Origin of the sequence: Pelomonas dachongensis, from assembly GCF_043555865.1 — a bacterium.
GTDB lineage: Bacteria > Pseudomonadota > Gammaproteobacteria > Burkholderiales > Burkholderiaceae_C > Pelomonas > Pelomonas dachongensis.
Genome location: NZ_JBIGHY010000012.1, coordinates 1 through 91,957, shown reverse-complemented (window position 1 = coordinate 91,957; position 91,957 = coordinate 1). Strand labels below are relative to the sequence as shown.

78 protein-coding genes, 1 other RNA gene and 1 pseudogene are annotated in these 91,957 nt (G+C 68.9%); 41 read left to right on the top strand and 39 right to left on the bottom strand.

Going from position 1 to position 91,957, the window contains the following annotated elements; translation table 11 throughout:
- The 3 genes from tnpC to tnpA all read right to left on the bottom strand — a co-directional run.
- Positions 1 to 1,219: IS66 family transposase (gene tnpC, locus ACG02S_RS23545; RefSeq protein WP_394472940.1), on the bottom strand; the 1,219-nt coding region annotated here is incomplete at its 3' end.
- A gap of 93 nt (positions 1,220 to 1,312) precedes the next feature.
- The gene (tnpB, locus tag ACG02S_RS23540; protein WP_394471545.1) at positions 1,313 to 1,648 is read right to left on the bottom strand and encodes an IS66 family insertion sequence element accessory protein TnpB; all 336 of its coding nucleotides are present in this window, start codon (positions 1,646 to 1,648) and stop codon (positions 1,313 to 1,315) included.
- Positions 1,645 to 2,046, bottom strand: a complete 402-nt coding sequence (gene tnpA, locus ACG02S_RS23535; protein WP_394472939.1) for an IS66-like element accessory protein TnpA — start codon at positions 2,044 to 2,046, stop codon at positions 1,645 to 1,647. The genes tnpB and tnpA overlap by 4 nt, the downstream gene beginning before the upstream one ends.
- A gap of 99 nt (positions 2,047 to 2,145) precedes the next feature.
- On the opposite strand from tnpA, the gene ACG02S_RS23530 reads away from it, so the two are divergent.
- From ACG02S_RS23530 to ACG02S_RS23515, 4 genes are all read left to right on the top strand, one after another.
- A complete protein-coding gene (locus ACG02S_RS23530; protein ID WP_394472938.1) occupies positions 2,146 to 2,958 on the top strand; it encodes a hypothetical protein in 813 nt (270 codons plus the stop codon).
- A gap of 60 nt (positions 2,959 to 3,018) precedes the next feature.
- Complete coding sequence (locus ACG02S_RS23525) at positions 3,019 to 3,930, top strand: alpha/beta hydrolase (RefSeq protein WP_394472937.1); 912 nt, start codon at positions 3,019 to 3,021, stop codon at positions 3,928 to 3,930.
- Between the two features lie 530 nt (positions 3,931 to 4,460).
- The gene (locus tag ACG02S_RS23520) at positions 4,461 to 4,706 is read left to right on the top strand and encodes a hypothetical protein (protein WP_394472936.1); all 246 of its coding nucleotides are present in this window, start codon (positions 4,461 to 4,463) and stop codon (positions 4,704 to 4,706) included.
- 132 nt (positions 4,707 to 4,838) lie between these two features.
- Complete coding sequence (locus tag ACG02S_RS23515; RefSeq protein ID WP_394472935.1) at positions 4,839 to 5,135, top strand: hypothetical protein; 297 nt, start codon at positions 4,839 to 4,841, stop codon at positions 5,133 to 5,135.
- A 167-nt stretch (positions 5,136 to 5,302) separates the two neighbouring features.
- Here the strand turns inward: ACG02S_RS23515 and ACG02S_RS26470 are convergent.
- Together ACG02S_RS26470 and ACG02S_RS23510 are read right to left on the bottom strand one after the other, a co-directional pair.
- Positions 5,303 to 5,432, bottom strand: a pseudogene (locus ACG02S_RS26470) (IS66 family transposase); the annotation flags it as partial.
- Positions 5,433 to 5,461: 29 nt separating this feature from the next.
- Complete coding sequence (locus ACG02S_RS23510) at positions 5,462 to 5,701, bottom strand: helix-turn-helix domain-containing protein (RefSeq protein WP_394472934.1); 240 nt, start codon at positions 5,699 to 5,701, stop codon at positions 5,462 to 5,464.
- Between the two features lie 283 nt (positions 5,702 to 5,984).
- Here ACG02S_RS23510 and ACG02S_RS23505 point away from each other — a divergent pair, with 283 nt between their 5' ends.
- The 4 genes from ACG02S_RS23505 to ACG02S_RS23490 all read left to right on the top strand — a co-directional run bounded on the left by ACG02S_RS23505 (position 5,985) and on the right by ACG02S_RS23490 (position 11,324).
- On the top strand, positions 5,985 to 6,578 hold the full coding sequence (locus ACG02S_RS23505) for a transposase (protein ID WP_394472933.1): 594 nt from the start codon (positions 5,985 to 5,987) through the stop codon (positions 6,576 to 6,578).
- 5 nt (positions 6,579 to 6,583) lie between these two features.
- Positions 6,584 to 7,075 (top strand): RNA polymerase sigma factor, encoded by a 492-nt coding sequence (locus ACG02S_RS23500; RefSeq protein WP_394472932.1) that lies wholly within the window; start codon positions 6,584 to 6,586, stop codon positions 7,073 to 7,075.
- Between the two features lie 53 nt (positions 7,076 to 7,128).
- Positions 7,129 to 8,121: a FecR family protein gene (locus ACG02S_RS23495; RefSeq protein WP_394472931.1), complete on the top strand. Its 993-nt coding sequence runs from the start codon at positions 7,129 to 7,131 to the stop codon at positions 8,119 to 8,121.
- An 872-nt stretch (positions 8,122 to 8,993) separates the two neighbouring features.
- On the top strand, positions 8,994 to 11,324 hold the full coding sequence (locus ACG02S_RS23490; RefSeq protein WP_394472930.1) for a response regulator: 2,331 nt from the start codon (positions 8,994 to 8,996) through the stop codon (positions 11,322 to 11,324).
- Here the strand turns inward: ACG02S_RS23490 and ACG02S_RS23485 are convergent.
- The 3 genes from ACG02S_RS23485 to rnpB all read right to left on the bottom strand — a co-directional run bounded on the left by ACG02S_RS23485 (position 11,308) and on the right by rnpB (position 13,907).
- Complete coding sequence (locus tag ACG02S_RS23485; RefSeq protein WP_394472929.1) at positions 11,308 to 12,207, bottom strand: carbonic anhydrase; 900 nt, start codon at positions 12,205 to 12,207, stop codon at positions 11,308 to 11,310. The two genes, ACG02S_RS23490 and ACG02S_RS23485, sit on opposite strands and share 17 nt — an antisense overlap.
- A gap of 40 nt (positions 12,208 to 12,247) precedes the next feature.
- Complete coding sequence (locus ACG02S_RS23480) at positions 12,248 to 13,456, bottom strand: multidrug effflux MFS transporter (RefSeq protein WP_394472928.1); 1,209 nt, start codon at positions 13,454 to 13,456, stop codon at positions 12,248 to 12,250.
- 113 nt (positions 13,457 to 13,569) lie between these two features.
- Positions 13,570 to 13,907: RNase P RNA component class A (rnpB, locus tag ACG02S_RS23475), an RNA gene on the bottom strand.
- Positions 13,908 to 13,943: 36 nt separating this feature from the next.
- Between rnpB and cysK the strand changes: the two genes are divergently transcribed.
- The gene (gene cysK, locus ACG02S_RS23470; protein ID WP_394472927.1) at positions 13,944 to 14,861 is read left to right on the top strand and encodes a cysteine synthase A; all 918 of its coding nucleotides are present in this window, start codon (positions 13,944 to 13,946) and stop codon (positions 14,859 to 14,861) included.
- Here the strand turns inward: cysK and ACG02S_RS23465 are convergent, their stop codons facing one another.
- Genes ACG02S_RS23465 through pyrC form a run of 5 tightly spaced genes read right to left on the bottom strand, consistent with a single transcriptional unit; the run spans position 14,862 to position 20,041 of the window.
- Positions 14,862 to 15,869, bottom strand: a complete 1,008-nt coding sequence (locus ACG02S_RS23465) for an FHA domain-containing protein (RefSeq protein ID WP_394472926.1) — start codon at positions 15,867 to 15,869, stop codon at positions 14,862 to 14,864.
- Positions 15,866 to 17,230, bottom strand: coding sequence for a S1 family peptidase (locus tag ACG02S_RS23460; protein WP_394472925.1), 1,365 nt, complete (start codon positions 17,228 to 17,230; stop codon positions 15,866 to 15,868). Before ACG02S_RS23460 ends, ACG02S_RS23465 begins: the two co-directional genes overlap by 4 nt.
- On the bottom strand, positions 17,230 to 17,937 hold the full coding sequence (locus ACG02S_RS23455) for a DUF3025 domain-containing protein (protein WP_394472924.1): 708 nt from the start codon (positions 17,935 to 17,937) through the stop codon (positions 17,230 to 17,232). Before ACG02S_RS23455 ends, ACG02S_RS23460 begins: the two co-directional genes overlap by 1 nt.
- Positions 17,934 to 19,010 carry an NYN domain-containing protein gene (locus ACG02S_RS23450; RefSeq protein ID WP_394472923.1) on the bottom strand — a complete coding sequence of 359 codons (1,077 nt, stop codon included), beginning with the start codon at positions 19,008 to 19,010 and terminating at the stop codon, positions 17,934 to 17,936. The genes ACG02S_RS23455 and ACG02S_RS23450 overlap by 4 nt, the downstream gene beginning before the upstream one ends.
- Positions 19,007 to 20,041: a dihydroorotase gene (gene pyrC, locus ACG02S_RS23445; RefSeq protein ID WP_394472922.1), complete on the bottom strand. Its 1,035-nt coding sequence runs from the start codon at positions 20,039 to 20,041 to the stop codon at positions 19,007 to 19,009. Before pyrC ends, ACG02S_RS23450 begins: the two co-directional genes overlap by 4 nt.
- 71 nt (positions 20,042 to 20,112) lie before the next feature.
- On the opposite strand from pyrC, the gene ACG02S_RS23440 reads away from it, so the two are divergent.
- The 4 genes from ACG02S_RS23440 to ACG02S_RS23425 all read left to right on the top strand — a co-directional run bounded on the left by ACG02S_RS23440 (position 20,113) and on the right by ACG02S_RS23425 (position 24,809).
- Positions 20,113 to 21,237 (top strand): hypothetical protein, encoded by a 1,125-nt coding sequence (locus ACG02S_RS23440; RefSeq protein ID WP_394472921.1) that lies wholly within the window; start codon positions 20,113 to 20,115, stop codon positions 21,235 to 21,237.
- Complete coding sequence (locus tag ACG02S_RS23435; RefSeq protein WP_394472920.1) at positions 21,237 to 22,880, top strand: vWA domain-containing protein; 1,644 nt, start codon at positions 21,237 to 21,239, stop codon at positions 22,878 to 22,880. The genes ACG02S_RS23440 and ACG02S_RS23435 overlap by 1 nt, the downstream gene beginning before the upstream one ends.
- Positions 22,881 to 22,953: 73 nt before the next feature.
- Complete coding sequence (locus ACG02S_RS23430) at positions 22,954 to 23,607, top strand: hypothetical protein (RefSeq protein WP_394472919.1); 654 nt, start codon at positions 22,954 to 22,956, stop codon at positions 23,605 to 23,607.
- On the top strand, positions 23,604 to 24,809 hold the full coding sequence (locus ACG02S_RS23425; RefSeq protein WP_394472918.1) for a toxic anion resistance protein: 1,206 nt from the start codon (positions 23,604 to 23,606) through the stop codon (positions 24,807 to 24,809). Before ACG02S_RS23430 ends, ACG02S_RS23425 begins: the two co-directional genes overlap by 4 nt.
- Positions 24,810 to 24,813: 4 nt before the next feature.
- Here the strand turns inward: ACG02S_RS23425 and ACG02S_RS23420 are convergent, their stop codons facing one another.
- Positions 24,814 to 25,731 (bottom strand): LysR substrate-binding domain-containing protein, encoded by a 918-nt coding sequence (locus ACG02S_RS23420; protein ID WP_394472917.1) that lies wholly within the window; start codon positions 25,729 to 25,731, stop codon positions 24,814 to 24,816.
- Between the two features lie 96 nt (positions 25,732 to 25,827).
- Between ACG02S_RS23420 and ACG02S_RS23415 the strand changes: the two genes are divergently transcribed.
- On the top strand, positions 25,828 to 26,592 hold the full coding sequence (locus ACG02S_RS23415) for an SDR family NAD(P)-dependent oxidoreductase (RefSeq protein ID WP_394472916.1): 765 nt from the start codon (positions 25,828 to 25,830) through the stop codon (positions 26,590 to 26,592).
- Positions 26,593 to 26,656: 64 nt separating this feature from the next.
- Positions 26,657 to 27,526, top strand: a complete 870-nt coding sequence (locus tag ACG02S_RS23410; protein ID WP_394472915.1) for a DUF4394 domain-containing protein — start codon at positions 26,657 to 26,659, stop codon at positions 27,524 to 27,526.
- Positions 27,527 to 27,588: 62 nt separating this feature from the next.
- Here ACG02S_RS23410 and ACG02S_RS23405 read toward each other — a convergent pair whose 3' ends face one another.
- The 5 genes from ACG02S_RS23405 to ACG02S_RS23385 form a co-directional block, all read right to left on the bottom strand.
- Positions 27,589 to 28,323, bottom strand: coding sequence for an amino acid ABC transporter ATP-binding protein (locus tag ACG02S_RS23405; protein ID WP_394472914.1), 735 nt, complete (start codon positions 28,321 to 28,323; stop codon positions 27,589 to 27,591).
- A 15-nt stretch (positions 28,324 to 28,338) separates the two neighbouring features.
- On the bottom strand, positions 28,339 to 29,010 hold the full coding sequence (locus ACG02S_RS23400) for an amino acid ABC transporter permease (protein WP_394472913.1): 672 nt from the start codon (positions 29,008 to 29,010) through the stop codon (positions 28,339 to 28,341).
- Positions 29,007 to 29,744, bottom strand: a complete 738-nt coding sequence (locus ACG02S_RS23395; RefSeq protein WP_394472912.1) for an amino acid ABC transporter permease — start codon at positions 29,742 to 29,744, stop codon at positions 29,007 to 29,009. The genes ACG02S_RS23400 and ACG02S_RS23395 overlap by 4 nt, the downstream gene beginning before the upstream one ends.
- 65 nt (positions 29,745 to 29,809) lie before the next feature.
- Positions 29,810 to 30,694 (bottom strand): amino acid ABC transporter substrate-binding protein, encoded by an 885-nt coding sequence (locus ACG02S_RS23390; protein ID WP_394472911.1) that lies wholly within the window; start codon positions 30,692 to 30,694, stop codon positions 29,810 to 29,812.
- A 109-nt stretch (positions 30,695 to 30,803) separates the two neighbouring features.
- On the bottom strand, positions 30,804 to 31,721 hold the full coding sequence (locus ACG02S_RS23385; protein ID WP_394472910.1) for a LysR substrate-binding domain-containing protein: 918 nt from the start codon (positions 31,719 to 31,721) through the stop codon (positions 30,804 to 30,806).
- A gap of 153 nt (positions 31,722 to 31,874) precedes the next feature.
- Here ACG02S_RS23385 and ACG02S_RS23380 point away from each other — a divergent pair, with 153 nt between their 5' ends.
- From ACG02S_RS23380 to groL, 3 genes are all read left to right on the top strand, one after another.
- A complete protein-coding gene (locus ACG02S_RS23380; protein ID WP_394472909.1) occupies positions 31,875 to 32,537 on the top strand; it encodes a hypothetical protein in 663 nt (220 codons plus the stop codon).
- A 254-nt stretch (positions 32,538 to 32,791) separates the two neighbouring features.
- Positions 32,792 to 33,082 (top strand): co-chaperone GroES, encoded by a 291-nt coding sequence (gene groES, locus ACG02S_RS23375; RefSeq protein WP_394472908.1) that lies wholly within the window; start codon positions 32,792 to 32,794, stop codon positions 33,080 to 33,082.
- Positions 33,083 to 33,172: 90 nt separating this feature from the next.
- On the top strand, positions 33,173 to 34,822 hold the full coding sequence (groL, locus tag ACG02S_RS23370) for a chaperonin GroEL (RefSeq protein WP_394472907.1): 1,650 nt from the start codon (positions 33,173 to 33,175) through the stop codon (positions 34,820 to 34,822).
- A 200-nt stretch (positions 34,823 to 35,022) separates the two neighbouring features.
- On the opposite strand, the gene ACG02S_RS23365 is transcribed toward groL, so the two are convergent.
- Positions 35,023 to 35,862, bottom strand: coding sequence for a MipA/OmpV family protein (locus ACG02S_RS23365; RefSeq protein ID WP_394472906.1), 840 nt, complete (start codon positions 35,860 to 35,862; stop codon positions 35,023 to 35,025).
- Between the two features lie 228 nt (positions 35,863 to 36,090).
- Between ACG02S_RS23365 and ACG02S_RS23360 the strand changes: the two genes are divergently transcribed.
- Positions 36,091 to 38,112, top strand: coding sequence for a DUF1631 family protein (locus tag ACG02S_RS23360; protein ID WP_394472905.1), 2,022 nt, complete (start codon positions 36,091 to 36,093; stop codon positions 38,110 to 38,112).
- Between the two features lie 17 nt (positions 38,113 to 38,129).
- On the opposite strand, the gene ACG02S_RS23355 is transcribed toward ACG02S_RS23360, so the two are convergent.
- Together ACG02S_RS23355 and yihA are read right to left on the bottom strand one after the other, a co-directional pair.
- On the bottom strand, positions 38,130 to 39,008 hold the full coding sequence (locus ACG02S_RS23355) for an alpha/beta fold hydrolase (RefSeq protein ID WP_394472904.1): 879 nt from the start codon (positions 39,006 to 39,008) through the stop codon (positions 38,130 to 38,132).
- Between the two features lies 1 nt (position 39,009).
- Positions 39,010 to 39,792 (bottom strand): ribosome biogenesis GTP-binding protein YihA/YsxC, encoded by a 783-nt coding sequence (yihA, locus tag ACG02S_RS23350; RefSeq protein ID WP_394472903.1) that lies wholly within the window; start codon positions 39,790 to 39,792, stop codon positions 39,010 to 39,012.
- A gap of 68 nt (positions 39,793 to 39,860) precedes the next feature.
- Here yihA and ACG02S_RS23345 point away from each other — a divergent pair, with 68 nt between their 5' ends.
- The 3 genes from ACG02S_RS23345 to ccsB all read left to right on the top strand — a co-directional run bounded on the left by ACG02S_RS23345 (position 39,861) and on the right by ccsB (position 43,956).
- Positions 39,861 to 40,481 (top strand): c-type cytochrome, encoded by a 621-nt coding sequence (locus ACG02S_RS23345; RefSeq protein ID WP_394472902.1) that lies wholly within the window; start codon positions 39,861 to 39,863, stop codon positions 40,479 to 40,481.
- 62 nt (positions 40,482 to 40,543) lie between these two features.
- Positions 40,544 to 42,610, top strand: coding sequence for a cytochrome c biogenesis protein ResB (locus tag ACG02S_RS23340; RefSeq protein ID WP_394472901.1), 2,067 nt, complete (start codon positions 40,544 to 40,546; stop codon positions 42,608 to 42,610).
- Positions 42,607 to 43,956, top strand: a complete 1,350-nt coding sequence (gene ccsB, locus ACG02S_RS23335; RefSeq protein ID WP_394472900.1) for a c-type cytochrome biogenesis protein CcsB — start codon at positions 42,607 to 42,609, stop codon at positions 43,954 to 43,956. Before ACG02S_RS23340 ends, ccsB begins: the two co-directional genes overlap by 4 nt.
- 126 nt (positions 43,957 to 44,082) lie before the next feature.
- Here the strand turns inward: ccsB and ACG02S_RS23330 are convergent, their stop codons facing one another.
- Both ACG02S_RS23330 and ACG02S_RS23325 read right to left on the bottom strand, forming a co-directional pair.
- Complete coding sequence (locus ACG02S_RS23330) at positions 44,083 to 45,126, bottom strand: sensor domain-containing diguanylate cyclase (RefSeq protein ID WP_394472899.1); 1,044 nt, start codon at positions 45,124 to 45,126, stop codon at positions 44,083 to 44,085.
- A gap of 42 nt (positions 45,127 to 45,168) precedes the next feature.
- Positions 45,169 to 45,639: an Lrp/AsnC family transcriptional regulator gene (locus ACG02S_RS23325; RefSeq protein ID WP_394472898.1), complete on the bottom strand. Its 471-nt coding sequence runs from the start codon at positions 45,637 to 45,639 to the stop codon at positions 45,169 to 45,171.
- Between the two features lie 112 nt (positions 45,640 to 45,751).
- Here ACG02S_RS23325 and ACG02S_RS23320 point away from each other — a divergent pair, with 112 nt between their 5' ends.
- The 5 genes from ACG02S_RS23320 to ACG02S_RS23300 all read left to right on the top strand — a co-directional run bounded on the left by ACG02S_RS23320 (position 45,752) and on the right by ACG02S_RS23300 (position 55,011).
- On the top strand, positions 45,752 to 49,282 hold the full coding sequence (locus ACG02S_RS23320) for an indolepyruvate ferredoxin oxidoreductase family protein (RefSeq protein WP_394472897.1): 3,531 nt from the start codon (positions 45,752 to 45,754) through the stop codon (positions 49,280 to 49,282).
- A 57-nt stretch (positions 49,283 to 49,339) separates the two neighbouring features.
- A complete protein-coding gene (locus ACG02S_RS23315) occupies positions 49,340 to 49,507 on the top strand; it encodes a DUF2256 domain-containing protein (protein WP_394472896.1) in 168 nt (55 codons plus the stop codon).
- Positions 49,500 to 51,029 (top strand): cryptochrome/photolyase family protein, encoded by a 1,530-nt coding sequence (locus ACG02S_RS23310; protein WP_394472895.1) that lies wholly within the window; start codon positions 49,500 to 49,502, stop codon positions 51,027 to 51,029. The genes ACG02S_RS23315 and ACG02S_RS23310 overlap by 8 nt, the downstream gene beginning before the upstream one ends.
- Before the next feature lie 81 nt (positions 51,030 to 51,110).
- Positions 51,111 to 53,831 carry a sensor domain-containing diguanylate cyclase gene (locus ACG02S_RS23305; protein ID WP_394472894.1) on the top strand — a complete coding sequence of 907 codons (2,721 nt, stop codon included), beginning with the start codon at positions 51,111 to 51,113 and terminating at the stop codon, positions 53,829 to 53,831.
- A 43-nt stretch (positions 53,832 to 53,874) separates the two neighbouring features.
- Positions 53,875 to 55,011 (top strand): ABC transporter substrate-binding protein, encoded by a 1,137-nt coding sequence (locus tag ACG02S_RS23300; protein ID WP_394472893.1) that lies wholly within the window; start codon positions 53,875 to 53,877, stop codon positions 55,009 to 55,011.
- A gap of 108 nt (positions 55,012 to 55,119) precedes the next feature.
- Here the strand turns inward: ACG02S_RS23300 and ACG02S_RS23295 are convergent, their stop codons facing one another.
- A complete protein-coding gene (locus ACG02S_RS23295; protein ID WP_394472892.1) occupies positions 55,120 to 55,563 on the bottom strand; it encodes an Lrp/AsnC family transcriptional regulator in 444 nt (147 codons plus the stop codon).
- An 85-nt stretch (positions 55,564 to 55,648) separates the two neighbouring features.
- Here ACG02S_RS23295 and ACG02S_RS23290 point away from each other — a divergent pair, with 85 nt between their 5' ends.
- Positions 55,649 to 56,242, top strand: coding sequence for a LysE family translocator (locus tag ACG02S_RS23290; RefSeq protein WP_394472942.1), 594 nt, complete (start codon positions 55,649 to 55,651; stop codon positions 56,240 to 56,242).
- 347 nt (positions 56,243 to 56,589) lie between these two features.
- A complete protein-coding gene (locus tag ACG02S_RS23285) occupies positions 56,590 to 59,106 on the top strand; it encodes a S8 family serine peptidase (RefSeq protein WP_394472891.1) in 2,517 nt (838 codons plus the stop codon).
- Here ACG02S_RS23285 and ACG02S_RS23280 read toward each other — a convergent pair.
- The 9 genes from ACG02S_RS23280 to ACG02S_RS23240 all read right to left on the bottom strand — a co-directional run bounded on the left by ACG02S_RS23280 (position 59,078) and on the right by ACG02S_RS23240 (position 72,559).
- Entirely contained in the window at positions 59,078 to 60,007 is a 930-nt protein-coding gene (locus tag ACG02S_RS23280) for a transglutaminase family protein (protein ID WP_394472890.1), read from the bottom strand. The genes ACG02S_RS23285 and ACG02S_RS23280 overlap by 29 nt on opposite strands.
- A complete protein-coding gene (locus ACG02S_RS23275) occupies positions 59,998 to 62,646 on the bottom strand; it encodes a circularly permuted type 2 ATP-grasp protein (protein ID WP_394472889.1) in 2,649 nt (882 codons plus the stop codon). The genes ACG02S_RS23280 and ACG02S_RS23275 overlap by 10 nt, the downstream gene beginning before the upstream one ends.
- Before the next feature lie 94 nt (positions 62,647 to 62,740).
- The gene (locus ACG02S_RS23270; protein WP_394472888.1) at positions 62,741 to 63,589 is read right to left on the bottom strand and encodes an alpha/beta fold hydrolase; all 849 of its coding nucleotides are present in this window, start codon (positions 63,587 to 63,589) and stop codon (positions 62,741 to 62,743) included.
- A gap of 247 nt (positions 63,590 to 63,836) precedes the next feature.
- Positions 63,837 to 64,160 (bottom strand): CopG family transcriptional regulator, encoded by a 324-nt coding sequence (locus ACG02S_RS23265; RefSeq protein ID WP_394472887.1) that lies wholly within the window; start codon positions 64,158 to 64,160, stop codon positions 63,837 to 63,839.
- Between the two features lie 38 nt (positions 64,161 to 64,198).
- Positions 64,199 to 67,627, bottom strand: a complete 3,429-nt coding sequence (locus ACG02S_RS23260) for a transglutaminase family protein (RefSeq protein ID WP_394472886.1) — start codon at positions 67,625 to 67,627, stop codon at positions 64,199 to 64,201.
- 8 nt (positions 67,628 to 67,635) lie between these two features.
- On the bottom strand, positions 67,636 to 68,568 hold the full coding sequence (locus ACG02S_RS23255; RefSeq protein ID WP_394472885.1) for an alpha-E domain-containing protein: 933 nt from the start codon (positions 68,566 to 68,568) through the stop codon (positions 67,636 to 67,638).
- 13 nt (positions 68,569 to 68,581) lie between these two features.
- Positions 68,582 to 70,015 carry a circularly permuted type 2 ATP-grasp protein gene (locus ACG02S_RS23250; protein WP_394472884.1) on the bottom strand — a complete coding sequence of 478 codons (1,434 nt, stop codon included), beginning with the start codon at positions 70,013 to 70,015 and terminating at the stop codon, positions 68,582 to 68,584.
- A gap of 147 nt (positions 70,016 to 70,162) precedes the next feature.
- A complete protein-coding gene (locus ACG02S_RS23245) occupies positions 70,163 to 72,172 on the bottom strand; it encodes a TonB-dependent receptor (protein ID WP_394472883.1) in 2,010 nt (669 codons plus the stop codon).
- 75 nt (positions 72,173 to 72,247) lie between these two features.
- Positions 72,248 to 72,559: a hypothetical protein gene (locus ACG02S_RS23240; protein WP_394472882.1), complete on the bottom strand. Its 312-nt coding sequence runs from the start codon at positions 72,557 to 72,559 to the stop codon at positions 72,248 to 72,250.
- Positions 72,560 to 72,608: 49 nt separating this feature from the next.
- Here ACG02S_RS23240 and ACG02S_RS23235 point away from each other — a divergent pair, with 49 nt between their 5' ends.
- Together ACG02S_RS23235 and ACG02S_RS23230 are read left to right on the top strand one after the other, a co-directional pair.
- Positions 72,609 to 73,805, top strand: a complete 1,197-nt coding sequence (locus ACG02S_RS23235) for a M20 aminoacylase family protein (protein WP_394472881.1) — start codon at positions 72,609 to 72,611, stop codon at positions 73,803 to 73,805.
- On the top strand, positions 73,802 to 74,344 hold the full coding sequence (locus ACG02S_RS23230) for a DUF1415 domain-containing protein (RefSeq protein WP_394472880.1): 543 nt from the start codon (positions 73,802 to 73,804) through the stop codon (positions 74,342 to 74,344). The genes ACG02S_RS23235 and ACG02S_RS23230 overlap by 4 nt, the downstream gene beginning before the upstream one ends.
- Before the next feature lie 162 nt (positions 74,345 to 74,506).
- On the opposite strand, the gene ACG02S_RS23225 is transcribed toward ACG02S_RS23230, so the two are convergent.
- Positions 74,507 to 74,908 carry a hypothetical protein gene (locus ACG02S_RS23225; protein WP_394472879.1) on the bottom strand — a complete coding sequence of 134 codons (402 nt, stop codon included), beginning with the start codon at positions 74,906 to 74,908 and terminating at the stop codon, positions 74,507 to 74,509.
- Positions 74,909 to 75,078: 170 nt separating this feature from the next.
- On the opposite strand from ACG02S_RS23225, the gene ACG02S_RS23220 reads away from it, so the two are divergent.
- Together ACG02S_RS23220 and ACG02S_RS23215 are read left to right on the top strand one after the other, a co-directional pair.
- Positions 75,079 to 75,771, top strand: coding sequence for a response regulator transcription factor (locus tag ACG02S_RS23220; RefSeq protein WP_394472878.1), 693 nt, complete (start codon positions 75,079 to 75,081; stop codon positions 75,769 to 75,771).
- A gap of 8 nt (positions 75,772 to 75,779) precedes the next feature.
- The gene (locus ACG02S_RS23215) at positions 75,780 to 76,322 is read left to right on the top strand and encodes a hypothetical protein (protein ID WP_394472877.1); all 543 of its coding nucleotides are present in this window, start codon (positions 75,780 to 75,782) and stop codon (positions 76,320 to 76,322) included.
- A gap of 4 nt (positions 76,323 to 76,326) precedes the next feature.
- On the opposite strand, the gene ACG02S_RS23210 is transcribed toward ACG02S_RS23215, so the two are convergent.
- Together ACG02S_RS23210 and ACG02S_RS23205 are read right to left on the bottom strand one after the other, a co-directional pair.
- On the bottom strand, positions 76,327 to 78,096 hold the full coding sequence (locus tag ACG02S_RS23210; RefSeq protein ID WP_394472876.1) for a sensor domain-containing diguanylate cyclase: 1,770 nt from the start codon (positions 78,094 to 78,096) through the stop codon (positions 76,327 to 76,329).
- 66 nt (positions 78,097 to 78,162) lie between these two features.
- Complete coding sequence (locus tag ACG02S_RS23205; RefSeq protein ID WP_394472875.1) at positions 78,163 to 80,547, bottom strand: sensor histidine kinase; 2,385 nt, start codon at positions 80,545 to 80,547, stop codon at positions 78,163 to 78,165.
- Positions 80,548 to 80,648: 101 nt separating this feature from the next.
- Between ACG02S_RS23205 and ACG02S_RS23200 the strand changes: the two genes are divergently transcribed.
- From ACG02S_RS23200 to ACG02S_RS23185, 4 genes are all read left to right on the top strand, one after another.
- A complete protein-coding gene (locus ACG02S_RS23200) occupies positions 80,649 to 81,191 on the top strand; it encodes an ECF-type sigma factor (RefSeq protein ID WP_394472874.1) in 543 nt (180 codons plus the stop codon).
- 2 nt (positions 81,192 to 81,193) lie between these two features.
- Complete coding sequence (locus ACG02S_RS23195) at positions 81,194 to 84,058, top strand: protein kinase domain-containing protein (protein WP_394472873.1); 2,865 nt, start codon at positions 81,194 to 81,196, stop codon at positions 84,056 to 84,058.
- 55 nt (positions 84,059 to 84,113) lie between these two features.
- Positions 84,114 to 85,397, top strand: a complete 1,284-nt coding sequence (gene lplT / locus ACG02S_RS23190; RefSeq protein ID WP_394472872.1) for a lysophospholipid transporter LplT — start codon at positions 84,114 to 84,116, stop codon at positions 85,395 to 85,397.
- 205 nt (positions 85,398 to 85,602) lie between these two features.
- Positions 85,603 to 85,926: an excalibur calcium-binding domain-containing protein gene (locus ACG02S_RS23185; protein ID WP_394472871.1), complete on the top strand. Its 324-nt coding sequence runs from the start codon at positions 85,603 to 85,605 to the stop codon at positions 85,924 to 85,926.
- Between the two features lie 48 nt (positions 85,927 to 85,974).
- On the opposite strand, the gene ACG02S_RS23180 is transcribed toward ACG02S_RS23185, so the two are convergent.
- Positions 85,975 to 87,216, bottom strand: coding sequence for a glycosyltransferase family 4 protein (locus ACG02S_RS23180; RefSeq protein ID WP_394472870.1), 1,242 nt, complete (start codon positions 87,214 to 87,216; stop codon positions 85,975 to 85,977).
- A 21-nt stretch (positions 87,217 to 87,237) separates the two neighbouring features.
- Here ACG02S_RS23180 and ACG02S_RS23175 point away from each other — a divergent pair, with 21 nt between their 5' ends.
- The 3 genes from ACG02S_RS23175 to asd are packed head-to-tail and all read left to right on the top strand — an operon-like array spanning position 87,238 to position 90,501.
- Positions 87,238 to 87,951, top strand: coding sequence for a hypothetical protein (locus ACG02S_RS23175; protein ID WP_394472869.1), 714 nt, complete (start codon positions 87,238 to 87,240; stop codon positions 87,949 to 87,951).
- Positions 87,951 to 89,597, top strand: coding sequence for an aminotransferase class III-fold pyridoxal phosphate-dependent enzyme (locus tag ACG02S_RS23170; protein WP_394472868.1), 1,647 nt, complete (start codon positions 87,951 to 87,953; stop codon positions 89,595 to 89,597). The genes ACG02S_RS23175 and ACG02S_RS23170 overlap by 1 nt, the downstream gene beginning before the upstream one ends.
- Before the next feature lie 7 nt (positions 89,598 to 89,604).
- A complete protein-coding gene (asd, locus tag ACG02S_RS23165; RefSeq protein WP_394472867.1) occupies positions 89,605 to 90,501 on the top strand; it encodes an archaetidylserine decarboxylase in 897 nt (298 codons plus the stop codon).
- Here the strand turns inward: asd and ACG02S_RS23160 are convergent.
- Positions 90,494 to 91,390 carry a UDP-2,3-diacylglucosamine diphosphatase gene (locus tag ACG02S_RS23160; protein ID WP_394472941.1) on the bottom strand — a complete coding sequence of 299 codons (897 nt, stop codon included), beginning with the start codon at positions 91,388 to 91,390 and terminating at the stop codon, positions 90,494 to 90,496. The two genes, asd and ACG02S_RS23160, sit on opposite strands and share 8 nt — an antisense overlap.
- Before the next feature lie 129 nt (positions 91,391 to 91,519).
- Here ACG02S_RS23160 and ACG02S_RS23155 point away from each other — a divergent pair, with 129 nt between their 5' ends.
- On the top strand, positions 91,520 to 91,738 hold the full coding sequence (locus tag ACG02S_RS23155) for an FAD-binding domain-containing protein (RefSeq protein WP_394472866.1): 219 nt from the start codon (positions 91,520 to 91,522) through the stop codon (positions 91,736 to 91,738).
- Positions 91,739 to 91,957 lie beyond the last annotated feature (219 nt).

The following is a 91,957-nucleotide window of genomic DNA, read 5'->3' as shown; positions in this document are numbered from 1 at the left end:
TCGGGCTCGTTCCGGCCTTCGTCAGCTCTTCGAAGTTCCGGCGTGCGTGCGCCGCGCACGCGGCGCTGATGCGCCCGGGGTAGTGCTGCGGGTCCACCACGGTGTCGTACGCGCCGTAGCGGTCGGTGAGCAACGTCCCGGTCCATCGTCGCGTGCCGAGCTTCTCGTCGCCGTTGAGGAATGCCACGGGGTACTGCGCCCCGCGCCCTCGACAGAACTCGTAGATGACGCCGGGCACCGGGTCGTGCCAACTTCGCGCGTAGGCCCACATGTAGGCCCTGCGTGTCTTGCCTGCTCCCGGGTCCAGCAAGGCCACCGGCGTCTCGTCAGCGTGCAGCACGCGGCAATCGAGGATGAAGCGCTTGTGCAGGTCGTACAGCGGCTCCAGGGCCGCGCCCACCTGGCCTGTCCCAGCCGCCAATGTCGAGCGCGGGGTGTGCACACCTGAACGCGCATTGATGGTCTCCTGCCGGTAGTACGGCAGGTGATCCACGAAGCGGCTGATCGCCGTGTGTGCCAGCAGCCCACTGGCGGCGATGCCGCCCTCGATGATCTCCGGCACGCTCTGCGCCTGCTTGAGCACTTGGCAGTGCCGGCAGGCCCACTTGCCGTAGATGTGCCGATGCACGAAGAACTCGGCCGGCACGATGTCCAGCCGCTCGGTGACGTCTTCACCGATGCGCGTCATGGGGCGCCCGCAGTCGGGCTCCTGGCAGTCTGTGCTGTCGGGCTCGTGACGGTGATCCACGCGACGCAGGTGATCGGGCAATGCATTGCGACGGGGCTTGCGAGGCGGCGCCTTGGGCTTGGCGCCGGCGGCCGCTGCAGCCTCCTCGGCCTCACGACGCAGGCGCTCGAGCTGCGCACGCAGCGCGGCTTCGTCCTCGGCCAGTGTCTCTTCGAAGAGGCGCCGCTGGTCGGCATTCATGGCCTCGGACTTCGCGCCGTAGGTCCAGCGCTTGAGCCGAGCCAGTTCGAAGTTGATCTTCTCGATCTTGGCCTCTCGCAGCGCGATCTCGCGGTCCTTGCGTAGCAGCTGCGCGTCGCGCTGGGCGAGTTCCAGAGCCCGCTCAGCGAGGGCTTGATCGCGTTGGGTGATGACGTGGTCGCGCTCGTCGAGTTGCCGAGCCTGGTCTTGCACCTGCTGCTGCAACCCAGCAATCAGCGCAGCGATCTCAGGCGGGAGGCCCTGAGGATCAGAGGGGGGAAGACCACGCATGCCGAGCATGCGTGGCATCGTGCCAGAGCTGGCCAACGCAGCCCATCGGCACATGCACTGTCAACCGATTCACGGTTGACCTTGCGACGAGACTCAGACCCGCGTGATGCTGCTGAGCTCGGGCAGGCGCTGCCACGGCAGGCCCAACACCAGAGCGTCGAACTGGGCGGCTGTGAGCGCCAGGGACGGTGCAACGCCAGCGACCGGCCAGACGAAACGGCCGGCGTTCAAGCGCCGGGCCGCGCACCACACGCCGAAGCCGTCGTGCACGAGCAGCTTGATGCGCGTGCCCCGCGCATTCGCGAAGAGGTAGCCGTGGTGTGCGTGCGCGATGCCGAACACCTGCACCACCCGCGCGAGCAACCGCTCAGTGCCGGCGCGCATGTCGACGGGCTCCGCCGACAGCCACATGGCGTCGATGCGGATCATCGGAGCAGCTCGCGCATCCAGGCCGCGCACTCGCTGGCCGCACTAGCAGGCCACGTCACCGTGACGGCCGTCGCGCCGCGCTGCAGCTCGATGCGGATGTCGGGCTGCGGCGCTGGGGTGACGGGCACTGGCAGCGACACGGGAACGAACGAGGGCGCGGCCGTCGGCCTGGTCGCGGCCACCGCAGCCTCCCCGCGGTCATCGCCGACAGACGGCTTCATCTCCGCTTCCGTCACCCAGCGACGCAGGAGATTGGCGTTGACGCCGTTGGCCATTGCCACTGCCGCGATGGAGATGCCCGGCTGCATGCAGGCCGCGACTAGGTCGGCCTTGAACTCGTCGCTATGCCGGCGGCGCCGCCGACGTGCACCGGCTTGTTGGGAAGGCGTAGTGTTCATGTGTCCACCAAGAGTTGAGGTGGACACGAGACTCCTACGCACCTAACGGGTCTTCAAGATGGTCGGACTGGACGCTCACAGCCTGTCGACTTCAACCGCGTGTTCGTCGACCAGGGGCTGGGGGTTGGAGACTTCAAGTACATCTTCCTGGCCGAGGGCGACTCGTGGATGGAGCGAAGTGCAGTCCTGCAAGGATCGCTCCCCGACTTCTTCGGCTACTACATGGATTCACTCCATGACCCCGTGCTCATCATCAACCTGGCGATGTTCGGCGACGAGCTCCGGCGCATCGGCACCGTTCAGCGCAAAGAGTTCAAGTACTGGCTGAGACAGTTCAAGTACGACGCGGTGCTTTTCAGTGCTGGCGGCAACGACTACATCGACGCGGCGAAGAACCCGGACCCGGGCAAAGGGATCCTGCACAGCTACGTCGGTGGCGGCGCCCCGACTGACGCCAAGTCCTGCATCAACTGGGCCGCGGTCGGTGAACTGCGTACGGAGTACCTGACCAAGTGCTTCAAGGCAATCTACGACATGGTCCAGCAGAGCCAGAACAAGGGCATTCCCATCCTCGTGAACAGCTATGAGGTGCCGGTTGCACGCAATGCGCCGGCGGTGAAGGAAGCCTGGCTCTACAACGCCTACGTCAAGAACAACATTCCTCCGGTTCTTTGGCCAGAGGTCACTAAGGAGATTTTTGGTTCCATCAGCGAAGAGCTGCTCTCTTGGACGGACAAGCGTCCCAGCGTGTCTCTCGTCCCCACTCGCGGCGTGTTGACGCCTGCAGTCCCTGGGAGCACCGGCAACAGTGGCGATTGGGTCAACGAAATTCATCCGAACCGAGATGGTTGGGAAAAGCTCGCACCGATCTGGAAGAAGGCGTTCGATAAAGCTCGCGGACTGCCGGTATAGCAACAGACGACCCGTCGCCACCCCCCGCGCGTCAAGTACCTGGACCTAGGAGACCTCGCAATGTCCAAGCTCAGGTTCAATGCAGAGACGCCTCTGTACACCTCGGATGGCAAGGCATGGCGGATGCAAGACTTCCACGCGGTCATGGCCCAGCTCGTTGCGCTCAACAAGCCGGTAGTCATCTTCGTCCACGGCCGCGGCAAAGAGCCTGGGAAGAGCCTGTTCGGCGCAACCTTCACGCAAGGCCTGGCCGTGCACAAGATAGAGCGCGGGTATGACGTCAGCGTTCTGATGTTCAACTGGGACTCGGCCTTCAAGGGCTTGAACTTCCTGGATCGCGAAGTTCCGCTGAGCCACACACCGGCAGCGGGCACGGCGCTGGGCCTTCTGCTTCAGCAGCTCAAGCAGTTTCAGGCCGCCAATCCAGACACCAAGAAGCCGTCACTGCTGGTTCACAGCATGGGATCTGTGGTCGTCCAGCGCGCAGTCCAAGACGGGCATTGGCCGGATTCCAAGAACCTGTTTTCAGCAGTTCTATTCTCCCAACCAGATGCGGACGACAAGGGCCACTCGGCGTGGCTCGAAGAGGTCGCCGAGCGAGAGAAGACCTACGTGACCATGAACGCGGACGACCACGTCTTAAGGCGGTCAACCGACGGCCGTCCGGACGGAACTCATGCGCTTGGCCTTGGCACTCAAGAGCCTCTGGCTGCTCATGCGAAGTACATCGACATATCGCTGATGGGAGCCGTCGGCAAGAAGGACGAGGACCACGAGGTGTTCGGCAAAGGCGCTATGAACGGCCAGATCTACCTGTGCCGCTTCTTCACTGAGGCCCTTCTTGGCGAAGCCGTGGTGCTTGATCCTGCGAAGAACGTCGAGTCGGTCGACCGCAATGTGATCTATCGGATCAAGAGGAAGAGCGAGCCTGGCGCGCCTTGCCTGAAGGTGCCCGAGCTGCCATCCGACTAGCGCGTCAACCTGTCACCGCGCGACCAGAATGCCAAGCTCCGCGGACCCATTCTTCCTCGGGACGCACTTCGTGCTTGCCGTACACAGCCGTCAGCGCCCGCGCCAAGCTGTTGAAGGTGCGTAGCTGCCGCTGAAAGGTAAGCGTCCTGGCAAGTCATGTTGATCCGCTGAGCGGTGCCTGGGATGCAAGTTCCGCTCACGCGACGAGGTGTTCGTCAAGATGACTGACCGCGCGCTTAGGTCGGTGGCCCAAATGGCGATGAGCTACAGGCTCAACGCAAACCACGTGCACAAGCGGCGGCGCCAGGCTGCTGACGATGGCGAGCTTGCGTATTCCAGACGATCACGGACACCGTTCCCCTGTGATGGCGGACAGCATTCCGCCGTGATGGCGGACACCGTTCCACGCTGATGGCGGACAGCATTCCAAACTGATCGCGGACACCGGGAGGGTGTCCTGAGTGACCCAACGAGGCATAGGCTGCCCGGCTTTTTGGCCGGGAGAGGCGATGCCCACACCAAGGGTCCTCATGAGCAAGATCAGACAAGCGCTTCAACTGCTGGCCGACGCCAGCCTCAGCACCCGGCAAGTGGCCGCCGCCCTGGGCATCAGCAAGACCACCGTCAGCGAGATCGCGATGTATGCGCGCGACGCCGGCATCGCATGGCCCCAGGCGGCCACGCTCAGCGACGACGAGCTGCAGACGCGGCTGTATCCACCGCCACGACCTCGAAGCAGCACCCGCCACGAGCCCGACTACGCGCTGCTGCACTAAGAACTCAAGCGCCCCGGTGTCACCCTGCAGCTGCTGTGGGAGGAGTACCGCGCGGCCGCCGGCGAGGCGGCCTACCGCTACAGCGCCTTCTGCGAGAAGTACCGCGCCTGGGCCAAGCGCCTGAAGCGCTCGATGCGCCAGATCCATCCCGGCGGCGAGCGGCTGTTCGTCGACTACGCCGGCCAGACGGTGCCGGTCGTGGACGCCGGCACAGGCGAGATCCGCCGCGCCCAGGTGTTCGTGGCGGTGCTGGGGGCGTCGAACTACACCTACGCCTGCGCGACCTGGCAGCAGACGGCCGCCGACTGGGTGGGCGCCATCATCGCCACGCTGACGTTCATCAAGGGCGTGCCCAAGTTGCTGGTGCCCGACCAGCCCCGCGCGCTCATCGCCAACCCCGATGCCTACGAGCCCGTCACCGACGGCTGATGCAGGAGCTGGGCGAGCACTACGGCGTGGCCGTGCTGCCGGCACGTCCCGGCCGGCCCCAGGACAAGGCCAAGGTCGAGGTGGGCGTGCAGGTGGTCGAGCGCTGGGTCCTGGCTGCAGGTCAATCTTCTCTGGGAATCAGCGTCTCGGAGAAACCGGGCAGGTCATACCCACTGCGCAAGGGTCGACCGCGTGATGGCCAAGCCTGCGCGTTCGAAGATGGCCGCTGGTCTGGGGGCAATGCGGGAGATGGTCGAGATACTTGGCCACCAGCACCTGAGAGAGCAGCCGTGTCGTGGCGGTCCGGCGCCAAGTGAATGGGATTGTTAGTCGCTCCCTGCGGCATCGCAGGCAGTCTCTACTAACTCCACCAGCTGAGATGCTCGCTTTCGCAACGGTTTAGCCAGCTTGACCAAGGTGGAAAGGGTGGGCTGCCGTTCGCCACGTTCCAGCATGCTGATGTAATTCCGCTCCAGACCTGCCTCGAAGCCAAGTTGCTCCTGCGTCAGTCCGACTTGCTTACGCAGCTCCCGCAGAACCTGCCCGAACTTGACTGCGAGATCCAACGAATTCTCCAACTATGGTTGGAGAAATTGGGCCGGTGGGCTATCATTTTGTCTGCCAACCATAGTGGGAATTTCGCCGGGTGCTACTTCCCGAATCGCGCAGCGAGCTCCCGCTACATGTGGCGCGAGCGATGAGGAGCCCTCTGATCATCCAACCCAGGCGGGACATCTCTGTCGCTCGTAATCTGCGCCGCGTTTGGAACATCCGGCAGCAGCGATGAGAGGAACAACGGGCAGAAGTGCTGTGTCCCAAGCGAGGTTGGTTAGTCCCTAGGAGTGACCTATGTCTTACCGTTTCTGGGAGTCCATCCGCTGGCTCAATAGCGCGCTCTGCTGCCGCTACACCGTTGTGCAGTTCGGCATGCTCCAGCTTCCGATGCGGATTGACGGGGTGCGCGTCACTGCTGAATGGCACTGGGCGCTTGGCCTGTTTACCGACGGGCAGTTCCAGGTGCTCGGCGCTTGGCGCGATGAGGGCCCTGATACGGGCCAGCGCATTGCCGCAGATCTTCACAATCGCGGGTTGGAGCGGGTGAGTGCGCTGGCGGCTGACGAGAGCGTTGTCACCGCCATGAAGGCCCAGCGGCCCCAGTTCTGTGAACGCTCTGTGGCCGAGCTTGTCGCGTCGGGCTCTGCCAGCTCGCGCATGCGGCAGGCCATCCGTTGGACCGACACCGCCGCACAGCACTTGCAGGGACGCCTGTCCCGTGCTGCGAAGAGGCACGGCCCTTTTGCCGATCACGCCGGTGCAGGCGACTTCCTCGCGCAGGCGTTCCAGCGCGCAGACAAGGACTTGCTGGCTGACTATTGGTATCGTGCCAAGCCGGCACCGTATGGCCTCAGTGCCGCGCCCCGAGTTCTGGCACGAGCGGCCTGACCCCCATGTCGGCTTGGCTTGTGAACTGGCCGGAGGTTCTTGCACGGGTGCGTAGCGCCTTGCGACGCCGTGGGCAGACCGAGCACGAGGCCGAGGATCTTGTTCAGGAGGCGTGGCTGAGGCTGGTTCGCTACGAAGACGCGCGGCAACCCGTCGAACAGCCTGAGGCCTTCCTGATGCGCACGGCACTGAACTTGTCCATTGATGCGCATCGCACAGCCGTGGGACGGGGCGAGCACGTCCTGCTGGAGGATGTGGTGATTCTGGACGCAGCCCCCTCCACTGAGGCCGTGGTGCTGGCCAGAGAGCGCATGGCTCGACTTGCGCTGGGTGTGAGCCGGCTGACTGAGCGGACGCGAGAAATCCTCGTGGCGAATCGAATCGATGGGCTGCCCCCCGCTGAAATCGCGAAGCGCTTCGACATCAACGTCGCGACCGTGCATCAACACCTTGCCAAGGCGACACTGCGGCTGAACGAGTGGATGGAAGGCTGGTAGCCGTGCAACCGTGGGACGCCTCCGGGACGCAGGGGGCAAGCGACACGCCGCGCGTGACGCGTGAGATCTTGGCCGAGGCTGCCGTGTGGGTGACGCGGCTGCACGGTCCTGAGCGGTCGCGGGCGATGGAGCGCGAGTGCCTGGCGTGGCAGGCCCAGTCGACGGCGCATCGCCTGGCCTTCGAGCGCTGCACGGACACGTGGCAGGAGGTGGGGGGCCTGTCGCGGGCGCAGATCCAGGCAGCTGTAGGAAAGCGGCGCAGCGCGGGTTCCTTGCGCGGCCGCGCAGGACGCGTGGCCGTTGGCCTTGCGATGCTGTGCCTGGCGGCGGTGTCTGTCGTGCTTCTGTGGCCGGGTCACACGTACGGCACCGGGGTCGGCGAGCAGCGGATGATCATCCTGGCCGATGGCAGCCGCATGACGCTGAACACGTCGACTGAGGCTCGCGTCAGGTTGACAGACTCCCAACGGACCGTGACCGTCGAACACGGAGAGGCGCTTTTCGAGGTGGCGAAGGACGCGGGCCGGCCATTCGTCGTGAAGGTGGCGGACGCCCAGGTTGTTGCCACGGGTACGCAGTTTCTGGTCCGATCTACACCGCCGGCTGAAGTGGCGGGTGATGCGTTTGGCATCACGCTGATCGAAGGTCAGGTGACCGTGCAACGCTCGGCGGGATCAGCGCATGGCGTGCCCGAGGCGCCAGTCGTCATGGCGCCGGGCGAACGTTTGCGTGTGGCCTTGTCGCTCAGCGCAGCGCGCCAGGCACCCGCGCAGATACGGTTGGATCGGCCCCAGCTTGACCGGCTGCTCGCTTGGAATCGTGGCTTCGTGATGCTCGACGGGACCACGTTGCCAGAGGCTGTCGCCGAGATGAACCGTTACAGCAGGGTGCCGATCACGCTTCGTGATCAGGAGACGTTGAATGCGCTGCGCATCAGCGGTACCTTCCGGACAGGCGACAACAATGCTTTCGCGCAGGCGGTGGCAAGGCTGTTCGACCTTGTGGTCACCTTGCGTGACGGAGGGCTGGAGTTGGCCAGCAAGTAGCCGCTGGCGTGCTGTCGCTCAGCCTGTCTCTATAGGTTCAACGCCGACCACGTGGTCGCGCCGGGCCGCGGTTTGGATGCCAAGTGACTGCACGTTTCACGCACTGTTGAGCAACCGGTTCGGCGCGACTTGTTCACGCGCTTCCGCAACTTGGGACAGGTAGCCGTGACGCGGTGCAGTGGAAAACACCTGCACGACGCTGGACCAGCAATCGGTCAACGCTGGCGCGCATGTCAATGGGCTGCACGGCCAGCCAGCCACAACGATCCGACTCACAGCAGCAGTTACCGCATCCAGGCGGCGCTCGTTGACGCCGTGAACCTGAAGCGTTCTTGTTCACTCGAGGCCGATCGCCGTGGACGATCCTTCCGATCGAGTGCTTGCCGACACATCCACTACGGAGTTCCCTCCATCGCTTTAGGTGCGCGAGATCTAAGACTGCCGGCTGAGATGCATGCGGTGGATGCCTCGCCCGCCGTCATCAGCCGGGCCAACGCTGATTTCACGATGTGAAGACTTGGTTTCGCCGCCGCCATCCAAATCGATCCCGCGCCGAAAAGAATCCTTAAAACTCAAACACTTACGAATCCATCCTGTTCCCCTATCCAATCGGAAAGTCAGCTGCCGTGACAGCGCCGCACAGCGCGTGAACGGCGCATCTCGCCCAGCCAACCCGCAGCCATGCGCGGCAGCCCATGACCCGGCGGTGGTGGCGGCCGAGCAACGAAAGCGGGCATCGTGGGCAAGATCACGCACAACGGGCCTGCGCGAACGGCTGGCAGCACCCAGGCCCCGCATACCATCCGCGGCGCGACGCTGGTGGTCGTCCCTGCACCGCCGCGGGGCAAGTCCCGAACCCGTCCGCCTACATCTTGAGTCGACAGTCCTCTTCCTCGCTGTTTGCCGCCCTGGCCCTTGGCGCCAGCATCGGGCTGCTGGTGCCTGCGCTGGCGGTGGGCGGGTTGTTCATCGGCCTGCGCGAGTCGGAGGTGGCCGAGCAGTCGCTGCAGCGCGACCTGGACGCCAAGCTCGATGTGCTGGCCAGCAGCCTGCCTGAGCTGCTGTGGAACCTGGACACCGTGGCCGCCCGCGAGGTGGTTTCGGCCATCGTCAAATCGCCCGAGGTCGTGCGCGTCAGCGTCAGCGACGCGTCCCAGGGCGTGCCCTTCATCGAGAACCACCAGCCCGAGCGGCGCCTGGGCCGGGTGCTGACCGGTGAGCGCGACATCATGCGCGGCACCTCGCGCATCGGCCACATCCAAATCGAGATCGACGACCACCTCAGCACGACCGCAGTGACGCGCCAGCGCTGGCTGTACATCGCCACCGTGGGCGGCCAGTTGCTCGTGTCGCTCGCGCTGGTGCTGTGGCTGCTGAATTCACGCCTGTTCCGGCCTCTGCGCGAGCTGGGCGGCTTTGCCAACGACCTGGCGCAGGGGCGCTTCAATGCCCAGCTGGAGCACCGGCGCCAGGACGAGATCGGGCTGCTGGGCGGCCATCTGGAACACATGCGCGATGCGCTGCAGCAGCAGTTCGATGCGCAGCGGGCCCTCATCGAGCGGCTGCGCGGCATGGCCGAGACCGTGCCCGGCGTGGTCTACCAGCTGCGGCTCGCAGTCAATGGCGAGTTCTCGTTCGCCTACGTCAGCGAAGCGGTGCGCGAGTACTTCCTGCTCGGCAGCGCAGAGCTGAGCCGCAGCGCCGCGCCGTGGTTCGAACGCATCCACCCGGACGACCGCGCCGCCGTGCGCGACAGCCTGCTCGCGTCAGCACGCAACCTCAGCCCGTGGCAACTGGAGTTCCGCACCCCGCAGGCCGATGGCGCAGAGCGCTGGATCTACGGCAACGCCATTGCGCAGCGCGAGGCGGACGGCAGCGTGCTGTGGCACGGCTTCCTGACCGACATCTCGCGCCAGCGCCGCGACGCGCTGGAGCTAGAGCGCTACCGCCACCACCTGGAAGAATTGGTCGAGGCGCGCACCGCGGAGCTGGCTGAGGCCACGCAGGCAGCGCAGGCCGCGAATCTGGCCAAGAGCGCCTTCCTGGCCAACATGAGCCACGAGATCCGCACGCCGATGAACGCCATCATCGGGCTGACCTATCTGGCGCAGAGCGACGCGGTGGAGCCCCAGCAGCAGCAGCGGCTGCAGAAGGTGGCCAACGCGGCGGAGCACCTGCTGAGCGTCATCAACAACGTGCTGGATTTCTCCAAGATCGAGGCGGGCAAGCTGCAGCTGGAGCGGCGCGAGTTCATGGTCGCCGAGGTCCTGGACAACATCGCCAACATGACGACGCAGTCGGCCGCCGCCAAGCGCCTGCGCGTCGAGACCGACATCGCACCCGAGCTCCTCGACCGCCCGCTGCTGGGCGATCCGCAGCGCATCGCCGAGGTGCTGCTGAACTTCGCCGGCAATGCCGTCAAGTTCACGGACACCGGCTTCGTCCGCCTGGCGGCCCGCCTCGCGGGCCCGCCCACCAGCCAGCGCCTGCCGCTGCTCTTCGAGGTGCAGGACAGCGGCATCGGCATCGATGCCGACGCGCAGGCGCGGCTGTTCCGCGACTTCGAGCAGGCCGACAGTTCCACGACGCGTCGCTATGGCGGCACGGGCCTGGGGCTGGCCATCTGCCGCCGCCTCGCGGAGCTGATGGGTGGCCGCGTCGGCGTGACCAGCGTGCCAGGCCAGGGCAGCACGTTCTGGTTCGCGATCGACCTCGACCCGTCCGCGCGCGTGCCGGTCCATGCCGAGCAGGCGCCGCGCATGCATTCGGCACGCGACCGGCTGGCCGAACTGGCGCAGCGCCATCCCTGCCGCGTGCTGCTGGCCGAGGACAACCCCGTCAACCAGGAAGTCGCCGTCGCGCTGCTGGGCAGCGCAGGCATCCAGGTGGACGTGGCGGAGGACGGCCAGCAAGCCGTCGACATGGTGCAGTCGGGCAACTACCAGCTGGTGCTGATGGACGTGCAGATGCCCGTCATGGACGGCTTGGACGCGACACGGGCGATCCGCCGGCTGCCGCAGGGAGCCGCCCTGCCCATCCTGGCCATGACGGCCAATGCGTTCGACGAGGAGCGCAGGCGGTGCCTGGAGGCCGGCATGGATGACCACGTGGCAAAGCCGGTGGTCGCCGAGCAGCTGTTCTCGACGCTGCACGACTGGTTGTCGGGCGAGCGCCGGGTCGGCGAGGTCACTGCGACTGCTTGATAAGCCGGCCGGAGACGGCCTGCAACGGCCGGGCATTCATCGGGTACAGCCGCGCGAAGACCTCGATCTGCTGCGCCGTCAGCTGCACCGGGCGCTGCATCACCATCCACAGCACGCCCTCGGTGCAGGGCGGGGTCGTCAGCGAGCCCATGTAGGTGTAGTAGCCGCGCTCGACCGGTAGCAGCTGTGTCAGGTCGATCTGGCCCTGGGCGGGTAGGCTCTCGCCGCGCTCCAGCGGCAGGTTGGCCCAGATGCGCTGCAGCACCAGTTGCGGCGCATCGTCGGTGCCGCGCTCCAGCTGCACCGCCACGATGGCCTGGCGCCCCTGCGCGTCGCGGTGCATCAGGTGCGCCACCATGTCGAACTGCCGCCCCGCCACGCGGTCCTCGCCGGGGCGGTGGAAATGCAGGCCGGTCAGCTCATAGCGCCGGCCCATGACGGTCAGGCCGTTGCCCGTGCCCGCCGCCATCTGCACGTCGATGGTGTGGCCGTTGTCCAGCACCGAAAAGGCGCCGGGCTTGTAGTCGAAAGCGATGGGCTCCAGGTCGACCCCCATGCCGTCGCGAATGTCGATGGGGCTCTGGCGCGTGCCGGTCTTGCAGAGCTTGTTCTCGGGCGCGAGTTCGGCCCAGTGCTCCGGGCCTGTGTCGCCCACGTAGCTCCAGCGGGAGGAGGATCGGGCCGGCGGCTTGGCAGCCTCGGCACGGCCCTTTCCGGCCGACGGCTTGGCGGCGGGCTTGGCGGTGACTTCGGCACCCTGCGTGACCAGCCGATCCGCCAGCCGCTGGCGCAACACCTCGACGGGTTGCTGTTCCTGGGCCAAAGCGGCCATGCTGGCGGCGGTCAGCAGCGCAGCGACGAGCCGGGGGGTTCTGATCCTCATCCCGGAGATTTCGGCAGCACGGCGGGGCGCTTGAGTCCGATCAGGCTGGGATGGTGCGACGCACGCCGTACCAGGCCACCAGCCCCACCGCCATCAGCACGGCCGACGCGACCGCCAGCGCGACGGTGGAATGCATGACCAGCGGCACCAGCACGCCGGCCACCAGACCGTTGGCCGCCGAGCCGATGCAGGCCTGCAGCGACGACGCCATGCCGCGCCGCTCGGGCACCTGGTCCAGCACCAGCAGCGTGACCACCGGCACCATCAGCGCCCAGCCGAACGAGAACAGGCCGATCAGCGGCAGCGCCCACCAGGCGCTCAGCGGCACGAACAGGTTCAGTGCGACGTTGAGCAGCGACACCGCCACCATGATGCGAAAGCCCCGCATGATCTGGCGCTTGGCCGACATCTTGCCCGCCAGCCGACCGCTGACCCAGGCGCCGGCCATGATGCCGCCGATGGTGCACAGGAAGAACCAGAAGAACTCCGTGGGCGCAAACTGCAGGTGCTCACCCAGGAACACCGGCGTGGCCAGCACATACAGGAACATGCCGTTGAAGGGGATGCCGCTGGCCAGCACCAGCATCATGAACTTGGGGCTGCTGCACAGCCGCCAGTAGCCGCGCATCAGCGTGCCCACGTGAAACGGCTGCACGAGGTCCTTGTGCAGCGTTTCCGGCAGCAACCGCCAGTTGGACACGAACAGCGCGCCGCCGACGGCGGTCAGGAACCAGAAGATGGAGTGCCAGTCGGCGTGCACGAACAGGAAGCCGCCGACGATGGGTGCGATGGCCGGCGCGACGCCGAAGAACAGCGTCACCTGCGACATCACGCGCTGCGCCTCGGACGGCGGGAACATGTCGCGGATGATGGCGCGCGACACGACGATGCCGGCCCCGGCCGACATGCCCTGCACCGTGCGCCAGAACACCAGCTCGCCAATGGAGCTGGCCAGCGCGCAGCCCAGGCTCGCGCCGGTGAACACCGCAAGGCCAATCAGCACGACGGGGCGCCGGCCGAAGCAGTCCGACAGCGCGCCGTGGAACAGGTTCATCACCGCGAACCCGAGCAGGTAGGCCGACAGCGTCTGCTGCATCTGCACCGGCGTCGCCTGCAGCGCCGCGGCGATGCCGGAAAAGGCGGGCAGGTAGGTATCGATGGAGAACGGCCCGAGCATGCCCAGGCAGGCCAGCATCACGGACAGGGCCCAGCGGGGCGCGCGCCAAAGGCGGCTGGCTTCAGGATTCATCGGGGAGCGGTCGGGTGGGACGTGCGCAGCGGCCACGGGTTGCGGCCGGCGGCCAGTGTATCGACCTGCCTTCGCAGCACGCGTCACGGGGTTGACGCGCACGGCAGGTAAAAGTGTGAAGCAAGCCGATAGGCCGGATTCTGTGCACCGCCCTGCCCTTGCGGGCCGGACGGCGTGACCGCCATTCCTCTGGGCCGGACATCACTGCCCGGCTCGGTGCCACCTACCCGCCAGCTCTGCGAGCCGCATCAACGCTGGCCTACTTGGTGTTGCTGCGCGTAGAGATTGCCCGTTTCACCTCAGTTGGGCGAACCCACCTGAACTCGTCTCTGTTGCTCTGATCCTCGGCTTTCGCCGGGCAGCCGTTAGCTGCTACGCCGCTCTGTGCAGTCCGGACCTTCCTCCAGGGCCTCGTTTCCGAGATTGCCCCAGCGGCGGTCTGGCTTGCTTCACCCGTGCGATTATCCCCGCATCACAGGAGCACCTCATGAAAGCAAGCAGCATTCTCGACACCATCGGCAATACGCCGCACATCCGCCTGCAACGCCTGTTCGGCGCGGCCGAGGTGTGGGTCAAGTCGGAACGCAGCAACCCGGGCGGCTCCATCAAGGACCGCATCGCGCTGGCGATGGTCGAGGACGCCGAAGCGCGCGGGCTGCTACAGCCCGGCGGCACCATCGTCGAGCCAACCTCCGGCAACACCGGCGTGGGCCTGGCCATGGTGGCAGCCGTCAAGGGCTACAAGCTCATCCTCGTCATGCCCGACAGCATGAGCATCGAGCGCCGCCGCCTGATGCTGGCCTACGGGGCGTCATTCGATCTGACGCCGCGCGAGAAGGGCATGAAGGGCGCCATTGCCCGCGCCAAGGAACTGCTGGAGCAACACCCGGGCTCGTGGATGCCGCAGCAGTTCGAGAACGCTGCGAACCCCGCCGTGCACGTACAGACCACGGCGCAGGAGATCCTGGCCGACTTTCCAGACGGGCTGGACGCGCTGATCACCGGTGTCGGCACCGGCGGCCACATCACCGGCTGCGCGCAGGTGCTCAAGCGCGCCTGGCCGCAGCTGAAGGTCTACGCCGTGGAGCCGACCGCGTCGCCAGTCATCAGCGGTGGCCAGCCCAGCCCCCACCCCATCCAGGGCATCGGCGCCGGCTTCATTCCGGCCGTGCTGGACACGGCGCTGCTGGACGGCGTCATCCAGGTGGAGGCCGAGGCCGCGCGCGAGTATGCCCGCCGCTGCGCCCGTGAGGAAGGCCTGCTTGTGGGCATTTCCAGCGGCGCCACGCTGGCCGCCATCGCGCAGAAACTGCCTGAGCTGCCGGCAGGCGCCCGTGTGCTGGGCTTCAACTACGACACTGGCGAGCGCTACCTGTCGGTGGAAGGTTTCCTGCCGGCGGGCTGATCACTCGTCCGCGTCGCCTTCGCCACCCTCGTTGTCCTTGCGCGCCTGGCGCGCCAGATCGTCCTTCAGCGGCTTCAACGACTCGATCAGCGCCTCGGGCGGCTTGGGCGACACGACGCGCAGCGCCGGCGGCGGCAAGCTGGCCAGGTAGGGCGGGCCGAACACGTACTGCTGCTCCTGGCGGTTGCCGACCTGCAAGCCCAGGCCCAGCAGCAGCAACGCGGCGATGCCGACGTTCAGCGTGCGCCGCGCGCCGGGCCACACCAGGCGTGCATGCCAGGCCACCAGCCCCGCGCCGGCCACCGGGCCGGCCAGCGCTTCCAACATCATCAAGCGCGGCCACGAGAAGGCGTAGGCGACGGCCGGCAGCAGCCACTCCAGCGCCTGCAGCGCGACCATGACGATGAGCGCCCGACGCAGATGCGCCGTGAACGGGAAGCGGTGCTGGAAGATCTGGCTGGCCAGCGACCACAGCCCCGCCCACGCCAACACGAAAGCCAGCGGGCCCAGCAGCGGCGCGGCGTAGTCGATCCAGCGCGCGTCAGGGTCCACGGCGCTCCAGCGGTCGACCCACTGGAAGAACAGCAGCGCCAGCATCAGCCCCGGCGCCAGCGCCCAGTGGCGCGACGGCTGCACGATGAGCGGCTGCTCCGGCGCCAGCGCATCAGCGCTGGTGCGCAGCCGCAGCGACACGCCGGCGAGCTGAAAGCCTCCGCTGCGCGGCAGGTCGGCGCTGTCGCCGGTCGCCAGGCGCTTGCCGGCGACGCTGCCGCCGTTGCGGCTGTCCAGCAGACGCAGGCGCACACGCCCGTCCTCGCCCGGTTGCAGCTCGGCGTGTTCGGCGGCCAGGTGGGCGTCGTCCAGCACGATGTCGCAGGCCGGCGAGCGGCCAATGCGCACCGGCCAGCCGGTCACGCGCTGCACCTGGACGGCGCGGCCGTCACGGCCCAGCAGTTCGACGACGGCGGCTGCGGGAACGGCGGGCGTGGTGGAAGCGGGGGCCGTCATTTCGCGGCCTTGCTGCTGTTCGTCCACGCGAAGCCCTCCAGGTAGTGCGCCGCGAGCTTGAGCGCGTTGTCGAAGCTGACGCCACGGGCGTCGAAGCGGCCCAGAGCGCCCTGTGTGGCGGCGTCCACCGTCGTCACGAGGATGCTGAGGTCGTGCAGGCCTTCCAGCTTGCGGTAGGCACGCAGGCACACGACGGCACGCAGCGGCAAGCCGTCGCGGTCGACGAACTGCTCCTTGCAGTAGGGCGCGGTGCGGGTCTTGTCGTTGCCGCCCAGGCGTTCGTTGCGGAAGCTGCCCGAGTACTGTCGCGCGAAACGCAGCGCGCCGAGCTTGTCGCCGTCGTAGGCCTCGTGCGACATGTCCAGCCAGCCGGTCTGCAGGTTGCCGCCGACGAAGACGGCGTGATCCATGCGGCACTGCGAGCGCTCGAAGTCCAGGCCCTTGTTGTCGGCCGGCGTGCCGCGGCCCCAGCAGCGCATGAAGTCCTGCCTCGGCACCGGCAACCGGTAGCGCGCGTGGTTGGCGCTCTCCCAGGGCAGTGACAGGAAGCGCGTGACCAGTTCGTCCTGGTACTTGGTGAGCTGCTCGCGCAGCCGCGGCCAGGACGCCGTGCGGATGGGTTTGGCGCCCAGGCTGCGCTGGACCAGTCCCGCCGCGAACTCGCCCGGCACCAGGAAGCTGACCTGCTGCGAGAACAGCATCGTCGACACATTGACCCCGACGACGAGGCCGTCCTCGTCCAGCACCGGCCCGCCGCTCATGCCCGGATTGATGCCGCCCGCGTAGTAAATGAGCGGGTCGAAGCTGCGGTCCACCAGACCGTTGTAGTTGCCCTCGACGACGGCAAACGCGACGTCGTGCGGGTTGCCCATCGAGTAGATGCGCTCGCCCTTGGCCAGCGGCTGGCTCTGCGGCCGGAATGCCAGCGTGCCGCGGCCCTTCAGTCCGTCGCCGACGGCGCGCAGCAGCGCCAGGTCGCGGCGCGCGTCGAAGTCCAGCAACTCCAGCGCACCGCCCTGGCCGTCGGTCGTCGCGTAGCGCAGCCGGTAGCTCTCGGGCTCCAGCGCGAACTGGCTGATGACGTGGTAGTTGGTGACCACATGCCCGTCTTCGCTGACCAGGAAGCCCGAGCCCACGGAGGCCTGGCTGTCCTGCGTCTTCAGCAGCGTGCGAACCTGCAGCAACTGGCCCTTGCTGCGCTCGTACAGCCGGCGCGCACTGGCCGACACGACGGGGGCGGTGCCCGGCTGCGATGCCGCCAGCGCAGCAGGCGCAGGCGCGGGCGGCGCAGGCTGCGCGCCGGACAGGCAGGCCAGGCCGGCCAGTGCCAGACCCAGCAACGGCTTCAAACAGGACTTCATCAGCAGCAAGCAAGACCTCCCAGGGCGGGCGCCGATGCTAGCCGTTTTGGCCGGAAGACCTGGTCGTCGGCGTAGAAGTCCCGTGACGCATTGGGCGCCCACCAGCCGGGGATGCCGAGCACGGGCAGCGGGGGCAACGAGGCGGGCGTCAGCACGTCGGGCAGGTCCGCGCTGTCGAGGTCGTCGACAAACAGCACGCGGGCGCACAGCGGCTTGCGGGGACTGAGCAGCTTCTCCAGCAGCGCATGGCCCACGACCATCGCGCGGGCCTCGCGCCACAACGCGCGCTGCGTGACAAACAGCGTGATCCAGTCCTGCGCACACAGCGCCGCACGCAGCGGCGGTGGCGCGACCAGCAGCAGTCCGCTTTCATCCAGCAGCGTCAGCGCGTCGCGCAGCGGGCCCCGTCGGCCCGGCGGCGCGGGCGGCGCGGCAAGGTGGGCGCCGTTCAGCGCGGCCTTGAACCGCGGGCAGCGCAGCCACACCAGGCCGTTGAACAGGTCGTGCGCGTTGTCGCGCGTGGGCACGCGGCCGGTGGCGGCGACGTGCAGTTCATAGCCCTGGGCCAGCGGCCCGGCCGGCTCAAAACGCGCGTGGCCCAGCGCCTCGTGCACCGGCGCCCCCGCCGCGAGCCGCGCCATGACCGGCGCAGCCACGTCGCGGTACGGCTCGAACCACGGCGCGGCCCAGTCGGCGGCGATCCTCAAGTGGCGAAACGGACCTGATTGGGCTGTTTCTCGGGCTGCAGCTCGAAGGCGTGCGGATGTTTGCGGAACAGCTTGGTGGCCGGCGCGGACTTGGGCAGCAGGCCGGCGTCCTTCAAAGCCTTGGCGGCGGCACCGAGGTCGTGCCACTGGCCATCGACCAGCTTGGGCAGCAGCTTCAGTACGGCGTTGATCTCCTTGGCCGCGGCGACTTGTTTGTCCTCGGGCGCGGCCGACGTCTTGGCCGCCCCCTTGGGCTGCACGGGCGCTGTGACTGGGGCTGCGGCCTTGGCGACGGGCTTGGTAGCGGGCTTGGCCGCAGCCTCCTTCACCTCAGCCTTGGCAGCAGCCTTGCGCGCCGGCTTGGCAGCGCCCTTCGAGGCAGGCTTGGCCGCTTCGGCGCGCGGTGCTGCTGAAGCCTCGACGGGCGCAGCGGTGACGACAACGGGTGCCGGCACCCCGGTCTGCTCCATCGCCGGCGCCGGGGCTGCGGCGACGGGTGCCGCAGGCTCGACCGGCAACGACCGTGCCACGGCCTGGCCACGCGGCGTCTCGGCCGGCACGCGACCGCCGCCCGACCTGGCAGCACCGCCACGTCGACCGCGGCCACTGGCCTTGGCCGGTGCGGGGTCGCGAGCGCTGCGGCTCGTGCCGTGGGCCAGCTCATTGAACTGGTCGTAGATCTGGATGACGCCGTCGCCGGTCTTGCCGTACTGGCCGAAGCCGCGCAGCCAGGCGCCCTTCTCGCGCAGTCGCAGCACCAGCGGCGCGAAGTCGCTGTCGGACGACACCAGCACGATGACGTCGGGCTTCTCGGTGATGGCGATGTCCATCGCATCGACGGCCAGCGCGATGTCGGTGGAGTTCTTGCCGATGGCGAGGTTGACGATGGCGCGCAGGCCCAGGCGCTTCATGAAGGCCTGCTGGTGGTGCGCCTGCTCGGCGTTGCAGTAGGCGCGGCGGATGTGGGCCGCGCCGTAGTCCTTGAACACCATGTTCAGCGCCTGCTCGATGACGTCGGTGGCGACGTTGTCGAAGTCGACGAGGAAAGCAATCTTCTTGTCCGATGCGTTCATGCGATCAGCTTCCAGTTCAGGGTCTCGCCACCGCGCAGCGGCTTCAGTTGGGCGTCGCCGAAGGGCACGGCGGTGGGCAGCGTCCAGGGCTCGCGCTTCAGCGTGACGGTGCCGGTGTTCCGCGGCAGGCCGTAAAAGTCGGGGCCGTGGTGGCTGGCGAAGGCCTCGAGCTTGTCCAGCGCGCCGATGCCCTCGAAGGCCTCGGCATACAGCTCCAGCGCCGACATCGCCGTGAAGCAGCCGGCGCCGCAGACGGCTGCCTCCTTCAGCTGCGACGCATGCGGCGCGCTGTCGGTGCCAAGGAAGAACTTCGGCGAACCTGAAGCGACGGCCTGCAGCAGCGCTTGGCGATGCTCCTCGCGCTTCAGCACGGGCAGGCAGTAGTAGTGCGGGCGCAGGCCTCCGGTGAAGATGGCATTGCGGTTGAACAGCAGATGCTGCGGCGTGACGGTGGCGGCCGTGAAGCGGTCGCTGCCGGCAACAAACTGCACGCCCTCGCGCGTCGTCAGGTGCTCCATGACGATCTTCAGCTCGGGCATGGCCGCGCGCAGCGGGCCCATCACGCGGTCGACGAACACGGCCTCGCGGTCGAACAGGTCGATGTCGGCGTCGGTGACCTCGCCGTGCACGAGGAACAGCAGGCCCTCGCGCTGCATGGCCTCCAGCGTCGCGTAGGTCTTGCGCAGGTCGGTCACGCCGGCGTCGCTGTTGGTGGTGGCGCCGGCCGGGTACAGCTTCAACGCGACGACGCCGGCGTCCTTGGCGCGCTTGATCTCGTCCGGCGGCGTGTTGTCCGTCAAGTACATCGTCATCAGCGGCTGGAAGTCCAGGCCTTGCGGCAACGCGGCCAGGATGCGCTCGCGGTAGGCCACGGCCTGGGCGGCGGTGGTGACCGGCGGGCGCAGGTTGGGCATGACGATGGCGCGGGCGAACTGGCGCGCGCTGTACGGCAGCACGCTGGCGAGCGCGGCCTCGTCGCGCAGGTGCAAGTGCCAGTCGTCAGGTCGGGTGAGGGTAAGGATGTCACTCATGGCCGCCGATTGTCGTCGCCGGAAGGATGCACACTCCGCACCTGATTCAAAGGAGGCAGCTTCTCACCATCATGAACAACGCGAAACGCCTGATCGGCACCCTGGTTCTGCTGGCGCTGTTTGGCGGCGCCCTCTTCTTTGCCTTGCGCAGCAACGACGAAAACAGGCTGATCGCGCAGGAACAGGCCGCCGTCGCCACCGCCGAGCCGCTGAAGGGTTTCATCACCGTCGAGATGGAGCCGTTGTTCAAGGATGAGCGCGTGATCCGCGCGCTGGCCCAGGCGAAGCTGCCGGTGCAAGTGGCCCGCGTGGGCAGCCGCGACATGGCAGCCCGCATCGGGGGCGCCGACCAGCCGGACTTCTTCCTCGCCAGCGGCGTCGTCGCCGCCAACATGATTGCCGACGCCGCGCGCAAGGCCGGCAAGACGGCCACGCAGACCTCGCCCTTCCACACGCCGCTGGTGGTGGCCTCGTGGGAGCCGATCGCGAAGATCCTGTCCGCCAATGGCATCGCCGAGCCGGGCGCGCCGCGCGTCTACGGCCTGGACATGGAAAAGCTGACGCAGGCCATGCTGGCCAAGCAGCGCTGGCGTGACCTCAAGAGCAGCGGCGACTACGCGGTTTCGCGCAGCGTGCTGGTGAGCACCACCGACATCCGCCGCAGCAACTCCGCCGCGATGTACCTGGCGCTGACGTCGGCCGCACTGAACGGCGACGTGGTGGCCGACCGAAGCGCGGCGATGAAGTACGCGGGCCAGCTGGCCGAGCTGTTCAAGCGCCAGGGCTTCCAGGAGAACTACGTCAACGGCGCGTTCGATGACTACCTGGCCATCGGCATGGGCAAGACGCCGCTGACCTTCATCTACGAGAGCCAGATGCTGGCCCAGGCACAAAAGGGTGGCGTACGGCCCGAGATGGTGCTGATGTACCCGCAGCCCACCATCGTCAACAAGATCGTGTTCGTCGCGATGAGCGACCGTGCCCGCCTGCTGGCCGAGCGGCTCGCCGCTGACCAGACGCTGCAGGCCGTCGCGCTGGAGCAGGGCTTCCGCACCGGTGACACGGCCGCCTTCACAGCCGCCGCCGAGAAGGCCGGGCTGGCCGTGGACGTGCGTATGAACCAGGTCATCGACCCGCCAGGGTTCGACCTGATGTTTGAAATGATCGACATCGTCAGCCGGGAGATGAACCAGTGATGCGCCGTGCCTTCTGTGTGTTCGCCCTTGCCTTGCTGGCCGCCTGCGGCAAGGCGCCCGAGACCGCCTCGGACGCGCCGGACATTCCAACCAGCGAAGCCACGACACCCCTGCACGTGCTGGCCACCAGCGACTTGAAGGACATCGAGCCGCTGGCCGCGCAGATCCGCAAGGCCACGGGCGTGGACGTGCAGTTCCGCTTCGGCGGCACGATGGAGAGTACGCAGGAGGTGCTGAGCGGATCGCAGGCCGACGCCGCCTGGTTCGCCAACGCCAAGTACCTGCTCAGCGACGCGGCTGGCCAGAGCAAGGTCAAGGTGCAGGAAAAGATCATGCTGTCGCCCATCGCGGTGGGCGTCAGCAAGAGCGATGCCGCGAAATACGGCTGGGACAAGCCCGGCACGAAGATGACCTGGGCCGACATCGCCCGCGCGGCCAGGGCCGGCCAGCTGCAGTACGCACTGTCCAACCCCGCCACCAGCAATCAGGGCTTCATGGCGCTGCTGGGCGTTGTCGCCGCGGCCGGCGGCAAGGGCGAGGCGCTGACAGCAGGCGACGTGGACCGCGGTGCCATCGCCGACTTCCTGAAGGGCTACAAGATCGTTGGCGACAACTCGACGTATCTGGCCGAGCAGTTCATCAAGCAGCAGGGCACGCGCGCCAATGCCTTCATCAACTACGAGAGTTGGTTGCTGAGCCTGAACGCCAGCGGCAAGCTGCGCGAGCCGCTGCACCTGATCTACCCATTCGAGGGCGTGTCCACGGCCGACTACCCGCTGATGCTGCTGAACGACGCGCGCCGGGCCGACTACGTGAAGGTCGTCGAGTACCTGAAGGGCGACGAGGCCCAGCTGTGGCTGGCGCGCCAGACGCTGCGCCGGCCCATGCGCGCCGAGGTCGCCGCGCGCGTGGCCGACCTGCTGCCGCCGCTGGGCTTCCAGGTGGAGCTGCCGTTCTCGCCCGACCGCCAGCTGGCCGACGGCTTGATCGACGCCTACCTGAACGAGTTCCGCAAGCCGATTGCGTCCACCTTCGTGCTGGACACCAGCGGCAGCATGCAGGGCCAACGTCGCGAGCAGCTGGTGGAAGCCATCCACTACCTGGCCGGCGCTGATGCGTCGCTGACCGGCCGCGTCGCCAAGCTGACCAACCGTGAGCGGCTGTGGTTCCTGCCGTTCAGCAATGCGCCGCGCGCGCCGGTGCCGTTCGAGATCCCGGCCGGCAGCAAGGTCGCCAAGGGCGTGGCGCCGCAGGTGGACACCGAGGCCAAGCTGGCCGAACTGAAGCGCGTGCGCGACACCGCTGACGAGCTGAAGATGGCCGGCGGCACGGCCTTGTACGACGCGGTGCTGGCCGGCTTGCAGCACATGCTGGAGGAGCGCCAGCGCCGGCCCGACTACCAGTACTCGGTCGTCGCTTTCACCGACGGCAAGAACACCGCGGGCCGCAAGCTGGAAGACTTCAAGCGCGCCTACGAGCAGCTGCCTGAGGACGTGCGCGGCATCCCGGTCTTCATGGTGCTGTTCGGCGAGGCCGGCGAGGCCGACCTGAAGGAGTTGGTCAACATCACCGGCGGCAAGGTGTTCGACGCGCGCAAGACGCCGCTGTATGCGGTGTTCAAGGACATCCGGGCCTACCAATGAGCCACGCACGGCCGTTCCGAACTGGCGAGCGCCCCCTTGGGGGGCAGGCGCGCAGCGCCGTGGGGGTCGACAAATGACGGGTCTCTTCAGATGGCTGAACGCGCCTGCGAACTGGTGCGGCCTGCTGGTGGCCACCGGCGTGCTGGTGCTGAAGGCCCTGGGCCTTCTTGGCGGCTGGGCGCTGGGCCTCGCTGCACTGGGCTACGGCGTGGGCCTGGGCGCCGGCGCGCTGTGGTGGGGCTGGCCGAGCACCAAGGAAGACGCCTGGGAGGCGCTGAAGTTCGAGGACGAGGGCGACGCCCGTGAGGCCATGGGCCGCGCGCTCAGCGGCGTGCGGCGGCTGACCGAGCACAACCCCGGGCAGCGCATCCCCTTCGTGCTGGCGCAGCGCATCCAGCGCCTGTGCGAGCGGCTCGAAGGCCTGCTCAACCAGTGGGAGCGCAGCAAGGGCAGCTTGAGCCTGCAGGAGACCTTCCATGCGCGCCACATTGCCATCACCTACCTGCCCGAGGCGCTGAACACCTACCTCAGCATCCCGCAGCAGTTCGCCACCACCAAGCTGCTGGCCAACGGCAAGACGGCGCAGACCACCTTCGAGGGCGTGCTGGCCGAGCTGGAGACCAAGGTCGACCAGCTCGGCGACGACCTCGCCGGCCAGGACGCGCAGGCCTTCCTGCGCCACAGTGAATTCCTGAGACAGAAATTCGGCAACAAGGACATCGCATGAGCACGACGACGACCACCACGGCCACCCCTTCATTCACGCTGACGCCGCCCGAGGTCATCACGCCGGTGCAACCGGTCCAGGCGGTCGAGGCCGTGCCGCTGAAGGCCGAGGTGGCCGACAAGGTCGACGAGCAGGTGCGCCGCTTCATCGAGGCGCTGGAGAAGGAAGACCTGCACAGCGAGCCCTTCAAGGCCAAGCTGGACAGCGCCTTCCAGCTTGGCCGCCAGGAGATCAGCATCGCGGCCGGCCTGATGCAGGGCAGCCTGATGCAGCGCAACTTTGTCGGCGCGACGGACACGCCGGCGTACAAGGCCATCGCCGCCATCCGCGGCCAGCTCGACGAATTGAACCCTGGCAAGGACGGCGACCTGCTGCAGCCGCGCAAGCTGCTGGGCCTGATCCCGTTCGGCAACAAGCTGGAGGCCTATTTCCGCAAGTTCGAGTCGGCCAGCTCGCAGCTGCAGACGGCGATGACCCAGCTCTATGCGGCCAAGGACGACATCCAGAAGGACGTCATCGACATCGAGGCCACGCGCGGCAAGCTGTGGGAGGCCATGCAGGCGCTGGCCGCCGCCGCCCGCTTCGCCCGCACGCTGGACGCCCGGCTGGACGAGCGCGTGCAGCAGCTCAAGGCCAGCGACCCGCTGAAGGCCAAGGCGCTGGAGCAGGAAGTGCTGTTCTACGCGCGCCAGAACCTCGCCGACATCCAGACCCAGCAGGCCGTCTGCGTGAACGGCTACCTGGCGCTGGATGTGCTGAAGAAGACCGGCCGCGAAATGATGATCGGCTGCGACCGCGTCGCCACCACCGGCATGAGCGCGCTGGCCGTGGCGCAGACCGTGGCGCGCGCCACCGGCAACCAGATCGAAGTCATGCAGATGCTGCAGGGCGTCAACAAGACCATCGGCGACCTCATCCACCAGACCGGCACGGCGCTGAACCAGCACGTCGATGCGACGGCCGAGTTCTCGTCCAACCCGATGCTGGGCATCCAGCAGATCCAGTCCATGTTCGACCAGACCTTCCAGGCCATGGACGCGATGGACAACTTCCGCAGCCAGGCCATCGCGACGATGGGCACCAACAACAAGCTCATCCAGGAGCAGCTGGCGCGGTCCGAGACCTACATCGACCGCGTGCGCCAACAGCAGGCCAAGGCGGCGATGGGCGGGGTGGCGATCGATGGGCCGGTGAATCTCTGAGCGTCTAACCGTCCAACCGGCTGGCAACCCGTTCGGCCAGCCAGTCCATGAACACCCGCACGCGCCGCGGTGTGTGGCGGCGCTGGCTCATGACCAGCCGCACCGGCAGCGGCGCGGCCTCGAAGCCTTCCAGCAGCCGCACGAGGCGGCCATCGGCCAGCAGGTGGCGCACGCCCTGAACCGGAAACTGTGCGACGCCGGCGCCGGCCAGCACCGCAGCTTGGTAAGCGTCGGTGTTGTTGACGGTGACGCGAGACGGCAGCGTCAGGCTGCGCTCCTGGCCTGATGCATCCAGCCAGTCGAAGCGCGGGCGGCGGTCGGCCCAGGTCTGGCTGTAGTGCACCAGCACATGCCCGCCAGCGAGCAGTTCGTCCGGCGTGGCCGGCGTGCCATGCGCGGCGAGGTAGGCGGGGCTGGCGACGTTGACCATGCTCATCTGACCCAGCGGCCGTGCGACGAGCATCGGGTCGTGCACGGCACCGACGCGCAGCACGCAGTCGAAACCCTCCTCGATGAGGTCGACGCGGCGGTCGCTGCAGCTCACCTCGATGGCCAGGCCCGGATGCGCCGCGAGGAACGCAGGCAGCGCCGGCAGCACCACGTCCAGCGCCAGCCGCACCGGCAGATCGACACGCAGCCGGCCGGTGAGCTGCGCGTCCTGCTGGAACAGCGACTCGATCTCGCCGGCATCGGCCAGCAGCACCTGCGCGCGTTCGGCCAGCAGTTCGCCGTCGGCCGTGAGGCTGACGCGCCGCGTCGTGCGCTGCAGCAGCCGCGTGCCCAGGCGCGCCTCCAGGTCGCGCACGATCCGACTGACTCGGCCCTTGGGCAGCGCCAGCTCGTCGGCGGCGCGGCTGAAGTGCGCCAGCTCGGCCACGCGCAGAAACACGCGCAGCGCGGCGAGATCCAGATTGGTCGCCATTTCAAACACATTGAGTTCCGAACACGCGACTTTATCCATTGCTACCGAATCAATAAATTTCACGCCGTCCCCTCTCAACCGCTGACGGAGCCAACCATGACAGCACCCATCACCCTCATCACCGGCGGCAGCCGCGGCCTCGGCGCCGCCATGGCGCTGGCGCTGGCCCGAGACGGCCACGACCTGCTCATCACCTACCGCGACCAGGCGGGAGCCGCCCAGGCCGTCGTCGCGCAGATCCAGGCCCTCGGCCGCCGCGCTCAGGCGCTGGCCCTGGACGTGACCGCTTCCTCCTTCGGCCTCTTTGTGCAGCAGGTGCGCGACACGCTGCACGCCTGGGGTGCACCCGCGCTGGACGGCCTCATCAACAACGCCGGCGCTGGTGTGCACGTGCCGTTTGCCGAGACGACACCGGCGCAGTTCGACGCGCTGCTGGCCATGCACCTGCGCGGTCCGTTCTTCCTGACGCAGGCGCTGCTGCCGCTGCTCGCCACGGGCGACCGGACGGGTGCGTGCATCCTCAACATCTCCAGCGGCCTGACCCGCTTCTCCCTGCCCGGCTATGCGGCCTATGCCGCGATGAAGGGCGCGGTCGAGGTGCTGAGCCGCTACCAGGCCAAAGAGCTGGCTGCCCGCGGCATCCGCGTCAACACGCTGGCGCCGGGCGCGATCGCGACCGACTTCGGCGATGGCGCGGTGCGCGACAACGCCGAGCTGAACCGGTTCGTCGCGTCGGTCACGGCGCTGGGCCGGGTGGGCGAGGCCGACGACATCGGCGGCGCCGCGGCCACACTGATGCGCCCGGGCGCCGGCTGGATCACCGGCCAGCGCATGGAAGCCTCCGGCGGCATGTTTCTGTAACCGCTTCAATCCAAGCCGGGGATGGACACGTATAAATCGGGTTTATCCCAACTCTGGAGACGCCATGAGAAGCCACGCCCTCACGCTTGCCGCCACCGCCGTTCTGCTCGCCGCCTGCGCCAGCCAGCCAACCGAACCGCTCGGCCCGATGGCCAAGGAGACCATCTACGCGGTGACGGCCGGCAATCAGCTGATCCAGTTCAACGCCGGCCAGCCGCAGAAGACACTGTCCAGCCGCGCGCTGACCGGTCTGGCTTCCGGCGACACGCTGGTGGGCATCGACTTCCGTGTCGCCAAGGGCCAGCTGTTCGGCCTGGGCGCCAGCGGCCAGCTGTACCGCATCGACACCAAGACGTCGGCCGCCAGTGCCGTCGGTACGCCGATTGGCCTGCCCGCTGGCGCGACTGAATGGGGCTTCGACTTCAATCCGACGGTGGACCGCATCCGCGTCGTCAGCAACACTGGCTTCAACATGCGGGTGCACCCCGACACGGGCGCCGTCGTCGATGCCGACCCCAACACGCCCGGCCTGCAACTGGATGGCCGCCTGCAGTACGACAGCGGCGACGTGAACGCCAGCAAGGCCGCTAACGTGGTGGCGGCCGGCTACACGTACAACAAGGGCAACGAGAAGATCACCACCAACTACGCGCTGGACGGCCAGGCGGGTGTGCTGGCGCACCAGGGCACCAAGGAGGGCGTGCAGCCCATGGTGTCGCCCAACACCGGCAAGCTGTACACGGTGGGCTCGCTGGGCGTGGGCTCGTTCGACAAGGCGACGCTGGACATCTCGGACGTGTCCAATGCAGCCTACTCGGCCATCACGACGGGCGGCCAGTCAGTCTGGTACCGCATCGACCTGGCCACCGGCAAGGCGACGCGCATTGCGGGCATCTCTGGCGGCCCGGTCGTCGGCGCGGCCATCGAGCCCTGAGTCCGCACGACTTCAATCAAAACGCCCGCCATCTGGCGGGCGTTTTTCATGCGGCCTGCAACTCAGTGCTGCAGGATCTTGGCCAGGAAGTCCTTGGCTCGCGGCGTGCGCTCCTCGGGCTTGCTGAAGAAGTCGGCGCTGGAGCAGTCCTCGACGATCTTGCCGGCGTCCATGAAGATGACGCGGTTGCTGACCTTCTTGGCAAAGCCCATCTCGTGCGTGACGCACATCATGGTCATGCCCTCCTGGGCCAGTTGCACCATCACGTCCAGCACCTCGCCCACCATCTCCGGGTCCAGCGCCGAGGTGGGCTCGTCGAACAGCATGACGATGGGGTCCATCGACAGCGCGCGCGCGATGGCCACGCGTTGCTGCTGGCCGCCGGAGAGCTGTCCCGGGAACTTGTCCTTGTGCGCGGACAGGCCCACGCGGTCCAGCATCTTCAGACCACGCACCTTGGCGTCCGCCACCGAGCGGCCCAGCACCTTGACCTGCGCGATGGTCAGGTTCTCCGTCACCGACAGGTGCGGGAACAGCTCGAAGTGCTGGAACACCATGCCCACGCGCGAGCGCAGCTTGGGCAGGTTGGTCTTGGGGTCGGCGATGGAGATGCCGTCCACAACGATGTCGCCCTTCTGGAAGGGCTCCAGCGCGTTGACCGTCTTGATCAGCGTGGACTTGCCGGACCCCGAAGGCCCGCAGACGACGACCACCTCACCCTTCTGGATGGACGTCGTGCAGTCGGTCAGCACCTGGAAGCTGCCGTACCACTTGGAAACGTTCTTGATGTCGATCATGGTGATTCAGCGCATTCAGCGAATGATGGCGATCTTCTTCTGCAGGCGGCGGACCAGCATGGACAGGCCGAAGCAGATGACGAAATAGACGACGGCGGCGATCAGGTAGGTTTCGACCGGACGGTTGAAGTTCTTGCCCGCAACCTCGAAACCCTTCAGCAGGTCGTAAGCGCCGATGGCATAGACCAGCGAGGTGTCCTGGAACAGGATGATGGTCTGCGTCATCAGCACCGGCAGCATGTTGCGGAAGGCCTGCGGCAGCACGACGAGCTGCATGGTCTGGCCATAGGTCATGCCCACCGCGTAACCCGCGTGCACCTGGCCCTTGGGCACGCTCTGGATGCCCGCCCGCATGATCTCGGAGTAGTAGGCCGCTTCGAACAGCGTGAAGGTGACGATGGCCGACAGCTCCGTGCCCAGCGCCTTGCCGGTCAGCAGCGGAATGAGCAGGTAGAACCACAGGATCACCATCACCAGCGGGATGGAACGCAGCGTGTTCACGTAGGCCGCGGCAGGCATCACCAGCCAGGCCTTGCCGGACAGGCGCATCAGCGCCAGCACCGTGCCCAGCAGAATGCCGCCGATCATCGCGATCAGCGTCAGCTGGATGGAGAAGATGAAGCCCTTGGCGACAAAGCCGGAGATGACGTCCCAGTTCAGGAAGCTGAAGTCGAGCTGCTGCATCATTTGCCTCCCACCATGCCGGGGACGCGCGTCCGGTTCTCGATGACGAGCGCGATGCGGTTGATGGCGAACGCCGAGATGAAGTACAGGCCGGTCACGGCGATGTAGATCTCCATGTTGCGCGACGTTTCCTCACTGGCCTGGATGGAGAACATCGTCAGCTCGGCAATGCTCACGGCGAAGGCCACCGACGAGTTCTTGATGATGTTCATGCTCTCGCTGGTCAGCGGCGGGATGACGATGCGAAAGGCCATGGGCAGCAGCACGTAGCGGTAGGTCTGTGGCAGCGTGAACCCCATGGCCAGGCCGGCATAACGCTGGCCCTTGGGCAGGCTCTGGATCCCGGCCTTCACCTGCTCGGCAATGCGCGCCGACGTGAAGAAGCCCAGCGCGAACACGACCAGGATGAAGCTCGGCACCTCACGCAGCACCGGGAACAGCGACGGCAGCACGTGGTACCAGAGGAAGATCTGCACCAGCAGCGGGATATTGCGAAACAACTCCGTCCACGTATTGCCGATCGCCACCAAGGTCCGGCTCGGCGTGGTGCGCAGGATGCCCATCAGCGCGCCGACGCTCAACGCCAGCACCAGCGCCAGCACCGCCACGCTCAGCGTCCAGCCCCAGGCCGAAATCATCCATTGCAGATAGGTGATGTCGCCGCCGCTGCCGAAGCAGCTGGCGACGACTTCACCGTCGATGGTGTTCTTGCAGAACACCTGCCAATCCCAGCTCATTGACTCTCCTACGAAAAGGCGGGTGACCCGCACCCGCCTTGCACTAGCTCAAAACGTGCCCGCGATCACTTCTTCGCGTAGTCTTCCGTCGGCTTGTCGTTGGGGTTGGCCCAGGCGTCCTTCGTCGCGGCCGACAGCGGCAGACCGATCCGGACATTGGTCGGCGGGATGGGCTGCAGGAACCACTTGTCGTAAGTCTTGGCCAGATCGCCCGACTTCATCTGCCCCTTGATGCTGTCGTCGACCGCCTTCTTGAAGGCCGGGTCGTCCTTGCGCAGCATGATGGCGATGGGCTCGACCGCCAGCACGTCGCCGACGATCTTGTACTCGGCAGGCGCCTTGGAAGTGGCGATGTTCTTGGCCAGGATGGAGCCGTCCATCACAAAGGCATCGGCGCGGCCGGACTCCAGCAGCAGGAAGCTGTCGGCGTGGTCCTTGCCGAACACTTCCTTGAAGTCCACGCCCGCGGCGCGCTCGTGCTTGCGCAGCGTCTGCACCGACGTCGTGCCGGTGGTGGTCGCGATGGTCTTGCCAGCCAGCTGGTTGATGGCGTTGATGCCGGAACTGGCCTTCACGGCGATGCGCACTTCCTCGACATAGGTCGTCACGGCGAAGGCGACGTCCTTCTGGCGGGCCACGTTGTTGGTCGTCGAGCCGCACTCCAGGTCGATGGTGCCGTTGACCGTCAGCGGGATGCGGTTGGCAGACGTGACCGGCTGGTACTTGGTCTCCAGCTTGCGGCCGACCACTTTTTCCAGGTCGGACACGACCTTGGTGCAGACGTCGATGTGGTAGCCGACGAACTTGCCGTCGCCGATGGTGTACGACAGGCCCGAGGACTCGCGCACGCCCAGCGTGATGACGCCGCTGTCCTTGATCTTCTTCAGCGTGTCGGCCTGGGCCGCCATGGCAACGGCGGCCAGGGCCGCGACGAGCAGTACTTTTTTCATGAACACTCCAACAACAGAATGGGTGGGATCGGTCGCATCCATGAGCAGATCACGCCGTGCGTGCTGCCCATATGCGGGTTTATACGACGCATGCAAAAGGCGGATGCCTTCATGCACGCGCTGCAAGATAGTCCCACAACGCCCGCGCTGCGGCCTTCTGGCGACGCGCCAGCTCCGGGCGCTCACGGTAGATGCGCAATTCCATGCTGACGGCGAACTCGCCCGCAGGCGCGGCGGGCACCAACCGCCCGACAGCCAGTTCCTTCTGCACGGAGCTGGCGGGCAGGAACGCCAGACCATGCCCCTCCAGTGCCATCGCCTTCAGCCCCTCGGCCATGTCCGTCTCGTAGATGGAGTCAAGGTTCAACGCACTGCCGGCCTCCTTGACGATCAGCTCGACCAGGCGCCCCAGATAGGCCCCAGCGGCGTAGCTGAGAAAGGGAATCTTCTGCCCAGGCCGCCCCGGCAGCCGGAACAGCGGCTCGCCTTGGGCGTCCGCACGTGCGTAGGGCTGCAGCGTCTCGTGCCCCAGCGACACCATCTGGTAGCGCTCGGGGTCCAGTTGCAAAGGCTGGCTGGCATGGTGATAGACCAGCAGCAGGTCGCAGTTGCCCTCGCTGAGCTGCAGCATCGCGTCATGCACGTTGGCGGCGTTGAGCCGGCACTTGATCGCGCCGAAACCGCGTCGCAGCCCCATCAGCCAATGCGGGAAAAAAGAGAACGCCAGCGAGTGCGGCACGGCGAACTCGATCATGTCCTGGTCGGCCGACTGGTGGCTGCGCAGCATGTTGCGCGTGGCCTGCAGGTTGCCAAGCAGATCAACCGCCTGGGCCAGCAGCGTTGCGCCGGCTACGGTCAGCCGCGTGGGGTATGACGAGCGGTCCACCAGGTCGACCCCCGCCCAGGCTTCCAGCGCCTGGATGCGGCGCGAGAACGCCGGCTGGGTCACATGACGCAGCTGTGCCGAGCGGGAGAAGCTGCGCGTCTCGGCCAAGCTGACGAAGTCTTCGAGCCATTTGGTTTCCACGACGGCAGTTTAGCCATGCGCCCCTCGCCCCCCTAAGCCGGGCGTCGCGCGCGCAACGCCCCCTCAACTGGAGGGGCCGCGCGCGGCCCAGTCCCGGAGTGCTTGTTTACATTTAGCGCCAAATCCCAACTCGAAAACCCGACGGAGAACGCCATGCGCGCGACGAGGAAATTTCTGGCTCTGGCCTTGCTGACCACCACGCTGCAGCCGGCCCTCGCCGGAACCGTGACGCTCGACTTCGAAGATGCCGCCGAACGCGGCCAGCTGTCGGAGCAGTTCAAGGACCTCGGCCTGCACTTCACCGGCAACGCGTGGGGTGTCAACTCCCAGCTGAACGGCTGCGGCAGCGGCCTGTCGTTCGACAAGCCCGGCAGTTGCGGCGCACTGATCCTGGGCAATCCCGCCGACCGGGAAACCGGCGAACTCCGCGAGTTCACGATCAGCGTGGATAGCGGCTTCATTGATATGGTGTCGTTCACTTACGGCCAGCGCGCCGCGGGCGGCCTGTCCATTTCGGTGTTCGGCAGCCGCGACGGCACCGGCCAACCGCTGGCCCTGCTGTCCAACCTGCTGGAACCGGGTTGCGACCAGCCCAACGTCCGCTTCTGCGGCTGGGAAGACGACGCCATCGAATTCCAGGGCACCGCCTACTCGATCACATTCTCCGGCTTCGACAAGCGCGTGATGCTGGACGACCTCAGCTTCACCACCCGCGATGCGACCAACCCCAACCCGCTGCCGGAACCCGCCAGCATGGCACTGGCTCTCGGCGCACTGGGCGCTCTCGGCTGGACACGCCGCCGCGCGTCGCGCTGAAACTGCGCGACCTCGCGTCAAAGGACCGCCTCGGCGGTCCTTTTTGTATTTCGGGCCCGCCATCCCGGCAGGGGTCTGCACATCACGTCTGTCAGCAACCCTCTTGAATCGCGAGGCCGCGTCCCTATAATCCGATTGCTAGCACTCTGCACTTTCGAGTGCTAACAGATCGGGCCGAATCCTCGACCCCATTTTTTCGGCGAGCCGCAGACCGCCTCTGGCCTGCGGCCGCTTCCAACTCGCAAGGAGATCCCATGAAGCTGCGCCCCCTGCACGATCGCGTGATCGTTCGCCGTCTGGAGCAAGAAACCAAGACCGCCTCTGGCATCGTCATTCCCGACAACGCCGCCGAGAAGCCTGATCAAGGTGAAGTGCTGGCCGTCGGTCCGGGCAAGCGCAACGACAAAGGTGAATTCGTTGCCCTGAACGTCGCCGTCGGCGACCGCGTCCTGTTCGGCAAGTACTCCGGCCAGACCGTCAAGGTCGACGGCGACGAGCTGCTGGTCATGCGCGAAGAAGACCTCTTCGCGATCGTCCAGAAGTGATGCACCGAGGGCGATAGCGCGACGCGCCGCCCTCCTCAAACCAGTGTCAGGAAACTGACTCTGACCCCAATTTAGATTCGGAGAATTCAAATGGCAGCAAAAGACGTGATCTTTGGCGGCGAAGCCCGCGCCCGCATGGTTGAAGGCGTGAACATCCTGGCCAACGCGGTCAAGGTGACGCTGGGCCCCAAGGGCCGCAACGTGGTGCTCGAGCGCTCTTTCGGCGCCCCCACCGTGACCAAGGACGGTGTGTCCGTGGCCAAGGAAATCGAGCTGAAGGACAAGCTGCAGAACATGGGCGCGCAGATGGTCAAGGAAGTCGCTTCCAAGACGTCTGACAACGCCGGTGACGGCACCACCACCGCCACGGTGCTGGCACAAGCCATCGTCCGCGAAGGCATGAAGTACGTGGCCGCCGGCATGAACCCGATGGACCTGAAGCGCGGCATCGACAAGGCGGTCACCGCCCTGGTCGCCGAGTTGAAGAAGGCCTCCAAGGCCACCACGACCTCCAAGGAAATCGCTCAAGTCGGCACGATCTCGGCCAACAGCGACTCCGAAGTCGGCCGCATCATTGCCGAAGCAATGGACAAGGTTGGCAAGGAAGGCGTCATCACCGTTGAAGACGGCAAGAGCCTGGACAGCGAACTCGACGTCGTCGAAGGCATGCAGTTCGACCGCGGCTACCTGTCGCCCTACTTCATCAACAACCCCGAGAAGCAAGCCGCGCTGCTGGACAACCCGTTCGTCCTGCTGTTCGACAAGAAGATCTCGAACATCCGCGACCTGCTGCCCACGCTGGAGCAAGTGGCCAAGGCCGGCCGCCCGCTGCTGATCATTGCTGAAGAAGTTGACGGCGAAGCGCTGGCGACCCTGGTGGTCAACACCATCCGCGGCATTCTGAAGGTCGTCGCCGTCAAGGCGCCTGGCTTCGGTGACCGTCGCAAGGCCATGCTGGAAGACATCGCCATCCTGACGGGCGGCAAGGTCATCGCCGAAGAAGTGGGCCTGACGCTCGAGAAGGTCACGCTGGCCGACCTGGGCCAGGCCAAGCGCGTCGAAGTGGGCAAGGAAAACACCACCATCATCGACGGCGCCGGCGCTGCTGCCGACATCGAAGCCCGCGTCAAGCAAGTGCGTATCCAGATCGAGGAAGCCACCAGCGACTACGACCGCGAGAAGCTGCAAGAGCGCGTGGCCAAGCTGGCCGGCGGCGTCGCCGTCATCAAGGTCGGTGCCGCCACCGAAGTCGAGATGAAGGAAAAGAAGGCCCGCGTTGAAGACGCGCTGCACGCCACGCGCGCAGCCGTTGAAGAAGGCATCGTGGCCGGTGGTGGCGTCGCGCTGCTGCGCGCCAAGCAAGCTGCTGGCGCCATCAAGGGCGACAACGCCGACCAAGACGCTGGCATCAAGCTGGTGCTGAAGGCGATCGAAGCCCCGCTGCGCGAGATCGTCTACAACGCCGGTGGCGAAGCCTCCGTCGTCGTCAACGCCGTGCTGGCCGGTTCGGGCAACTACGGCTTCAACGCCGCCAACGACACCTATGGCGACATGATCGAAATGGGCATCCTGGACCCGACCAAGGTGACGCGCACTGCCCTGCAGAACGCTGCTTCCGTTTCTTCGCTGATGCTGACGACCGAGTGCATGGTTGCCGAGTCGCCGAAGGAAGAAGCTGCCGGCGGCGGCATGCCCGGTGGCATGGGCGGCATGGGCGGCATGGGCGGCATGGACATGTAATCGGCACGGCATTCGGCGACTGCGCAGGCGCTGGACGGCGCTGCAGTGCGCACCGCACGCGAGTGCGGTTGCGCGCTTCACACCGCCCAGGACCCGCTCGCGACGCCGACTGCCGCACCGATGGTGTCGCGTGACGACTCACATCGGTATCAACAAAGGGCTGCGCGAGCAGCCCCTTTTTCATTGGCGCTCTGCCAGCGTCAGTCATTCGCGCTGGCCGCGGAGCGCTTCAGCGTGTAGGTCAAGCCGATGCCGTAGCTGATGCCCGTCGTGCGCCGCACCAACGCGCTGTCACGGTTGGCCGCACCGGCGAGGCTGTCGAGACGGCCGAACGCAAACAGGCGCAGGTCCGGCGTCAGGTGCGTCGCCGCCCTGGCCCCCAGCCGCCAAGCGATCAGGCCGGCCCGCGCATCGAACGCCGGCCGGTCCGGCCGCGCCTCACCAGGCGCCACGCCGTAGAACGTTGATCCCATGCGGCGATCCCCGAACAAGGCGCCCACGCTGAGTCCGTAGCCCCAGCCGCCCGCCTGAGGGCGGCGCTGCCAGCTCAGCTCCGGCTCCAGGGTCATGCCGCGATGACGCCTGGGATCGCGGGCCTCGAACACGCCACGCACCGGCAGCTCCAAGCTGATGCGGTCGCTGGCACTGCGGCCGTTCAAGAACCAGCGAGCCACGGGCCCCGCCTCCACCAGCGTGCCCAGCCGCGCCATGCCCTCGCGCGCCCGCAGGGACTCCGAACCCGAACTCAGCGAGCCGGCGAACGACACGTCCAGCTCGAAGCGCTCCGTCCGCACCGTGCGCAGGCCGGCGCTGCCGCCCTCGGCCCGCAGCACCTTGCCGCGGTAGACCAGATACGGCAGCGCCAGCACGCGGCGGGCCTGCTGGTCAGACCCCGGATAGGCCTGCTGCGACAACCCGCCAGCCGCCACCCCCAGCTCCCACAGCGGCAGCGCCTCGCGCCGCGGCGTGGCCTCCTCAGTCTGCGCGCTCGCGGCGCCCGCGCCAGCGATCCAACCTGCAATGAGAAGAAGACGCTTCATGTCATTCCCGAAACCCGTACCGCGCGCATCATGCCGCGTGTCGCCTCGCCACAACCGCGGCCACAAACGCGGCCACAAACGCGGCCACAAACGCGGCGAAAGCGTGACAACGTTCCCGAACTGCGCCAGCGGCCCTGCGGATCAGGGGCGTTCAGCGGGCGTAACTCGGCGGGCCTCGCTGAAGGCGCGCCGGATAATGGAAACGTCCCCTCTGCTCACGCCGCTGCCTTGCATCCCCACGAACTGCTCGATCACGCACTGACGGAAGCCGGGCCGCTGGCCCGCGAGCTGCTGAACGTCGTGCAGGATGAACTGGACGCCCAGCCCCAGCACTTCGCACTGCGGGAAAGCTGGCGCAAGGTTCGCGCCCACTTCGCGACGGATTTCGAAGGCAAGCTCATCGAGCTGCTGCAGGCCGGCCGGCGCGGCGACGACCCGCTGCACCGGCCAGCGCTGCAACTGGGCGGCCTCGAAGGCCTCAGCCTGGTGGACGAGCATCAGGCGCTGCAGGATGTGGCCGTTGCGCACGTGGCGCAGGCCGCCGAAGAAGCCAGCCGCGCCGAGCTGCACCAGATCGGCAACTTTTTCGCCGCCTCTCGCGGCATTGCCCGGGCGCGCGAGCGCGACAACCCGCTGCGCCCCGCGCTGTACGCGCATGCGCTGCACCACGCGCTGGCCGCCAGCCCGGTGGCCGCGCAGGCCCAGTACGAGCTGATGCGGGTGGCAGCGGCGCCGCTGGCCCGGTCGCTCCACCGCCTCTACAGCCACGCCTGCGCGCAGCTGCGCGCCGCCGACATCAGCGACATGGTGGCATCGCACGGCCAGCCCAAGACTGACCCGCTGGCGCACCAACGCCTGGCCGCGGCGCGCGGCATCGGCGCCAAGGCAACCATGCCGGGCACGCTGGACGGCCTGTCGCGCCGCATCGACGCCGTCAACTCGCGGCGCCAGGGCCTGGGCAGCCCCCGTGACGCGCAGGCGCCCGCGCCGTTCGTGCGCACGACCGGACCGGACATGCTGAGCCGGCTGTACGACCAGATCCTGGCTGACCCGCGCCTGCTGCCGCCGCTGAAGGCCTTGCTGGGTCGCCTGCAGATTGCCGTCGTGCGCCTGGCCCGCAGCGACTCGACGCTGCTGCGCCGCCAGGACCACCCCACCTGGGCGCTGCTGAACCGCGTCGCCGCGCACGGCATGGCGTTCGAGCGCGTCGACGACCCCCGCCTGGTCGCTTTCCTGCGCTTCATGGAGGCCGAGTCCCAGCTGCTGGTCGACGCGCCCACCCCGACGGCGGCGCTTTTCCAGCAGGCGCTGGCGCGCGTCACAGCGCATGTCGACCAGCAGGCGCGCCAGAGCAGCGAGTGCAACGCCGTCGCGTTGGCCGCGCTGGAGCGCGAGCAGCTGCGCACTGAATGGCGCGACTTGATCCGCGAGCAGATCGACCAGCAGACCGCGGGTGCGCCGTTGGGGCCGCGCATGCACCGCTTCCTGCAGACCGTCTGGGTCGACGTCATCGTGACGGCGATGGTCGGCCACGGCCGGGACTCGCAAGAGGCGCAGGCCGCCGTGGAACTGGTCGACGCGTTGCTCGACAGCCTGGTCACGCCGCGCGACCAGGCTGACCGCGAGGCCTTGCGCATGCGCCTGCCGGTGCTCATCGAGACGCTGAACGCCGGCTGTGACAGCATCGGCCTGGCGGCGCCCAAGCGCGAGCCGGCGCTGCAGGAACTGATGGGCCAGCACGCCCGCCTGCTGCGCGGCCTGCCGGCACTGGACCCGGCCGAGCGCCGCCCCGTCGCGCCGCGCCCGACAAGCACGGCTGGCAACGCCGCGCCCGCGTCGGCCGAGGAGATCGTCAAGCGGCTGATGGAGGAGCGCGACTCGCAAGTGCCCTCGCACTGGCTGCGGACCGAGGTCGACCGCGCAGGGCTGCCCACGGTGCCCGTGCAGCTGTACAACGAACACGATTCGCCCGATGCCAGCGCCGCGCTGCAGCGCTGGGTGAACGGCATGCAGCTGGGCCACTGGTACCACCTGTTCATCCAGGGCGACTGGCACACCGCGCAGATCGCCTGGATCAGCGAAGGTCGTCAGTTCATGCTGTTTGTAGGCCGCGAGTCGGACGAGCGGCTGCCGCTGACGCGGCGCGCGCTGGAGGCGCTGCTGGCCAACGGACTGATCACCGCGCTGGAGGACGACAGCGTCGTGCAACGCGCCGTCGACACGCTGATGAGCGACCTGGACGGGGGCTGATCAGCCAACCGCCGCGCTCAGAGCACGGATTCGATCAGGTCGCCCACGCGCGTCGGCTGCTCATGCAACAGCCAGTGGGTGCCCCCCGGCACGCGCTCCACGCGCAGCTCCGGGACGAACTCGCCCAGCCCGTCCAGCAAGGTGGGCGGCAGCGCCGTGTCGGCCTCGCCCCAGATCACCAGCGTTGGCACGCGCACATGCAGCATCTCGGGCGGCAGCTGCACGGCGGCGGCGCCCGTATCGCTGCCACTCGGCGGGCGCAGCGGCGAGGCGCGGTAGAAGTTCAGCGGCCCGCTGAGCCCGCGTGACCACAGGTCGCGGTAGCGCTGGCGCACGGCATCGTCCAGCCACGTTCCGGCGCCGCCCTGGTGGGTCAGAAGCTCGAACAGCCCGGCGAAGTCATCGGCCGCGTAGCGGGCTTCGGCGTCCGGCGCGCACAGGTCGTTCATGTAGGCACTGCCGGCCTGCTGGGCAGCATCGCTGGCCAGGGCACGCTGGAACAGCCCGGGGTGGGGCGAGTTGACGATGACCAGCCGCTGCAGCAGCTCGGGCCGCAATGCCGCCAGGTTCCAGGCCAGCGCGCCCCCCCAGTCGTGCGCGATGACCGCATGCACCGGAGCACCGCCGCTGTGCTCGATCAGCGCCGCGATGTCGGCCACCAGGTGCCGGGCGCGGTAGGCCGCCACGTCGGCCGGCGCGCTGGAGTCACCATAGCCGCGCAGGTCCGGCGCCAGGCAGCGGAAACGGTCGCTGAAGCGGGCCCGCAGCGCGTCCCAGATGAAGCCGCCCTCCGGGAAGCCATGCAGGAAGACCAGCCGCGGCGCATCCACCGGCCCGCTGGCGCGGCAGGCCAGCTCGATGCCGGGCGCGGTGGTGAAGCGCAGCAGCGTGGTCATGTCAGTCGGCGCTGTCGGCGCTTTCGGCCGGAGGATGCACCTCGGCCGCCTGGGCGGCCTGTGCAGCGGCGGCCCTGGCGGCCAGCTGTTCGGCGCCATGCGTCCATTCGTGCAGCGCCTGCGCCACGTCGCCCACGCCGCTTTTCTTCAGCGCTGAGAACAGTGTCACCGCCACCTCCGAATGCTCGGTCGTCATGCTGGCCAGGAACTCGGTGGTCGCGCGCAGCGACGCATCGGCCTCCTTGCGATTGAGCTTGTCCGACTTGGTCAGCAGCACCAGCAGCTTGATCTCGCCGGTGGCCACGCGGGCGGCAACGAATTCCAGCAACTGGCGGTCCAGGTCGGTCAGGCCCAGGCGCGAGTCCACCATCAACACCACGCCCGACAGGCTGCGGCGCACGGCCAGGTAGTCGGCCATCACCTTCTGCCAGCGCAGCTTGGCGGACTTGTTGACGGCCGCGTAGCCGTAGCCCGGCAGGTCGGCGAACAGCGCATCGGCGGCGTCCTTCGGGCCCAGCTCGAACAGGTTGATGTGCTGGGTGCGGCCCGGCGTCTTGGACGCGAAGGCCAGCCGCTTTTGCTGCGCCAGCGTGTTGATGGCCGTGGACTTGCCCGCATTGGAGCGGCCGACGAAGGCGATCTCGGGCAGTTCGGTGGCCGGTAGGTGGTGCAGTTGGCTGGCCGTCGTCAGGAAGCGCGCCGTGTGCGTCCAGGCCAGCGCCAGCTTCTCGGTGACGGGCTCCGAAGAAGGGGCAGGTGCTGCATCAGGGATTTCGTTGGTCATGGACGGATGGGACGCTGTGATTCGGCATTGTAAAATTTCAAGGTTGCGCCCAACGAAACCATAAATCCATGAAGACTGTCGCCCTCCTCCTGTCGAGTCTGATGCTGACCGCCGCGGCTCACGCGAACGAGCCTGCCGCCGCATCCGCCAAGCCGGACCTGGCCAAGGGTGGCGCCATCTCGACGCAGGTCTGCGTGGCCTGCCACACCGCCGACGGCTCGCGCGGCGCGCCCGCCAACCCCATCATCGCCGGCCAGCATCCCGAATACCTGGCGAAGCAGTTGCACGAGTTCAAGAGCGGCAAGCGCAAGAACGCCATCATGAGCGGCATGGCGGCCCCGTTGTCGGAAGAGGACATCCGCAACGTGTCGGCTTTCTATGCCTCCAAGACCGCCAAGCCGGGCTTCGCCAAGAACAAGGCCACCGTCGCCCTGGGCGAGAAGATCTACCGCGGCGGCATCGCCGATCGCAACATCCCGGCCTGCGCGGGCTGCCACGGCCCGACCGGCTCGGGCATGCCGGCCCAGTACCCGCGCCTGGGCGGCCAGCATGGCGACTACATCGACGCCCAGATGACCGCGTTCCGCGCCGGCACCCGTGCCAACGCACCCATGATGACCGCCATCGCCGCGAAGATGAATGACAAGGAAATCAAGGCTGTGTCCGACTACATTGCCGGCCTGCGCTGAATTTTTCCAAGCCTGCGAAGAAAGGCCGGTGACTCGCACCGGCCTTTTTTCTTGATGCCCAGATGTCCACCTCCGCCCCCCGCCCCTCCGTCGCCCGAGAACTGTTGGACCTGCTGGCGTCCATGCGCTTCGCGATCGCGTTGCTCAGCGTCATCTGCATCGCCTCGGTCATCGGCACGGTGCTGCGCCAGAGTGAGCCACTGGGCAACTACATCAACCAGTTCGGCCCCTTCTGGGCCGAGGTGTTCGGTCGGGTGGGCCTGTACACGGTCTACAGCGCACCGTGGTTCCTGGTGATCCTGGCGTTCCTGGTGGTGTCCACCAGCCTGTGCATTGCGCGCAACGCGCCCAAGATCGTCGCGGACCTGAAGAACTACAAGGAAGGCGTGCGCGAACAGTCGCTGCAGGCCCATCACCACAAGGCCATCGGCGAGCTGCACAGCAACCCGCAAATGGCGCTGGCCGAGATCGGCGCCACGCTGACCGCGCTGGGCTGGCGCGCCCGCGTCCAGCAGCGCGACAACGGCACCATGATCGCGGCCCGCCGCGGGGCGGCCAACAAGATCGGCTACCTGGCCGCGCACTCGGCCATCGTGCTCATCCTCATCGGCGGCGTGCTCGACGGCAACGCAATGGTGAAGCTGACGATGTGGCTGCAGGGCAAGCAGCTGTACACGGGCTCCGGCTTCGTCGCCGACATCAAGCCCGAGCACCGGCTCAGCGCCGCCAACCCGGGCTTTCGCGGCAACGTGTCCGTCACCGAAGGACAACGCCAGGGCATCGCCATCCTGAGCCTGCCCAGCGGCGTGGTGCTGCAGGACCTGCCGTTCGACATCGAGCTGAAGAAGTTCAGCGTCGAGTACTACTCGACCGGCATGCCCAAGAGCTTCGCCAGCGACATCGTCATCCACGATGGCGGCACGACACGCAGCGCCATCGTCAAGGTGAACGAGCCAGCCATCCACAAAGGCGTCGCAATCTACCAGAGCAGCTTCGAGGACGGCGGCAGCAAGCTGGCGCTGACGGCACTGCCGCTGGACGGCAGCGAACCGCGCGCTTTCGAGGGGCGCGTCGGCACGCGGCTGCCGTTCGGCGATCAGACGCTGGAGCTGGAGGGCCTGCGCGTCATCAACGTCGAGAACATGAGCACGCCCGACGCCAGCGGCGCCGACGTGCGCAAGGTGGACCTGCGCAACACCTTGTCCAAGCACCTGGGCAGCGGCGCCAAGGGCGACGGCGAGAAGGTGCTGCACAACGTCGGTCCATCGTTCAGCTACAAGCTGCGCGACGCGGCCGGCCAGGCGCGCGAGTTCAACAATTACATGCTGCCGGTGACGCTGGACGGCCACAAGTTCTTCCTATCGGGCATGCGCGAGACGCCGGCAGAGAACTTCCGCTACCTGCGCATGCCTGCCGACGAGAACGGCGAGCTGGCCGGCTGGCTGCGCCTGCGCGCGGCACTCGGGCAGCCTGCGCTGCGCGAAGCGGCGGCGCGCGCCTATGCGCGCTCGGCCACGCCCGACGGCCAGCCGCAGATGCAGGCGCAGCTGGTGACCACCGCGCTGCGGGCGCTGACGCTCTTCTCCGGCGCCGCCGCCCAGCCCGCGGACGAGGCCAAGGGCGGCCTGCCCGCGCTGTCGCAGTTCATTGAGCGCGACGTGCCAGAGCCCGAGCGCGCGCGCGTGTCCGAGGTGCTCCTGCGCATCCTCAACGGCAGCCTGTTCGAGCTGCACCAGCTGGCCCGCTCGCGCGCCGGCCTGGCACCCGCAGCCGTCGATGCCGACACGCAGGCCTTCATGACGCAGGCCGTGCTGTCGCTGTCCGACAGCCTTTACTACCCGGCCCCCATGCTGCTCAAGCTGGAAAGCTTTGAGCAGCTGCAGGCCAGCGTGTTCCAGGTCGCACGCGCCCCTGGTCAGAAGCTGGTCTATCTGGGTGCCATCTTGCTGATCGTCGGCGTCTTCGCCATGCTGTACGTCAAAGAGCGCCGGCTGTGGGTGTGGATCGCCCCCACCGCCGACGCTGCCGGCTCGCAGGTACGCATGGCCATGTCCAGCACCCGCGAGTCGCCCGACAACGCCACGCTGTTCGCCCAGCTGAAGGCTGCCGTACTGAAGGAAACGTCATGAACACCACCACCTTCGACCTGCCGCGCCGCCATGCCCTGCAGCGCCGCGGCGCCATGGACTGGGCCTTCGCCCTGCTGGTGCTGGCCGGCGGCGGCTATGCGTTCAGCCGCTACCAGGCCTCCATGGACGTCTACGAGCAGGCCATCCTGGGCTTCACGCTGCCGACGCTGATCGCGCTGGGCTGGTTCTGGAAGCCGCTGCGCTGGCTGAGCCTGGCCACCGGCGCGGCGGTGCTGCTGGCCATCGCGCTGTACACGCGCCAGATGGATGACTTCGGCGCCGACTTGGCGGCTGGCGAGCAGGTCTTTCTGCTGAAGTACATGCTGTCCAGCCAGAGCGCCATCCTCTGGATGAGCCTGCTGTTCTTCATGAGCAACCTCTTCTACTGGGGAGGCTTCTTCACAGGCGCGGGCCGGCACAGCGTGGCCGAGGCCGCGGGCTCCAAGCTGGCCTGGGGCGGCGTGTTCATGGCGCTGGTGGGCACCATGGTGCGCTGGTTCGAGAGCCACCAGATCGCGCCCGACATCGGCCACATCCCGGTCAGCAACCTGTACGAAGTGTTCGTGCTGTTCTGCTGGATGACCACGCTATTCCACCTGTACTACGAAGAGAAGTTCGCGACCAAGTCGCTGGGCGCCTACGTGATGCTGGTGGTCAGCGCGGCGGTGGCCTTCCTGCTCTGGTACACGGTGGCGCGCGGCGCGCAGGAGATCCAACCGCTGGTGCCGGCGCTGCAGAGCTGGTGGATGAAGATCCACGTGCCGGCCAACTTCGTCGGCTACGGCTGCTTCGCGCTGGCCGCGATGGTGGCGCTGGCCTACCTGCTGAAGACCGCCACCACGCGCGCGCTGCTGGTGGGCTTGGTGGGCGTGCCGGGCTTCATCATCGTGCTCATCGTGGCTGTGCGTCTCCTGGCCGACGTGACGCCGCAGACCATCACCGGGCTGGACGGCTGGGCTGGCAAGATCGCCGGCGTGATGGTGTTCCTGGGCGTCTGCGTCGCACTGCGCAGCCGTCTGAGCGCCCGCCTGCCGGACCTGCCGCAGCTCGATGACCTGATGTACAAGGCCATCGCGTTGGGCTTCGCGTTCTTCACCATCGCGACCATCCTGGGCGCATTCTGGGCTGCCGAGGCCTGGGGCGGCTACTGGAGCTGGGACCCCAAGGAAACCTGGGCGCTCATCGTCTGGCTGAACTACGCCGCCTGGTTGCACATGCGGCTGATGAAGGGCCTGCGCGGCGCCGTGTCGGCCTGGTGGGCGTTGGTCGGTCTGCTGGTCACCACGTTTGCGTTCCTGGGCGTCAACATGTTCTTGTCGGGCTTGCACAGCTACGGCGAACTCTGACGCTGTCGCCCTCGACGCGGGCCGAGCGCTGGGCCGCGCCTAGCCGGCCCGCCAGGGCGATGTGCGTGCGGCTCGACGCCGCATGCTTCGCCGTCCCCTCGGGGGAGCGGCTGGGCACACCTGCGTTCAGCAAGGCGAGACCGGACGGGGGGCCTGGTGTTGCGATGCGTGGCGGCGCTCGAGCTTGACGCGGTACATCGCGGCGTCTGACCGGCGCAGCGTTTCCTCGGCGCTGGCCTGCAGCGGGTCCATGCAGACGACGCCCACGCTGGCGCCGCCGTAGTCCAGCTCGGCAGCACCCGTGCTGTAGTGCCCCTCGCTGACGCTCATCAGCCGCTGGCGCAGCTGTTCGGCTGCGGCTTCGCAGTTGTCGTCCAGGCGCGGCCCCAGGCCCACGACGAGGAGCTCGTCGCTGCCCATGCGCGCCAGCACGTCGCCCTTGCGCAGCACGGCCAGCAACCGCGTCGACACGGAGCGCAGGAACTCGTCGCCCGCGGCGGGGCCGTGGCCGTCGTGGATCTGCTTGAAGCCGTCCAGATCGATGGCGCCCGCCATCAGCCAGCAGCCCGTGCGCTGGGCCAGCGACGTGAGCCGCGTCAGCTCCACCAACAGCGCGCGGCGGTTGGGCAGGCCGGTCAGCGCGTCGGTCAGCGCCTGCGTTTGCAGCTCGTTGTTGGCCTGCTGCAACTGGCCGACCAGCCGCTCGCGCGCGACATGCTGTTCGATGAGCCGCGCGAACAAGCTCAGCACATGCTGGGCCTCGACGCTCAACGTCTGGCGCTGCGAGCTGGCCGCGCACAGCGTGCCGTACAACCGGCCGTCGTCGGTGCGCACCGGCGTGCTGACGTAAGTCTGTATGCCCAGGTCGCGCGCGGCGCCGGAGTCGCCCCACACGCTGCTGACGTCGTCGGTGAACGGCCGGCCCTCGTCCAGCGCCCGCTTGCACAGCGTGTCGCCCCAGGGCACGGACAGGCCTTCAGGGATCTGCAGGTCGCGCGAGTTGCGGGCGTAGATGACATGCTGCAGCCCCTGCGCCAGGTCCACCGTGGTCAGGTAGGTAGATTCCAGGCCCGTCACCGCCTCCAGCATCTCCAGCAGCGGCCGGGTCAGATCTTCCAGCGTACGAGCTTGTTGAACGGAGTGGGACAACTGGGCAAAGAAGGTATCCATGGCGATCCCGCGAGTGGCTACCCGCCCAACTGTAGGCACAGCTCAGGCCACCGGCAATGCCGTCTCGTACTTCACCTCGCGCAGCACCACGTTGCTGCGCACGCTGGCCACGCCGGGCACCTTGAAAATGTGCTGCTGCAGGAACTGGTCATAGGCCTTCATGTCGGCGGCGACGACCTTGATGACGTAGTCCGAATCGCCGGTGATGGCATGGCATTCGATGATCTCGCGCCGTGTGCCGACCAACTGCTCGAACTGCTCCACCGCGCCTTCGCTGTGCCGCACCAGGCTCACCTGGGCCAGCACCAGGATGGACAGGCCGACCTTCTCGCGGTCCACCAGCACGACCTGGCCCCGGATGACGCCGCGCTCCTCCAGCTCCTTCACGCGCCGCCACACCGGCGTGGCAGACAAGCCCACCCGCTCCGCCAGCGCCTGGGTGGACAGCCGCGCATCGGCCTGCAGCACCTCGAGGATCTGCAGGCTGGCACGATCGAGTTCATTCATTTCCATGTTTGGCACCTTTTGAGATGAATCATCTCATCGACCGCGACATCGCTAGGCATTGAGGCAATTTCCTCCGCGCCAGGAGAGGAAGAATTTCCGCCCCCACAAGGAGCTTTCGATGACCAACCCACTGCGCCCCTACCAGCTCAGCGACAACCTGGCCGCCGACGCAGGCGCCGTGTTCCTGACCGGCACGCAGGCGCTGGTGAGGCTGCTGCTGGCGCAAAAGAAGCTCGACGAGCGCGCCGGGCTGAGTACGGCCGGCTTCGTTTCCGGCTACCGCGGCTCGCCGCTGGGCATGGTGGACCAGCAGCTGTGGAAGGCTAAGAAGTTCCTGGACGCGGCGCACATCGAGTTCCTGCCCGCCATCAACGAAGACCTCGCCGCCACCGCGTGCCTGGGCGTGCAGCGCGTGGCGCTGGACCCGCAACGCACCGTCGATGGCGTGTTTGCGATGTGGTACGGCAAGGGCCCGGGCGTGGACCGCTCGGGCGACGCGCTCAAGCACGGCAATGTCTACGGAACGAGCCGCCAAGGCGGCGTGCTGGTTGTCGTGGGTGACGACCACGGCTGCGTGTCCAGCAGCACGCCGCACCAGAGCGACCAGGCGCTGCAGGCCTGGAGCATGCCGCTGGTGCACCCGGCCAATGTGGCGGAGTACCTCGAGTTCGGCCTCTACGGCTGGGCGCTGTCGCGCTTCTCGGGCGCGTGGGTGGGCTTCAAGGCGATCTCCGAGGTGGTCGAGAGCGGCATGACGGTGGACCTGGACGCCGTGCCGCTGGACTTCGAGCACGCGGTCGAACACGTCGCACCGACCGACCTGCACATCCGCGCCGTCGACCTGCCCTCACTCGAACTGGAATCGCGCCTGGCGCACAAGCTGGACGCGGTGCGCGCCTTCGCCCAGCTCAACAGCATCGACAAGCACATCGTCACCAGCCCGGCCGCCACCTTGGGCATCGTGACCGTCGGCAAGGCGCACTACGACTTCATGGAAGTGCTGCGCCGGCTGGACCTGGACCCGAACGCCTTGGCCGCGGCCGGCGTGCGCGTCTACAAGGTGGGTCTGGTGTTCCCGCTGGAACCCACACGCATCGTCGAGTTCTGCAGCAACCTGACCGACGTGCTCGTCATCGAGGAGAAGGGGCCGGTCGTCGAGCGCCAGATCAAGGAGCTGCTCTACCACCTGCCGGAGTTCCAGCGCCCGCGCGTGGTGGGCAAGACCGATGAACACGGTTCGCCGGTGCTGAGCGCCCTCGGCGAGCTGCGCCCCAGCCGCATCATGGGCACGGTGGCTGACTGGCTGGCGCGGCTGAACCCGGCGCTGGACCGTCGCCATTTGGTGGTGGACTTCCTGACACCTTGTCTGCTCAGCAACGCCGCCGACGGCGTGCGCCGCCAGCCCTACTTCTGCTCGGGCTGCCCGCACAACACGTCAACCAAGCTGCCCGAGGGCTCGCGCGCGCTGGCCGGCATCGGCTGCCACTTCATGGCCAGCTGGATGGAGCGCGGCACCTCGGGCCTGATCCAGATGGGCGCCGAGGGCGTGGACTGGGCCGCCCACAGCCGCTTCACGAAGGAGAAGCACGTCTTCCAGAACCTGGGCGACGGCACCTACTACCACTCGGGCTATCTGGCCATCCGGCAGGCCATCGCGGCCAAGGCCAATATCACCTACAAGATCCTCTACAACGACGCGGTGGCCATGACCGGCGGCCAGCCGGTGGACGGCCAGACCAGCGTGCCGCAGATCGCGCGGCAGGTGGAGGCCGAAGGCGTGAAGCGGCTGGTGGTCGTGTCCGACGAGATTGGCAAGTACGACGGCCACCACGCCCTGTTTCCGGCAGGTACGACCTTCCACGACCGCAGCGAACTGGACGCCGTGCAGCGCGAGCTGCGCGACATCGAAGGTGTCACGGTGCTGATCTACGACCAGACCTGCGCCGCCGAGAAGCGCCGTCGTCGCAAGAAGGGCGAGTTTGCGGACCCACCGAAACGCATCTTCATCAACGAGGCCGTCTGCGAAGGCTGCGGCGACTGCGGCGTGGCCAGCAACTGCCTGAGCGTGGTGCCGGTCGAGACCGACTGGGGCCGCAAGCGCGCCATCGAGCAGAGCAGCTGCAACAAGGACTTCTCCTGCGTCAACGGCTTCTGCCCCAGCTTCGTGTCGGTGCACGAGCCGGTGCTCAAGAAGAAGGCCGGCGCGGCCTACACGCCGCAAGACCTGGCCCGCGAGCTCGCCGCCATCCAGCCGCCCGTCGCCTGGGATTGGACCGGCCCGTTCGACATGCTGGTCACCGGCGTCGGCGGCACCGGCGTCGTGACGGTCGGCGCGCTGGTCACGATGGCCGCCCACCTGGAAGGCAAGCAGGCCTCGGTGCTGGACTTCATGGGCTTTGCACAAAAAGGCGGCGCGGTGCTGAGCTTCGTGCGCGTGGCGCCCACGCCCGACCTGCTCAACCAGGTGCGCATCGACACCCAGCAGGCCGACGTGCTGCTGGCCTGCGACATGGTGGTGGGCGCGTCGCCCGACGCCTTGGGCACCGTCAAGGCGGGCCGCACCGTCATCCTCGCCAACACGCACGAGCTGCCCACGGCCGGCTTTGTGCGCAACCCCGACGCCTCGCTGCAGGCGCCGTCGCTGCTGGACAAGATGCGCCACGCTGTCGGCAATGACGCGCTGCTGGACCGCATCGATGCGCAGGACATCGCCCAGCGCCTGATGGGCGACACGCTGCCCAGCAACATCGTCATGCTGGGCGCCTGCTGGCAGCGTGGGCTCGTGCCCGTCAGCGAGGGGGCGCTGATGCGCGCCATCGAGCTGAACGGCGTGGCCGTAGACGCCAACAAGACTGCCTTCGCGCTGGGCCGGCTCGCGATCGCAGCACCCGACGCCGTCGCCCGGCTGGCCGGCGATGTCAATGTCGTGAAGCTGTTCAACTTCGATCAGCTCGACGGTGCAGACGGCCTGATCGAGCGTCGCGCGCAGTTCCTGACCGACTACCAGGACGCCGCCTACGCACAGCGCTACCGCGGGCTCGTGGAGCGCGTGCGCGCGGCCGAGACGAAGCTCGGCAAAGGCCAGCGCCTGACGCAGGCCGTGGCCCGCTACCACGCCAAGCTGCTGGCCATCAAGGACGAGTACGAAGTGGCGCGCCTCTACACCGACGGCCGCTTCATGGCCGCCATGAAGGACCAGTTCGAGAACTGGCAGTCCTTGAGCTTCCATCTCGCCCCGCCGCTGATCTCCAGGCCCGGCGCCGACCGCCGCGCGAAGAAGATCGAGCTGGGTTCGTGGACCTTCACGGCCTTCAAATGGCTGGCGAGGTTCAAGCGCTTGCGCGGCACGGCGATAGACCTCTTCGGCAAGACCGCCGAGCGCCGCATGGAGCGCCAGTTGATCGTCGACTACGAAGCGCTGATCGACGAGATCCTGGCCTCGCTGACCGCCGACAACCTGAACACTGCCGTCGAACTGGCCCGGCTGCCCGAGAAGATCCGTGGCTACGGCCATGTGAAGCATGCCAACGTCGTCGCGGTGAGGCAGCAGTGGGCAGCCCTGCTGGACCGCTTCCACGGCCGCGCCGTGGAGGTCGCCGCGCAGCCGGTGGCGATGCCGGTGCGCGTGAAGGGCGTGGCCGAGCTCTGACCCGGCGGAAGCCGAGCAGGCCGCGGGGCCTTGCCGGCCTGCCTATGCTGCGCGCCCATGCGCGAAGAAAAAGGCCACCGAGGCAACAAGGCCAGACTGCCCAGCAAGCCCTGCCTGGCCTGCGGCCGGCCCATGAGCTGGCGCAAGGCCTGGACCAAGAACTGGGCCGAGGTGAAGTACTGCAGCGAGCGCTGCCGCCGCGACAAGGGCAGCGCCCATGCGTGACCTGGTGCTGGTGCTGGGCGACCAGCTGGACCTGGCCTCGTCCGCCTTCGACGGCTTCGACGCTGCGCGGGACGCCGTCTGGATGGCCGAGGTGGCCGAGGAGTCCACGCATGTGTGGAGCAGCCAGCCGCGCATCGCGATCTTTCTGGCCGGCATGCGACATTTCGCGCAGGCGCTGCGCGACGCCGGCCGCCCGCTGCACTACCGCCGGCTGGACGACCCGGGCACGCGCGAAAGCCTCGCCGCGCAACTGAGCATCGACATCGCCGCGCTGCGGCCGCAGCGCCTGGTGCTGACCCGCCCCGGCGACTGGCGCGTGCTGCAGGCGCTGCAGGCGGTGGCCGCCGACGCCGGCCTGCAGCTGGACCTGCGCGAGGACCACCACTTCTTCACCACGCCGTCCGACTTCGCCGCCCACGCGCGCGGCCGCCATGGCCTGCGGATGGAGTACTTCTACCGCGAGCAGCGCCAGCGCTTCGGCATCCTGATGGACGGCGGCCAGCCGCTGGGCGGCGCCTGGAATTACGACGCCGAGAACCGCGAGGCCTTCGGCGCGCAAGGTCCCGGCTTCGACATGCCGCAGCCGCCGCGCTTCGAGCCCGACGCCATCACCCGCGAGGTCATCGCGCTCGTGCGCGAGCGCTTTGCCAGCCACCCCGGCCGTCTGGACAGCTTCGCCTGGCCGCTGACGCGCGCCCAGGCCTTGCAGGCGCTCGACGCCTTCGTCACCGAGCGGCTGCCGCTGTTCGGCCCCTACCAGGACGCCATCTGGCCCGGCGAGCCCTGGCTGTACCACGCGCAGCTGTCCGCCGCGCTCAATCTCAAGCTGCTGACGCCGCAGGAGGTGGTGGCCGCGGCCGAGCGCGAGGTGCGCGCGGGCCGCGTGCCTGTCGCCAGTGGCGAGGGCTTCGTCCGCCAGATCCTGGGCTGGCGCGAGTACGTGCGCGGCATCTACTGGACCCGCATGCCCGGCTATGCCAACGCCAACGCGCTGGACGCCCGGCGCGACCTGCCCGCCTGGTACTGGAACGGCGACACCGACATGGCCTGCCTGCGTGACGCCATACAACAGACGCTGGATCACGGCTACGCCCACCACATCCAGCGCCTGATGGTGACCGGGCTGTTCGCGCTGCTGTACGGCGTCGAGCCCCGGCAGCTGCACGGCTGGTATCTCAGCGTCTACGTGGACGCGGTGGAGTGGGTGGAGCTGCCCAACACGCTGGGCATGAGCCAGTACGCCGACGGCGGCCTGATGGCCAGCAAGCCCTACATCGCCAGCGGCAAGTACATCGCGCGCCAGAGCCCGCTGTGCGATCGCTGCCGCTACCGGCCGGATGAGCGCGTGGGCGAGCGGGCCTGCCCGTTCACGACGCTGTACTGGGACTTTTTGCTGCGTCACGAGGCCCGCTTCGCAGACCACCCGCGGCTGGCGCTGCAGGTGCGCGGCCTGGCGCGCGTGAACGAGGCCGAGCGCGCGCGCATCCGCGCCCAGGCCGAGGTGCTGCGCGCGCTGCCCTGACTGAACGTTCGCGCGGCCCCTGCTGACGCCCGCCAGCGGCCGTGCTTCAATGGCAGCACCCAAGCGACAGGAGACGGCGGCTTGCGCATCGGAGACGGCTATACCGGTCCGGACAGGGTCAGCACGACAGCGTGGGTGGCGTCGGCCATCGTGCTGTCGGTGGGCCTCGCGCTTACGGCCGCCGCCGCCATCTGGCAGCAGGTGCGTGCGCGCACCGAGGCCCAGGGCCTGCAGCAATACCAGATCGAGCGGCTGGAGGCCGATCTCGTCAAGCGCCTGTCCACGCCGGTCTACGGCCTCAAGGGGGCGCGCGCCGCGATGGCCGCGGTGGATGGCAAGCTCAGCCGCAGCGCCTTCACGGCCTATGTCGCGTCGCGCGAGCTGGCCCGCGAGTTCCCCGGCGTGCGCGGCTTCGGCTTCATCGAACGCGTGGAGCGCCAGCACCTGGACGCCTTCGTGGCTGCGCAGCGGCGCGATGACGGCGTGGACTTCCGCGTGCATGGCTCCCGCCCCGATGACCCCGTGCTCTACGTCGTCACGCAGATCGCGCCGCGCTCCAACAACCTCGCGGCCTGGGGCCTGGACTCCGGCGCCAACCCGGTGCGCCGCCAGGCCATCGAGCAGGCCATCGACAGCGGCGCCGTCACGCTGTCGGGCCCGCTGCCGTTGGTCCAGGCCCCGCTCAAAGGCTCAGGCTTCGTGCTGCTGGTGCCCGTCTACGCGCAAGGCTACGACCCTGGCACGCCCGAGAAGCGACGTGCCGCGCTGCTGGGGCTGCTGTACGCCCCGCTGGTGGCCAGCGAGCTGCTGGAGGGCGTGGCCAGCCAAGCCGCGCTGCTGCTGGACCTGAAGCTGTCGGTGCGCCAGGTCGACGGCGAGTTCCTGCCGCTGCTGGCGGCCCGTGCCGGCGCCATGCTGCCCATGAGCGAGATGAACGACCACTCGCTGGCGAACGCGCCGATGGTTGACACGCGCCGGTTCGACATTGCCGGCCGGCCCTTCGAGCTGCAGGCGGCGCTCAGGGACGACGCGGCGCGCCGGCTGATCGGGCTGTCGGGCCTCGGCATCCAGATCGGGGGCGCACTGCTGAGCCTGCTGCTGGCGGTCACCGTCTGGCTGCTGGCGGCCGGACGCATGCGGGCCGAGCACCTGGCACGCGGCATGACAGCCGACCTTGCCCGGCTCGCCATGGTGGCCAGCCGCACGACCAACGCGGTCATCATCACCGACGCGCAGCAGCGCATCGTCTGGGTGAACGAGGGCTTCACGCGGGTGACCGGCTACGGCACCGACGAGGCCCTCGGCCAGCGGCCGCACGCGCTGCTGCACTCCGAGCGCACCGATGCCGACACCTGGCACGGCATGCAGGAGGCAATAAGCGTGGGCCTGGGCTGCGAGGCAGAGCTGGAGAAGCGTACCAAGGACGGCCGGGATTACTGGGCAGAGGTGGAGATGCAGCCGCTGTTCAACGACGCCGGCGAGCTGAGCGGCTTCCTGCACATCGAGTCCGACATCACCGCCCGCAAGGCCTTGCAGGCCCAGGCCGACGAAGCGCGACAAAGCCTGCAAGACCTCTACGACAACGCCCCGTGCGCCTACTACGCGCTGGACCGGGACGGCCGCTTCCTGCAGATCAATGCGCTCGGACAGAAGTGGCTGGGCGCGACCGCCGAGGAGCTCATCGGCCGGGCCAGCTCCGCCGACTTCCTGGACGACGAAGGCCGCGCCGCGTTCGCGCGCGTCTTCCCACGCTTCATGCAGGAAGGCCGCGTCTCCGACCTGGAGCTCAACCTGATCGGCCGCGACGGTCAGCGGCGCCGCGTCAGCCTGTCGGCCACCGCGGTCTACGGCCCGGACGGCGAGTTCGTGCGCAGCCGCTCGGTGATGTTCGACATCACGGAGACCCACCTGATCCGCCAGCGCCTGCAGCAGCTGACGCTGGACCAGGAGGCCATGCTGGAGAGCGACCTGGTGGGCATCGCGAAGCTGCGCCACCGCCGCACGGTCTGGCGCAACCCGGCGCTGGAGCGCATGTTCGGCTATGCCGACGGCGAACTGCTGCACGCGCCGGCTCGCCAGCTCTACGCCGACGACGCGTCTTACGACGCGCTCGGCGCACAGGCCTACCCGCAGCTGAGCGCGGGCCGGCGCTTTCGCACCCAGCTGCAGATGCGGCGCAAGGACGGCTCGCTGATCTGGGTGGACTTGTACGGCGTGCAGCTGCCCGGCAGCGGCGACGAGACGCTGTGGATGATGGTGGACATCACGCAGAGCAAGGCGCACGAGGCCCGCATGGAGCATGCCGCGCTGCACGACGCGCTGACCGGCCTGCCCAACCGCCTGCTGCTGGCCGACCGGCTGCGGCAGGCCCTGCATCTGGCGGAGCGCGGCGGCCAGGTGTTCGCGCTGGCCTTCCTGGACCTGGACGGCTTCAAGCAGATCAACGACACGCAAGGCCACGACGCCGGCGACGAGGTGCTGAAGGCCGTCGCCGCGCGCCTGCAGGCCGGCCTGCGCGCCACCGACACGGTGAGCCGCCTGGGCGGCGACGAGTTCGTCGTGCTGCTGTCGCCGCCCACCGCGCCCGCCGAGGCCGGCGTGGTGCTCGGCCGCCTGCTGGAGGCGCTGAGCCAGCCCATCACGCTCGCCAGCGGCACGGCCGTGGCGGTGGGCAGCAGCCTGGGCGTGGCGCACTACCCGGCCGACGGCCGCACCGCCGATGCGCTCACCCGGCACGCCGATGAAGCCATGTTTGCCAACAAACGCGCACGCCGGCCACGCACAAGCGCGCCCGAGTGCTGATTTTTCACTCGGCACAATCAGTCCTATCCCTGATCATCGACCCATGCAGACCCGTCGCCGCTTTCACCAACTCGCGCTCGCAGGCCTGGCCATGCCGGCTGCCTCGTTTTCCACCTTTGCGCAGGACCGCCGTGGCATCGTGCTCGGCCAGTCGGCGCCACTCACCGGCCCGGCCGCGCAACTGGGCCTGCAGATGCAGCTGGGCGCGAAGGCCTACTTCGACACCGTCAACGCGGCGGGCGGCGTGCACGGCGTGCCCGTCACCTTGAAAACGCTGGACGACGGCTACGACCCCGCACGCTGCAAGGCCAACACCGAGAAGCTCATCCAGGACGACGTGTTCGCGCTGTTCGGCTACGTGGGTACGCCCACCTCGGTGGCGGCCCTGCCGCTGGCCACGGCCGCCAGGGTGCCGTTCATCGCGCCCTTCACCGGCGCGGAGTCACTGCGCGACCCGTTCAACAAGCTGGTCTTCCACATCCGCGCGAGCTACTTCGACGAGACCGAGCTGATCGTCAAGCAGCTCACACAGCTGGACATGAAGAAGATCGCCGTCTTCCACCAGAACGACGCCTACGGCCAGGCCGGCCTGAAGGGCGTGATGCGCGCGCTGGAGAAGCGCGGCCTCAAGCCCACCGCCGTGGCCACCGTGGAGCGCAACAGCGTGGACGTCTCTGCAGCACTGAAGACGCTGCTGCCCAGCCAACCCGAGGCCATCGTGCAGATCGGCGCTTACAAGGGCTGCGCCGCGTTCATCCGCGAGGCGCGCAAGGCCGGCTACTTCGGCCAGTTCTACAACGTCTCCTTCGTCGGCACGCAGGCGCTGGCGGACGAACTGGGCAAGGACGCCGCCGGCGTGGTCATCTCGCAGGTCATGCCGTCGCCCTTCGGCACGGCAGCCGGGCTGGTCAATGACTACCAGCAGGCCCTGCAGCGCCTGGACGGCAAACCCGAGCCGAACTACACCAGCATCGAGGGCTACATGGCCGCGCGCGTGTTGGTGGACGCATTGCGCCGCGCCGGCCCCAAGCCCTCGCGCGAAGCCCTGGTGGGGGCGCTGGAATCGCTGTCGGGCTACGACGCACGCGGCTACCGGCTCAACTTCTCAGCGGGTAAGCACGTCGGCTCCAGCTTCGTCGAGCTGTCGATGCTGACGGCGGACGGCAAGGTGCGGCGCTGACAGGCCTCTCACCCGCTGAACGCGGCGAGCCCGGCCGGCACTCCGGAAATACGACCATGCCTGCCGTTTGGGGTGCAGCCCGGCGCTCGGCCTGCACCGCGACCCACCTCACCCTCGGCCATCCTTGGGCGAGTCCATGACGATGTAGCTCGTGATCATGCTGACCTGCGGCAGCCCGCCCAGCACGTCGGCATGGAAGCGCTTGTAGGCCGGCAGGTCTGCCACCTCCACGCGCAACAGGTACTCGAACGCGCCCGTCACGTTGTGGCACTCGCGCACCGCCGCGCAATCGCGCATCGCCTGCTCGAAACCCTGCTGCTCTCCCAGCGTGTGGCGCGACAAGCCGATGGCCACGTACGCCACGAAGCCCACGCCCAGCTGCGCCGGGTCCAGCACGGCTCGGTAGCCCTTGACGACGCCCAGCCGCTCCAGCTCCTGCACTCGGCGCAGGCAGGCGGACGGACTGAGCGCGATGCGCTGGGCCAGCTCCGCGTTCGTCACGCGGCCATCGCGCACCAGCTCGCGCAATATTTTCTCGTCTATGGCATCCATGGCCGCACATGATTGCACAAGACTCCCACCACACGCTGAGAAACGCAAGCCCATGCCTGCATGCCTTGCCTACAGTGGCGGCCCCATGGACAGCGTCACCTTCAGCACCCTGGCCGCCCTCACCGGCTTCGCCTTCGTCACCTCCATCACGCCCGGCCCCAACAACCTGATGCTGCTCGCGTCCGGCACGCACTTCGGCTGGCGGCGCAGCGTGCCGCACCTGCTGGGCATCTCGTTCGGTTTCGGCGTGATGCTGGCGCTGATGGGCCTGGGGCTGGGCAAGGCTTTCGCCCGCGCGCCGGTGCTGCACGACGTGTTGAAGTGGGTGAGCCTGGGCTACCTGCTGTACCTCGCTTGGCGCGTGGCCACGGCCGCACTTCCGGCGGCGGGCGACCCGGGCCGCAACCGCCCCATGGGCTTCGGTGCGGCAGCCTTGTTCCAGGTCGTCAACCCGAAGGCATGGGCGATGGCGCTGACCGCCGTGACGGCCTACGGCGAGATGGGCATCGCCGCGATGACCACGGTGTTCGTGCTGGTGAACCTGCCGTGCTGCGGCTCGTGGGCGCTGCTGGGCGTGCAGATGCGCCGCTGGCTGCATCGCCCGCACGCGCTGCAGGCGTTCAACTGGGGCGCGGCGGCGCTGATGGTCCTCTCAGTGCTGCCGCTGCTGCGCGGCTGAAACACGTACGGCGGCCACGCGGGCGGGTCTGGCATCGCTCGTGCCAGTACACACGGCGTTAAGCCGTGATCGCAGCCGGGTGCTGACTGCCGCGACGAGAGACGCGCTCATACCCCAGCAAGTCGCCCGCCGCGAACCCCTCTTGCGACGCTCGCTCCGCTGACTGCTACCGCCACGTGGCGCGCGACGATGGTGGCGAAGTCGATGGTGCTGGCGGTCGGCAAACACGACGCGCGTTAAGAACCACCGCCTTCGGCGCGCTTGTGTCCACCGCGACACACAGCGGCATCGCACCCGACACGCTTGCACGGCAGCATTCAAGTTCTGCTGTCCTGCCGGAGCCGCCCGTGCCTGCCCCTGTCACCGCTTCTGCCGCTCTCCGGTGTCTCGCCCCGGCCTGGCTCGCGCTCGCCGCGCTGGCCGCCGTGCCGCCTGCACTGGCGGACACGCCCGCCGCGCCCGAAGGCGTCATCGTCAAGTTCAAGGCGCTGGGCCCGCTGATGCGCGCCGCACGCGAGCGCGGTGAGCGCGGCCCGCAGCACGCCGCCATGCTGGCCGCGCGCCACGCCCTGGGGCTGCGCGACGGCCGCATGATCGACGCGCGCAGCCAAGTAGTGCGCAGCGACGGCACGCTCACCGCGGCAGCGCTGGCCGCCCGGCTCGCGAAGGACGCCGACGTGGAGTACGCCGTGCCGGACGGCCGCCGTCGCGCGCTGGCGCTGCCCAACGATCCGCTGCTGCCCGCCAGCACCGGCGCCGCGCTGGCGGCAGGCCAGTGGTACCTGCAGCCGGCGGACGCCACGCTGGTGTCCGCCATCAACGCGGTGGGCGCGTGGGCGATCACCACGGGCAGCGCCAGCATCGTGGTGGCCGACATCGACACCGGCGTGCTCGGCGCCCACCCCGACCTCGCCGCCAAGCTGCTGCCCGGCTACGACTTCATCGCCGCTGCCAGTGCAGCCGGCGATGGTGGCGGCCGGGACGCCGATGCCAACGACCCCGGCGACTGGACCAGCGCCGGCCAGTGCGGCAGCGGCGAAGCCGCCACCAACAGCAGCTGGCATGGCACGCAGACGGCGTCCATCATCGGCGCGCAGACGAACAACGGCGCTGGCATGGCCTCGGTGGGCTACGACGTGAAGCTGCTGCCCGTTCGCGTGCTGGGCAAGTGCGGCGGGCTGGACTCCGACATCATTGCCGGCATGCTGTGGGCCGGCGGCGTCAGCCGCTTGCCCAGTGCGAACCCGAATCCCGCCAAGGTCATCAACCTGAGCCTGGGCGGCAGCGGCAGCTGCAACGCGGCCTATCAAGACGCCGTGAACCAGCTCGTCGCGGCCGGTGTCACCGTGGTGGCGGCCGCCGGCAACGAGGAAGGCCTGGCGGTGGGCCTGCCGGCGAACTGCAGCGGCGTCATCGCCGTGGCCGGGGTGCGCCACGTGGGCACCAAGGTCGGCTTCTCCAGCATCGGCCCCGAGGTGGCGATCGCTGCGCCCGGCGGCAACTGCGTCAACGCCAGCGGCGCCTGCCTCTACCCCATCCTTACCGCCACGAACAGCGGCACCACCACGGCCAGCACCAGTGGCTACACCTACAGCAACAGCAGCAACTACTCGGTGGGCACCAGCTTCGCGGCGCCCATGGTGGCAGGGGCGGCGGCGCTGATGCTGTCGGCCAACCCGTCGCTCCAGCCCGCGCAGATCAAGTCGATGCTGCAATCCGCCGCGCGCCGCTTCCCAGCGTCGGCCACCAACGCCAGCGTGCCCGTGTGCCGCGCGCCCACCGCCGTGGCGCAGGACGAATGTCACTGCACCACCTCCACCTGCGGCGCCGGCCTGCTGGACGTGGGCGCTGCGGTGGCCGCTGCAGCAGGCGCAGCCGCGCCCACCGCTAGCATCGCCGCCAACGCCACCAGTGTGGCGGCGGGCAGCACCGTCACGCTGGATGCCGCCGCCTCCACAGCGCCCGCCGGCCGCAGCATCACCGGCTGGCAATGGACGCTCGCCGCCGGCAGCGGCATCGCCGCCTTCACCGGCGCCACGAACACGGCCACCGCGAGCCTCAAGACCAGCGGCGTCGGCAGCATCACCGTGCAGCTCACGGTGACCGACAGCGCCGGCAAGCAGGCCAGCAGCAGCACCACGCTTACCGCCATCACGCCGGCCGCGCCCACGGCCACGCTGGTCGCCTCGGCCACCACCGTGGCCGCGGGCAGCCCGGTCAGCCTCGATGCCAGCGGCTCGCAGGCCGCTAACGGATTCGCGATCACTGGCTACCAGTGGAGCATCGCCGCCACGCCGGTCAACCTCGCCAGCTTTACCACCGCCACCAACGCCAGCACTGCCGCGCTCGCGACGCTGGGCAACAGCAGCGGCACCGTGGCCGTCACGTTGACCGTGACCGACTCGCTGGGCCGCACCGGCACCGCCAGCACCACCGTGGCCGTGACGGGGCTCGGCCCGACCGCCGCCATCGGCACGGCGGCCACGTCGGTGGCGGCTGGCAGCACGGTGAGCCTGGACAGCACCGGCTCCAGCGCGCCCACCGGCCGCACGCTGGCGGGCTACCAGTGGAGCCTGACCAGCGGCAGCGCCATCGCGGCCTTCAGCGGCAGCACGACAGGGCCGACAGCCACCGTCACCACCAGCGCCACGGGCACGTTCACGGTGCAGCTGACGCTCACCGACAGTGCCGGCGCGCAGGCGACGAAGACGCAGACGATCACTGTGACGGCGCCGGCAGCCGCCGCCGGTACGTCCAACAGCGCGGGCGGCGGCGGCGGGGGTGGATCGATGTCGGTGCTATGGCTGCTGGCGCTGGCCAGCGCGGCGGCGCTGCTCAGGCGTCGCCCACCGGCTCCACGGTGACGCCCACCCGCAACGTCGCCAAGCCGCCCCCACGCAACACGCCGCGCAGCGGGGCCACATCGGCGTAGTCGCGCCCCCAGGCCAGCGTGACGTGGTCCAGGTCGGCCGGCACGGCGTTGGTCGGGTCCAGCGCCAGCCAGCCCTGCTCGGGGCACCACAGCTCGACCCAGGCGTGGGAGGCATCGGCGCCCACCAGCTTCGGCGTGCCCTCGGGCGGGCGGGTCAGCAGGTAGCCCGACACGTAGCGCGCCGCCAGCCCCAGCGCGCGGCAGGCCGCGATGAAAACATGGGCGAAGTCCTGGCAGACGCCGCTGCGCTGCTTCAACGCGTCCGCCGCGCGCGTGGCGACCGTGGTGCTGTGCGGCAGGTAGCACAGGTCGGCGTGGATCTGGTGCATCAGCGACAGGCCGGCGGCAGCCAGCGTGCGGCCGGGCGAGAACGCGCGGCGCGCGTAGACGACCAGTGTGGCGTCCGGCGCGGCATAGGCCGAGGCGAGCGCGAACTCGTCGGCCTCCTGTAGCGCGCGGCCGGCGCGGTAGCGCAGGCCGGCGGCCACAGCCTCCCACGACGGACCGCGGTTGGGATCCGGCGCGGGGCGCGGCTGCAGCTCGACGACGAACCGGCTGTCCACCACCAGCTTCTCGTGCACGCGCGCATGTCCGAAGGTCAGGTGGCGATTGCCCCAGGGGTCGCGGCGCAGGTGGCGGGCCAGCTCGGCGGCATCCAGCTCCAGGCCGTCCACGCCCCAGCCGTCGGGCAGCGGATCGATGGTCAGCCGCCAGCCGGCGACGTGTTGCCACGGCGTGTGCTGCGGCGCCAGGCAGGCGGCGTGGTGAGCCCATTCCACCGAGTCCTCGTAGGTGTACTCGGTGACGTGGTGCACGCTGAGCTTCACTGCCATACGCGCTGCTCGGCCCCGATGACATGCGCGAAGTAACGCTGGCTGATCAGGCTGGACAGCTCGCCGGCCTGGTCGGCTGCGAGGCGCAGCCGCTCCACCAGCGCCGGGCCAGGCGCCGCCAGGTCGTCGAGCGGCCAGGCGTCGGGCATGGGCAGGTCGGCGGCGATGTCGGCGGCCCAGCCCGGGTCGTGGCGGGCCAGCTTGACGAAGCGCTCCCGCAGCGTGCGGGCCACCCAGCCCAGCGAACGCGGGTTCTCGGTGTCGTGCACCAGCAGGTGAAGCAACGGCGCGGCCTCGCGCCGCGCCTGGAACTGCGCGCGGTAGGTGATCGTGGAGTCGAACACGCCGAGCAGCAGCGCGAAGCCATCCTCGGTCAGGGCCAGGCCTTGCTCGAACACTTCGGCCAGCACCTCGGCATGGAAGGACAGCCGCTCCAGCTGGCGGCCGATGGAGAGCAACCGCCAGCCGTCGTCCCGCGTCATGCGGTCGGTCTGCGCGCCGGTGATGGCGGCCAGATGCGTGTCGGCGCGCGCCAGCACGGCCAGCACGTCGGTCACCGGCGTGGCGGTGCCGGGGCGGTCCAGCACGGCGCGCAGGTGCTGCTCGAACTGCGCCGCCGTCTCGTGGATGAGGCGCCAGGTCTCGGGCGACAGGCGCTCCCGCAGTGATTGCGCACAGCCCTGCAGCGCGCGCAGGTTCCAGCCCACGCTGGGCACGCCCGACACGGGCAGCAGCGCTGCCAGCAGCGCGCGCTCGAAGCCGCGCGGGTCGTCGCCGGCATGCGGCGCGTCGACGGCCAGCAGGCCATGGCGGCGCGCCAGCGTGTCCAGCAGCGGCAACATGGGTGGGGGCATGGCGCCCCGCTGCACCATGACGCTGGCCTCGATGATGGTGCGCGCCAGCCGTGCGCTGTTCTCGGCACGCTCGGTGTAGCGTCCCAGCCAGAACAGGTTCTCGGCGGCACGGCTGGTGACGGTCCAGTGCACGTCGCGCAGGTCGGCCGGCAGCAGCGGCTGGGCCAGCAACGTGGTCGGGTCCACCTCGCCGTCGGTCATGACCCAGGTGTCGGCACTCAGCGAGCCGCGCTGGATGGACAGCCACGCGTCGGCCAGCGGGTCGCGGCGCGGCGCCACGCGGGTGAGGCCGCCGGGCACGACCTTCCAACCGCCCTGCCCGTCGGTGAGCGCGAACACGCGCAGCACGGCCACGCGCGGCTCCAGCGCGCCGCGCGTCCAGACCGGCTGCTTGGTGGGCTTCACGCGTGCCTGCAGCGTGTAGGCGGTGGGCTCGGCGTCGATGCGCTCAGCCAGCTCGCGCCGCGCATCGCCGTCCAGCTCGGCGGCGACGATCGGGTTGAAGCTGCGCGTGGTGCTGCCCGACGAGAACGTGGGCACGACGATGAATTCCGCCAGCCGCGGGCGCAGCGCGCGCCAGGCACTCTCCTCACCGCACCACCAGCTCTGGATGGCTGGCAGTTGCAGCGGCTCGCCCAGCAGGCTCTCGGCCACGGCCGGCCAGAAGGCGGTGAGGCCGGGGCTTTCCAGCCAGCCGGCACCGGGCATGTTGGCGACGACCACCTCGCCCGCGCGTGCAGCCTGCAGCAGGCCCGGCACGCCCAGCATCGACTCGGGCCGCAGCTCCAGCGGGTCCAGCCACGTGTCGTCCACGCGGCGCAGCAGCACATGCACGCGCTCCAGGCCCGCCAGGGTCTTCAGGTAGACCTTGTCGGCTCGCACGGTCAGGTCGGCGCCCTCCACCAGCGTGAGGCCGAGATAACGCGCGAGGAAGGCCTGCTCGAAATAGGTCTCGTTGCGCGGCCCCGGCGTCAGCAGTGCCACCCGGCTGCGCTCGCCGGCGGGCGACAGCTTCTGCAGCGCCCGCAGGAAGTCGCGGTACGTCGCCGCCAGCCGCTGCACGGCCATCTGGCGGAATGCCTCGGGGAACTGCTGCGCAATGATGAGGCGGTTCTCCAGCACATAGCCCAGGCCGGACGCCGCCTGCGTGCGCTGGCCCACCACCCACCAGTGGCCGTCGTTGCAGCGAGTCAGGTCGAACGCCAGCATGTGCAGGTGCACGCCGCCAGGCGGCACGGTGCCGTGCATCTCTCGCAGGTACTGCGGGTGCGCCAGCACCAGCGACGCCGGCAGCAGCCCCTGCTGCAGCAGCCGGCGCTCGCCGTAGGTGTCGGCCATGACGGCGTCCAGCAGTCGGGCGCGCTGCAGCACGCCGCTCTCGATGTGTCGCCACTCGTCGGGCGCGATCAGCATGGGCAGCAGTTCCAGCGGCCAGTGGCGCGCCAGCGCGCTGCCGGCGCGCTCCTCGCCCGGCAGCGGCGGGCCATCGCTGTGCACGTTGTAGCTGGCGCCGTCCTCCAGCACGCGGCGCTGCACGCGCAAGGCCTTCGCCGATAGCTCCTGCCAGCCGGCGGCACCGCCGGCCGCAAAGAAGCGCTGCCAGCGCTCGGCCAGCGCGCCGTGCGGCTCGCCCGCTTCGTTGACCTGGCCCGTCAGCTCGTAGAAGTGCCCGTCGCGGCTGCGCAGCGCGGCCGACGTGGCCAGCGCGACCGGATCGGGCGCCAGCGCCTCTTCCGGTTCGTCGGGAAGCAGGCTCCACTGGCTGGGCGTGAGCTCGGAAGACATGGGGAAGAAGCAGCGGGGCGGGGTCGCGGAGACGACGAAAGGCATTGTCAAGCAATGTCCGCGCCGCGGTGGCCGCGCCCGCAGGCGCGCAGGGTCAGGTCGTGAAGAAGCGCCGCAGCACCGCTTCGGCGGCCTCGGGGTCGTCGCGCCACGCGCCATGGCCCACGCCGGGGAAGCGCTTGAAGCCGGCCAGCCAGCGCGAGGGGATGGCTGCAGCGATCTCGGCGGCATCCTCGGGCGGCGTGACTGGGTCTTCATCGCCCACCATCACCAGCACCGGGCATTGCACGTGTACCAGACCGGGTCGCAGATCCATGCCGGGCAGTTCGGTGCGGGTGTGCTCGAACAGGATCTCGGGCTTGAAAATCATCCAGCCGCCGGCGTCGGGGTTCTTGGGCTGGGTGTTGTAGAGGTGGCGGCAGTGCTGCTCGTACGCGGCCCAGGTGTCAGGCCCGGGGTGCTCCCAGAAGTCGCGCGTGGCCTGCGCAGCGGCCGGGCCGCCCAGGCGGCCGAAGCACTCCACCTTGCGCGGCAGACCGAAATGGTGCGACGTGCTGGACAGCACGACCTTGGACGCATGCGCGGGATGCCGCGCCAGGTAGCGCTGCGCGACGAAGCCGCCGAAGCTCTGGCCCAGCACGATGGGCCGCTGCACACCCAGCGCGTCGCACAGCCGCACGACGTCGTCGGCAAACACATCCAGCCGCATCTCGTCCAGCGGCCTGGGGCTGCTGCGGCCATGGCCGCGCTGGTCGTAGTAGACGATCTGGAACTGATCGGCAAAGCGGCTAAAGAAAGGCCGGAACCCGGTGTGGTCGAAGCCCGGGCCTCCGTGGATGAGGATCAGCGTGGGCTTCTCGCGCAGGCTGCGGCCATCGGGCACGAGGCCCGCGCCTTCGATGTCGACGAAGAGGCGGACGCCGGGTTGGATTTCGATGTGCATGGGTGAGGCGGGGCGAGGACTAACGGGACTCGCGCAGGTGGCGAACCGCCATGATCATCACGGTGTTGGCGGGTCTGATGTATCGGCACTGGGCCACGTACCCCGGGCGTCACGCCCGATGACGAGTTCGCGATGTTCGGGCGAAACGCGTCGGCCGATTTCCGGGGCATAGGTCAAGACGTCCAGAGTGGCCCGCAACTACCGCATGCGCTCCGGCTCGTTGTCCTGATCATGCGCCAAGAGGAAATCACGAATGCGGCTCAGGTCGCGCAGTGCACTCGCGGCCAGCTTGATCCGCGTCACAGAATCTTGCGCGGTACCGGACGTGGGACGCGACAGGCGCGGTCCGGTACGCCTTGGCTTCTTCCCAGTCAACGGCCTCGCCCGTCACCAGGAACTCCGCCCAGCGCGCCTTGCAGATGCGATCCATCTCGGCGTCGAACTCCGACTGCTCGACGGACTCGGTGACGGCATCGCGGAGGAAGGCGCGGGCGGTTTTGCCCGCCCGCTGCGCTGCGGCGCTCCCGCGCTCCTTCAGCTCGTCTTCAAGGCGGATCGTGGTGGTCGACATGCCCTGCTCCTGCGGACGAGTAGCGCAATTGTGCTGCATCACCCCACCTTGCGCAGGTCCAGCGTGAACGGGAACTCCAGGCTGCGCTGGGGCTCGCCCACCTCCACGCGGCCCGGCGTGTGGCCGATGGACGCGAAACGCGCCAGGCGCCGGCTCTCGGCCTCGTAGGCGTTGACGGGCAGGGTCGCGTAGTTGCGGCCACCCGGGTGGGCGACGAAGTAGCGGCACCCGCCCAGCGACTTCTGCTGCCAGGTGTCCACCAGGTCCAGCGTCAGCGGCGCGTGGATGCCGATGGTGGGGTGCAGCGCCGACTCCGGCAGCCACGCGCGGTAGCGCACGCCGCAGACGAACTCGCCGACGCGGCCGGTGGGCTGCAGCGGCAGCGGCTGGCCGTTGACGGTGATGCGGTGGCGCGGGTCGACCAGGCCGCTCACATGCACCTCCAGCCGCTCCAGCGACGCGTCCACGTAGCGCACCGTGCCGCCGGCCGAGCCCTCCTCGCCCATCACGTGCCAGGGCTCCAGCGCGCTGCGCAGCGTCACGTGCACGCCGCGCGACGCGAACTCGCCGACCTTGGGGAAGCGGAACTCCACGTGCGGCGCGAACCAGGCTGCGTCGAGCGCGTAGCCGGCCTCGTTCATGTCCTGCATTACGTCGGCGAAGTCGTCGCTGATGAAGTGCGGCAGCAGCCAGCGGTCGTGCAGCTCGGTGCCCCAGCGCACCAGCGGCGCGCGGTACGGCGTCTTCCAGAAGCGGGCAATCAGCGCGCGCAGCAGCAGTTGCTGCACGATGCTCATGCGCGCATGCGGCGGCATCTCGAAGGCGCGCAGTTCCAGCAGGCCCAGGCGGCCGGTGGTCGAGTCCGGCGAGTACAGCTTGTCGATGCAGAACTCGCTGCGGTGGGTGTTGCCGGTGACGTCCACCAGCACGTTGCGCAGCGCGCGGTCGATCAGCCACGGAGCAACGTTGTCGCCCAGCTTGTGGATCTCCCCTAACGCGATTTCCAGCTCACGCAGCTGGTCGTTGCGCGCCTCGTCCACGCGGGGGGCCTGGCTGGTCGGGCCGATGAACAGGCCGCTGAACAGGTAGCTGAGACTCGGGTGGTTGTGCCAGTAGGCCAGCAGCGAGGCCAGCAGACCCGGCTTGCGCAGGAAGGGCGAGTCCGCTGGCGTAGCACCGCCCAGCACGAAGTGGTTGCCGCCCCCGGTGCCGCTGTGGCGGCCGTCCATCATGAATTTCTCGCTGGACAGCCGCGTCAGGCGCGCGGCCTCGTACAGGAATTCGGTGTGTGCGACCAGCTCGCCCCAGTTGTGCGCGGGGTGGATGTTGACCTCGATGACGCCCGGGTCCGGCGTGACCGCCAGCAGCTTCAGCCGCGGGTCGCGCGGCGGCGGATAGCCCTCCAGCACGATCTTGAAACCCGTGTCCTCGCAGGCGGCTTCCACAGCCGTCAGCAGTTCCAGGTAGTGCTCCAGCTTTTCCAGCGGCGGCATGAAGACGTACAGCACGCCGCTGGCGCTGCCCTTCCTCTCGGCCGCCGGGCCATTGGCGCGCCGCGGGTCGCGGGCCTCGACGCACAACGCGGTCCGCGTGATCCAGTGGGCACTCTCGAAGCGCACCGGCGCGCTGGGGTCGGCCGACGCGCTCCACGGCGAGTCGCCCGGCGCGAAGCCGTTGCCCACCAGCGCGCCGCCATCGCGCGACACCCCCGGCGCCGGGCCAGCCGCCGTCACGCCCGGCACCTGCGTGCGCAGCGCGGCGGTGGCCGGCAGCGCGCCGCGCGGCGCGAACGGGTCCTGCTCGATCAGATAGGGGTAGTCGCCCTGGCTGACCCAGGGCAACGAGTCCAGCGGCAGCCGCCAGCCCATCGGCGAGTCGCCGGGGTGCAGGTACAGGCGGTCATCGCGCAGGAACCACGGCCCGGTCTGCCAGCGCGTGCCGGCCAGTGCGGGCGCGTCCCCGCTGTGCCGCAGCGGCAGCACGTAGCCCACGACGTGCGAGAGGCCTTGCTCGAACACGCGGCGCAGGCGCACGCGCTCCATCTCGTCGTCCACGCGCGAGTCGAAGGGGTCGACGTTGACCGGCAGGCGGCGCTCACGCCACAGGTAGTAGAAGGTGTCCTCGTAGCCAGGCCGCACATGCGTGTCGGGCAGGCCCAGGCGGCGCGTGAGCGCGCCCATGAAGGTGTTGGCGTCGTCGCTGGTGTACTGGTGGCCCTCGCGCTCGTCGGCGAACCAGTCGGGGTTGCGCCAGCAGGGCTGGCCGTCGGCGCGCCAGTAGATGGACAAGGCCCAGCGCGGCAGCTGCTCGCCCGGATACCACTTGCCCTGGCCGAAATGCAGGAAGCCGCCCTGGCCGTACTCGTCGCGCAGCCGGTGCGTCAGCTGCTGGGCGTAGAGCCGCTTGGTGGGGCCCAGTGCCTCGGTGTTCCACTCGGGCGCATCGCGGTCTTCCACGGCCACGAAGGTGGGCTCGCCGCCCATCGTCAGCCGCACATCGCCGGCCTGCAGTTCGGCATCGACCTGCTCGCCCAACTTCAGCACCTCGGCCCACTGGTCTTCGGTGTAGGGCTTGGTGACGCGCGGCGACTCGTAGATGCGCGTGACGCTCATCTCGTGGTCGAACTCGACCTCGCTCTCGTCCACGCCGCCGCTGATGGGCGCGGCGCTGCCCGGCGTGGGCGTGGCGGCCAGCGGGATGTGGCCCTCGCCGGCCATCAGGCCCGAGGTCGGGTCCAGCCCCACCCAGCCGGCGCCGGGCAGGTAGACCTCGCACCAGGCGTGCAGGTCGGTGAAGTCCACCTCGGTGCCGCTGGGGCCGTCCAGCGCCTTCTCGTCGGGCGTCAGCTGGATCAGGTAGCCGGACACGAAGCGCGCCGCCAGGCCCAGGTGGCGCATGACCTCCACCAGCAGCCAGCCGGAATCGCGGCAGGAGCCGGAGGCCTTTTGCAGCGTCTCCTCGGGCGTCTGCACGCCAGGCTCCAGGCGGATCAGGTACGAGACGCTGTTCTGCACGCGCTGGTTCAGGTCGACCAGGAAGTCGATGGTCGCGCGCTCGGTGCGCGGGATGTCGGCCAGGTAGGCCGCCAGCAGCGGCGTGGCCGGCTGTGCCTGCAGATAGGGCGCCAGCTCGACCTGCTGTGCCTCGTCATACGCGAACGGGAAGGTCTGCGCGTGCGGCTCCAGGAAGAAGTCGAACGGGTTGTAGACCGCCATCTCGGCGACCAGGTCCACCGTGACGGTGAACTCGGTCGTCTTCTCCGGAAACACCAGCCGCGCCAGGTAGTTGGCGAACGGGTCCTGCTGCCAGTTGATGAAGTGGTTCTCGGGCTCGATGCGCAGCGAGTAGCTGAGGATGGGCGTGCGGCAATGCGGCGCCGGGCGCAGGCGCACGACCTGCGGGCCGAGGGCGACCGCCCGGTCGTACTTGTAGCGGGTGACGTGCTTGAGGGCGACGTGAATGGACATGTCTGCCTTTAGACGAGGAAGTCTTTGCTGATGCCGCCACCCAGGTCGGCGACCTTGGCGAGGAAGTCATCGAGGTAGTTGTGCAGCCCGGTCGCGAGGATCTCGTCGATGCGGCCGAAATTCAGCTCGGCCTCCAGCCGGCCGGCGCGGCGCAGCGTCTCGGCGGACTGCGGGTTGGCCACGCGCTTGAGGTTGCCCACCAGCCGCGACGTGCAGTGCGCGAGCGAGCGCGGCATGTCCTGGCGCAGGATCAGCAGATCGGCCACCTTGTCGGGCTGGATGACGTTGCTGTAGACCTTGCGATAGATCTCAAAGCCCGACACGGAGCGCAGCACGGCGGACCAGTAGTAGAAGTCGCGCGCGGCGTCGCGCTCCGACGGCGCTTCGCTATCGTCGTAGAACTTCACGTCCAGCAGCCGCGCCGTGTTGTCGGCCCGCTCCAGGAAAGAGCCGATGCGGATGAAGTGGAAGGCCTCGTCCTGCAGCATGGTGCCCACGGTCACGCCGCGCGACAGGTGGCTGCGGTATTTGACCCACTCGAACAGCGCGCTCGGGTCGCGCAGCCAGTCGGCCTTCAGCAGCTTGCGGAACTCCAGCCAGGTCTGGTTGGTGGTCTCCCAGACCTCGGTGGTCAGCGCGCCGCGCACCGCGCGGGCGTTCTCGCGCGCCGCGCGCAGGCAGTTGAAGATGGACGACAGGTTGCTCTCGTCGGCGACGAAGAACTTCATGACGCTGCGCGCATCCACCGACGTGTAGCCGTGGGCGTGCAGCGCGTTCAGCTCCGAAATGGACAGCAGGCTGCGCCAGGTCTGCTCGGCGTCGATGGCGGCCTGCGGCTGCAGCGTGGTCTGGTAGGCGATGTCCAGCAGGCGCGCGGTGTTCTCGGCCCGCTCCACATAGCGCGCCATCCAGTACAAGTGATCTGCGGTTCTTGAAAGCATGTGTGCGTCTCCCTCAGTCTTCCAGCACCCAGGTGTCCTTGGTGCCGCCGCCCTGGCTGCTGTTCACCACCAGGGAGCCCGCCTTCAGCGCGACGCGCGTCAGCCCGCCCGGCACCATGCGCACCGACGAACCCGACAGCACGAAGGGTCGCAGATCAATGTGACGCGGCGCGATGCCGCTCTCGACGAACGTCGGGCAGGTGGACAGCGACAGCGTCGGCTGCGCGATGTAGTTGCCCGGGTTGGCCACCAGCTGCGCGCGAAATGCCTCAATCTCGGCCTTGGTCGCCGCCGGCCCCACCAACATGCCGTAGCCGCCCGCGCCGTGCACCTCCTTCACGACCAACTCGGACAGGTGCGCCAGCGTGTAGGCGAGGTCGTCCTTCTCGCGGCAGACGTAGGTGGGCACGTTCTGCAGGATGGGTTTCTCGCCGAGGTAGAACTCGATCATCTTCGGCACATAGGGGTAGATGGACTTGTCGTCCGCGATGCCCGTGCCGATGGCGTTGGACAGCGTCACCTTGCCCGCCTTGTAGGCGTCCACCAGGCCCGCACAGCCCAGCTGTGAATCGGCGCGGAATACGGTGGGGTCGAGGAAGTCGTCGTCCAGCCGGCGGTAGATCACGTCCACGCGCTTCGGCCCGCGCGTGGTGCGCATGTAGACGAATCCGCCATCGACGAACAAGTCCTGACCCTCGACCAGCTCCACGCCCATCTGCTGCGCGAGGAAGGCATGCTCGAAGTAGGCCGAGTTGTACATGCCCGGCGTCAGCACGACGACGGTCGGGTCGGACACGCCCGGGGGCGCCACGCTGCGCAGCGTGTCCAGCAGCAGGTCCGGGTAGTGCGCAACCGGCGCGATGCGGTGGCTGACGAACAGCTCGGGGAAAAGCCGCATCATCATCTTGCGGTTCTCCAGCATGTAGCTGACACCGCTGGGCACGCGCAGGTTGTCTTCCAGCACGTAGTACTGGCCGCTGCCGTCCGGGTGGCCAGCGCGCACGATGTCGACGCCGGCGATGTGGCTGTAGACGCCGCCCGGCACGTCCACGCCCATCATCTCCTTGCGGAACTGGGCGTTGTTCAGTATCTCGTCGGCGGGCACGATGCCGGCCTTCAGGATCTCCTGGTCGTGATAGACGTCGTGGATGAAGCGGTTCAGCGCCGTCACACGCTGAGCCAGGCCGGCCTGCATGGACGTCCATTCGGCCGCCGGGATGACCCGCGGGATCAGGTCGAACGGGATCAGCCGCTCGGTGCCCTCCCCGGAATCCTTGTCGCCATAGACAGCGAAGGTGATGCCGACGCGGCGGAAGATCAGCTCCGCCTGTTCGCGCCGTTCGCGCATCAGGGACTCGGGCTGGTCGGCCAGCCAGCGGGCGTAGGACTCGTAATGCGCCCGGGTGTTGGACCCCGCGGCGTTCATTTCGTCAAAGGCGGTCTGCATCGTTGCTCCTCGTGCGAGCCTGGCGACGCAAGTTCCGCGCCAACTTTGGGCGGCGGCTTGTGGTGCACGCGGCACCAAAGTTGCACATCCCGCCCGTGGAGCAAGCGCCGAGGCACCACGGTTATACCCGGCGCCCCGGCGGCCGCATCAGAACCTGACCTGCAACCCCGTGCTGGCCGAGCGCCCGGCCTGCGGCGACAGGTCGCGGATGGTGGGCACCGCGGTCGCGTTGTAGGCCAGCTTGTTGCCGAGGTTGTCCAGCTTCAGGTACCACAGCGCCTCGGTCTGGCCCCAGCGCAGCTGGCGCGCGACGCTCAGACGCACGGTGCCGTAGCCGGCGGTGGCGGTATCGAACTGCGCGACGCGGGTCTGGCGTGCGGCGCCGCGCCACTCCAGCCGTCCGGACCATTCGCCCCACTTTCCTTCCAGCCCCAGCATCGCCCGCAGTGGCGCCAGCCGCGGCAGCGGCTCGCCGGTCTGCGTGTTCTCGCCCCGCACCGCGTCCAACTGGCCCAGCAGCGCGACGGCCGGGTGAGCCTGCCAGCGCGCCTCCAGCTCCACACCGCGCAGTTTGGCGGGCACGGCCTGGAAGGCGTAGACCGGCACCATCTCACCGTCGTTGTCCACCTCGTCACCGGTGGCCTGCAGGGCGATGTAGTTGGAGAAGCGCGTCTGGAAGGCATTGACGTGCACATGGCTGTCGCCGCCCTCCCACTTCAGGCCGAGGTCGGCGCCGTGCGAGCGCTCCAGGCCCAGGCTGGCGTCGCCGCGCTCGAACGCCGCGCTGGCCACGTGCAGGCCGTTGGCAAACAGCTCGTAGTACGCCGGCGCGCGCTGCGTGCGGTTCAGGTTGGCGCTGACACTCCAGGACTTGTCCAGCGGCAGCACACCGCTGAATGCCAGGCTCAGCGGGCTGAACTGGCGCTCTGCGGCGGCGCCGAAGCGGTCGCCACCGTCGGAGCTGACCGTCACCCGCTCCGTGCGCGCGCCGGCCGACCAGTCCACGCCGCCCAGCTTCGCCTGCTCCAGCACGAAGACGCCGGTGCTGCGCGTGCGCGTGCTGGGCACGAAGGCTTCCTCGCCCAGCGCCGAAAAGTCCAGCGACTCGGTCTGCACGCCCACGATGCCGCGCAGTGGGCCCAACGGGGCGTGCTCCACCTCCAGCCGACCGTCCGTGCCACGGCTCTTGAACGTGGTGCCGACCTCGTCACCTTCCATCTCCGTGTGTTCGTAGCGGTTGCGGCTGAGCTGCCAGCTGATACGGTGCACCGGACCCTCCGTGGCGGCCCATTCACCGGCCGTGGCCAGGCGCTGGCGCTGCATCTTGATGGTCACGTCTGCCTCGGCGGTGGTGCCGTAGTCGGTGTGGAAATCGTCCACCGACACGCCGGCAAAGCCGCCCTGGAAGAACACCGATCCGCCCACCGCGCCGCCGTGGCTTTTGGCCGCCGAGTTGCGCACGCTGGTGCGGCTCTCGCTGCCGTCTTCGGTGGGGCTGCTGAAGCGCGGCGTGCGCAGGTCGTCGGCATCGCGGCCGGCCAGGTCCACATGCCACCCGAAGCCTGAATTGGCCTGGCCGCTGCCGCCGTCCAGTACCACGGCCCCGCTCTTGTCGCGGGCGGCGCCGCCCAGGCGCACTTCCGCCGCGCCGCTCAGGCCCGACGTGAACATGCGCGGGATGCGGTTGTCCAGCGTGTTGACGACACCGCCCACCGCGTTGCCGCCGTACAGCAGCGCGGTCGCGCCGCGCAGCACCTCGACCTTGTCGATGACCAGCGGGTCGATGGCCACGCCGTGGTCGAAGCTGAGGTTGGACGCATCGACCGACGCGCCAGAGTTGTTGAGGATGCGCACCCGGTCGCCGTCCAGCCCGCGGATGCTGGGCCGGCTGGCGTTGGGGCCGAAATTGGTGGCCGCCACGCCGGGCAGGCCCTGCAGCGTGTCGCCGAGGTTGGCAGCGCGGGTCAGCACCAGCTGGTCGCCGCTGAGCGAATCGCTGGGCTGGGCCAGCACCTGGCTCTTCAGCGGGTTGCCGGTGACGACGACCTTGTCGAGCGACTCCGTGGGGGCGGCAGATGCCGATGTGGAGGGAGATTGGGCCTGAGCGACCAGGGTGAAGCAGGCAGCCGCGATGGGCGCCAAGACGTGCAAACGCATGGAGGAGACTTCCGAAATCTGAAAACGCAAAGCGCGCGCACCGCCGGGAGCGGCGTGCGCGACAGGACTTGGGGTTCAGACGAAAGCGGGAGGGGCGCGTGCCGGCGGCAGGCCCAGGCGGGTGTGGCCAGGCGCGACGCTGGCGCCGGCGCCGGGCGCCGCGTGGCGGGCCGGGCTGGCAGGCAGCGCCGCCGGCTCGGCGACTGGCGCGCCTGCACCCAACTGGGCGGCGGTCAGGCACAGGTCGCAATGGACCAGATGGGCAACGCCGTCGTCCTGGCGATCGCCGACGTGCGACAGCGCGTGCGCCCCGGCCATCGCCTGGGCGATGGGCAGGATCAGGGCCAGCCACAGAAGCCAGCCGCGAAGGTTGCGGCGCATGTTCACGGCCGCAATCCTAAACTCGGCCTCTCACAGCGCCTGAAGTCACGCCGTCATGAAGCTCATCGACACCATCCTCGCCGACGCGCCCGAGATCACGGCCATCCGCCGCGACCTGCACAAGCACCCTGAACTCTGCTTCCACGAAGAACGCACCGCCGACGTCATCGCGAAGGCGCTGACCGACTGGGGCATTCCCGTCCACCGCGGCCTGGGCAAGACAGGCGTGGTGGGCATCGTCAAGAACGGCACGTCCGACCGCGCCGTGGGCCTGCGCGCCGACATCGATGCGCTGCCCATGACCGAGCGCAACCAGTTCCCGCATGCCAGCAGCTATCTTGGCCGCATGCACGCCTGCGGCCACGACGGCCACACCGCCATGCTGCTGGCCGCCGCCAAGCACTTGGCAAAAAACCGCAATTTCGACGGCACGGTTTACCTGGTGTTCCAGCCTGCCGAGGAAGGCGGGGGCGGCGCGCGCGAGATGATCAAGGACGGCCTGTTCGAGAAGTTCCCGATGGAGGCCATGTTCGGCGCCCACAACTGGCCCGGCATGAAGGCCGGCCAGTTCGCCGTGAAGACCGGCCCGGTGTTCGCGTCCAGCAACGAGTTCAAGATCACGCTGCGCGGCAAGGGTTCGCATGCGGCCATGCCGCACCTGGGCGTGGACCCCGTGCCGGCCGCCTGCCAGCTGGTGTCGGCCTTCCAGACCATCATCAGCCGCAACAAGCGCCCCATCGACCCGGGCGTCATCTCCGTGACGATGATCCACGCTGGCGAGGCGACCAACGTCGTGCCGGACTCGGTCGTCATGGAAGGCACGGTGCGCACCTTCACGCTGGAGCTGCTGGACCTGCTGGAGCGCCGCATGAAGGACATGACCGAACAACTGGCCGGTGCCTTCGAGCTGACGGCCGAATTCGAGTTCCGGCGCAACTACCCGCCCACGATCAACCACCCCGCCGAGAGCGACTTCGTGCGCCGCGTGCTGGCGGACATGGTGGGCGCCGACAACGTGCAGGAGTTCGAGCCGACGATGGGCGCGGAGGACTTCAGCTACTACCTGCTGGACAAGCCCGGCTGCTACTTCCTGATCGGCAACGGCGACGGCGAGCACCGCGTGGGCGGCCACGGCCTGGGTCCTTGCATGCTGCACAACCCCAGCTACGACTTCAACGACGACCTGATTCCGCTGGGCGGCTCCATGTGGGTCCGCATGGCTGAAGAGTGGCTGAACACGCCGAAACCATGAAACACGATCAAGTCATCGCCGACACACGCGACTGGGTCATCAAGGCCGTCATCGGCCTGAACCTGTGCCCGTTCGCCAAGGCCGTGCACGTCAACGAGCGCATCCGCTACGTCGTCAGCGACGCGACCGAGCCCGAGGCGCTGTTGAAGGACCTGGCCCGCGAGCTGCTGGCGCTGAACCGCGCCGACCCGGACGAGATCGACACCACACTGGTGATCCACCCCCGCGTGCTGACCGACTTCCTGGACTTCAACGATTTCCTGGATGCTGCCGACGCGCTCGTGGAAGAGCTGAAGCTCGACGGCATCCTGCAGATCGCCGACTTCCACCCGGACTACCAGTTCGCCGACAACGAGCCCGGCGACATTGCCAACTACAGCAACCGCTCGCCCTACCCCACGCTGCACATCCTGCGCGAGGACAGCATCGAGCGCGCCGTCGAGTCCATGCCGGACACCGCGTCCATCTACGAGAACAACCTCGCCACGCTGGACAAGCTCGGCCACGAGGGCTGGGCGACGCTGGGCCTCAAGCGCTGAAGCCTCTTCGGGCCGAGCGCCGTCCCCTCGGAGGCTGAAGCCGGACACATGGCGCCCAGCGGGCGACATGTGCTTGCCAAGGAGTTGCGGCACTGCCGCAGCGCGGTCTGCAAGACCGGCTGGACTCGCCCGCATTCAGCGCGGCGAGACCCGACGAGGGGCTCACTCCTTCACCCAGGAGAAGCCGCCGGCACCTTTCTTCGGCGAGTTGGCGCGCGTGCGAAGCACCGCGTCGAAGCCGCTCTTGCCGCCGTTCCAGATCGCGGTCAGCAGGCTCACCACGTCCTCGCGCGTGTAGGCGTCCAGGTCGGGGCGGAACTGCTTGATGGCGGCGGCCAGCATGTCGCGCGGCAGGCGCGGGTGCGTGGCCAGCACGATGAACATCGCGGCATGCAGGTCGGGCCAGGCGGCGCACAGCCGCTGAATGCGTGCCAGCGCTTCGGCTGGCGCCGTGCGGTGGCCCGGCAGCAGCCAGCCGATCACGTCATCGGTTTCGCCGTCGCCGCCCGCGCCTGTTTCGCCGGCTCCACCTGCTTCGCCTTCCTCGCTGCCGGTATCGGCCATGTGTGTCTCCTCGCGGGGCTCTGTGGCCCCGGTGTGACACTGTGCCGCGCCGATGTCAAGCCTGGCTGACCGAGGGCTTGCGCAATACCTCACGGCGCACGGCACAAAACGAGACCTGACGCCTCAGTCATGCGGCAAACTCCGCGATTGCTCTGACGCCCCCCGCCGCCATGCAGCCCAAGACTCTCGCCCTGATCGACGACGACGCCGAGTACTCCGAGTTCCTCACCCAGTTCCTGCAGGAGCAGCAGGGCATCGCGGTCAGCCGCTTCGACGACAGCAACGCGCTGCTGGCTGCCCCCGACGCCTTCTCGTTCGAGTTCTACCTCGTGGACCTGATGCTGCCGGGCGTCAACGGCGTGGAGCTGATCAAGATCCTGCGCCGCCGCACCGACGCCGGCGTGGTGGTGGTGTCGGGCCGGCTGGGGCCGGAGGTGTTCCGCGAGGTCATCACGGCCGGCGCCGACATGTACTTGGTCAAGCCCGTGCAGTTCGAGCAGGTGGCGCTGGCCATCGCCGCCGTGCAGCGGCGCGTGGCCAAGCCGTCAGCGGCCGATGCAGTGTGGAAGCTGGACCGCGCCAGTGGCGAGCTCATCGTGCCGGACGGCACGCGCATCCAGCTCAGCGAGGCCGATCGTCAGCTGCTGGAATGCTTCGCGCAGGCCAACGGCGAGCCGGTCACGCGCGAGGCGCTGCTGAACAAGCTGGGCCGTGAGGTGGTCGAGGGCGAGAGCGACGACGGCCTGTCCGCCACCATCTACCGGCTGCGCCGCCGCATCGAACGCGCGACGCCCACGCTGGTGCCGCTGCAAAGCAAGTCACGCGTGGGCTACGTGTTCCGAGCGCCCCTGCAGCTCATCTAGGCCGGCCCATGACGCGTCCGATGTCGCTGCCCGCGCTGTCGATGATTGCCGCCTGCGCGCTCCCCGTGATCGGCCACTCGCAGGCCGACAAGGCCTGGCCCCATGGCAGCTTCACGGGCGTGTTCGACAAGATGCAGGTCACGCTGACCTGCGATTCGCTGCGCGCTTGCGAGTACACCTTCGGTCCAGGCGATGCTGCGGTGCAGCCGGTGCTGCGCCGGCGGGCGCGCGACATCGCGCCGGTCGACGCCCAAGTGGCGAACAACAACCTGACCTACACGCGCGAGGCGGTGCAGGCGGACCCGGCGCTCTACACAGGCCGCGAGGGCCCGGTGCTGGCCGATCTGCGCCCGGTGCTCGAAAGTCAGGCGCGCTACCGGCAGTGCGTCAGCACAGCCGATGGCGATTGGGGCCCGCTGTGCCAGCTCGACATCACGAAGCCGGGTCTGCCGGACGCGGTGCTGCTCGTGCCGACGATGAATCCGACCTGCAATGGGCAGGCGTTCTGCGCCTACTACGCCGTGCCATTGCGGCGGCAGACGGGCGGCTGAGACCTCAGGCGACCGCGTCGCCCACGTCCTTCAGCACCACCGCATTGCGCCCACCTCGCTTGGCTTCGTAGAGCGCCGCGTCCGCCCGGGCGATCAGCGGGCCCAGTTGTTCATCGTCCGGGGAGGCCAGGCTGACGCCGATGCTGACGGTCAGCTTGCCCACCCCCGGGAAGGTCGCCGCAGCCACGGCCGTGCGGATCTTTTCGGCCGCCATGACCGCGTCCAGCGGCCCCGCCAGTTCGGGCAGCAACACCGCGAATTCCTCGCCGCCGAAGCGCGCGGCCACGTCGCTCACACGCACCGACGCCAGCAGCAGCTGACCCAGCTGGCTCAGCACCGCGTCGCCGGCCGGATGGCCGTGCGTGTCGTTGATGCGCTTGAAGTGGTCCACATCCACCAGCAGCAGCCCGTGCACGCGGCCGTTCTGCCGGCCGTAGCGTCGGTCCAGCGCGTGGGCCTCGATGAGGCGCGCATCCAGGCTGCGGCGGTTGTGCAGCCCTGTCAGCGGGTCACGCGTGGCCAGGTGCTCCAGCTGCGCGTTGGCTGCCTGCAGTTCGGCGGTGCGCTGCTGCACCTGGCTCTCCAGCGTCGCATTGGCCCGCTGCAGGTCCTGCTCGCTGCGCAGCAGCGCCTGCGCCATGGACTGCATGGCGCGGCTGAGCCCATCCAGCTCGCGCACGGCGGGTTGCACCGGAAAGTCGGGCACGCGCCGCTCGGTCTCGATGCGCGCGGCGATGCGCGCCAGCTGTTCCACCGGCTTGCTGATGCGCCGCGCCAGCAGCAGCGCCGCCAGCGTCAGCGCGGCAGCCGCAAGAACGCCCAGCAGCACCAGCTCCCGGGCCAGCGCCCGCACCGGGCGCATCGCCTGGTCCAGGGGCTGACGGGCCACGATGCGCCAGCCCAGTGCGGCCCGGGTCCGCTCCGGCAGCTGCGCCTCGCTGGTCAGGTAAGCCCTGCCGTCGCCGAACACCAGCTCGCCGTCGTAATGCCCTTGGCCCACCAGCGCGGGCAGCACGGCGCCGCCCTTGGCCTGCGCCAGCTTCATCGACTCGGGATAGAGCACGCGCCCCTCGCGGTCCAGGATCATGGCGTCGATGCGGCTGCCCGGGCTCTGCCGTCGCACGACGCTCTCCACCAGGCCGGTGACCCAGCGCCAGTGCGCATGCGACCCCACCACGCCCATCAGGCGCCCGTCGGCGCTGCGGATGGGCGCCGCGAAATCGATGAAGCGCGTGGGCTCGCCGTTGGGCAGCGCCGGCAGCATGGTGGCCAGCAGCTTGGCCTCGTGCACGTCGCCGACGAAGACGCGCTCGCGCCCGCCCATGAACCAGTCCCGTTGCGCGACGGAGCGGCCGGTCAGCATGCCGCCGGTGCCCTGCATGACGGTGCCGTCGGGCGCCACCACGCCCAGCCACGCGAACTCGTCGTGCAGCGCCTGGCGACGATCTAGCGACTCGCGCACCCGCGGCGAATCCAGCGGCCCGTCCACCAGGTGAGGCGTCGTGCTGAGCAGCTCGATCTGGCGCTCGCGGTCGCGCAGTTGCACGGCCAGCAGCTCGGCCGCGGACTGAGCCGTGGCGCGCACCGCGGCCTGCTGCGTCGTGAACAACTCGTCGGTCGCCACGTTGCCCAGATAGCCGCCCACCAGCGTCAGGATGGCCAGTGCCAGGCCGCCCAGCCACAGGCTCAGCTGCCCGCGCAGGGTGGGCAGGCGCCTGGCGGGCGCGGCGGCGGGATCGGTGCGGACGGGGTCGGTGCGGACAGGTTCTGACATCGGGATGCAACAAGCCGGGGCGGTGAAAGTCTAGGGCCCCGCATACCCCGTTGCCTGACGCGGTTATCACCCCGCCTGCGGCAATGTGAGACGCATGACCGTTCCCAGCGGCCCCGTGCGGGCCAGCTCGGCGCTGCCGCCGTGCAGGTCCATCACGCGGCGCACGATGTGCAGGCCCAGTCCGTGGGCCGCTTCCGTGCCGACATGGCCGCGCGCCCCGCGCATGAACAGCCGCGGCAGCAGTTCGCGCGGAATGCCGGGGCCGGTGTCGGCCACCTCGAACTGAAGCGCGGCGGGCTCGTCGAAGTCCATCACGTGCAGCGTCACGGGGCTGGCGCCCGGCGCGTACTTCAGCGCGTTGGACAGCAGGTTGCGCAGCGCCAGCCGCAGCAGGCTCATGTCCATCAACGCGGTGCGCGTGGCGGTATGGCGGTGCACGACGATGCGGTCGCGCTGCTCGCGCGGCAGGTCGGCGATGGTCACGGCGATCAGCGTGTCGATGTCGGTGTCCACCCGCGCGATGCTCGCGGCGACGGCTAGCAGGCTGGCGGCGGCCAGCGTGTTGTCCACACCGGCCAGCACCTGGCCCAGCACCGCCTGGGCACGCATCAGCCGCTGCTGCGCCTGATGTTCACCACGGCCGGCCAGGCTGGCGGCCGCGCTCTGCAGCGCGGCGCTGGCGTTGTTCAGCGGCTGGCGCACCTCGTGGGCCAACACGTCCAGCATCTCGGACCGCTCGCGCAGCAGCTGGTCCAGCTCCTGCACGTGGCGTTCGGTCTGGCGGCGCATCTGCTGCTCGCGCGCCAGCTCGGCGCGGCGCTCCAGCTCCTCGGTGATGTCGTCCAGCAGCGCCAGTGCGCGCAGGGGCCGGCCGTCGGTGTCGTATTCGGCCACGGCGGACACCAGCGCGTCACGCAGCCGGCCGTCGGCACCGATGAACTGCGTGGGGCAGTCGTCCACATGCCCGTCGCGCCACAGCGCCGGGCGGAATACCTCCCGCACCTGCCGGCTGGACTCCGACGTCATGAAGTCCTCCACCAGGCGGCCCAGCACCTGCTCGCGCCGGTAGCCCAGCCGCTCCAGCCAGCGGTCAGACACGCTGAGCAGCCGCCCATTCGCATCGACCGAGTGCATCAGCGCCGGGGTGGACTCGTACAGCTTGCGCAGCCGCTGCCGGTTGAGCTCCAGCTCCACCGCAGCGCGGTGGTGCTCGGTGACGTCCTGCAGCGCGCCCACCAGCCGCACTGGCGCGCCGTCGCGCCAGTCGACCTGGCCCTGCGCCAGCACCCAGATGCCGCGGCCTGACGCGGTCGTCATCGGCAGCTCCATGCTCCACGCCTCGCCGTGGCTGATGGCGCGCTGCACAGCCGCCTCGATGACGGGACGGGCCTCGGGCGCGTAGTACGAAATGGCCTCCTCCAGCGTGGGCCGGTACCCGGCCTCCAGGTCGTGCAGGCGGCAGGTCTGGTCGCTCCACACCAGCTCCTGCGTCTGCAGGTCCAGGCTCCAGCCGCCCACGCCGGCCACCCGGCCGGTGCGGTCCAGCAGCGATTTGTTCTCGTGCAGTTCCCGCTCGACGCTGATGCGGTCGGTCACGTCCTCGGCAATGCCCACGTAGCCCGCCAGCTGCCCCTCGGCGATCAGCAGCGGGCGGGCCCGCGCCCAGACCTGGCGGGTGCCCTCGTGACCCGGCCGGTGCAGCCGGTAACGCACCTCGAACGGCTGGCGGCGCGTCACGCAGCGCCGCCAGTGGTCCAGCACCGACGGCCCGTCCTCGGCGGTCAGCAGGGCCACCCAGCCATCGCCCAGCGCAGCCTGAGCCCCCAGGCCGCAGATGCGCTGCCAGACCGAGTTGGTGTAGATGAACTGCCCGGCCGCATCGGCACGGAACACGCCCAGCGGCGCCGTTTCGGCGAGCAGTTGGAAAGACTGCTCGCCGCCCCCGTCGCTCCGCGCCTGCACGCGCTCCCGCATCATCAGCGCCTCGGCCGCCACGCCGGCCAGCCGCGTCAGCGCCTCGCACTGCGCGTCGGTCAGCTCGCGCGGCTGGAAGTCGACCACGCACAGCGTGCCCGGGTGGCTGCCGTCGTCCAGCCGTATGGGCACGCCGGCGTAGAAGCGCAGCGCCGGCTCGGCCAGCACGTCGGGGTGTGCGGCGAAGCGCGCGTCCCGCAACGCGTCGCGGACCTCGAACAAGCCGTCCGCCAGCAGCGTGTGCGCGCAGAAGGTCTGGGCGCGCGGCGTCTCGCTGCGGCCGAAACCCAAGGCAGACTTGAACCACTGCCGCTTCTCATCCAGCAGGCCCAGCAACGCCACGGGCGTGCCGCACAACTGCGCGGCCAGCGCGGTCAGGTGGTCGAACAGCGGTTCGGGCTCGCTGTCCATGATGGCCAGCGCCGCCAGGCGGGCCAGGCGCCGGTCTTCGTCGGGCGGCAGGTCGGAGATGGGCATCATCGCAAGCTTAGGGCCTGTAGACGCGGCGCAAGCAAGCACGAGGGCCAGTTCACAACTCGGCAACGCAATCCGGCAACGCGTTGCGGCAAGATGCCGGCATGCCTCACGAGGACGTCGACTCCCTGATCGCTCGCGTCAACGCCGGCGAGCCCGGCGCGCAGGACGCGCTGTTCGCCACCGCCTACCCGGCCCTGCGCGAGCTGGCCCGCGCACGGCTGCGCGACAGCGGCGACCCCGGCGGCGGCCTGCACACCACGCTGCTGGTGCACGAGAGCTACCTGCGCCTCACCCGCAGCGCCCGGCTGCGCGCCGAGAGCCGCCAGGCCTTCTTCGCGCATGCCGCGCGTGTGATGCGCGAGTACATCGTCGAGGCGCTGAAGCGCCCACGCGCCGGCGAGCCACAGACGCTGGACACGCAGGCCGAGGTAGGCCTGCCCGCGGCGGCCAACGAGGTGCTGCGCGTGCACGAGGCGCTGGCCGCGCTGCAGGCCGTGGAGCCGCGGCTGGCGCAGGTCGTGGAGATGCGCTACTTCGGCGGCTACACCGAGGTCGAGATCGGCGACACGCTGGGCCTGACCGAACGCACCGTGCGCCGTGACTGGGACAAGGCGCGGCTGATGCTGCTGGCGCTGTTGCGCTGACCATGGTCCGACTGAACACCAGTGACCTGATCGCGCTGAGCCGCCTGCTGGACGAGGCGCTGGCGGTGCCGGCGCAGCAGCGCGCGGCGTGGCTGGCCGCCATCGACAACCCGCGCTGGCGTGACGAGCTGGCCCGCATGCTGGCGGACCACGCGAGGCTGGACGAAAGCGGCGCCTTCGCGACGCTGCCCCGCCTGGCCCCGCGCGAGGCCGCGCCGGGTCAGCCCGGAGAGCGCATTGGGCCGTGGCGGCTGGTGGAGGAGATCGGCCGGGGCGGCATGGGCAGCGTGTGGCGCGCCGAGCGGGCCGACGGCGTCTATGAGCGCGAGGTGGCGCTGAAGCTGCCGCGTCGCACGCGACCCGGCGACGCGGCGCTGGCCGAGCGCCTGGCCGCCGAGCTGCGCATTGCCGCGCGGCTGGAGCACCCGCTCATCGCGCGCCTGTATGACGCCGGCCTGGACGCACGGGGCCGGCCGTACCTGGCGATGGAGCTGGTGGCGGGCCTGCCGCTGCTGGAACACGCGCGGCCGCTGGACATGCCCGCGCAGCTGGGCCTGCTGGCACAGATTGCGCGAGCGGTGGCGCATGCGCACAGCCGCGGGGTCATCCATTGCGACCTGAAGCCCGGCAACGTGCGCGTGGCGGCGGATGGCACGCCGCGACTGCTGGACTTCGGCATCGCGACGCTGCGCGGCAGCGGCGGCATGGCAGCTACCAGCAGGCCGGACTCAGGCGGCCTGACGCCCACCCACGCCGCACCCGAACAGCTGGCCGGCGCGCCCGCCACCGAGGCCAGCGACGTCTACTCGCTGGGCGTGCTGGCCTACGAGATGCTGTGCGGCGAACTGCCCCACGGCCGCACCGGCGCCCGGTCAGGCGCGACGCCGCTGCCGGCCAGCGAGCGCTGCGCCGATCCGGCCCGCCAGCGCGCGCTGCGCGGCGCGCTGGATGCGCTGCTGCAGCAGGCCTTGTCGCCCGACCCCGCACAGCGGCCTGGCAGCGCATCCGCCTTCGCCGCAGCCCTGGAGCACGAACAGCAGCGCCTGGGCCCCGCCGGGCGGCGGCAGCGCCGTGCGGTGGCGACCGCCTCGCTGGTCGGCGCGGCGGTGTTCGTCGCGCTGGGCCTGGGGGCTGGCGTGGCCGTCATGCAGGCACAGCGCGCCGCGCACGCCAGCGAGCGCGAGCAGGCCGCGCGGGACTTCGTCGCCGAGGTGTTCAAGCTGCAGAGCGCCGCGGCCTCGTCCGCCGGGCAGACGCCGCAGGACCTGCTGGCGCGCAGCTCCGCGCTGATCGAGCCGCGCTTCGAGCCCGCCGCCCGCGCCGAGATGTACGGCGGCCTGAGCCGGCTGCTGGCCGACATGGGCGCGCCGCGCCTAGCCGCCGATGTGGGCAGCCGCCGTCTCGCCGCGCTGCACGACGCCAAGGCCGATGCCCGCGTGCAGGCCGACGCACTGCGCCAGCAGGCCGCCGTGCAGCTCGATGCGCGCGAGCCCGAGGCCGCCGGCGCCAGCGCCCGGCAGGCGCTGGACCTGCAGCCCGGCGACGTCGAGGCCGAGTTGCTGATGTTGCGCAGCCTCGTGGCCCGCCACCGCTTCGCCGAGGCGGCGCCGCGCCTGGCGGCGCTGGAGGCGCGGCTGCCAAGCGCTGGCGGTGGCGGCCTCGCCACGGCCTGGGCGCAGTCGCTGCGCGGCCGGCTGCTGCAGGCCGAGAACCGCCGCGACGAGGCCACGCCGCTTCTCCTGCGGTCCATCTCCACGGCGCTGGTGGCGGCGGGGCCCCACTCGCTGGACCTGGTGGCACTGCGTCTGGCCGCGGCCGAGGCGCTGCTGCCCGCCGAGCAGGCGCGCGAGATGCAGGCCCAGCTCGACGCCGCGCTGGCCACGCTGGACCGCCTGGGCGGCGCGCACGCGGTGCGCTCGGCGCTGGTGGCCGCGCGCATGGCCGCGGCGCGCTACACCGGCTTCTTCCAGATTTCTGCCGAGGAGGCGCTGGCCACCATCCGCGCCAGCCGCGCGCGCTTGGCCGAACGGGGCCAGGCCTTGCCTGACGAGATCACCGCGCCGCTGGACCTGTACGAAGCGACGGTCCTGGCCCGCCAGGGCGACGCCGCCGCCGCGCTGCCGCTGCTGGAGCGCAGCCGCGCCGCGCTGGAGTCCGACGCACGCACGCCGCCCGAGCGGCTGCGGCTGGGCCACACGCTGGGTGAGATCTACGAAACGCTGGGCCGCCACGCCGAGGCCGACCGCTACTACCGCCTGGCGCTGCAGGCCCGCATCGACGGCGGCTACGGCCAGCACCCGGTGACGGCCTTCCAGTACATGTCCGCCGCTCTGAACCTGTCGGCCGCGGGCCGCACGGCCGACGCGCTGGCCCTGCTGGACCAGGCGCCAGCCTTCCCGCCCGTGCGCGGCGAAGGCGCCGGCAACCCCAACCGCTATGCCGATCTCGTCACCCTGGCGCGCGCCCGCACGCTGCTGGACGCCGGCCGCACCGCCGACGCGCTGGCCACGCTGCCCGCGGCCCTGCTGGTGCCGGGCGCCGACCGCGTCAGCCGCTACGACGCGCAGGTGGCGCTGGCGCTGCGCGGTGAGGCGCGCTGCGCGCTGCCCGCACAGCGGCGCGCCGGGCTGGACGACCTGCAGCAAAGCCTGACCCTGGCCCGCAGGACGCGCGACGACCCGCTGGACACGGACCTGGCGCGGCTGCACGCCGTGGCCGGCCAGTGCGCGCTGGCGCTGGGCGACCCGGCGCTGGTGCGCCGCGAGGCCGAGCGGGCGCAGGCCGCCTTCACGCGGCTGCCAGCTGCCAGCGACTACCGCCAGCAGCCGCTGCGACGGCTGAAGACCGCGCTGGCCGCGTCCCGCTGAGCCGGCCGGCGGGTTTCATCGCCCCTTCACGCCGTGGTGTGACAGTGCAGCGCCCGTGCATGCCTCGATCTCCAGCGCCTCCGCCTCGCGCCCCGCGCTGCCGCGCGGCTTCGGCCTCGTCATCAGTGCGCAGTTCGCCTCCGCGCTGGCCGACAACGCGCTGCTCATCGTCGCCATCGCACTGTTGATGCAGCAGGATCTGCCACCCTGGTGGGCACCGCTGCTGAAGGTGGGCTTCACGCTGGCCTACGTCGTGTTTGCGCCGTGGGTGGGCCCGCTGGCCGACGCCTTCGCCAAGGGCCGCGTGATGGCGGCGATGAACGTCGTGAAGATGGGCGGCCTGGGCTTGCTCGCGCTGGGCGTGCACCCGGTCGCGGCGCTGGCCGTGGTGGGCCTGGGCGCAGCGGCCTACGCGCCGGCCAAGTACGGCCTCATCACCGAACTGGCCGCACCCGAGGCGCTGGTGAGGGCGAATGGCTGGATCGAGATCACTGTCGTGTCCGCCGCGCTGCTGGGCGCGGTGCTGGGCGGCGTGCTGGTGAGCCCGTGGTGGCTGGCGTCCGACCTGGCCGCGCTGGGCGACGGGCTGCGAATGCCGGCCGAACGGTTGACCGGCTCACTGGTCGCGCTGCTGCTGATCTACGCGCTGAGCAGCGGTCTGAACGCCGGCATTCCCGACAGCGGCCGGCGCCAGCGCAGCACCTCGCATGCCCCGCTGACACTGCTGCGCGAGTTCCGCGAGGCGAATCAGCTGTTGTGGCGCGATCGTGAGGGCGGGTTGTCGCTGGCAGCGACGACGCTGTTCTGGGGCGCGGGCGCGACGCTGCAGTTTGCCGTGCTGCGCTGGGCGGGCGAGGCGCTGGCGCTGCCGCTGAGCGAGGCGGCGTATCTGCAGGCGGCGGTGGCGGTGGGCGTCATTGCCGGCGCCGGTGCGGCGGGGCGCTGGCTGGCGCTGCACCAGGCACGCCTGGGCCTGTGGGCCGGCGTGGCGCTGGGCCTGCTGATGCCGGTAGTGGCCCAGGTCGGTGACGTGGTCTTGGCGGCGGTGATGCTGTGCATCGTGGGCGCGGTCGGTGGCGCGATGGTCGTTCCACTGAACGCGCTGCTGCAGCACCGCGGTGCGACGCTGCTGAGCGCGGGGCGGTCGATTGCGGTGCAGGGCTTCAACGAGAACGCGAGCGTGCTAGTGATGCTGGCCGCGTATGCGGGGTGCGAAGCGGCGGCGGTGCCGATTGCAGTGACGCTCAGCGGGTTGGGCGGGATCGTGGCGGCATCGATCCTGGTGTTGATCTGGGCGGACGCACGCAGCCGGGAAAACTCGTCGATGTCGTTGCATTGAAACGTTACTTCTGGCGGCAGTTTGTTGGCATAGTGGTTCAACTCAACAGCTGCTCGGCGCCGCCGCGGTGCCATGCCGTCAGCAGCTGTCTCGCCACATCACATGGGATGGGCTCATGCCAATAGCTCTTGGAAAACAGTTGGCCCTCGCAGCGCTCCTCGTCGCCACCACGGCATCTCAAGCCGCGCCGTTGCACAAATGCGTCATGAATGGCACCACCACCTATCAGCAAAGCCCCTGCCCCGCCAACCAGGCTCGAAAGGAGCCCACCCTGCAGGAGCTGAACGACGCCGAGAAGAAACGCAAGGCCTCTGCCGCGATCAGCTCGGCCTCGGCGGCAAGCGCCAACGCAGTCGCTCCTTCGCTTGCACCAGCCAGGGCCACCGGCTTCCACTGCGATGGCCGGCAGCACTGCTCACAGATGACGTCGTGCGCGGAGGCAAAGCAGTTCCTTGCCAACTGCCCCGGCGTCAAGATGGACGGCGACCGCAATGGCATCCCTTGCGAGAAGCAATGGTGCTCACGCTAGCGCCGCGACGGCGGTCGACGCACAGCGCTTCTCACCCATCAACAGGCCTCACGCCGCCGGCTGCAAGCTCGGCAACGTGACTGCAGGCTGCTGTCGCGCAATCGCGCTCTCAAGCACCGCCTCAAACCGCGCCGTGATGTCACTCCAGTCCAGCCGCCGCGCCGTTGCCCGCCCTTGTTCGGCGACGGCACGACGCGCCTGGGCATCGGCAGCCGCCACGCGCGTCGCTGCCACAAAGTCGGCCTCCCGGCCTGCACCCGCCAACCAGCCGTTCACGCCGCTGCGGATCAACTCACCCGCCGCTGCGCTCTCGAACGCAACGACCGCGCAGCCGCTGGCCATGGCCTCGGTCGTCACGTTGCCGAAGGTCTCGGTCAGGCTAGGGAACAGGAACAGGTCCAGCCCCGCGTAGTGCGCCGCGAGGTCGTCGCCGCTGCGCTGGCCGGCGAAATGGGCCTCGGGTGCGCGTGTGGCCAGTTCGGCTCGCAGCGGCCCGTCACCCACGAACACCAGCTTCACGTTGGGCCGCTGAGCCTTCACGGCCTCGTAGGCGGCCAGCAGCACGCCCAGGTTCTTCTCGGGAGCCAGGCGGCCGACGTAGCCCATGACCAGGTCGTCCAGCCCCGCGCCCCAGCTGGCGCGCATCGCGTCGCTGCGCCGTGCCGGATCGAAACGCTGTGCGTCGACGCCGCGCCCAACCACATGCAGGCGCTCGAAGCCGCGCTCCGCCAGCAGCACGCGCATCGTCTCGGTGGGCACCATGGTTGCGTCGCAGCGGTTATGGAACTTGCGCAGGTAGCCCATGATGGGCTTGCTCAGCAGGCCCAGGCGGTAGTGCCGGCCATAGGCGTGGAAGTTGGTGCGGTAGTCCGACGTGACCGGCAGCGCCAGGTGTTGCGCAGCCTGCAGCGCCGACCAGCCGAGCGGCCCTTCGGTGGCGATGTGGACGACGTCCGGCCGCTTCAGCGACCATAGCTTCACCAGCGCGCGTTTGCTGGGCACGCCCATGCGCAGGTTGGGGTACAGGGGTACGGGCAGGCCCTTGGTCAGCACCTCGTCGACCTCGCGGTTGCCGGTCGGCGCCCTTGACATCAGCTTGGCGGACTGCCGCGGGCGGATCAGCTGGACGTCGTGGTTGCGGCGGTGCAGGCCATCCACCACGCGGGCCATCGACATCGCGACGCCGTTGACCTCGGGCGGGTAGGTCTCCGTGACCACCGCAAGCCGGCGCGAGTGGCGCGGCGCAGGCAGGTCGTCCACCAGGATGTCGTCGGTGTCGAGGGTGTTCATGGCGCGCATGGTCAGCACTTCATGCAACAGCAAGATGACAACGCGACCGTCACGCCGATTTCACGCAAGCACCCCACCATCCGCCCCGCTTGCCACCCCATACGAGGACGGGACGACGTGAACGAGTTCTTCCAAACCCTGAAGACGCAGCGCTGGGACGACCACCGCTACTACCACCACAGCCGCATCAACCAGAGCCTGCACCTCATCAGCGCACTGAGCTTCCTGGTGGCCTACGGTCTGGTGTTCGTGAACCCGGCCTGGGCCGCGCTGCTGGCGTGGTGCGTGTCGATGACAACGCGCCAGGCGGGCCACTTCTTCTTCGAGCCACGCGGCTACGACCACGTGAACCAGGCCACCGACGAGTACAAGGAAGCCATCAAGATCGGCTACAACATCCGACGCAAGATCGTGCTGATGGCCGTGTGGGTCGCACTGCCGGCGGTGCTGTGGATGGCGCCCTCATTGGGCGGCCTGATCGAACCGGCCGTGGGCTTGCGCGGCTTCGTCGAAGACGTGGGCATGGCTTGGTTTTGTCTGGGCGTCACGGGCCTGGTGTTCCGCGTCGCGCAGCTGTGGGTCACTCAGAACCTGATGCAGGGCCTGGCCTGGGGCTTCAAGATCATCACGGACCCGTTCCATGACGTGCTGCTGTACTGGAAGTCGCCCTTCCATCTGCTGCGCGGCCAGCTGATCGACCCCATGGACCACGTGGGCCACGCCCAGGCGCATTGATGGAAGCAGCTTTCACGCTGTCGGCGCTCGCGCTCGGCGCGCTGGCGCTGCTGCCAGCCGCCAAGCGGCGCATCGAGCTGTCGCGCGCCAAGCACCGCTCGCTGGCCGGCCACTCGCGCATGGCCAAGCGGCTGGCGCGCTGGGTGCCTGGCTATGCATATGACGAGGCGCAGTTCTTCGCTGCCGACGGCGCACCGGCCGATGTGGCGGCGACGCGCAAGGCCGCGTTGCAGCGGCTGGGCGCCGAGTTCGACAAGCGCTTCGCGAAGACGTTGGCGGCCACCGAACAGGCGCGCGATGCCATTTCCGACCTGAAGTTCACGGGCCGCTACCGCGTGCCCTTCCAGTTCAGCCCAGTGCTGCGCGAGCACCTGAAGGTGGGCGCCTTCCTGCAGCACAGCGATGGCGTGCAGGTCCAGGACCTGGACGGCAACCGCCTCTACGACCTGACCGGCTCCTACGGCGTCAATGTGCTGGGGGTCGACGCCTACAAGGAATGCATCGACGAGGCCGTGGCCACGGCGCGCGCGCTGGGCCCGGTGCTCGGCGCTTACCACCCCTGCGTGCTGGACGTGCTGGCCCGCCTGAAGGCCGTCTCCGGCCATGACGAGTTCAGCTTCCACATGAGCGGCACCGAGGCGGTCATGCAAGCCGTGCGGTTGGCGCGTTATCACACGAAGAGGAAGCGCCTGGTTCGCTTTGCCGGGGCGTATCACGGCTGGTGGGAGGACGTGCAGCCCGGTCCCGGCAATCCGCTGCCGCCGCGCGAGACCTTCACGCTGCAGGACATGGCCGAGCGCTCACTGCAGGTGCTGGCCACGCGGCGCGACATCGCCTGCGTACTGGTGAACCCGCTGCAGGCGCTGCACCCCAACGTCAACGCGCCGGGTGACTCCGCGCTGATCGACGGCAGCCGTCGCGCGGCCTACGACCGCGAGGCCTACACGGCGTGGCTGAAGCAGCTGCGCGAGGTGTGCACGGCGCGCGGCATCGTGCTGATCTTCGACGAGGTGTTCGTGGGCTTTCGCCTCGCGCCCGGCGGCGCGCAGCAATACTTTGGCGTGAAGGCGGACCTTGTCACCTACGGCAAGACGCTGGGCGGCGGGCTGCCGGTGGGCGTGGTCTGTGGCAGCCGCGCGCTGATGCAGCGCTACCGCGAGGAACGGCCGGCCGACATCTGCTTCGCGCGCGGCACCTTCAATGCGCATCCCTACGTGGTGGCGGCGATGTCGGCCTTCCTGAAGCGCATGGAGCGGCCTGAGGTGCGTTCGCTGTATGACGGGCTGGACACGCGCTGGGATGCGCGCTGCGCGCGGTTCAACGCGCGGCTGCAGGCAGCCGGCGCACCGGTGCGCCTGGCCAACTTGTCAACGATCTGGACTGTCATGTACGAGCAGCCCGGCCGCTATCACTGGATGCTGCAGTTCTACCTGCGCAAGCACGGCTTGGCCCTGAGCTGGGTCGGCACCGGCCGGCTGATCTTCAGCCTGAACTACGGCGACGCCGAGTTCGACGAAGTCATGGACCGCTTCGTCGCCGCCTGCGGCGAGATGCGCGCCGATGGCTGGTGGTGGACCGCGCCCGAGCTGACGGCCAAGACCATCCGCCGCAGCGTGTTCCGCGAGATGCTGGCACAGAAGTTTTGAGGGCGACATGAACGACACCACCGCAGCACCGCTGCAGCGCGGCTTGCTCGCCCGGCTGGGTGCGCAGGAAGACCTGAACTTCCTGCTGACCAACCGCATTCCGCGCATCGCCGCAACGCGGCTGATGGGCCGCATCGCCAACATCGAGAGCCCGGCGTTCACGCGGCTGGCGCTTCGGCTGTGGCAGTGGTTCACGCCGCTGGATCTGAGCGAAGCGAAGCACCAACGCTTCACGTCCATCAAGGACTGCTTCACGCGCGAGCTGAAGGACGGCGCGCGGCCGTTCGATATGCGGCCCGACGTGTTCGCCAGCCCCTGCGACGCCATCGTCGGCGCAACAGGCGTCGTGCAGCGAGGCCAGGTCTACCAGGCCAAGGGTTTCCCGTACTCGACCGCGGAGCTCTTCGGCCCGACGCAGGACGCCAGCGTCTTCGAGGGCGGCCGCTTCATCACGCTGCGACTCACGTCGGCGATGTACCACCGCTTCCACGCACCGGCCGATGGCACGGTGGAGCACGTGACCTACCTCAGCGGCGACACCTGGAACGTCAACCCGGTCGCGCTGAAGCGCGTGGAGCGGCTGTTCTGCCGCAACGAGCGCGCCGTCGTGCGGATGCGGCTCCGTGGTGGTCAGCCCGTCGCACTCGTACCGGTGGCCGCCGTGTTGGTGGCCAGCATCCGCCTGCACTGGCTGGACGTGCTGCTTCACATCGGCCTGGATTTGGAGTCAAAGGGCGCCAACGAGATGCCCTGCTCGGCGCCGCACGCGAAGGGCCAGGAGATGGGCTGGTTCGAGCACGGCTCGACCATCATCGTTTTCGTGCCGCGGGGCTTCGAGCTGGCCGAGGGCATCGCCCACGGCGCGTACATCCGCGCCGGTCAGGCGCTGCTGAAGATCAGCTGAGGGCAGACTCGGGTTCGGCGGTCGCGCTTGCCCCCACCGGCACCGGCATGACGACCGGCGCCGCCGGCCTGGTCTTCACCGCAGGCAATATGCCCGGTAGCGCGGCCTGGTCGCCGCGGTCGATGATCTCCAGCCGGCCGTCGAAGTGCTCGACCAACGCAGTCAGGCTCTCCACCCAGTCGCCATCGTTGCAGTACAACACGCCGTCGATCTCGCGGATCTCGGCATGGTGGATGTGACCACACACGACGCCATGTGCGCCGCGCTTCTTGGCTTCGCGCGCCACCGCGTTCTCGAACTCATTGATGTAACTGACCGCGCGCTTGACCTTGTGCTTGAGGTAGCGCGACAGGCTCCAGTACGGGAGGCCGCACTTGGCGCGCAGCCGGTTGAACCAGCGGTTGACCTTGAGGGTGAACTCGTAAGCCAGGTCCCCCGCGATGGCGAGCCAGCGCGCGCACTGGATGACACCGTCGTACAAGTCGCCGTGCGTGACCCACAGCCGCTTGCCGTCCGCGGTCACGTGCATGGCTTCTTCCATCACATCCACGCCGCCGAAGTTGTGCATCAAATACTTGCGCGCGAACTCGTCATGGTTGCCCGGGATGAAGATGACCCGCGTGCCCTTGCGCGCCTTGCGCAGCAGCTTCTGAACCACGTCGTTGTGCGGCTGCGGCCAGTACCAGCTGCGCCGCAGCTGCCAGCCGTCGATGATGTCGCCCACGAGGTAGAGCGTCTCGCACTCGACATCTCGCAGGAAGTCGAGCAGGGCCTTGGCCTGGCACCCGGGCGTGCCCAGGTGGAGGTCAGAGATCCAGACGGTGCGTACCGACAGCGAGGGCGTGTCGGCGGCAGTCCCATCAGCGGCTTGGGGGTCGTTCGTCGGCATGCCGGCATGCTGACGGTCGGTCATGACGCGATAGTGACCGTGGTTTCCAGACCATGGCCTTGAAGCGCTTGAAGCTCGAACGCAGACCTGACGCGAATACCGAGTTGTCGCCGAACGTTAGGCACAGAAATGTTGTCTATAAATCGCCGTCGACCTTTGCCATCGGCGGCAAGTCGCCGCGAATGCTCCGAGCTTGCCGCGCTGGACGACCGAGCCATCCACGCCCCATGGGCGCGAGCGCCACTCGAAATGCAGGGGATCGACTACCCCAAACCCATCGTCGACCATGCTGAAGCGCGAGAGCAGACGCTGAGGCGATATGGGGTCGTCAAGGGCAAGACAACTTGAGGTGCCTGCACTGCTTGGGGGTTGGCAAGAGATGCGTGGCGATGGCACACCTGACGAGAAGATTCGGCGCAGAAGCCACGACGCCACCAAAGCAGCGATTGGAACCAGGCGACCACTGCCGCTCTGTCAGTTGCGTTCCGAATTCCCAAAAGCAAAACCCCCACCATCTTTCAATGGTGGGGGTTGGCTCAATAAATAGCCTGACGATGACCTACTTTC

What these genes read in the sequence shown, in the direction of transcription:
- ACG02S_RS23300 (WP_394472893.1), top strand. Translation starts at nt 53,875, where the DNA reads ATGCAGACCCGTCGCCGCTTTCACCAACTCGCGCTCGCAGGCCTGGCC.
- ACG02S_RS23355 (WP_394472904.1), bottom strand. Translation starts at nt 39,008, where the DNA reads ATGACCACGCTGCTGCGCTTCACCACCGCGCCCGGCATCGAGCTGGCC.
- ACG02S_RS23250 (WP_394472884.1), bottom strand. Translation starts at nt 70,015, where the DNA reads ATGCAGACCGCCTTTGACGAAATGAACGCCGCGGGGTCCAACACCCGG.
- ACG02S_RS23175 (WP_394472869.1), top strand. Translation starts at nt 87,238, where the DNA reads ATGCAACAGCAAGATGACAACGCGACCGTCACGCCGATTTCACGCAAG.
- ACG02S_RS23420 (WP_394472917.1), bottom strand. Translation starts at nt 25,731, where the DNA reads ATGGCGACCAATCTGGATCTCGCCGCGCTGCGCGTGTTTCTGCGCGTG.
- ACG02S_RS23365 (WP_394472906.1), bottom strand. Translation starts at nt 35,862, where the DNA reads ATGAAGCGTCTTCTTCTCATTGCAGGTTGGATCGCTGGCGCGGGCGCC.
- ACG02S_RS23290 (WP_394472942.1), top strand. Translation starts at nt 55,649, where the DNA reads ATGGACAGCGTCACCTTCAGCACCCTGGCCGCCCTCACCGGCTTCGCC.
- ACG02S_RS23480 (WP_394472928.1), bottom strand. Translation starts at nt 13,456, where the DNA reads ATGAATCCTGAAGCCAGCCGCCTTTGGCGCGCGCCCCGCTGGGCCCTG.
- ACG02S_RS23500 (WP_394472932.1), top strand. Translation starts at nt 6,584, where the DNA reads ATGTCGGCTTGGCTTGTGAACTGGCCGGAGGTTCTTGCACGGGTGCGT.
- ACG02S_RS23215 (WP_394472877.1), top strand. Translation starts at nt 75,780, where the DNA reads ATGACGCGTCCGATGTCGCTGCCCGCGCTGTCGATGATTGCCGCCTGC.
- ACG02S_RS23440 (WP_394472921.1), top strand. Translation starts at nt 20,113, where the DNA reads ATGAACAACGCGAAACGCCTGATCGGCACCCTGGTTCTGCTGGCGCTG.
- ACG02S_RS23400 (WP_394472913.1), bottom strand. Translation starts at nt 29,010, where the DNA reads ATGATGCAGCAGCTCGACTTCAGCTTCCTGAACTGGGACGTCATCTCC.
- ACG02S_RS23425 (WP_394472918.1), top strand. Translation starts at nt 23,604, where the DNA reads ATGAGCACGACGACGACCACCACGGCCACCCCTTCATTCACGCTGACG.
- ACG02S_RS23430 (WP_394472919.1), top strand. Translation starts at nt 22,954, where the DNA reads ATGACGGGTCTCTTCAGATGGCTGAACGCGCCTGCGAACTGGTGCGGC.
- pyrC (WP_394472922.1), bottom strand. Translation starts at nt 20,041, where the DNA reads ATGAGTGACATCCTTACCCTCACCCGACCTGACGACTGGCACTTGCAC.
- ACG02S_RS23505 (WP_394472933.1), top strand. Translation starts at nt 5,985, where the DNA reads ATGTCTTACCGTTTCTGGGAGTCCATCCGCTGGCTCAATAGCGCGCTC.
- asd (WP_394472867.1), top strand. Translation starts at nt 89,605, where the DNA reads ATGAACGACACCACCGCAGCACCGCTGCAGCGCGGCTTGCTCGCCCGG.
- ACG02S_RS23415 (WP_394472916.1), top strand. Translation starts at nt 25,828, where the DNA reads ATGACAGCACCCATCACCCTCATCACCGGCGGCAGCCGCGGCCTCGGC.
- ACG02S_RS23345 (WP_394472902.1), top strand. Translation starts at nt 39,861, where the DNA reads ATGAAGACTGTCGCCCTCCTCCTGTCGAGTCTGATGCTGACCGCCGCG.
- ACG02S_RS23275 (WP_394472889.1), bottom strand. Translation starts at nt 62,646, where the DNA reads ATGTCTTCCGAGCTCACGCCCAGCCAGTGGAGCCTGCTTCCCGACGAA.
- ACG02S_RS23515 (WP_394472935.1), top strand. Translation starts at nt 4,839, where the DNA reads ATGCGCCAGATCCATCCCGGCGGCGAGCGGCTGTTCGTCGACTACGCC.
- ACG02S_RS23405 (WP_394472914.1), bottom strand. Translation starts at nt 28,323, where the DNA reads ATGATCGACATCAAGAACGTTTCCAAGTGGTACGGCAGCTTCCAGGTG.
- ACG02S_RS23230 (WP_394472880.1), top strand. Translation starts at nt 73,802, where the DNA reads ATGAAACACGATCAAGTCATCGCCGACACACGCGACTGGGTCATCAAG.
- ACG02S_RS23255 (WP_394472885.1), bottom strand. Translation starts at nt 68,568, where the DNA reads ATGCTTTCAAGAACCGCAGATCACTTGTACTGGATGGCGCGCTATGTG.
- cysK (WP_394472927.1), top strand. Translation starts at nt 13,944, where the DNA reads ATGAAAGCAAGCAGCATTCTCGACACCATCGGCAATACGCCGCACATC.
- ACG02S_RS23390 (WP_394472911.1), bottom strand. Translation starts at nt 30,694, where the DNA reads ATGAAAAAAGTACTGCTCGTCGCGGCCCTGGCCGCCGTTGCCATGGCG.
- tnpB (WP_394471545.1), bottom strand. Translation starts at nt 1,648, where the DNA reads ATGATCCGCATCGACGCCATGTGGCTGTCGGCGGAGCCCGTCGACATG.
- ACG02S_RS23395 (WP_394472912.1), bottom strand. Translation starts at nt 29,744, where the DNA reads ATGAGCTGGGATTGGCAGGTGTTCTGCAAGAACACCATCGACGGTGAA.
- ACG02S_RS23460 (WP_394472925.1), bottom strand. Translation starts at nt 17,230, where the DNA reads ATGAAGTCCTGTTTGAAGCCGTTGCTGGGTCTGGCACTGGCCGGCCTG.
- ccsB (WP_394472900.1), top strand. Translation starts at nt 42,607, where the DNA reads ATGAACACCACCACCTTCGACCTGCCGCGCCGCCATGCCCTGCAGCGC.
- ACG02S_RS23245 (WP_394472883.1), bottom strand. Translation starts at nt 72,172, where the DNA reads ATGCGTTTGCACGTCTTGGCGCCCATCGCGGCTGCCTGCTTCACCCTG.
- ACG02S_RS23225 (WP_394472879.1), bottom strand. Translation starts at nt 74,908, where the DNA reads ATGGCCGATACCGGCAGCGAGGAAGGCGAAGCAGGTGGAGCCGGCGAA.
- ACG02S_RS23320 (WP_394472897.1), top strand. Translation starts at nt 45,752, where the DNA reads ATGACCAACCCACTGCGCCCCTACCAGCTCAGCGACAACCTGGCCGCC.
- ACG02S_RS23295 (WP_394472892.1), bottom strand. Translation starts at nt 55,563, where the DNA reads ATGGATGCCATAGACGAGAAAATATTGCGCGAGCTGGTGCGCGATGGC.
- ACG02S_RS23260 (WP_394472886.1), bottom strand. Translation starts at nt 67,627, where the DNA reads ATGTCCATTCACGTCGCCCTCAAGCACGTCACCCGCTACAAGTACGAC.
- groES (WP_394472908.1), top strand. Translation starts at nt 32,792, where the DNA reads ATGAAGCTGCGCCCCCTGCACGATCGCGTGATCGTTCGCCGTCTGGAG.
- ACG02S_RS23210 (WP_394472876.1), bottom strand. Translation starts at nt 78,096, where the DNA reads ATGTCAGAACCTGTCCGCACCGACCCCGTCCGCACCGATCCCGCCGCC.
- ACG02S_RS23330 (WP_394472899.1), bottom strand. Translation starts at nt 45,126, where the DNA reads ATGGATACCTTCTTTGCCCAGTTGTCCCACTCCGTTCAACAAGCTCGT.
- ACG02S_RS23280 (WP_394472890.1), bottom strand. Translation starts at nt 60,007, where the DNA reads ATGGCAGTGAAGCTCAGCGTGCACCACGTCACCGAGTACACCTACGAG.
- ACG02S_RS23265 (WP_394472887.1), bottom strand. Translation starts at nt 64,160, where the DNA reads ATGTCGACCACCACGATCCGCCTTGAAGACGAGCTGAAGGAGCGCGGG.
- groL (WP_394472907.1), top strand. Translation starts at nt 33,173, where the DNA reads ATGGCAGCAAAAGACGTGATCTTTGGCGGCGAAGCCCGCGCCCGCATG.
- ACG02S_RS23325 (WP_394472898.1), bottom strand. Translation starts at nt 45,639, where the DNA reads ATGGAAATGAATGAACTCGATCGTGCCAGCCTGCAGATCCTCGAGGTG.
- tnpA (WP_394472939.1), bottom strand. Translation starts at nt 2,046, where the DNA reads ATGAACACTACGCCTTCCCAACAAGCCGGTGCACGTCGGCGGCGCCGC.
- ACG02S_RS23465 (WP_394472926.1), bottom strand. Translation starts at nt 15,869, where the DNA reads ATGACGGCCCCCGCTTCCACCACGCCCGCCGTTCCCGCAGCCGCCGTC.
- ACG02S_RS23520 (WP_394472936.1), top strand. Translation starts at nt 4,461, where the DNA reads ATGAGCAAGATCAGACAAGCGCTTCAACTGCTGGCCGACGCCAGCCTC.
- ACG02S_RS23155 (WP_394472866.1), top strand. Translation starts at nt 91,520, where the DNA reads ATGTTGTCTATAAATCGCCGTCGACCTTTGCCATCGGCGGCAAGTCGC.
- ACG02S_RS23435 (WP_394472920.1), top strand. Translation starts at nt 21,237, where the DNA reads ATGCGCCGTGCCTTCTGTGTGTTCGCCCTTGCCTTGCTGGCCGCCTGC.
- ACG02S_RS23485 (WP_394472929.1), bottom strand. Translation starts at nt 12,207, where the DNA reads ATGAGGATCAGAACCCCCCGGCTCGTCGCTGCGCTGCTGACCGCCGCC.
- ACG02S_RS23450 (WP_394472923.1), bottom strand. Translation starts at nt 19,010, where the DNA reads ATGAACGCATCGGACAAGAAGATTGCTTTCCTCGTCGACTTCGACAAC.
- ACG02S_RS23525 (WP_394472937.1), top strand. Translation starts at nt 3,019, where the DNA reads ATGTCCAAGCTCAGGTTCAATGCAGAGACGCCTCTGTACACCTCGGAT.
- ACG02S_RS23220 (WP_394472878.1), top strand. Translation starts at nt 75,079, where the DNA reads ATGCAGCCCAAGACTCTCGCCCTGATCGACGACGACGCCGAGTACTCC.
- ACG02S_RS23380 (WP_394472909.1), top strand. Translation starts at nt 31,875, where the DNA reads ATGCGCGCGACGAGGAAATTTCTGGCTCTGGCCTTGCTGACCACCACG.
- ACG02S_RS23410 (WP_394472915.1), top strand. Translation starts at nt 26,657, where the DNA reads ATGAGAAGCCACGCCCTCACGCTTGCCGCCACCGCCGTTCTGCTCGCC.
- ACG02S_RS23205 (WP_394472875.1), bottom strand. Translation starts at nt 80,547, where the DNA reads ATGCCCATCTCCGACCTGCCGCCCGACGAAGACCGGCGCCTGGCCCGC.
- ACG02S_RS23340 (WP_394472901.1), top strand. Translation starts at nt 40,544, where the DNA reads ATGTCCACCTCCGCCCCCCGCCCCTCCGTCGCCCGAGAACTGTTGGAC.
- ACG02S_RS23315 (WP_394472896.1), top strand. Translation starts at nt 49,340, where the DNA reads ATGCGCGAAGAAAAAGGCCACCGAGGCAACAAGGCCAGACTGCCCAGC.
- ACG02S_RS23270 (WP_394472888.1), bottom strand. Translation starts at nt 63,589, where the DNA reads ATGCACATCGAAATCCAACCCGGCGTCCGCCTCTTCGTCGACATCGAA.
- ACG02S_RS23185 (WP_394472871.1), top strand. Translation starts at nt 85,603, where the DNA reads ATGAATGGCACCACCACCTATCAGCAAAGCCCCTGCCCCGCCAACCAG.
- yihA (WP_394472903.1), bottom strand. Translation starts at nt 39,792, where the DNA reads ATGACCAACGAAATCCCTGATGCAGCACCTGCCCCTTCTTCGGAGCCC.
- ACG02S_RS23170 (WP_394472868.1), top strand. Translation starts at nt 87,951, where the DNA reads ATGGAAGCAGCTTTCACGCTGTCGGCGCTCGCGCTCGGCGCGCTGGCG.
- ACG02S_RS23180 (WP_394472870.1), bottom strand. Translation starts at nt 87,216, where the DNA reads ATGAACACCCTCGACACCGACGACATCCTGGTGGACGACCTGCCTGCG.
- ACG02S_RS23195 (WP_394472873.1), top strand. Translation starts at nt 81,194, where the DNA reads ATGGTCCGACTGAACACCAGTGACCTGATCGCGCTGAGCCGCCTGCTG.
- ACG02S_RS23160 (WP_394472941.1), bottom strand. Translation starts at nt 91,390, where the DNA reads ATGCCGACGAACGACCCCCAAGCCGCTGATGGGACTGCCGCCGACACG.
- ACG02S_RS23235 (WP_394472881.1), top strand. Translation starts at nt 72,609, where the DNA reads ATGAAGCTCATCGACACCATCCTCGCCGACGCGCCCGAGATCACGGCC.
- ACG02S_RS23310 (WP_394472895.1), top strand. Translation starts at nt 49,500, where the DNA reads ATGCGTGACCTGGTGCTGGTGCTGGGCGACCAGCTGGACCTGGCCTCG.
- ACG02S_RS23200 (WP_394472874.1), top strand. Translation starts at nt 80,649, where the DNA reads ATGCCTCACGAGGACGTCGACTCCCTGATCGCTCGCGTCAACGCCGGC.